Origin of the sequence: Streptomyces inhibens, assembly GCF_022221585.1 — a bacterium.
GTDB lineage: Bacteria > Actinomycetota > Actinomycetes > Streptomycetales > Streptomycetaceae > Streptomyces > Streptomyces inhibens.
This window is the reverse complement of record NZ_CP084681.1, coordinates 973864-1088542: the sequence shown is the minus strand read 5'-3', so window position 1 is coordinate 1088542 and position 114679 is coordinate 973864. Positions and strand designations below refer to the sequence as shown.

Annotated in this window: 105 protein-coding genes and 15 pseudogenes (1 of these 120 cut by a window edge); 50 read left to right on the top strand and 70 right to left on the bottom strand. The window is 69.1% G+C overall.

Annotated features, from left to right (window positions below; genetic code table 11):
- The 3 genes and pseudogenes from KI385_RS05220 to KI385_RS44535 all read left to right on the top strand — a co-directional run.
- Positions 1–1426, top strand: partial view of a SpoIIE family protein phosphatase gene (locus KI385_RS05220; protein ID WP_238571043.1) — the 3' portion only. It extends 1073 nt beyond the left edge of the window; only the last 1426 of its 2499 coding nucleotides appear in the window; its start codon lies off the left edge, out of view; its stop codon occupies positions 1424–1426.
- Positions 1427–1488: 62 nt separating this feature from the next.
- Positions 1489–1977, top strand: a complete 489-nt coding sequence (locus KI385_RS05215) for a hypothetical protein (RefSeq protein WP_238571042.1) — start codon at positions 1489–1491, stop codon at positions 1975–1977.
- Positions 1978–2266: 289 nt separating this feature from the next.
- Positions 2267–2515: pseudogene (locus KI385_RS44535) on the top strand (hypothetical protein); the annotation flags it as partial.
- 247 nt (positions 2516–2762) lie between these two features.
- Here KI385_RS44535 and KI385_RS05205 read toward each other — a convergent pair.
- On the bottom strand, positions 2763–4037 hold the full coding sequence (locus tag KI385_RS05205; RefSeq protein ID WP_238577570.1) for an acyl-CoA dehydrogenase family protein: 1275 nt from the start codon (positions 4035–4037) through the stop codon (positions 2763–2765).
- Between the two features lie 216 nt (positions 4038–4253).
- Positions 4254–4712, bottom strand: coding sequence for an RrF2 family transcriptional regulator (locus tag KI385_RS05200; protein ID WP_238571041.1), 459 nt, complete (start codon positions 4710–4712; stop codon positions 4254–4256).
- A gap of 562 nt (positions 4713–5274) precedes the next feature.
- On the opposite strand from KI385_RS05200, the gene KI385_RS05195 reads away from it, so the two are divergent.
- The gene (locus KI385_RS05195; RefSeq protein ID WP_238571040.1) at positions 5275–6186 is read left to right on the top strand and encodes a glutathione S-transferase C-terminal domain-containing protein; all 912 of its coding nucleotides are present in this window, start codon (positions 5275–5277) and stop codon (positions 6184–6186) included.
- Positions 6187–6206: 20 nt separating this feature from the next.
- On the opposite strand, the gene KI385_RS05190 is transcribed toward KI385_RS05195, so the two are convergent.
- Positions 6207–6719 carry a DinB family protein gene (locus tag KI385_RS05190; RefSeq protein WP_238571039.1) on the bottom strand — a complete coding sequence of 171 codons (513 nt, stop codon included), beginning with the start codon at positions 6717–6719 and terminating at the stop codon, positions 6207–6209.
- Between the two features lie 83 nt (positions 6720–6802).
- The gene (locus tag KI385_RS05185; protein WP_238571038.1) at positions 6803–7234 is read right to left on the bottom strand and encodes an SRPBCC family protein; all 432 of its coding nucleotides are present in this window, start codon (positions 7232–7234) and stop codon (positions 6803–6805) included.
- Between the two features lie 414 nt (positions 7235–7648).
- On the opposite strand from KI385_RS05185, the gene KI385_RS05180 reads away from it, so the two are divergent.
- Genes KI385_RS05180 through crcB form a run of 3 tightly spaced genes read left to right on the top strand, consistent with a single transcriptional unit; the run spans position 7649 to position 8846 of the window.
- The gene (locus KI385_RS05180; protein ID WP_238571037.1) at positions 7649–8113 is read left to right on the top strand and encodes a FluC/FEX family fluoride channel; all 465 of its coding nucleotides are present in this window, start codon (positions 7649–7651) and stop codon (positions 8111–8113) included.
- On the top strand, positions 8110–8475 hold the full coding sequence (locus KI385_RS05175; RefSeq protein ID WP_238571036.1) for a DUF190 domain-containing protein: 366 nt from the start codon (positions 8110–8112) through the stop codon (positions 8473–8475). Before KI385_RS05180 ends, KI385_RS05175 begins: the two co-directional genes overlap by 4 nt.
- Positions 8472–8846 (top strand): fluoride efflux transporter CrcB, encoded by a 375-nt coding sequence (gene crcB / locus KI385_RS05170; protein ID WP_238571035.1) that lies wholly within the window; start codon positions 8472–8474, stop codon positions 8844–8846. The genes KI385_RS05175 and crcB overlap by 4 nt, the downstream gene beginning before the upstream one ends.
- Positions 8847–8907: 61 nt before the next feature.
- Here crcB and grpE read toward each other — a convergent pair whose 3' ends face one another.
- Positions 8908–9636 carry a nucleotide exchange factor GrpE gene (grpE, locus tag KI385_RS05165; protein ID WP_238571034.1) on the bottom strand — a complete coding sequence of 243 codons (729 nt, stop codon included), beginning with the start codon at positions 9634–9636 and terminating at the stop codon, positions 8908–8910.
- Positions 9636–11525, bottom strand: a complete 1890-nt coding sequence (gene dnaK / locus KI385_RS05160) for a molecular chaperone DnaK (protein ID WP_238571033.1) — start codon at positions 11523–11525, stop codon at positions 9636–9638. The genes grpE and dnaK overlap by 1 nt, the downstream gene beginning before the upstream one ends.
- 287 nt (positions 11526–11812) lie before the next feature.
- Here dnaK and KI385_RS05155 point away from each other — a divergent pair.
- Positions 11813–12644, top strand: a pseudogene (locus KI385_RS05155) (amino acid permease); the annotation flags it as partial.
- Between the two features lie 261 nt (positions 12645–12905).
- On the opposite strand, the pseudogene KI385_RS44530 reads toward KI385_RS05155, so the two are convergent.
- Together KI385_RS44530 and KI385_RS05150 are read right to left on the bottom strand one after the other, a co-directional pair.
- Positions 12906–12971 (bottom strand): annotated as a pseudogene (locus KI385_RS44530) (hypothetical protein); the annotation flags it as partial.
- A gap of 207 nt (positions 12972–13178) precedes the next feature.
- Entirely contained in the window at positions 13179–13661 is a 483-nt protein-coding gene (locus KI385_RS05150) for a MarR family winged helix-turn-helix transcriptional regulator (protein WP_238571032.1), read from the bottom strand.
- A 113-nt stretch (positions 13662–13774) separates the two neighbouring features.
- Between KI385_RS05150 and KI385_RS05145 the strand changes: the two genes are divergently transcribed.
- Positions 13775–14509 (top strand): dienelactone hydrolase family protein, encoded by a 735-nt coding sequence (locus tag KI385_RS05145; protein ID WP_238577569.1) that lies wholly within the window; start codon positions 13775–13777, stop codon positions 14507–14509.
- A 422-nt stretch (positions 14510–14931) separates the two neighbouring features.
- On the opposite strand, the gene KI385_RS05140 is transcribed toward KI385_RS05145, so the two are convergent.
- Positions 14932–15126: a hypothetical protein gene (locus KI385_RS05140; protein ID WP_238578088.1), complete on the bottom strand. Its 195-nt coding sequence runs from the start codon at positions 15124–15126 to the stop codon at positions 14932–14934.
- A 220-nt stretch (positions 15127–15346) separates the two neighbouring features.
- The gene (locus tag KI385_RS05135; protein WP_238571031.1) at positions 15347–16222 is read right to left on the bottom strand and encodes a DMT family transporter; all 876 of its coding nucleotides are present in this window, start codon (positions 16220–16222) and stop codon (positions 15347–15349) included.
- A gap of 39 nt (positions 16223–16261) precedes the next feature.
- On the opposite strand from KI385_RS05135, the gene KI385_RS05130 reads away from it, so the two are divergent.
- The 3 genes and pseudogenes from KI385_RS05130 to KI385_RS05120 all read left to right on the top strand — a co-directional run bounded on the left by KI385_RS05130 (position 16262) and on the right by KI385_RS05120 (position 18234).
- On the top strand, positions 16262–16774 hold the full coding sequence (locus tag KI385_RS05130; protein ID WP_238571030.1) for a MarR family winged helix-turn-helix transcriptional regulator: 513 nt from the start codon (positions 16262–16264) through the stop codon (positions 16772–16774).
- Positions 16775–16869: 95 nt separating this feature from the next.
- Positions 16870–17581: pseudogene (locus KI385_RS05125) on the top strand (sensor histidine kinase); the annotation flags it as partial.
- The gene (locus KI385_RS05120) at positions 17578–18234 is read left to right on the top strand and encodes a response regulator (RefSeq protein WP_238571029.1); all 657 of its coding nucleotides are present in this window, start codon (positions 17578–17580) and stop codon (positions 18232–18234) included. The pseudogene KI385_RS05125 and the gene KI385_RS05120, both read left to right, overlap by 4 nt.
- A 90-nt stretch (positions 18235–18324) precedes the next feature.
- On the opposite strand, the gene KI385_RS05115 is transcribed toward KI385_RS05120, so the two are convergent.
- The 7 genes and pseudogenes from KI385_RS05115 to KI385_RS05090 all read right to left on the bottom strand — a co-directional run bounded on the left by KI385_RS05115 (position 18325) and on the right by KI385_RS05090 (position 24626).
- Entirely contained in the window at positions 18325–19434 is a 1110-nt protein-coding gene (locus tag KI385_RS05115; RefSeq protein WP_238571028.1) for a PP2C family protein-serine/threonine phosphatase, read from the bottom strand.
- A 126-nt stretch (positions 19435–19560) separates the two neighbouring features.
- Positions 19561–20829 carry an ATP-binding protein gene (locus tag KI385_RS05110; RefSeq protein WP_238571027.1) on the bottom strand — a complete coding sequence of 423 codons (1269 nt, stop codon included), beginning with the start codon at positions 20827–20829 and terminating at the stop codon, positions 19561–19563.
- 161 nt (positions 20830–20990) lie between these two features.
- A complete protein-coding gene (locus tag KI385_RS05105) occupies positions 20991–21428 on the bottom strand; it encodes a PucR family transcriptional regulator (protein ID WP_238571026.1) in 438 nt (145 codons plus the stop codon).
- Positions 21429–21627: 199 nt separating this feature from the next.
- Positions 21628–22037, bottom strand: a pseudogene (locus KI385_RS44900) (RsbRD N-terminal domain-containing protein); the annotation flags it as partial.
- A gap of 149 nt (positions 22038–22186) precedes the next feature.
- Positions 22187–23575 carry a vWA domain-containing protein gene (locus KI385_RS05100; protein WP_238571025.1) on the bottom strand — a complete coding sequence of 463 codons (1389 nt, stop codon included), beginning with the start codon at positions 23573–23575 and terminating at the stop codon, positions 22187–22189.
- Positions 23572–24441, bottom strand: a complete 870-nt coding sequence (locus KI385_RS05095) for an AAA family ATPase (protein ID WP_238571024.1) — start codon at positions 24439–24441, stop codon at positions 23572–23574. Before KI385_RS05095 ends, KI385_RS05100 begins: the two co-directional genes overlap by 4 nt.
- Positions 24438–24626, bottom strand: a complete 189-nt coding sequence (locus tag KI385_RS05090) for a hypothetical protein (protein ID WP_238571023.1) — start codon at positions 24624–24626, stop codon at positions 24438–24440. Before KI385_RS05090 ends, KI385_RS05095 begins: the two co-directional genes overlap by 4 nt.
- A 145-nt stretch (positions 24627–24771) precedes the next feature.
- Here KI385_RS05090 and KI385_RS05085 point away from each other — a divergent pair, with 145 nt between their 5' ends.
- The gene (locus KI385_RS05085) at positions 24772–24921 is read left to right on the top strand and encodes a hypothetical protein (protein WP_342593435.1); all 150 of its coding nucleotides are present in this window, start codon (positions 24772–24774) and stop codon (positions 24919–24921) included.
- A gap of 158 nt (positions 24922–25079) precedes the next feature.
- On the opposite strand, the gene KI385_RS05080 is transcribed toward KI385_RS05085, so the two are convergent.
- Positions 25080–26777 (bottom strand): LuxR family transcriptional regulator, encoded by a 1698-nt coding sequence (locus KI385_RS05080; RefSeq protein WP_238571022.1) that lies wholly within the window; start codon positions 26775–26777, stop codon positions 25080–25082.
- Positions 26778–27174: 397 nt separating this feature from the next.
- On the opposite strand from KI385_RS05080, the gene KI385_RS05075 reads away from it, so the two are divergent.
- The gene (locus KI385_RS05075; protein ID WP_238571021.1) at positions 27175–27858 is read left to right on the top strand and encodes an esterase/lipase family protein; all 684 of its coding nucleotides are present in this window, start codon (positions 27175–27177) and stop codon (positions 27856–27858) included.
- A gap of 104 nt (positions 27859–27962) precedes the next feature.
- On the opposite strand, the gene KI385_RS05070 is transcribed toward KI385_RS05075, so the two are convergent.
- Together KI385_RS05070 and KI385_RS05065 are read right to left on the bottom strand one after the other, a co-directional pair.
- Positions 27963–29069 carry a hypothetical protein gene (locus KI385_RS05070; protein WP_238571020.1) on the bottom strand — a complete coding sequence of 369 codons (1107 nt, stop codon included), beginning with the start codon at positions 29067–29069 and terminating at the stop codon, positions 27963–27965.
- Positions 29070–29187: 118 nt separating this feature from the next.
- Entirely contained in the window at positions 29188–30297 is a 1110-nt protein-coding gene (locus KI385_RS05065; protein WP_238571019.1) for an FAD-dependent monooxygenase, read from the bottom strand.
- Between the two features lie 192 nt (positions 30298–30489).
- Here KI385_RS05065 and KI385_RS05060 point away from each other — a divergent pair, with 192 nt between their 5' ends.
- From KI385_RS05060 to KI385_RS05025, 7 genes are all read left to right on the top strand, one after another.
- Positions 30490–31437 (top strand): TetR/AcrR family transcriptional regulator C-terminal domain-containing protein, encoded by a 948-nt coding sequence (locus KI385_RS05060; protein WP_238571018.1) that lies wholly within the window; start codon positions 30490–30492, stop codon positions 31435–31437.
- 15 nt (positions 31438–31452) lie between these two features.
- Positions 31453–32145, top strand: a complete 693-nt coding sequence (locus tag KI385_RS44170; RefSeq protein WP_342593519.1) for an FAD-dependent oxidoreductase — start codon at positions 31453–31455, stop codon at positions 32143–32145.
- A gap of 36 nt (positions 32146–32181) precedes the next feature.
- The gene (locus tag KI385_RS44165) at positions 32182–32559 is read left to right on the top strand and encodes an FAD-dependent oxidoreductase (protein ID WP_342593434.1); all 378 of its coding nucleotides are present in this window, start codon (positions 32182–32184) and stop codon (positions 32557–32559) included.
- A gap of 319 nt (positions 32560–32878) precedes the next feature.
- On the top strand, positions 32879–33847 hold the full coding sequence (locus KI385_RS05040) for an alpha/beta hydrolase (RefSeq protein WP_238571017.1): 969 nt from the start codon (positions 32879–32881) through the stop codon (positions 33845–33847).
- Positions 33840–35000 carry an acyltransferase family protein gene (locus KI385_RS05035; protein WP_238571016.1) on the top strand — a complete coding sequence of 387 codons (1161 nt, stop codon included), beginning with the start codon at positions 33840–33842 and terminating at the stop codon, positions 34998–35000. Before KI385_RS05040 ends, KI385_RS05035 begins: the two co-directional genes overlap by 8 nt.
- Before the next feature lie 79 nt (positions 35001–35079).
- On the top strand, positions 35080–36369 hold the full coding sequence (locus KI385_RS05030) for a sensor histidine kinase (RefSeq protein WP_425356869.1): 1290 nt from the start codon (positions 35080–35082) through the stop codon (positions 36367–36369).
- Positions 36366–37034, top strand: a complete 669-nt coding sequence (locus KI385_RS05025; RefSeq protein WP_238571014.1) for a response regulator — start codon at positions 36366–36368, stop codon at positions 37032–37034. The genes KI385_RS05030 and KI385_RS05025 overlap by 4 nt, the downstream gene beginning before the upstream one ends.
- 249 nt (positions 37035–37283) lie before the next feature.
- On the opposite strand, the gene KI385_RS05020 is transcribed toward KI385_RS05025, so the two are convergent.
- Positions 37284–38336, bottom strand: a complete 1053-nt coding sequence (locus tag KI385_RS05020) for a type III polyketide synthase (protein WP_238571013.1) — start codon at positions 38334–38336, stop codon at positions 37284–37286.
- A gap of 386 nt (positions 38337–38722) precedes the next feature.
- Entirely contained in the window at positions 38723–39928 is a 1206-nt protein-coding gene (locus KI385_RS05015) for a cytochrome P450 (protein ID WP_238571012.1), read from the bottom strand.
- 371 nt (positions 39929–40299) lie between these two features.
- On the opposite strand from KI385_RS05015, the gene KI385_RS05010 reads away from it, so the two are divergent.
- Both KI385_RS05010 and KI385_RS05005 read left to right on the top strand, forming a co-directional pair.
- A complete protein-coding gene (locus KI385_RS05010; protein WP_238571011.1) occupies positions 40300–40542 on the top strand; it encodes a hypothetical protein in 243 nt (80 codons plus the stop codon).
- A 221-nt stretch (positions 40543–40763) separates the two neighbouring features.
- Positions 40764–42071 carry an FAD-dependent oxidoreductase gene (locus KI385_RS05005; RefSeq protein WP_238571010.1) on the top strand — a complete coding sequence of 436 codons (1308 nt, stop codon included), beginning with the start codon at positions 40764–40766 and terminating at the stop codon, positions 42069–42071.
- A gap of 22 nt (positions 42072–42093) precedes the next feature.
- On the opposite strand, the gene KI385_RS05000 is transcribed toward KI385_RS05005, so the two are convergent.
- From KI385_RS05000 to KI385_RS04990, 3 genes are all read right to left on the bottom strand, one after another.
- Positions 42094–43014, bottom strand: a complete 921-nt coding sequence (locus KI385_RS05000; RefSeq protein ID WP_238571009.1) for a phytanoyl-CoA dioxygenase family protein — start codon at positions 43012–43014, stop codon at positions 42094–42096.
- A 246-nt stretch (positions 43015–43260) separates the two neighbouring features.
- Complete coding sequence (locus KI385_RS04995) at positions 43261–44964, bottom strand: cholesterol oxidase substrate-binding domain-containing protein (RefSeq protein ID WP_238571008.1); 1704 nt, start codon at positions 44962–44964, stop codon at positions 43261–43263.
- A gap of 216 nt (positions 44965–45180) precedes the next feature.
- Positions 45181–46611, bottom strand: a complete 1431-nt coding sequence (locus KI385_RS04990; protein WP_238571007.1) for an FAD-binding oxidoreductase — start codon at positions 46609–46611, stop codon at positions 45181–45183.
- A gap of 286 nt (positions 46612–46897) precedes the next feature.
- Between KI385_RS04990 and KI385_RS04985 the strand changes: the two genes are divergently transcribed.
- The 3 genes from KI385_RS04985 (at position 46898) to KI385_RS04975 (ending at position 49267) form a co-directional block, all read left to right on the top strand.
- Entirely contained in the window at positions 46898–48259 is a 1362-nt protein-coding gene (locus KI385_RS04985) for an MBL fold metallo-hydrolase (RefSeq protein ID WP_238571006.1), read from the top strand.
- Positions 48260–48359: 100 nt separating this feature from the next.
- Positions 48360–48524 (top strand): hypothetical protein, encoded by a 165-nt coding sequence (locus KI385_RS04980; RefSeq protein WP_238571005.1) that lies wholly within the window; start codon positions 48360–48362, stop codon positions 48522–48524.
- Complete coding sequence (locus KI385_RS04975; RefSeq protein ID WP_238571004.1) at positions 48521–49267, top strand: sulfite exporter TauE/SafE family protein; 747 nt, start codon at positions 48521–48523, stop codon at positions 49265–49267. Before KI385_RS04980 ends, KI385_RS04975 begins: the two co-directional genes overlap by 4 nt.
- Positions 49268–49353: 86 nt before the next feature.
- On the opposite strand, the gene KI385_RS04970 is transcribed toward KI385_RS04975, so the two are convergent.
- Positions 49354–49641, bottom strand: coding sequence for a metal-sensitive transcriptional regulator (locus KI385_RS04970; protein WP_238577567.1), 288 nt, complete (start codon positions 49639–49641; stop codon positions 49354–49356).
- Positions 49642–49720: 79 nt separating this feature from the next.
- Here KI385_RS04970 and KI385_RS04965 point away from each other — a divergent pair, with 79 nt between their 5' ends.
- Positions 49721–50293 carry a rhodanese-like domain-containing protein gene (locus tag KI385_RS04965; protein WP_238571003.1) on the top strand — a complete coding sequence of 191 codons (573 nt, stop codon included), beginning with the start codon at positions 49721–49723 and terminating at the stop codon, positions 50291–50293.
- Between the two features lie 15 nt (positions 50294–50308).
- Here KI385_RS04965 and KI385_RS04960 read toward each other — a convergent pair whose 3' ends face one another.
- From KI385_RS04960 to KI385_RS04940, 5 genes and pseudogenes are all read right to left on the bottom strand, one after another.
- Positions 50309–51109: a DUF817 domain-containing protein gene (locus KI385_RS04960; RefSeq protein ID WP_425357060.1), complete on the bottom strand. Its 801-nt coding sequence runs from the start codon at positions 51107–51109 to the stop codon at positions 50309–50311.
- A gap of 132 nt (positions 51110–51241) precedes the next feature.
- A pseudogene (locus tag KI385_RS04955) lies at positions 51242–51580 on the bottom strand (NAD(P)/FAD-dependent oxidoreductase); the annotation flags it as partial.
- An 88-nt stretch (positions 51581–51668) separates the two neighbouring features.
- Positions 51669–53534 (bottom strand): trypsin-like serine peptidase, encoded by a 1866-nt coding sequence (locus KI385_RS04950; protein ID WP_238571002.1) that lies wholly within the window; start codon positions 53532–53534, stop codon positions 51669–51671.
- 117 nt (positions 53535–53651) lie between these two features.
- Positions 53652–54539: a hypothetical protein gene (locus KI385_RS04945; protein WP_238571001.1), complete on the bottom strand. Its 888-nt coding sequence runs from the start codon at positions 54537–54539 to the stop codon at positions 53652–53654.
- A gap of 197 nt (positions 54540–54736) precedes the next feature.
- Positions 54737–56299, bottom strand: coding sequence for a glycosyltransferase family 39 protein (locus tag KI385_RS04940; RefSeq protein ID WP_238571000.1), 1563 nt, complete (start codon positions 56297–56299; stop codon positions 54737–54739).
- 325 nt (positions 56300–56624) lie between these two features.
- Here KI385_RS04940 and KI385_RS04935 point away from each other — a divergent pair, with 325 nt between their 5' ends.
- The gene (locus tag KI385_RS04935; RefSeq protein ID WP_238570999.1) at positions 56625–57227 is read left to right on the top strand and encodes a hypothetical protein; all 603 of its coding nucleotides are present in this window, start codon (positions 56625–56627) and stop codon (positions 57225–57227) included.
- The gene (locus KI385_RS04930; protein WP_238570998.1) at positions 57214–57978 is read left to right on the top strand and encodes a Fic family protein; all 765 of its coding nucleotides are present in this window, start codon (positions 57214–57216) and stop codon (positions 57976–57978) included. Before KI385_RS04935 ends, KI385_RS04930 begins: the two co-directional genes overlap by 14 nt.
- Here the strand turns inward: KI385_RS04930 and KI385_RS04925 are convergent.
- Positions 57950–60709 carry a SpoIIE family protein phosphatase gene (locus KI385_RS04925; RefSeq protein ID WP_425356868.1) on the bottom strand — a complete coding sequence of 920 codons (2760 nt, stop codon included), beginning with the start codon at positions 60707–60709 and terminating at the stop codon, positions 57950–57952. The genes KI385_RS04930 and KI385_RS04925 overlap by 29 nt on opposite strands.
- Before the next feature lie 167 nt (positions 60710–60876).
- Positions 60877–61953 (bottom strand): S1 family peptidase, encoded by a 1077-nt coding sequence (locus KI385_RS04920; RefSeq protein WP_238570997.1) that lies wholly within the window; start codon positions 61951–61953, stop codon positions 60877–60879.
- Positions 61954–62413: 460 nt separating this feature from the next.
- Between KI385_RS04920 and KI385_RS04915 the strand changes: the two genes are divergently transcribed.
- Complete coding sequence (locus tag KI385_RS04915) at positions 62414–62707, top strand: hypothetical protein (RefSeq protein WP_238570996.1); 294 nt, start codon at positions 62414–62416, stop codon at positions 62705–62707.
- 58 nt (positions 62708–62765) lie between these two features.
- On the opposite strand, the gene KI385_RS04910 is transcribed toward KI385_RS04915, so the two are convergent.
- Both KI385_RS04910 and KI385_RS04905 read right to left on the bottom strand, forming a co-directional pair.
- Positions 62766–63992 carry a cytochrome P450 gene (locus KI385_RS04910; protein ID WP_238570995.1) on the bottom strand — a complete coding sequence of 409 codons (1227 nt, stop codon included), beginning with the start codon at positions 63990–63992 and terminating at the stop codon, positions 62766–62768.
- Between the two features lie 157 nt (positions 63993–64149).
- Entirely contained in the window at positions 64150–64518 is a 369-nt protein-coding gene (locus KI385_RS04905; protein ID WP_238570994.1) for a hypothetical protein, read from the bottom strand.
- A gap of 9 nt (positions 64519–64527) precedes the next feature.
- Here KI385_RS04905 and KI385_RS04900 point away from each other — a divergent pair, with 9 nt between their 5' ends.
- Positions 64528–64698 carry a hypothetical protein gene (locus KI385_RS04900; protein ID WP_238570993.1) on the top strand — a complete coding sequence of 57 codons (171 nt, stop codon included), beginning with the start codon at positions 64528–64530 and terminating at the stop codon, positions 64696–64698.
- Here the strand turns inward: KI385_RS04900 and KI385_RS04895 are convergent.
- The 3 genes and pseudogenes from KI385_RS04895 to KI385_RS04885 form a co-directional block, all read right to left on the bottom strand.
- Positions 64682–67840, bottom strand: a complete 3159-nt coding sequence (locus tag KI385_RS04895) for an ATP-binding protein (protein ID WP_238570992.1) — start codon at positions 67838–67840, stop codon at positions 64682–64684. The two genes, KI385_RS04900 and KI385_RS04895, sit on opposite strands and share 17 nt — an antisense overlap.
- A 269-nt stretch (positions 67841–68109) precedes the next feature.
- Positions 68110–70002 (bottom strand): ABC transporter ATP-binding protein, encoded by a 1893-nt coding sequence (locus KI385_RS04890; protein WP_238577564.1) that lies wholly within the window; start codon positions 70000–70002, stop codon positions 68110–68112.
- Positions 70003–70558: 556 nt separating this feature from the next.
- Positions 70559–70820, bottom strand: a pseudogene (locus tag KI385_RS04885) (substrate-binding domain-containing protein); the annotation flags it as partial.
- Here KI385_RS04885 and KI385_RS44525 point away from each other — a divergent pair.
- A pseudogene (locus tag KI385_RS44525) lies at positions 70711–71094 on the top strand (DUF3375 family protein); the annotation flags it as partial. The pseudogenes KI385_RS04885 and KI385_RS44525 overlap by 110 nt on opposite strands.
- Before the next feature lie 47 nt (positions 71095–71141).
- Here the strand turns inward: KI385_RS44525 and KI385_RS04880 are convergent.
- Positions 71142–71327 (bottom strand): hypothetical protein, encoded by a 186-nt coding sequence (locus KI385_RS04880; RefSeq protein ID WP_238570991.1) that lies wholly within the window; start codon positions 71325–71327, stop codon positions 71142–71144.
- A 10-nt stretch (positions 71328–71337) separates the two neighbouring features.
- Here KI385_RS04880 and KI385_RS04875 point away from each other — a divergent pair, with 10 nt between their 5' ends.
- A complete protein-coding gene (locus tag KI385_RS04875) occupies positions 71338–71739 on the top strand; it encodes a DUF3375 family protein (RefSeq protein ID WP_238577563.1) in 402 nt (133 codons plus the stop codon).
- Positions 71739–72077 carry a DUF4194 domain-containing protein gene (locus tag KI385_RS04870; protein ID WP_238570990.1) on the top strand — a complete coding sequence of 113 codons (339 nt, stop codon included), beginning with the start codon at positions 71739–71741 and terminating at the stop codon, positions 72075–72077. Before KI385_RS04875 ends, KI385_RS04870 begins: the two co-directional genes overlap by 1 nt.
- Before the next feature lie 266 nt (positions 72078–72343).
- Here the strand turns inward: KI385_RS04870 and KI385_RS04865 are convergent, their stop codons facing one another.
- The 5 genes from KI385_RS04865 to KI385_RS04850 form a co-directional block, all read right to left on the bottom strand.
- Entirely contained in the window at positions 72344–73537 is a 1194-nt protein-coding gene (locus KI385_RS04865; RefSeq protein WP_238570989.1) for an ATP-grasp domain-containing protein, read from the bottom strand.
- A gap of 37 nt (positions 73538–73574) precedes the next feature.
- The gene (locus KI385_RS04860) at positions 73575–74798 is read right to left on the bottom strand and encodes an MFS transporter (RefSeq protein WP_238570988.1); all 1224 of its coding nucleotides are present in this window, start codon (positions 74796–74798) and stop codon (positions 73575–73577) included.
- Between the two features lie 5 nt (positions 74799–74803).
- On the bottom strand, positions 74804–75979 hold the full coding sequence (locus tag KI385_RS04855; protein WP_238570987.1) for an ATP-grasp domain-containing protein: 1176 nt from the start codon (positions 75977–75979) through the stop codon (positions 74804–74806).
- Positions 75980–76128: 149 nt separating this feature from the next.
- Positions 76129–76407 (bottom strand): HalD/BesD family halogenase, encoded by a 279-nt coding sequence (locus tag KI385_RS44520; RefSeq protein ID WP_425357059.1) that lies wholly within the window; start codon positions 76405–76407, stop codon positions 76129–76131.
- Positions 76408–76535: 128 nt separating this feature from the next.
- Positions 76536–77450: a phytanoyl-CoA dioxygenase family protein gene (locus KI385_RS04850; RefSeq protein WP_238570986.1), complete on the bottom strand. Its 915-nt coding sequence runs from the start codon at positions 77448–77450 to the stop codon at positions 76536–76538.
- 234 nt (positions 77451–77684) lie between these two features.
- Here KI385_RS04850 and KI385_RS04845 point away from each other — a divergent pair, with 234 nt between their 5' ends.
- The 9 genes from KI385_RS04845 (at position 77685) to KI385_RS04805 (ending at position 84359) form a co-directional block, all read left to right on the top strand.
- Positions 77685–77834, top strand: coding sequence for a hypothetical protein (locus tag KI385_RS04845; protein WP_238570985.1), 150 nt, complete (start codon positions 77685–77687; stop codon positions 77832–77834).
- A 73-nt stretch (positions 77835–77907) separates the two neighbouring features.
- Complete coding sequence (locus KI385_RS04840; RefSeq protein WP_238570984.1) at positions 77908–79827, top strand: methylaspartate mutase subunit E; 1920 nt, start codon at positions 77908–77910, stop codon at positions 79825–79827.
- Positions 79828–80072: 245 nt separating this feature from the next.
- The gene (locus KI385_RS04835; protein ID WP_238570983.1) at positions 80073–80282 is read left to right on the top strand and encodes a hypothetical protein; all 210 of its coding nucleotides are present in this window, start codon (positions 80073–80075) and stop codon (positions 80280–80282) included.
- A gap of 127 nt (positions 80283–80409) precedes the next feature.
- Entirely contained in the window at positions 80410–81297 is an 888-nt protein-coding gene (locus KI385_RS04830; protein ID WP_238570982.1) for a TauD/TfdA family dioxygenase, read from the top strand.
- Positions 81298–81370: 73 nt separating this feature from the next.
- Entirely contained in the window at positions 81371–82024 is a 654-nt protein-coding gene (locus KI385_RS04825) for a cyclase family protein (RefSeq protein WP_238570981.1), read from the top strand.
- 53 nt (positions 82025–82077) lie between these two features.
- Complete coding sequence (locus KI385_RS44160; protein ID WP_238570980.1) at positions 82078–82302, top strand: tunnelling fold family protein; 225 nt, start codon at positions 82078–82080, stop codon at positions 82300–82302.
- An 11-nt stretch (positions 82303–82313) separates the two neighbouring features.
- Complete coding sequence (locus KI385_RS04815) at positions 82314–83240, top strand: hypothetical protein (protein WP_238570979.1); 927 nt, start codon at positions 82314–82316, stop codon at positions 83238–83240.
- Positions 83237–83395: a hypothetical protein gene (locus KI385_RS04810; RefSeq protein WP_238570978.1), complete on the top strand. Its 159-nt coding sequence runs from the start codon at positions 83237–83239 to the stop codon at positions 83393–83395. The genes KI385_RS04815 and KI385_RS04810 overlap by 4 nt, the downstream gene beginning before the upstream one ends.
- The gene (locus KI385_RS04805; RefSeq protein ID WP_238570977.1) at positions 83385–84359 is read left to right on the top strand and encodes an ATP-grasp domain-containing protein; all 975 of its coding nucleotides are present in this window, start codon (positions 83385–83387) and stop codon (positions 84357–84359) included. The genes KI385_RS04810 and KI385_RS04805 overlap by 11 nt, the downstream gene beginning before the upstream one ends.
- A 14-nt stretch (positions 84360–84373) precedes the next feature.
- Here KI385_RS04805 and KI385_RS44515 read toward each other — a convergent pair.
- Positions 84374–84646: pseudogene (locus tag KI385_RS44515) on the bottom strand (transposase); the annotation flags it as partial.
- A 76-nt stretch (positions 84647–84722) separates the two neighbouring features.
- Here KI385_RS44515 and KI385_RS04795 point away from each other — a divergent pair.
- From KI385_RS04795 to KI385_RS04785, 3 genes are all read left to right on the top strand, one after another.
- Positions 84723–85757 carry a beta/alpha barrel domain-containing protein gene (locus tag KI385_RS04795; RefSeq protein WP_238570976.1) on the top strand — a complete coding sequence of 345 codons (1035 nt, stop codon included), beginning with the start codon at positions 84723–84725 and terminating at the stop codon, positions 85755–85757.
- Positions 85758–85852: 95 nt separating this feature from the next.
- On the top strand, positions 85853–87151 hold the full coding sequence (locus KI385_RS04790; RefSeq protein WP_238570975.1) for an ATP-grasp domain-containing protein: 1299 nt from the start codon (positions 85853–85855) through the stop codon (positions 87149–87151).
- Positions 87152–87393: 242 nt separating this feature from the next.
- A complete protein-coding gene (locus KI385_RS04785; RefSeq protein ID WP_238570974.1) occupies positions 87394–87723 on the top strand; it encodes a hypothetical protein in 330 nt (109 codons plus the stop codon).
- A gap of 58 nt (positions 87724–87781) precedes the next feature.
- On the opposite strand, the gene KI385_RS04780 is transcribed toward KI385_RS04785, so the two are convergent.
- The 18 genes and pseudogenes from KI385_RS04780 to KI385_RS04695 form a co-directional block, all read right to left on the bottom strand.
- Positions 87782–88270 carry an aminotransferase class III-fold pyridoxal phosphate-dependent enzyme gene (locus KI385_RS04780; protein ID WP_238570973.1) on the bottom strand — a complete coding sequence of 163 codons (489 nt, stop codon included), beginning with the start codon at positions 88268–88270 and terminating at the stop codon, positions 87782–87784.
- Positions 88271–88304: 34 nt separating this feature from the next.
- Positions 88305–88574: pseudogene (locus tag KI385_RS04775) on the bottom strand (LLM class flavin-dependent oxidoreductase); the annotation flags it as partial.
- A gap of 12 nt (positions 88575–88586) precedes the next feature.
- Positions 88587–88730, bottom strand: a complete 144-nt coding sequence (locus KI385_RS04770; RefSeq protein ID WP_238570971.1) for a hypothetical protein — start codon at positions 88728–88730, stop codon at positions 88587–88589.
- Positions 88731–88784: 54 nt separating this feature from the next.
- A complete protein-coding gene (locus KI385_RS04765; protein ID WP_238570970.1) occupies positions 88785–89666 on the bottom strand; it encodes a fumarylacetoacetate hydrolase family protein in 882 nt (293 codons plus the stop codon).
- A gap of 27 nt (positions 89667–89693) precedes the next feature.
- The gene (locus KI385_RS04760) at positions 89694–91079 is read right to left on the bottom strand and encodes a helix-turn-helix domain-containing protein (protein WP_238570969.1); all 1386 of its coding nucleotides are present in this window, start codon (positions 91077–91079) and stop codon (positions 89694–89696) included.
- A gap of 183 nt (positions 91080–91262) precedes the next feature.
- Positions 91263–91856 carry a GTP cyclohydrolase I gene (gene folE / locus KI385_RS04755; protein ID WP_238570968.1) on the bottom strand — a complete coding sequence of 198 codons (594 nt, stop codon included), beginning with the start codon at positions 91854–91856 and terminating at the stop codon, positions 91263–91265.
- An 83-nt stretch (positions 91857–91939) separates the two neighbouring features.
- Entirely contained in the window at positions 91940–92302 is a 363-nt protein-coding gene (locus tag KI385_RS04750) for a 6-pyruvoyl trahydropterin synthase family protein (RefSeq protein WP_238570967.1), read from the bottom strand.
- A 39-nt stretch (positions 92303–92341) separates the two neighbouring features.
- Positions 92342–93055: a 7-carboxy-7-deazaguanine synthase QueE gene (locus tag KI385_RS04745; protein ID WP_281066794.1), complete on the bottom strand. Its 714-nt coding sequence runs from the start codon at positions 93053–93055 to the stop codon at positions 92342–92344.
- 52 nt (positions 93056–93107) lie between these two features.
- On the bottom strand, positions 93108–93788 hold the full coding sequence (locus KI385_RS04740; RefSeq protein ID WP_238570966.1) for a 7-cyano-7-deazaguanine synthase: 681 nt from the start codon (positions 93786–93788) through the stop codon (positions 93108–93110).
- The gene (locus KI385_RS04735; RefSeq protein WP_238570965.1) at positions 93785–94786 is read right to left on the bottom strand and encodes an isopenicillin N synthase family dioxygenase; all 1002 of its coding nucleotides are present in this window, start codon (positions 94784–94786) and stop codon (positions 93785–93787) included. Before KI385_RS04735 ends, KI385_RS04740 begins: the two co-directional genes overlap by 4 nt.
- Before the next feature lie 12 nt (positions 94787–94798).
- Complete coding sequence (ectB, locus tag KI385_RS04730; RefSeq protein ID WP_238570964.1) at positions 94799–96058, bottom strand: diaminobutyrate--2-oxoglutarate transaminase; 1260 nt, start codon at positions 96056–96058, stop codon at positions 94799–94801.
- Complete coding sequence (locus KI385_RS04725) at positions 96055–96813, bottom strand: class I SAM-dependent methyltransferase (protein ID WP_238577561.1); 759 nt, start codon at positions 96811–96813, stop codon at positions 96055–96057. The genes ectB and KI385_RS04725 overlap by 4 nt, the downstream gene beginning before the upstream one ends.
- A gap of 203 nt (positions 96814–97016) precedes the next feature.
- Complete coding sequence (locus KI385_RS04720; RefSeq protein WP_238570963.1) at positions 97017–97433, bottom strand: ATP-binding cassette domain-containing protein; 417 nt, start codon at positions 97431–97433, stop codon at positions 97017–97019.
- A 473-nt stretch (positions 97434–97906) separates the two neighbouring features.
- Positions 97907–100822 (bottom strand): AfsR/SARP family transcriptional regulator, encoded by a 2916-nt coding sequence (locus tag KI385_RS04715; protein ID WP_238570962.1) that lies wholly within the window; start codon positions 100820–100822, stop codon positions 97907–97909.
- A gap of 85 nt (positions 100823–100907) precedes the next feature.
- Positions 100908–101417 (bottom strand): AfsR/SARP family transcriptional regulator, encoded by a 510-nt coding sequence (locus tag KI385_RS04710; protein ID WP_238570961.1) that lies wholly within the window; start codon positions 101415–101417, stop codon positions 100908–100910.
- A 1098-nt stretch (positions 101418–102515) separates the two neighbouring features.
- A pseudogene (locus KI385_RS04705) lies at positions 102516–102914 on the bottom strand (aminotransferase class III-fold pyridoxal phosphate-dependent enzyme); the annotation flags it as partial.
- Positions 102915–103160: 246 nt separating this feature from the next.
- A pseudogene (locus KI385_RS04700) lies at positions 103161–103562 on the bottom strand (class I SAM-dependent methyltransferase); the annotation flags it as partial.
- Positions 103563–103739: 177 nt separating this feature from the next.
- Entirely contained in the window at positions 103740–104441 is a 702-nt protein-coding gene (locus KI385_RS04695) for a DUF4232 domain-containing protein (protein ID WP_238570960.1), read from the bottom strand.
- Between the two features lie 390 nt (positions 104442–104831).
- On the opposite strand from KI385_RS04695, the gene KI385_RS04690 reads away from it, so the two are divergent.
- Entirely contained in the window at positions 104832–105326 is a 495-nt protein-coding gene (locus tag KI385_RS04690) for a cupin domain-containing protein (protein ID WP_238570959.1), read from the top strand.
- A gap of 119 nt (positions 105327–105445) precedes the next feature.
- A pseudogene (locus tag KI385_RS44510) lies at positions 105446–105682 on the top strand (hypothetical protein); the annotation flags it as partial.
- 411 nt (positions 105683–106093) lie between these two features.
- Here the strand turns inward: KI385_RS44510 and KI385_RS04685 are convergent.
- Both KI385_RS04685 and KI385_RS04680 read right to left on the bottom strand, forming a co-directional pair.
- The gene (locus tag KI385_RS04685) at positions 106094–107218 is read right to left on the bottom strand and encodes a histidinol-phosphate transaminase (protein WP_238570958.1); all 1125 of its coding nucleotides are present in this window, start codon (positions 107216–107218) and stop codon (positions 106094–106096) included.
- A pseudogene (locus KI385_RS04680) lies at positions 107202–107558 on the bottom strand (alpha/beta fold hydrolase); the annotation flags it as partial. The gene KI385_RS04685 and the pseudogene KI385_RS04680, both read right to left, overlap by 17 nt.
- A gap of 1190 nt (positions 107559–108748) precedes the next feature.
- Between KI385_RS04680 and KI385_RS04675 the strand changes: the two are divergent.
- The gene (locus tag KI385_RS04675; protein ID WP_238570957.1) at positions 108749–108958 is read left to right on the top strand and encodes a beta/alpha barrel domain-containing protein; all 210 of its coding nucleotides are present in this window, start codon (positions 108749–108751) and stop codon (positions 108956–108958) included.
- 216 nt (positions 108959–109174) lie between these two features.
- Here the strand turns inward: KI385_RS04675 and KI385_RS04670 are convergent, their stop codons facing one another.
- Complete coding sequence (locus KI385_RS04670) at positions 109175–109948, bottom strand: SDR family oxidoreductase (protein WP_238570956.1); 774 nt, start codon at positions 109946–109948, stop codon at positions 109175–109177.
- Between the two features lie 92 nt (positions 109949–110040).
- Entirely contained in the window at positions 110041–110385 is a 345-nt protein-coding gene (locus KI385_RS04665; RefSeq protein WP_238570955.1) for a fumarylacetoacetate hydrolase family protein, read from the bottom strand.
- Between the two features lie 783 nt (positions 110386–111168).
- On the opposite strand from KI385_RS04665, the gene KI385_RS04660 reads away from it, so the two are divergent.
- Positions 111169–111894, top strand: a complete 726-nt coding sequence (locus KI385_RS04660; protein ID WP_238570954.1) for a dienelactone hydrolase family protein — start codon at positions 111169–111171, stop codon at positions 111892–111894.
- Positions 111895–112356: 462 nt separating this feature from the next.
- On the opposite strand, the gene KI385_RS04655 is transcribed toward KI385_RS04660, so the two are convergent.
- From KI385_RS04655 to KI385_RS04645, 3 genes and pseudogenes are all read right to left on the bottom strand, one after another.
- A complete protein-coding gene (locus KI385_RS04655; RefSeq protein ID WP_238570953.1) occupies positions 112357–112563 on the bottom strand; it encodes a hypothetical protein in 207 nt (68 codons plus the stop codon).
- A gap of 433 nt (positions 112564–112996) precedes the next feature.
- A pseudogene (locus KI385_RS04650) lies at positions 112997–113419 on the bottom strand (type 1 periplasmic-binding domain-containing protein); the annotation flags it as partial.
- Positions 113420–113623: 204 nt separating this feature from the next.
- Positions 113624–114444, bottom strand: a protein-coding gene (locus tag KI385_RS04645; RefSeq protein WP_238570952.1) for an IS5 family transposase whose coding sequence is annotated in 2 segments (ribosomal slippage) — positions 113624–114084 and positions 114084–114444 — 822 coding nt in all. Because the reading frame shifts where the segments join, the coding sequence is not laid out codon by codon here.
- Between the last annotated feature and the right edge of the window lie 235 nt (positions 114445–114679).

Genomic DNA, 114679 nt, shown 5'->3' with positions numbered 1-114679 from the left:
GGTCAGCCCGCTGGACCCGGACAGTGAGTGGATCCGTGCCGACCCCGTGCGCGGGCGGCGGATGCTCGAAGAGAAGGTCCACTCGCTCATGCTGATCCCGCTGGTCGTCCGCGACCTGCCCCTCGGGCTCGCCGCCTTCTACCGATGGGGGGAGTTGGGCCCCTTCCAGGAGGACGATCTGACGCTGGCCACGGAACTCGGCCGCCGAACGTCCATCTGCCTGGACAACGCCCGTCAGTACGTACGCGAACGCAACGCACTGCTGAGCCTCCAGCGCAGTCTGCTGCCGCACGAACTCCCCGATCAGATCGGCGTGGAGGCCGCCCACCAGTACGTCCACGCCGGATCCGGCGGGGACTGGGTCGATGTCATCCCGCTGTCCGGAGCCCGGGTGGCGCTGGTGGCCGGCCGGGCCGCCGGCCATGGCGTGCATGCCGCGGCCGCCATGGGCCGGCTGCGCGCGGCCGTCCATACGCTGTCGGACCTGGATCTGGAGCCGGACGAACTGCTGGCCAGGGTCGATGACTTGGTGTTCCGCCTGGCAGGTGACGACATCCGGGCGGGTGCCGGCGGCCGGGCCGGCGCCGACGCCGACAAGGACGCTGACGTGGACGCCCGCCCCGGCCCCGGTCATGGGGACGGGGTCGGCTCCGAGTGCCTGTACCTGGTCTACGACCCGGTCTCCCGGCGCTGCACCATGGCCGGAGCCGGCCACTCCCGCCTCGTCGTCCGATATCCGAACGGCTCGGTGACGACCCTGGTGCCCCCGGCCGCCGAGCCGCTGGGCCGGCCCGGCCCGTCGTTCGGAAAGGCCGAACTGGAGCTTCCCGAGGGGGCGTTGCTCACCCTCCACACCCCAGGGCTGCTCCAGGCGTACGAGGACCGGGCGGCCGGCCTGACCCGGCTCGAAGGCCTGCTCGCCCGGCCGCCGGACTCCCTGAGCGAGATCTGCCGACTGCTCACCGACTCCCTCCTCCCCGAGCAACCCCCTGAAGACGCCGCTGTGTTGGTCGCTTGCACCCACGCGCTGGGCGAGGACCGGGTTGCCGCATGGGACCTCCCTTCCGACCCGGCGGTCGTCTCCACCGCGCGTTCCCTCGTCGCCCACCAGCTCGCCTCCTGGGGCCTGGAGGAGGAAGCGTTCACCACGGAGCTGATCGTCAGCGAACTCGTCACCAATGCCATTCGCTACGCCAGCGCCCCCATCCGGTTGCGTATGATCCGCGACCGCACACTGACCTGCGAAGTCTCCGACGGAAGCAGTACCGCACCCCGCGTACGGCATCCACGCGCCACGGACGAAGGGGGCCGCGGCCTCCTTCTCGTCGCGCAGTTCGCCGAGCGCTGGGGTGCTCGCTACACCGCCGAGGGCAAGACCGTCTGGGCCGAGCAGAAGATCGACGGAGCTTCGGACGACCTGGTGTGAGCCTGCTGCCGGCAGAGCTGGTCCCGGCCGACTCACCGCTCGGCCACTGAGATGATCTTCGAATGAACCATCGCTCTCGTGCCTGGATCCAGCGGCGGCTTCGGTCGCTGGCCTTCCTGGAACTGCTCAACATCCCACTCCAGGCCGCACTCTGGTTCGGCAAGGTCGGCTTCCCGATAACGCCGGCGAACGCCGTGGGATTCGCGTTGTTCGCACTCCTTCTCCTGCAAGGAGCCGCCTACTGGCTCGCCAAGCTCCGCCGGGTCGCGACAGCCGGCAACTCCCTCCCCGGCGCCAGGACTTTCGCGGCGATCCGCGTACTCAACGTTCCGTTGCTGATCGCCGGTGTGCTCTTCACCCTCCGGGCGGTGTGCGTCGACCCCGGGAGCGGCAGCTGGCCGGGCCTCGTCTTCGCGCTGTTCGCGGTGCTGGAGTACATCAACTACTTCCACACGCAACTCATGTACGACACCCGCGAGGACCTCCGCCACCTGCGCAACCACGGCCTGCGCCGTGCGCACCTGGCCCGCGATCTGGACTCTCGCAGGTAGCGGCAGCACGCCAACTCCCCGCCGAACTCGTCATCGCCGGCACCCACGACGACCCGGTCGCCCCGCCCGGGCGTCATCCCGGAGGCGGCTACCTCAGGAGCCGTTTTCTGGTCAGCTGCGTCACCTCCGCGCGGCTGTGACTGCCGTGGTCGGCGGCGATGAAGTGATTGCCGATCCGCAGTGAGCAGGCGAGCATGCAGCGGACCTCGACGTCGTCCGTGTCGAGGCAGAAGGAGCCGAACAGCGAGCGCAGGTACTCCATCCGCCGGTTGTCGACGCGTCGGAGTCGCTGCGCGACGGCCTCGTCGCGCCGGGCCCGGTCGCGGATCGTGAGGTCGTCCGTGGTGCCCGTCATCGGCCCGTCGCCGGACGAGGCGATCGTGAACAGCCGCTCCAGTTTGGCCCTGGCATCTCCTCCGCCGCTCTCGACCTGCTCGATCACTCCCTCGGTGACCTCGCGCTCCCATGCGTCGAGCATCTCGGTGAGCAGCGCGTCCCGGTTGCCGGCGGTTACCGCGGCCAGATGGCCGTCCTGGTGAAGCCGAACGGGCTGCTCGGCGCCGTATACATGGCGGGCATCAAGCCCTTCCGGTACCTGGAGGGTACCCGGCACTGTTTCGAGGGATCGGACACAAGTGGCAGGCGAGCGCCGGCGAAAGGAGCGCGGGCTGCTGACCGGATCCGGCGGAGGGTTGGGTCATCTCGGCCATCCGTTGTGGCCCTCCGAGCCGGGCAAGCACCTCCCCGAGTCGGACAAGCACCTCCCCGAGCCGGACAAGCCGCTCTCAAATGCGCAGAGTTAAGGGCGGATGCGTCCCGTTCAGATAGTGGTCGCCGATGTCGCGGAGCCTGTGGGTGGGGGAGCCCTGTGCCGTCAGGACGCGCGCATTGCGCCAGAACCTGTCGAACCCCGGGCCGTCGGCGGGGGAGTCGGCGCCGTCCGTGAGTTCCAGGATGCGCGTGGTGATGTGCATCGCGGACCTGCTGGTGACGGCCTCGGCCGCGGCGACGAGGACCGCGATGTCGGCGCGTTCGTCGATGCCGAGTTCCCGCCCCATGAGGAGTCCTCTCGCCAGAGCCTCCGTCGCCGGCTCGACGACCGCCGCGGCGGTGTGGGCGGCGGCCACCAACTCCCCGTAGGCGAGGAGGAGGTACGGATCGCCGCTTGGCCGTCCCGCGTAGGCGCCGTTGTCCGGATCCGCGATCGGCCAGATACGCGGCGTGGCACGGCTGAAGTCCCGGGCCTCGGCCAGTGCTCCTTCGGCGATCCCCAGGCCGACATGGACGAGAGCGAGCCGCAGCGTCAGAGGGGCGAGCGTGGCGAACGGGGCGACATCGTGCTCGTCGCGCGGCACGGCGCCCAGTACCTGATCGGCGGGCACCGGGACGCCGTCGAACCCGACGGTGCCGGCTCCGGTGAGGCGCTGTCCGAGGCGGTCATGTGCCGGGTCGGCCGTCACGCCCGGGTGGGCCGGGTCCACGACCACGATCAACGACTCACCGGTTTCGGTACATCCCGCGGCGAGCACCAGCCGGTCGGCCACGGCGACACCCGCGGCGAAAGCCCTGCTCCCATTGAGGACGTAGCCGCTGTCGGCCGGTGTGAGCGTCAGGTCGGGACCCGTCTCCAGCTCCGCCTCCGCCGACCCCGGAAGGTCGGTGCTGCCGCCCCAGATCCACTGCTCGTCCGCCGCCCGGAGTTCCAGTACGTCGGCCTTCTGCGGGGTGCCGAAGAAACGGGCGCTCCACGACAACACATAGTGCCGGCCGAGCAGTTCGCCGATCGAGCTGTCGGCCGCCGCGATCTCCCGGATGACCGCACAGGCGGTGCGCCAGTCGGTCCCCCGCGTGGGCGGGCCGGGCGGTGCCAGCAGAGCCGGCAGGCCGGCTTCGCGCAGTCGTGAGATCTCGTCGAAGGGAGGCTTGCCCGCCCGGTCACGGGAGATTGCGTCGACGGCGAGATCATCGGCGATCTCGCGGGTGACGCGTGGCCAGATCCCTTCCTCGGCCGGGTGGTTGATCTGTCGGGAGGCGGTGCGTGCTGCGGACTTCTTCGGCATGGCGCCGTTCACCATCCTGTCGGGCGTGTGGATCGGCGTGTGCACGGCCGCCCCACCTCACGCATTCCCTAGTTTTCCCACTGGATTAGTAGGGAATGAATCATGCTTCCGGACTCCCGTTTGGAGCAAGGGTCGTTCGAGGGGTGGACAGCCGGGTCTTGAAATCCGGACGGTGAGGCAGTGGGGGGGGGCGGCCAGGGATCGTTCAGGCGCCGGTCAGGGATTCGTCCACGAGGCCGGATCCTCGGCCAGCGCGGACACCCGGGTGGGCAGGTCGGCCGAGGCGACATCGGCCAGGGATACACCGTCAAGGATCTGCCGGACATTGGCCCGTAGCGCGACCCACAGTGGCAGCAGCGACTCGGCCGGCCCGGTGTAGGACAGCTCCGGCGGGCGGACACCGCGTACCGACACCAGCGGCCCGTCCACGACGCGGATGACATCCGCGATGCTGATGTCCTCCGGAGGCTTGGCCAGCCGGTAGCCGCCGTTGCCACCGCGCTGACTGAGTACGAGCCCGCCGCGCCGCATATCGTTCAGGATGCCTTCGAGGAACTTGTGCGGAATGTCCTGAGCGTCGGCAATGGCCTCCGCCTTGAGCGGCCCCGCCTCCCGGGCACCGGCGAGTTGCAGCGCGGCACGCACCGCATAGTCCGCTCTGGCTGAAATCCGCATGCCGGCATTATCCCGCAACGGGACGGCGTGGCCTCTCCGGGCGTACCACCCGGCCCGAGGTGGGCACCAGCCGCGCGTCCAGGCGCAGCAGCACCCTTGACGTGGCTCGACGGCGGCTCGACACTCAAGGGCGGGAACCCTATTGAACGGGTGGGAAATCATGGGGCGTGCAGGGCTGGACACCGACCGCGCGAGCCGCGCGATCCAGCCGCTTCCCCTTCTGACCTCACGCCGGCACATCGATCTGCTGCGCGTCTGCAGCGCGGCAAGTCCTCTCTGCTGAGGCGATAGCGGCCCGCCGCCGCGCCGTACTCCGCCCCACGCCGAACTCTTCGTCGTGCCCGGGCCTGCGCCGACGGCGCCCCATGTCCGCCGCCTGCTGCACATACGCCTGCGCCCAGGCCCGTCCTACGCCTGTACGCATAGGCCCGTACACCCGTGCCCGTGCATCGGCCTGTACGTCCGTCGGCCTGTACGTCCGTCGGCCTGTACGTGCGCCAGTACGTCCGCTTCTACGTCCGCCTGTACGTCCGCGAACCGGACCCGGATCCCAGGGAGTCGCATGTCCGCCACGTCCCGCACCACCACGTCGCACACCACCACGTCCGACACCACCACGTCGCAGACCGGCGTGCCGTCCCTCCGGGGCAGGATCGGCTGCGATGTGCGCAGCGGCCACTACGCCGTGCCGCACCGCTACCGCCTGCACCTCTCGCTGTCCTGTCCGGACTGTCTGAGCATCGCCATCACCCACAGCCTGCTTGACCTCGGTGACATCCTTCCGGTGACACTGCTGCCCGCCGTGCCCGACGGCCCGGGTGCCGGATACGTGGCGCTGCGCCCGCTGTACGAAGCCAGTTCGCACCAGCACCCCGGCCCGGCCGCGGCGCCGGTGCTCAGCGACGGATGGACGGGACGGATCGTCAGTACGCACACCCCCGACATCCTGCGCGACCTGGCCGGGCAGTTCGGCGGCGACGGCCCCGACCTGTATCCGCACCATGCCCGGAACGAGATCGAGGCGGTCGCCCGGCTCTGTGAGCGGAACATCAACGAGGCCGCGCAGCACGCCGGTCGGCTCGGCATCGACAGCGCGGCCCACGAGACCGCGCTGGGCACCCTGCTCGGCGCACTGGACTCACTGGAGCAGCGGCTGGCCGACCGGAACCACCTGCTGGGCAGCGAACTCACCGCCGCCGACGTCCAGTTGTGGGTGACACTGGTGCGGCTCGACACCGTCCACCGCTGGCATCTGGACGCCGCTGCGGTTCACCGCATCGCCGACCACCCGCGGTTGTGGTCGTACGCCCGCCGGCTGGCGGCCCACCCCGCCTTCGGCTCGCACCTCGACCTGGACGGCATCGCCCGCCGCCACCACGCTCGCTGTCAGGGACAGGAGGCCGCCGGCGCGGCGGTACAGATCGTGGACTGGACGGCGTCTTCGGCAGCTGCCCTTCGAAGCAGCCGCCGATAGCAATCGTCGGTGGCGGCGCCTCAGTAGTAGCCCCTTTCGCCGTCCACCAGTTCCCGGATGGCATCCATATGACCGGCGTGCCGGGCGGTCTCCTCGATCATGTGGAACAGGATCCACCGCAGGTTCGCGGCGGCGGCCCTGAAGTCCGGGTGCCGCCCCACATCATCGAGTGAATGGGCGGCGATGATCTCGTTCGACACCTTGCACTGCCGGTCGTACTCGTCGAGGAGCTGGGCGAGCGGGATGCCGTCGACCCTCATGTCGGCATCCTCCGGGCCGTCGTCGAACATCGGTCCCTCGGCGGGCCGGCCCATCAGCATGACCTCGAACCAGCAGTGCTCGACCCAGCGCATATGGGAGACGACACCTGCCATCGTCATGTGGGGCGAGGCCGGAAGCACGGGTCGGTGGGCATCCGCATCGGACAGCCCTTCGCACTTCCAATGGATGATCGCGCGCTGCATGTCGAGCCAACCGACAAGCTGGGTCCGCTCGTCGGCGGTGTAGTGAGGGCGAATGCGTGGAGGAATCATGGCGCGGACGCTACTGGAGCGGGCGCCGCGACGCCGGGGATTTTCGGGCTGCCGGTGCTTCCCGGGGGAGCGCCGGTGTCAGCTCACCGTTCCCGTTCCGCCAACGCCTTGAACTGCTGCAGGTCGCTGCGTACGCCCCGTTCGATCGCGGCCGCCTGGGCAAACCCTCGCGGTCCGCCGAACACCTCCTTGATGGTGCCCGGGTCGTATTCGAACCGGGCCTGGATCCGGGTGTGCTCCCCGTCGATGGGCAGCAGCGCGAAGGTGCCCGCGAGGTCGGGACCGCTCGTGGTCTGCCACATCATGACCTTCTCCCCGCCACGGTCGGTGATCTCGATCTCGACCTCGCGGGTGCGGCCGAGCGCGTCGACGTCCAGGTGTGCCCGGTTGTCACCCTCCGTACGCGCCTCGCGTACACCGTCCAGGAACCGCGGATAGGCTTCCACACGGTGAAGGCAGTCCCAGGCGGTATCGGCGGGAACGTCGATGTCAATGTGTTCTTCGAGTGTGCTCATGGGGCACCTCACAGCTCGGTTCACGGCGACACGGTTATGTCTCCAGAGTGCTCCGGGCGGGGGGCGGTGGCGACCGCAGCCTCTGCGGGGCCGCGGTGACGGCGACGAGGCGCCACGGAAGGACCAGCAGAGTCGGCGGACGGGGTGCGGCTCATCCTCGACGAAGCCGCGGTCGGCGGCCTGCGCACTCGGCCTGGAGCTGTGCGGCGGCCGGACCACCGCCCCTCCGGCGTGCGCGGGGGAGACCCGGTAGGCTTACCTGCGGCGGTGCGTCTTTGGGCACCGTACGGCGGTGGGGCCCGCCGTCCCCGAACCGCGGCGATGACGCCGCCAACGGTCCCTACTTGCGATGACGCGCACCCGGAATCGGTGCCCGGCGAGTAGGAGAGGTACGTGGAAGAGGCCCGCACATCCATGCGGAACGAGCCCATCGACCCCGACGTGGACCTGCACACCCCCGCCCGGCGCGCAGTACGGCCCCGTGGGCAGGCGGCGGTCATCGCGGCGGTCGCCGTGGGCGGCGGCATCGGCGCCGGTGCCCGTTACGGCGCGGTCCTTCTGTGGCCGACCGCGGCCGGAGCGTTCCCCTGGACCACCCTGGTGGTCAATGTGACCGGCTGCGCGATCATCGGCATCTTCATGGTGGTGATCACCGACGTGTGGGCCGCGCACCGCCTCGTACGCCCCTTCTTCGGCACCGGCGTGCTGGGCGGCTTCACCACCTTCTCGACCTATGCCGTGGACATCCAGCGCCTGGCGGCCGGCGGCAACGCCCGCACCGGCCTGGCCTACCTGGCCCTGACCCTGCTCGCCGCACTGGCGTCGGTCTGGGCAGCGGCGCACCTCACCCGCCGCGTCATCGAGTGGAGGCAGCGATGAGGCTCACCGGATCCGCCCTGCGCGTCACCATCTTCGTCGGCGAGAGTGACGTCTGGCACCACAAACCCGTCTTCGCGGAGATCGTGCACCGGGCGCACAAGGCCGGCCTCGCCGGTGCCTCGGTCTTCCGCGGCATCGAAGGCTTCGGCGCCTCCTCCCTGATCCACACCAGCCGGCTGCTGTCGCTGAGCGAGGATCTGCCGGTCGCCATCGTCATCGTCGACTCCGAGGAGCGCGTCCGCGCCTTCCTCCCGCAGATCGACGAGCTCGTCACCGAGGGGCTGGTGATCCTCGACGACTGCGAGGTCATCTCCTACGTCGGCCGCGAACCGGAGAACAACGACGCCACGGAGGAACGGTGAACTGGGTGCTGGTGATCGCCGGAGCGATGGTCGGTGCGCCGCTGCGCTATCTCACCGACCGCACCGTGCAGCGCAAGCACGACTCGGTCTTCCCCTGGGGCACCTTCACCGTCAACGTGGTGGGCTGCCTCATCCTCGGCCTGCTCACGGGTGCCGCCACCGCCGGTGCCGCCTCCTCACAGTTGCAGCTGCTCATCGGCACCGGCCTGTGCGGCGCGCTGACGACCTACTCCACGTTCTCGTACGAGACGCTGCGGCTGGCCGAGGAAGGCGCCCGCCTCTACGCGGTGGCTAATGTGGTGGGGAGCGTCGTGGTGGGCCTGGGCGCTGCCTTCGCCGGCGCGGCGGCCGCGCACGCCTTGTGGGGGTAGTTGCGCACCGCACGGTAGGCGGTTCCGACCGCGTACAGCGTTACGGCACGGGCGCCACCCGTCAGGAGTCGCGCGGCCCGGTCCACCGTGGCGTCGTCGATGTCGCCGATGTCTTCGTCGTCGTCACCGCCGTCAACGCCGTCACCGTCGTCGTGCACTCGGCGTCCGCGGCCTTCACGGGACCGTCGTCGGGCGGTCCGGCGACCGCCACCTCGGCGGGGCGCAGGAGATGGTTGCCGACCCGGTAGCCCGGGCGCAGGATCGCGGCGCATGTGGTGTGATCGACCTCGTCGGTAGGGGTGTACAGGACGGCTTCGTGCACCACCGGGTCGAAGGGCTCGCCGGCCGTGCCGAAGGACTGCAGGCCCAGCCCCGCCAGTTCGCTGTCCAGAGCCTGGGCGACGCGGCCGAAGCCGCCGGTCACCTCCCCCTGCTCGGCGGCCTCGGCGAGGGCGTCGAGCACGGGCAGCAAGCGGCCGAGGACGTTGGACACGGCGATCTCGCCGAGCGCCAGGCGGTCGCGGTGCACCCGCTTGCGGTAGTTGTCGTACTCGGCCTTCAGTCGTTGCAGGTCGGCCGTGCGTTCCTGGAGTTCGGCGCGGAGCCCCGCCTCCTGGGCTGCCGGCTGAGCGGCTGCCGGGTCGTGGCCGGGCGGCGTACCCCTGTCCTGATCGGTCCCTTCCTCCCCCCGGGCGCCATGGGGCGGAAGCGGGGACGGGTGGTCACCCGGCTCGTGCCCGACGAGTACCAGCGGCGGGCGGCGGCCGGGGTCGTCTGTCGGGCGGTTCATCATGCGCCTCCCTCCCGCTTGTCGTCATCGACGATCTCCGCATCGACGACGTCATCCTGACCACCGGTGGCCGCGCCCGAACTGCCTTCGCCGCTGCTGCCGGTGTCCGTAGGCGTGGCCTGGGACTGCGCCTGGGCGTACATCGCCTGGCCCAGCTTCTGGGAGACGGTCGCGAGCTTCTCGGTGGCGGCGCGGATCTCGGCCGTGTTGTCTCCATCGGCGGACTCGACCTTGAGCTTCTCCTTGAGCTCGCCGACGGCGGTCTCCACCTCGGTCTTCAGGTCGGCCGGGACCTTGTCCTCGTTGTCCTTGAGGAACTTCTCGGTCTGGTAGACGAGCTGTTCGCCCTGGTTGCGGGCCTCGGCGGCCTCACGCTTGCGGCGGTCCTCCTCGGCATGCCGTTCGGCCTCCCGCATCATGCGGTCGATGTCGTCCTTCGGCAGCGCGGAGCCGCCGGTGACGGTCATCCGCTGTTCCCTGCCCGTGCCGAGGTCCTTCGCGGTCACGTGCATGATGCCGTTGGCGTCGATGTCGAACGCGACCTCGATCTGCGGGAGACCGCGCGGGGCCGGCGGCAGACCGGTCAGCTCGAACATCCCGAGCTTCTTGTTGTACGCCGCGATCTCGCGCTCGCCCTGGTAGACCTGGATCTGCACGGACGGCTGGTTGTCCTCGGCCGTCGTGAAGATCTCGGAGCGCTTGGTCGGGATGGTCGTATTGCGCTCGATCAGCTTGGTCATGATGCCGCCCTTGGTCTCGATACCGAGGGACAGCGGGGTGACGTCCAGGAGCAGTACGTCCTTGACCTCGCCCTTGAGGACACCGGCCTGCAACGTGGCGCCGATGGCGACGACCTCGTCCGGGTTGACGCCCTTGTGCGGGTCCTTGCCGGTCAGCTCCTTGACCAGATCGGTCACCGCGGGCATCCGGGTCGAGCCACCGACCAGGATCACATGGTTGATGTCGGAGAGCTTGATCTTCGCGTCCTTGACCGCGTTGTGGAACGGTGCCTTGCACCGGTCCAGCAGGTCCGACGTGAGCTGCTGGAACTGTGAGCGGGTGAGCTTCTCGTCCAGATGCAGCGGGCCCTCGGCGGAGGCCGTGATGTACGGCAGATTGATCGTGGTCTCGGTCGCGGCCGACAGCTCGATCTTCGCCTTCTCCGCGGCCTCACGCAGCCGCTGGGTGGCCATCTTGTCCTTGGACAGATCGACGCCGTACGCGTTCTTGAACTGCTGGGTCAGGTGGTCGACGATCCGCTGGTCCCAGTCGTCGCCGCCCAGGTGGGTATCGCCGTTGGTGGCTTTCACCTCGACCAGGCCCTCGCCGATCTCCAGCAGCGAGACGTCGAAGGTGCCGCCGCCGAGGTCGAAGACCAGGATGGTCTGGTCGTTCTCCTTGTCCAGGCCGTAGGCGAGTGCCGCGGCGGTCGGCTCGTTGATGATCCGCAGGACGTTCAGGCCCGCGATTTCGCCGGCTTCCTTGGTCGCGGTGCGCTGGGAGTCGTTGAAGTACGCCGGAACGGTGACGACGGCGTCCGTGACGTCCTCGCCCAGGTAGGCCTCGGCCTCGCGCTTGAGCTTCTGCAGCACCCGCGCGGAGATCTCCTGAGCGGTGTACCGCTTGCCGTCGATGTCACCACTGTCCGGGAAACGCCACTCCGCCTCGCCCATGTGGCGTTTGACCGAGCGCGCCGTACGTTCGATGTTGGTCACGGCCTGCCGCTTGGCGACCTCACCGACCAGCACATCACCGTTCTTGGCGAACCCGACCACCGACGGGGTGGTCCGGGCCCCCTCACTATTGGCGATGACCGTGGGCTCACCGCCCTCCAGCACGCTGACCACCGAGTTCGTCGTACCGAGGTCAATCCCCACTGCACGTGCCATGGTCCTCTCCTCACGTCGAGGCTCGCTCCCGGAGCGATGGCCGGCACGGAGTGCTTGGGCGGTTCCCTCGGACCCGCACCTCACAGGGTGCTCTCACCTGCCGGTATGGAGCGCAAGCCGTCTCCACCCTCTGCATAAGACGAGCCGACGCGCGTGTCAAGTTGCCCCGATTCGAACCGAATGGCCCGCATATGCCACCTCTGTCGGCGCAACCGAGGAGCGGACACCGACCGGCTCGGTGTACCGACACCTGCTTCCTGCCTGTCCCCACACCTGCTTCCTACACGGTGCGCCTCGATGGGCTACCGGCGCATCGGCTGGGCACCACCGATGCCGTGGTGATCGGGCTGGGCTCGATGATCGGGGCGGGCATCTTTGCCGCCTTCGCACCTGCCGCCTGGGCGGCCGGGACCGGGCTGCTCCTCGGCCTGGCGGTGGCCGCGGCGGTGGCGTACTGCAATGCGCCCCCCTCGGCGCGCCTCGCCGCCCGCTACCCCGTCTCCTACGCGGCGATGGCCCTGACCGTCGGCCTCTGTGCGTGGCCGGGCCAGGCGCATGCGGCCGCGGTCGCTGCCGTCGTGGCCCTGATCGCGGTCAACCACGTGGGCGTGCGGAAATCCGCCTGGCTCACCAGGGCGATCGTCGCCGTCGTCCTGGCCGTCCTCGCCGCGGTCGTCACCGTCTGCCTGATCAGCGGCGCGACCCAGGCCACCCGTCCGGGCATCGGCACCGAGGGCACCGTCCGCGGGTGCTGCAGGCGGCCGGTCTGCTGTTCTTCGCCTTCGCCGGCTACGCCCGCATCGCCACCCTCGGCGAGGAGGTCCGCGACCCCGCCTGCACCATCCCCCGCGCCATCCCCCTCGCCCTGGGCATCGCGCCGGCGTGTACGTGGCCGTGGCGCTCGCCGTTCTGACCGTCCTCGGTCCCGACCGGCTCGCCGACGCCACGGCGCCCCTCACCGACGCGGTACGTGCGGCCGGCTTCCCTGCCATGGCCCCCGTGGTACGCGTCGGCGCGGCCGTCGCCGCCGTCGGTTCCCTGCTCGCGCTGGTCCTCGGCGTAGTCGGTGACGCCCGCGCCGCCGATGGTCGTGCCGCGCTTGCGGGCGGACTCGCGGCCTTCGAGGGTGCGGGTGGAGATCTTCTCGGAGAAGATCCGGGTGACCCCGGATTCGGCGAGGGAGTCCAACTGGGCGTCCAGGGACTGCCGCGCGGTCGAGGCGCGGGCGCACCCGAGGCGGATGTGCCCGACCGGCTCGGTGTCGGCGCTCGCGGGCCGGGGCAGCTCGGTCCACGCCGCGCCCGGCTTGCGCACGACGGGGGTCGGCACGTTCAACACCTTGGCGAGTTGGGGCACGAGCCGGAAGCGGGCGGTGTGGCACTGGATGGCCACCTTGCCCTTCCCGGTGCGGCAGGGCGGGCCCGCCGGAGCGGCGCAGGTGGACATCGGGCAGACGTGCGCTTCCACGCGGTTGAAGTCGCCGCTCACGACCCCGGACCGTTTCATGAGGGTGTTTCAGACGTCCAGCCGTTTGCAACAACTCATGAAACATGATCGCCGCAGGTGGACCGCCGGACGGCCGCCTGTTTCACAGGCGACCACCCATGAAACGGCGCCCCGGGCAGCGTTGATGCCGGATGCCACTACGCGGGGTCAGGAGGTCCGGGTGTGGTGGTCCAGCAAGCGGGTGAGCAACTGCACGAGCTGGTCGCGTTCGGCCGGACTCAGGGGCGCGAGCAGTTCGTCGTGGAGGTCGTCCAGGACCTTGTCGAGGCGGGGTAGGCGACGGCGGCCTCGGGCGGAGATCGTGATGATGTTGCGGCGTCGGTCGTCGGGATCCGGCACCCGCTCGACGAGGCCACGCTCGGCCAGTTCGTTCAGCACGCTGACCATGTCGCTGCGGTAGATGCCGCTGCGCCGACTCAGCTCCGCTTGGCTGCCCGGCCCGTATTCCTGCAGTGAGGCGAGCACGGCGTAGTGCCACTTGCGGGCGTCGGCCTGGGCCAGCCCCTCGTTGATCAGCCGGTCCGACCGCGCGGACAGCTGCGACAGTAGTCGGCTCGCCCGTCGACGCAGCCTGTCGGGTGTCTTTGGCGCGCCGTCGTCGGGCATGTCCGCGGCTTCGGCTCTGGTCATGGCGCCCATTCTATCCGTTGCGTTAGTTCGACTAACGATGTACGGTCACTCGCACCGAAAACGTTAGTGCAATAAACGTTAATTCGGTGAACTCCAAGGAAGGAAGACCCGCTATTCCCACCAAGATGTTGCAGATTCCCACCACGGACGGCCAGGCCGACGCCTTCGCCGCCTTCCCCGACCACGGTGAGCGGCACCCAGGGGTGCTGATGTACGCGGACGGCTTCGGCATCCGGCCCGTGCTGCGGGAGATGGCCCGCGAACTGGCCGGGCACGGGTACTACGTGCTCGTCCCCAACCTCTTCTACCGGCACGGCCCGGCACCGGTGATCGAACTTCCCGAGCACATCGGAGAAGAGGTCCGGCCCGCGGTCTTCGCCCAGCTGATGCCCTTGATCGAGGCGCACACCGCCGAACGTGTCCTGAGCGACGCCGACGCCTACCTCAGGTTCCTCACCACCCGGCCCGAGGTCGCCGCCGGACCGGTCGCGGTGACCGGCTACTGCATAGGCGGCCTCCTGGCGATGCGCACCGCCGCGGCCCACCCCGACCAGGTGGCCGCCGTCGCCGGATTCCACGGCCCCGTGGGCGCCGACGGGCCCGACAGCCTCTCCAAGCTCACCGCCCAGGTCTACCTCGGCCACGCCGAAGGCGACATGACGCCCGAGGCCCTCGGCGAGCTCAACCAGGCCCTGGATGCCGCAGGTGTCGGCTACACCTCCGAGATCTACCCCGGCACCGTCCACGGCTTCACCATGTCCGACACGGACGCCTTCAACCCCGCCGCACTGCAGCGCCACTGGGACCGCCTGCTCCCCCTCCTCGACCGCACCCTGGCCAACAGCTGAGGCTCCGGCCCGGAAACCAAACCCGAAGTGCACGGCTCCGCGGCCCGTAGCTCGCACGCCGGCCGCAACGCGGACGCGGCGCTCGGGACTTGGTGATCGTGGTCATGCGCCGCAATCGCGTGTACCTGGTGACAGCTTCCTTGACGACGAGCCGACACCGCGCCGGCCGTAGCCGTCCGGGGCGGGCGGGCCGTCGCCGCGCAGCGGGCTGAAGTCGACGTCCAGGTGCGGGTCGTACGCCTCGGGCTGGAGGCCGAGTTCATGGGGGGAGTATTCGCCGAAGCGGCGGATGTGCTCGGTCAGGTACGGCGAGATGTGCGCCAGGTCCTCGGGGCGATGACGTGGCCCTCCTCCTGGAGCTGGCGCACGATCTCGGCGATGTCCAGGGCGTTGTGGAAGATGACCGCGTTCGTGAGCAGAGCCTACGTCGTCGCGTCGTACGACGCCGTGTCGCTCTGCTCGCCGAGTCCGACCTCCACCAGGTGGTCGGGCGGCTTCGCCTCGACATCCTCCCGGGCGAGCAGCTGCTCGCTCCAGTCGGCGTACTCCTCGGAGCCGGCCACCGCGACGTCGCCGGACCTGAGTTCCTCGGCGAGCGCGGCGAACACCATCGCCACGAAGTGCTTGCGGACGAAGGCACCGGGCCGGTTCTTGTCGCGTACGGCCTCGGTGCTCTCGGGGGCCGCCGTGCTGGTGCCGGGCGCAGCGGCTTACGGCCTCCGGAAGGTCATGGGCCGCAGCTGACGGCGGGCCGCGCTGCCCACTCCGTCACCGGCAGCCCTCTCTCCACTGCTACCTGGTAGGCCTCTACCCGGTAGACCTCTATCTGGCTGGCCTCTACCGCGTAGCCGGCGCACATCTCGCTCGCCTGGCGACCGGTTGGCCGAGGAGGATTCCGGTCAAGGCAAGGGCCAGTCCGCACAGTTGACGGAAGGTCAGTTCCTCCCCGGCGATCATCGTGCCGAGAAGTACGCCGGTCACCGGGTTGAGCAGCCCGACCAGGCCGACCGTCGCCGCGGGAAGGTGCCGCAGGCCCGCGAACCAGACGACAAAGGCGAGCGCCGTCGCCACCACGGTGACATAGCCGAATCCGAGTACGGCCGGTATGTCGAGGGCCGGTGGCGCTCCTTCCATGACGACGGCGAGAGGGAGCAGCACAAGACCACCCGCAATAAGTTGCCAGGACGTCGAGGCGAGCACATCGACCTCGCGACTCCATCGCTTGGCGAGGATGTACCCCCAGGACGACATGACCATGGCGGCGACCGAGGCCAGCACGCCGAGCGGGTCGACCGAGGTCGCCCCGGTGAGCAGCATGAGGCAGACGCCACCGACGCCGAGGCCGGCGCCGATCAGATGCGGCAGTTGTGGGCGTTCGGCGACCAGCGCCCAGGCGATCAGCATCATGACCAGCGGCGAGTTCGCCATGATGGTCGAGGCCAGGCTCGTCGGGAGCAGTTGCGCCGCGAGATAGACCAGGGCGAAGAACGCGCCCATGTTGAGGACGCCGAGGATCAGGGACTTCCACCACCACGACCCGTGAGGCCGTTCCCGGCACAGCGCGAGGAGCAGAACTCCGGCCGGCAGAGCCCTGATCACCGCCCCGTACAGCGGATGCCCGGCGGGCAGAAATTCGTGGGTCACGTAGTAGTTCGTCCCCCAGGCCACGGGCGCGACCGCCGTGATCAGCGTCCACCGCAAAGTAGCTTCCATGGAAGGCATTATGTCTTCCATGGAAGCTATAGTGAAGTCATGCAGCAGCCGCCCCTTGATCACGTCGCCCGGATCCAAGCCGAGTGGGCCCGCGAACGGCCAGATCTCGATGTGAGCCCCCAGGGCGTGATCGGGCGACTCCATCGCCTCGCCGGGCTCCTCACCGAGCAGCTCTGCCTCGTCTACCGGCGATACGGCTTGAGCGAGGGCGAGTTCGACGTCCTGGCCGCCCTGCGACGTGCGGGCGAACCGTTCGAGCGGGCCCCCGGCGAACTGGCGGCACACACCATGGTCACCACCGGCGCGATGACCAAACGGATCGACCGTCTCGAACGCGATGGCCTGGTCACCCGCCGCCGCTCGGCCAGCGATGGCCGAGGGCGGGTGGTCGCCCTCACCCCGGCAGGACAAGACCTGTTCGACCAGGCATTCACCGAGCACATGCACAACGAGCGCCGCCTCCTCGACGCCATCTCCCCAGACGAGGCGGCACACCTGGAGGCACTCCTCACCTCTTGGCTCGCCCACGTCGAGCCGCCGCGCACCACATGAGCGTTGCGGCCCTCCCGCCGCCATCGGTGAGCGGCTGAACGCGACGGAATGTCGTCAGTGCAGCCGTCAGCCGGCGGTGCCCTCGTGCGCGGCTCACCCGTCCTGGGGCAGAGAAGTTGGGCGCCCAGGCCGCCGCGCAGGCCGTCATCACCGAACGGCTCCGGATCGCGCGAGCTGCACGACATGGTCGCGCACAGCATCGGCATCATCGCCTTGTAGGCCGGTGCGGCGAGCCGGGTCATCGACACCCAGCCCGCACGGGCACGTACCGCACTGCGCGAGGTCGAGACCGCCGGCCGGGAGACCCTGTCGGGGCTGCGCCGGATGCTCGGTGCGCTCCGCCAGACCGAACCGGGGCAGGCACCCGAGGCGGCGTGGCTCCGTCCGATGCCGGGCCTGGGGGACATCGACCAGCTCGCCGCGGCGACGACGGCCGCCGGTGTCCGTGTCGACTTACGGTGGCAGGGGGAGCTGCGCCAACTCCCGCCGGAGATCGACCTGTCGGCGTTCCGCATCATCCAGGAGTCGGTCACCAACGTGGTGCGCCACGCCGGCACCCGCACCTGCCAGGTGTCCATCGACTACCGGGACGAGGAGCTGTGCATCGAGGTCGTCGACGACGGCCGGGGCCGCGGCAGCACCGCGGGCACCGGGCACGGTCGCGGCAACGCCCCGGCCGGCGGCTACGGCCTCGTCGGCATGCGCGAACGGGTCGGCCTGCTGCACGGCGAGTTCACCGCCGCACCACGTCCTGAAGGCGGCTTCCGTGTGACGGTCAGCCTCCCACTGCCGGCAGGAGTGCGATGACGGTCCGCGTCGTCCTCGCCGACGACCACACCCTGGTTCGTACCGCGCTGCAGATGGTCATCACGGACACCCCCGACCTCGATGTCGTCGGGGAGGCGGGGACCGGCGCCGAGGCGGTCCGGCTGGCCGAAGAACTCCAGCCCGATGTGGTGGTGATGGACATCCGCATGCCCGGCATGGACGGCATCGAGGCCACCCGGCTGATCACAGCGGGCTCCGGCCGAGCGCGCGTCGTCGTCCTGACCACCTTCGACGATGACGACTACGTCTACGGCGCACTGCGCGCCGGGGCGTCCGGATTCCTCGTCAAGGACATGGCACTGGACGACATCCTCGCCGCGGTCCGTGTCGTCGCCTCCGGAGACGCCCTGATCGCACCCAGCGTCACCCGCCGGCTGATCGCGGAGTTCGCCGACCGCCCCGCGTCCACCCCGCGCCGCCGGGTGGTCGACGGCATCACCGAGCGGGAGAACGAGGTACTCACCCTTGTCGGGCGCGGCATGTCCAACTCCGAGATCGCGGCCGGCCTGTACATCACGGTGGCCACCGTGAAGACCTATGTGACGCGCCTGCTCGCCAAGCTCGACGCCCGCGACCGGGTGCAGCTCGTCATCATCGCCTATGAGAGGGGCCTGGTGGCACCGGCCGGGTGAGCGGCACACCGGGCGGAGGATCCTCGGCGCCCGGCACAGCGGCACGCCCTACCTGGCCGGCCGGGAAGTGCCGCTTGCCGACACGGCAGTTCAGGAGGATTTCGCGATGGCGATCATGGCTGCGTCGTCGCCCAGGTTTCCGCCGGCGTGCCGGAGCAGGTCGTCACGGAGGCGCTGGACCAGGGACTCGGGGTCGGACGTGTCGCAGGCAGCGACCCGTTCGGCCAGTGGGTAGAAGATGCCGTCGCGGCCCCGTGCCTCGATGACACCGTCGGTATAGAGCAACAGGAGATCGCCGGGTTCAAAGGCGAAGGTCTCGACCTTGTAGTCACGCTCCGAGGGGGTGGTGAGGCCGAGGGGGAGTGCGGGCTCGCCGGCCTCCACGGGCCGGACCTTGTCGTCATGCAGCAGCAGAGGCGGAGGATGACCGCAGTTCACCATGTCGATGAACGGGCCGCCGTCGTGGATGTCCAGCACCAGCGCGGTCACGAACGACTCCTCGGCTTCCGGGTCGTCGTCCGCGGCGAGGTACATCTTGTTCCAGTAGGCGGCGTTTCCCAGGTGCGCCACGATGGCGGGCAGCGAAAGGTTGCGGTAGGCGGAGCCCTGGAAGGCCCCGAGCAGCACCGCGGCCTCCCCGATGGCATTCAGGCCCCGGCCGCGGACGTCGCCGATCACCAGGCGGGACGCGCCCGGAGCGGGCACCGCCGCGTACAGGTCACCGCCGATCTGGGCCTCGGCCTCGGCCGCGATGTACACGGACGCGATCCGCAGGTTTCCGATCCGGTCCGGCAGCGGGCGCACCAGCACCTGCTGTGCCGCGGAGGCCACCGACCGTACCTGGTCGAGCTGCCGCTCGTGCCGGTCGCGGGCATAGCGGAAGATCGTCACCAGTACGGAGATCAAGAGGAGGGCGGCGATCTGTGCCAGGTGGTTCGCCGTCATCAGACCGCCGTGCAGATGACCGATGACGACCTGCGCTGCCACGGCCAGGGCCCCGATGGCGCCGGTGACACCGGCGCCGGCGAACGAAGCGGTGATCGCGGGGGCGGCGACCAGGAACGGGCCCAAATGAATGGTCGTCGGGGTGTTGATGTCGATCACCGTGATCGCCACGATGATCGCGAGCGGGACGGCGATCAACCCGCAGCTCGGCCGCCATGACCTGCCGAGACGGGGAAGATTGTGCCGGACGCGCATATCTCCTGCTTACACCCGCGACGCCCCCCGCGCCCCGCAGGCGGCGATCATGCGTCGCGGCCCTTCAGCGGAGAGCCGTGGCCGACCGGTCGTGCGGCTGAGCATCGTCGAGTGGCGCCACCGGCGTCAGGTGCGCCCGAACCGGCTGGTCTGGTCAAGGAATTCCAGCGCCATCTCCGTGGTCACCGTGGGGCGGGTGCGGCGGATGGTCTGCAGATAGTCGCCGGTGGCCGGGCGCGCGCGGTTCCCGGAATCCAGTGTGCGCTCGAAGACGGACTGGGCGACCGTACGGGCCGCCTGCGCGATATCGGCGGGGGTGAACCCCTCGCTGGCCTCCGCGAGGGCCTCGGTGTCGGCCTCGGCCCCCGCCCTGGCCAGATAGCTCTTCCACAGCGCTCCACGGGCTTCGGTGTCCGGCGGCCCGACCGGCAGCACATAGTCGAACCGGCCGTGGCGCAGGAACGCCGGGTCCAGAGTGGCCACGTTGTTGGTGGCGCAGATCAGCAGTCTGCCGTCGCGGTCACGGAACCGCACGATCGACTTCAGGAGTTCGTTGACGACACCGGCGGCCACCGGATCGGCGCCGCTGCGCACCCCCGCGACCTCCTCGACCTCGTCGATGAAGACCAGTACGTGTTCGAGCTGGGCGAGCTGGTCGAAGCGCCGGCTCAACCCGGTCGCCAGCCCGTCCTCCAGCGCAAGCCGGGAAGGGAAGAGCTCCACGAAGGGCCAGCCCAGGCGACTGGCCACCGCCTTGGCGAAGGTGCTCTTCCCGGTACCCGGTGGGCCGAAGAGGACGACCGCCTGCGGGGGTTCGACACCGTGCTCCGCCGCGAGCTCGGGGTGGGCGAGCGGCAGGACGAGGCGGCGTTCGATCAGCCGCTTCTCCTCGGCCATCCCCGCGAGCCTCGTCCACAGCCCCGCCGGCGGCACCACTCCGCCCAAGGAGGCCAAGAGGGAGGCGTCGTGGACGGTGACCGCCGTGGTCTTCTCGAAGTAGGTGAGCCCCGGGTGGGGACGGAAGCCGGCGTGGTGCAGCGCGGCGGCACCGGGCTCGCCCTCGGGCACCACCGCGGCCAGAGTGGTCGCCCCGGCCTCGTGCAGACGGTGCTCCAGAGCGGACAGCATGGCGCGGCCCATTCCCCGGGCCTGCCACGCGGGCCGCATGCCGATCCGCAGGATCCAGGCCCGGTCGCCCTCCACGCGGCCCACCGCGGCACCCACGAGACGGCCATCGGCAACGGCGACGACGGCGGGATGGGGGGCCTGCAGAGCCGCGACGACATCCGAGAGGCGGAAGGCTCCGGGTTCATCGCCGGCCGCGACCTCGGCATCGAGCCGGACGATCGCTTCGAGATCGTCCGGAGCGAAGTCCCGCACGTGCCAGCCGGCCATGCGTATCTCCCGTCGGGGCGCTGCGTGCTGTTTCCATGATGAGCCCTGCGCCCTGGTGACGCACGGTCGCGCGGCCCCCACCCGCCTCCGGCACCTGCTGCTCACCGATGTCGCGGACGGCCGCCTCCGCCTCGATGAGCGGACCATCCGCCACCGTCGTCTCACGGTGCCCGGTCGGGGAGCACGGGAAGTACCCGGAGCGCCTGAAGCGCGGCGCCGAAGTCCGCGACGGTGCGTGGGGCCTGGAGTGAGCGGCCGGTCAGCTCCTCGACCCTGCGTAAGCGGTAGCGGACCGTGTTGGCGTGGCAGTACAGATGCCGGCCGGTCTCGGCGGCGGATCCGGCCGCGGCGAACCAGCGCTCCAGCGTCTCGATCAGCCTCGCCCGCTCCTTCTGCGGCAGATCCAGCACCTTGCCCAAAACGGCCCGGGCCACCCGGTCGGCCTCCGCGGGGGCAGCGGCGACGAGCGTCGCCAACGGGTTGTCGTCGAAGCGGGCGACGCCCGGCCTGCCCGCCGGCAGACCCGCCAGTGCCAGCCGTGCGTAATGCAGCGCCCGGGGGTGTCGCGCAGCGAGTCGTACGACGGGCTGCCCCCACACGTGCCCCGCACTTGTCGAGAACCTCCAGCGCGGCCGCCTCCGCACCGGGTGGCGGTACGGACACCACCCCGATCTGCTGGTCGGGCCGCAGACGCCAGACGGACGGGACTTGTCCGGTGCGCAGCGTCGTCTCGTCGTGCTCCCGCTGAAGCAGCAGTTCGGCCGCCGCCTCGCGGTAGGACGTGGTCATGGCGTCCGAATAGTCGCCGACCTGCCGCCACATCGCGGACGACAGCGCCACCAGAGTGTCGCTGGAGACATGGGGGTCCCGCGCCTCGGCGACCAACTCGGCCCAGAGGAAGTCGAATCCGATCCGGAAGGCGTGCAACGTGTCGGAGAGCGGGACGTCTTGAAGCGCCCGCGCCCGGCCGGTCTCCCGCGCGGTGACCAGGTCGACCGGTGCGCCCCTGCCGCGAGATGCAGCAGAGGCAACTCGACATTGCCGGAGCAGGATTCCCGCAGCGAATCGAGGGGCACCAGCGCCTCGTCGCGATAGGACTCCACCTCGTCCCGGATCCGCTGGGCCAGGCGTTCGCCCAGCTCGGGCACGCGGAGCAGAAGAGCGGATGCGACGGGGATGATCTCCTCGCGCGGCGCCCGTCGGTGCATTCGCGCAGCCTACCTACGGCTCCGTTGTCGGTGGGGACAAGGGGGCGGAGTGGAAGCGTTGCTCCCAGTCATGGGGGGCGTCGCTGACCACGGCGATGAGCGCGTCGACGTACGCGCAGCTGACCGGCCCGGAGTTCCGATCCGGCCGGTCAGATCGGCAGCAGACGCCCGATGAGGGCGCCGAGCTGCTGGGCATTGCGGCACTCGTGCATCGTGACGAGTGCGGCGTAGGCGTCGGCTGCGGAGTCGCCGGTGCCCCACTGCGAGCGCGGCTCGGGGTTCAACCAGTAGACCCGGCGGGCCCGTTCGGTGATCTGCCGCAGCGCCGCCAGGTTCGGGTCGCTCATGTTCGTACGGGCGTCACCGAGGACGAAGACGGATGTGCGCGGGCCCAGCGCGTCGAGGTACCGCTCCGCGAACTCACCGAGGGCGGCGCCGTAGTCGCTGTGCTCGTGCCATCCCGTCACCGCCGCCTCCGTCAGAATGCGGCCGCCCAGCCCCTCCGGGTCGGCCACACCGCGCTCCATCAGGCCGGTCACCTCGTCGACACGGTTGACCAGCGCGAACACCCGCACCTTGCTGAACTGGTCGTGCAGCGCCTGGATGAGCAGCATGGTGAAGTTCGCAAAGCCCGCCACCGAACCGGACACATCACAGAGCAGCACGAGCTCGGGCCGGGCCGGACGGCGTCGGCGGAGGACCGGCCGCATCGGCACACCGCCCGTCGACAGGGAGCCGCGCACGGTCCTGCGCAGATCGATCCGGCCCCGTGCCGCGCGCCGGCGCCGTGCGGTCAGGCGGGTGGCCAGTTTGCGGGCGAGCGGCCGAACCGTCCTGCGCAGTTCGGCGAGTTGGGCGCGTCCGGCGAGGAGGAAGTCGACCCGGTCTGCGGTCGGTGCGACGGCGCGGCGTGCGATCTGGTCCGTACCGCGCCGCTCGGCGACCCGGCGGCGTGCTTCGCCGCGCACCTGCTCACGGAAGCCTTCGATACGCCGCCGGATCTCGTCCGCCGCCAGCCGGTCGGTGAATGCGGGCCCCTCGGCGCCGGTGCGGAGGGCCGCGAGGACGCGCGCCAACAGGGTCTCCGGGCGCAGCCGGTCGAGCGTCTGGTGCGCCGACCAGCCGTCAGCGGCCGGCGACGAGCCGTATCCGCCCAGGCCCTGCACCGCCTCGCCCGCCAACTGGCCGAGCAGCGCCCGGTCGTTGGCGGCGAGCGCGGCCGCCAGCCGTTCGCGCAGCGCGGCCAGGTCGACGCGCTGTCCGGCTTCGGGCGGCCGGTGGTCTCCGTCCGGTGCCCCCATGCCGCGCGGAAGGTACAGGTCGAAGACCGCGTCGAAGGTGGCCCGTTGCCCTTCGCTGTGGAGCAGCGCGGCCGCCAGGCCCTCCCGTACGTGCTCCCGGTCGGCCAGGCCGAGCGCCTCCAGCGCCTGCGCCGCGTCCACGGTCTCCCCGGTGCCGATCCGGATGCCGTGTGTGCGCAGTGTCTGTACGAGCCCGGTCAGCCGCTCGGGGACACCGGCCGCGGCCGGCGCGTTCACACCGCTTCCAGGTCGAGCTTGGCCGCCGCCTTGAGTATGTCGTCCTGATGCTTGAGAACCACCCCGAGACTCTCGCGCACCACGCTCTCGTCGAGGGTGTCGGCGCCCAGGGCAAGCAGCGTACGGGCCCAGTCGAGGGTCTCCGCGACCGACGGCACCTTCCGCAGATCCATCGCGCGCAGCGCGCCGACCACCCGCACCACGGACTCGGCCAGCGCCGCGTCGAGCCCCGGCACCTTCAGCCGTACGATGCGGCGCTCCAACTCCTCCTCGGGGAAGCCGATGTGGAGGAACAGACAGCGGCGGCGCAGCGCCTCGGACAGCTCTCGGCTGGCATTCGAGGTGAGCACCACGAAGGGGCGGCGTGTCGCGGTGATGGTGCCCAGCTCCGGCACGGTGACCTGGAAGTCGCTGAGCACCTCGAGCAGCAGCCCCTCCACCTCGACGTCCGCCTTGTCGGTCTCGTCGATCAGCAGCACCTTCGGATCGCTGCCGCGGATGGCTGTCAGCAGCGGACGCGGGAGCAGGAACTCCTCGCCGAAGATGTCCGTCCGTGTCGCGTCCCAGCTCTCGTCGCGGCCCGCGGTGATGCGCAGCAGCTGCTTGGCGTGGTTCCACTCGTAGAGTGCGCGGGACTCGTCCACGCCTTCGTAGCACTGCAGCCGGACCAGGCGCGCACCCGCGACCTCCGCGACCGCCTTGGCCAGCTCGGTCTTACCGACTCCGGCAGGGCCTTCGATCAGCAGGGGCTTGCCCAGCCGGTCGGCCAGGAAGACGGTGGTGGCGACCGCGGGCGACGCCAGATATCCGGTCTCGGCGAGGCGAGCGGAGACATCGTCGACGGATGTGAAGTACCCGGTCGTCATGCGGCGTTCTCCTGGTTCGGTCGCCGATACGTCGGCGGCTTGGGCTCCTTGGGCAGGCCGAGCAGCAGTGCGCCGACGATACCGCGCCGGATCTGCGACGATCCGGCGTGGCCGGACGGTTGCCGCTCGGCGCGCAGGCGCGGCGGTCGGACGCGGTGGCCGGCCCAGGGCGTCCTCGGCGCCACGTAAGCCCGTCGGACGCCTCCAACTGCTGGGTCTCATCTTGAGACCCTCATATGCCGGCGATATGAGGCGGACATCCTGTGCCAACCGGCCCTGCTCCATCGCCCGCACCATGGACCTGCTCGGTGACCGGTGGACGAGGGGCTGATGGAGAAACGCGCCTGGCGGATCTCGTACACGGGACGGGAATTCACCCTCCCGCTGCCCGGCAGCGAGGCGAGGCCCCTGCGTCTGTCGATGCGCGCCGAACACGACCTGCCCATCTATCTGCGGGCGCCGGCAGTCCGGCGACTGTGACGGAGCCGCGGCCCTGGTCACCGACCTGGACGCGCGGCTCACGACTCTCGGCCGGGCACCGGATCTCGTACGGGAGGTGGAGCGCACGGCGTAGCGTACGCGGATGGCCGGGACGCGTCGCCCGTCGGCCGACGCCAGGCACCCTCACCCGGCACCCGTCACCCGCCGCCCACGCCCAGCGCCGTGCTCTCGCCCCCCGACGCCAGCGCGTGCACCAGCTCGACCCGGGAGCGAATGCCGAGCGCCGCGAACACATTGCGCAGATGATGGTCGACCGTCCGGTGGCTGAGAGCCAGCAGGGTGGCGACCTCGCGGTTGGTGCGCCCTTCGGCGACATGGCGTGCCACCCGGAGCTGCTGTGCCGTGAGGCCGGTGAGCGGCCGCGGACGGGTGCCGGGTTCGGCCTGGCCGGCCGCCCGTAACTCCTCCCGGGCCCGCTCTGCCCACACCGCGGCTCCGCACGATTCGAAGAGCAGCCTGCTGCCCCGTAGGTGCACGCGCGCCTCACCCGGCCTGCGGTGGCGCCGCAGATACATGCCGTACGACAGCTTGATACGGGCCGGCGTGAAGCCGGAGCCCATCCGCTCCGCGCCGGCGAGTGCCCGGTGGAAGTACGCGTCAGCGGTTCCGCGGTCGGCGAGCAAGGCCTGGCAGTACAAGGTCAGGGCCTTCATCTGCCGGTCGCCGCTGGTCCTGGCCCAGCCCTCCAAGGTGCGCAAGGCTGCCCGCGCCTGGTGAAGGTCTCTCTCCCGACCCGGTGCCGGCGCATCCGGACAGGCCAGGGCCACGGCTTCGACAAAGCTGGGGATCACGCGCACGTGCCACGCGAAGTGCCGCAGCCCCGAGCCGCCCCGGACGAGGGGGCGGAGCCGTTCGAGGGCCTCCCGGGGCCGGTTGTGCGCGAGATCGAGCAGGCCGAGACTCCATGTGGCCATCAGGGCCGGAACCATGAGGCCGTGCGCCTGCGCGGTGGCCAGCGCCGCCCGCATGTGGCTGCCGCAGTCGGCCGAGTCTCCGCGCAGCGCAGCCGTCATCGCGAGGGTGCTCCGCAGCTGAGACGCGGAGTTGTGGTGACCGTGGGCGATCGCGATCGGCAGGCCGCGCCGCGCATGGGAGGCGGCGCGCGGATAGCGGTCGGCGGCGAGTTCGACGAGTGAGAGGTGGCCGAGGACCGCGGGGAGCGCTGCAGGGTGCGGCTCGACGTGGGCCAGTGCGCGCGTCGAGAGGTCCCGCGCATCCGCCAGCTCGCCGAGCGCCAGGGCGGCGCGGGACGCGTGGAGGAGCGCGTCCGGACCGTCGTCGCCGGCGGCGGGGCGCGAGGCCGCGCGAAGCAGCGTGACGGACAGTGGGCCATCGCCCTCCAGCGCCGCCGCGACGCCGCGGTGATAGTCACGCACAGGTCCGGGCGCCGCGGCGCGGGTGCCGAGGTGCTGTGCCGTCGCGAGATATCCGGTACGGTCGCCGGCCGTCCAGCTGGCGTCGGCGGCCCATGCGAGAGCGGTCACCTCGTCGTCCGCCCGGCCCGCTCCGTGCAGCATCGTGGCGGCCAGCAACAGCGCTTCGCGCGCATCGGGCGCTCCACCCCCGCGCAGCGCATGCATCCCGCGGGTCAGCTCCGCCTCTCCATGGCGGGTGGCGCCGGATCGCAGCTCGGATGCCTGCGCGAGCAGGGCCGTGGCCCGTCGCGACGATCCGGCGAGCTGCGCGTGGCGTGCCGCCGAGGCGAGTCGCTCGGCGTGTGTCGGCGGCTCCGTGTACGCGGCGGCCCGGGTGAGGGCGAGGGAGCACCGGAGATGCAGCCGCCGCCAGTGCGCGGACTTGACCGTGCGGGGGAGTAAGGCTCGGTAGGCGCGCACGTCGCTCCTCCTGGTTCCGACGCCGATCGTCGAGTACGGGATGAAAAGCAAGTTACTAGTAAGTAAATCCCCTGACGAGGTGGGAAGTTGTCCCGCCCACGCGGGCGGCACCGCGGAAAACACCACTCGACGCGGCGAAACCCGCTGGTCAACGAGGCGCTGGAGGCTCCCCTCCGCCCAACGCTGTGCCAGGAAACAACAGTTGATCGAAAGTGTTGTGCACGGGGCCGACCGCCGTATGACACAGAGGACCGAAGCCCAGCTCACACACGGTCACACGAGCCCCCGGGCGACCCGCCGTCCGTCCCGTCCCCGATCACCCCGGTGATTTCACCGATGCGCACTGCATACGTACGGCCGCATGCTCACCGCAATCCACACCTGCCCGGAGGAACGCATGCGAAGAATCATCAGTGCGCTGGCCGTCACGGCCGCCGCGGCCGCCACGTTGACGGCGGTATCGACCGGCACCGCCGAAGCCGCTCCGCCGCACACCCCCGTGGTGTTCGTGCACGGCTACCTCAATACCGGCGTGGTCTGGGCGCCGGCGCGTGCCGCGTTCCAGGACGCCGGATACAAGAACAGTGAACTCTTCACGTACTCCTACGACTTCAACGCCTCGAACAAGGTGAGCGCGCGGGGCCTCGCCGCTTTCGTCGAGAAGGTGAAGGCCGACACCGGCTCGGACAAGGTCGACATCGTGAACCACTCCATGGGCGGCATGGTGTCGCTGTGGTACGTCAAGGAGCTGGGCGGGGCGTCGAGCGTCGCGCACATCGCCTCGCTGGCGGGTGCCCATCACGGCACGTACACCGCCGGGCTCTGCAGCATCGCCTTCGCTTCGTGCAAGGAGATGACGCCCGGCTCCGACTTCCTCAACACCCTCACGTCCGGCGACGAGACGCCCGGACCGGTGGAGTACCGCACCTGGTACTCGCCCTGCGACGGCGTGATCAACCCGTATACGAGCACCAAGCTCCAGGGCGCCACCAACACCCTGCTGCCGTGCGAGCCCCACTTCGGCTATCTGGCCGACAGCCGGCTGCTGTCCCAGGTCGCGGCCTTCACCGCGGCGTCCTGAGCCGCGGCCGAGGACGATCCCCCGGCCGGTCCACCGCAGATCGCCTTCCGCGGACCGGCCAGGGGGAGACCGTCGACGCTCACGCTCTCACCACAGGGCCTTGGCTACAGCTTGCCGTCGCCGGCGGGCTTGCGGGTGACGGGGTTCGGTCCACCGACGGCGTTCAGCACGGCTTGCCCCTGATTGTCGACGAACTTGGTGAACAGCTGCTGGGCATAGCCGAAGATGATGGCCCACGCGATGATCTGGGCCGACGAATCGAGCGCGCTGAGGCCGGGGATGAAGCCACCGCGCATCAGCAGCAGCCCGAGTACGGCCGTCAGCGCCCCGGTCGGCAGTTTCAGGAGCGCCAGGACCACCGGTACGTCGTACGGCAGCGACGTTCCCCTGATCCGCCGCAGCGTCGCCGCGGCCGCGATGGCTGCGGACACGACACCGATGAGCTCGATGACGAGGAAGTCCTGGCCCTCCGCGACACCCGCGATCTGCTGGGTGTCCGGCGGGTGCGCGAACTTCGCGCTCCCCGTCGGGCAGACGACCTGGAACCCGCCGTCCGACGGGGCGAAGCACAGCGGCACCATGTGCGGCCATTTGATGCCGGCCAGCGCGACGACGACCGCGGTGATCAGCAGGCCCAGGGTCACCGCCGTGACGATCCGTACGAAGCTGCGGACGCGCAGCGTCTCCTTCTGGCGGAGGCGACGGGCAAGGCTGAACGTCTCGGCAAGAACGGCGCGCTGTCTGAGGTCGAGCGTGCCCGCTTTGCGGACCTCGCGAGCGATTTCCGTGACTTCGATCCGCTGTGGGTCGCTGGGAGCGAATTGCTGTTCGACGAGAGTCAGCAGGCCGGGAAGCAGCCCCTTCACCTCATCGAGCGGGGACAACCACACCATGAGGTTCTGCGCGGCGTCGAGATGCGCCTGCGCGGAGCCCAGGTGTGCCGCGCGCCTCATGGCGGGGTGGCTGTCGTGCGCGAGCGTATCCTTGGCCGCTTGCAGCTCTTCCTGGGCCTGCGCTCGGAAGGTCTCGGCCTCCGCGGCCCGTTCCGGATCCGCCGCCGCCCGCTTCGCCGTGGCGGCGAGAACGGCCTCCAGTTCGCCGATCCGCGCGCGGATCGCCTCTTTCTGCTCCCACGGCCCCCGCTCGCAACGCGCGGCCCACCACTTCTTCTGCCGCGCCGGTTCCTGCCCTTGTGACTGGTCACCCGCCATATGCCCGACTATGGAGCGGTCCCGCCGTCCCGCCCTCCCCGACACGCTCTGAGCCCCCGGATGGGCTCTGCCCCACGGGAGCCCAGGCTGATCGCGCCTCATGCGCCATGCGCCATGGTCAGCCGTCGAGCGAGAGGGCGTTCTTGGCCCGCGTCACGGATTCCTCGGAGGCCGGACCGCCTGGGTTCTCGGTGGCGAGTGCCTGGTTGAGCGCGACGAACGGGCGCATGCGGTTCTCGTAGTGGGCGAACGCGGCACGGTGGTCGCCGCCCGCCCGGCCGAGTGCGTCGGCCAGTACATGGGCGCCGACCAGGGCCAGGCTGGTCCCCTGCCCTGACAGTGCGGACGCGCAGTACCCGGCGTCCCCGAGCAGCACCGTCCGGCCGTGCGACCAGTGCTCCATCCGGATCTGGGCCATCGCATCGCAGAAGAAGTCGGGCGCCTCCCATGCCGCCTTCGTCAGCCTTGTCGCCTCCCAGCGCAGGGAGGCGAGCCGGTCGGTGACGGTCTGCCGGAGCCACTCGGGGTCGCGGTGGTCGCCGTCGAGCGGTTCGGACCGGAAGCCGAAGGCGATCCTCAGCTCGGTGTTGTCGCGTACGGGCATGATGCCGAAGCCGGCGTCGCCGTCCCTGAGCCAGACCTGCCAGTTGTCCAGGTCCAGGAAGTTGTCCGCGCTGAAGACCGACAGGTAGGTGCCCAGGTGGTGGGAGAACGTCTCCTCCGGGCCGAAGGCCAGACGCCGTACGGTCGAGTGCAGTCCGTCGGCCCCCACCACCAGGTCGAAGGTGCGGGACGCCCCGTGTGCGAAGTCCGCGCGTGCTTGGTGCTCGTCCTGTTCGAGCGCCGTGATGCTGTCCCCGAAGAGGTACTCCACATCGTCGCGGGTGTGCTCGTGCAGCAGCCGCACCAGATCCTCGCGCAACAGCTCGATGTCGTCGCTGTCGAGCCGGCCGCTGCTGAAGGTCGCCTCGGTGGAACGCTCGATCTCCGTGCCGTCGGCGTCGAGCATCGACATCCCACGCATCCGGGTACGGACCTGCCGCGCCTGGTCCAACAGGCCCATCCGGGCGACGACATCGAGTGCGACACCGCGGATGTCGATCGCCTGACCACCCTGGCGCAGCCCGGGGGCGCGCTCGATGACGGTGGGCGCGAAGCCGCGACGGTGCAGCAGGCAAGCAAGTGCGGACCCGGCGATTCCGCCGCCGGAGATGAGTACGGTCTGCATGATGAAGCCCCTTTCGGACGATGTACACGCTGAATGTACGACGTACGCGCAGCCCCGCCAACTGCCCTTTTCCTGGGGCCTGTACTAGGTCAGGAGCCTGGTCGGCGACATCGATGCTGGTAGGTTCTGCACTAGTACAGGTTTGCGGCCTGAGAAAAGTGACCTGAAAAGAAATACGAGGAGGGCCGGGGCATGGCTGGGAATACCGATCCGCCCTATCTGCGCATCGCCACGGAGATCCGGCGGCGCATCAGGGACGGCGAACTCGCCCCAGGTGACCGGGTCCCGTCGACCCGTCAGATCTCCAGGGAATGGGGCGTCGCACTCGCCACCGCCACCAAGGCGCTGACCGTCCTGGGCCTGGAAGGGCTCGTGGAGGCCCGCCCTCGTATCGGCACCGTCGTGGCCGCCGGCGCCACCCCCGTCCCGCCGAAGCGGCGTACCCCCACCGCCCCCGAGCACGATCTGACCCGTGAGCGGATCGTCCGTGCCGCCATGGAGATCGCCGACGCCGAAGGGCTGACCGCGCTGACCATGCGCGGCGTCGCCGCCCGGCTGGGCGTGGCCGCCATGGCCCCCTACCGGTACGTCACCAGCAAGGACGACCTGGTCCTGTTGATGGCCGACGCCGCCTTCGGTGAGGGGGTCTACCCGGCCACACCTCCCCACGGCTGGCGGGCCCGTCTGGAACTCGGCGCACATACGCTGTGGACGGTGTTTCGCCGGCACCCCTGGCTGGCGCAGCTCAGCCCGCTGACCCGCCCCTTGATGCTGCCCAATCTGATGGTCCATGCCGAGTGGGCGCTCAGCGCCCTGGACGGCCACGGCCTCAACCCGGCGACCATGCTCGAACTGCACGTCCTCCTCTACAGCTATGTCCAGGGCATCGCGATCAACCTGGAACAGGAGGCCCAGGCCGAGGCCGCCACCGGCCTGACCGAGGACCAGTGGATGGACCGGCAGGCCGACGCGCTTCAGGCGATCGTCACATCGGCCCGGTACCCCGTCTTCACCAAGGTCGTCAGCGCTTTCACCGACGGCTACGACCTGCGCCTCGACGAGCTGTTCGCGTTCGGCCTGGGGCCGCTGCTCGACGGCTTCGCGGTCATCGTCGAAGGCTCGTCGACGCCCCGTCACTAGCCAAGGCGGACGCCGCTGCACCTCGGGCTTGCCCCGGCACCTCGGCTCGGCGGCCTGACCTGCGCCCGCATCCTGCAGATCCACGGTCGCCCCGTCACCGTCTTCGAACGCGAGGCGTCCCCAGACATCCGTTCGCAGGGCGGCTCCCTCGACATGCACGCCGACACCGGCCAGGCCGCCCTGCGCGCGGCGGGACTGTTCGACCGGTTCCGCGCCCTCGCCCGCCCCGAAGGCCAGGAGTGGCGCACGCTCGATCCCGCCACCGCCGCGCACGAGCTGCCCGCCGACGGCGACGAGGACAGGCCGGAGATAGACCGCGGCCAGTTGCGCGGCCTCATCCTGGAGTCCCTCGCCGCGGGCACCGTCCGGTGGGACCGTGCCGTCAGCGGGGTCACCCAGCTCGGCGACGGCACCTGCCGCCTGCACTTCGGCGATGGCACCACCGAGGACTTCGACCTGGTCATCGGCGCAGACGGCGCCTGGTCCCGGGTCCGCCCGGCCCTTTCGGACGCCACGCCCGACTACACCGGTGTCGCCTTCGTCGAGATCGGCATCGACGACGTCGATGTGCGCCATGCCGATTTCGCGCGGCTGGTCGGCAACGGCACCATGGTGGCGTTGGCCGGCGGCAAGGCCCTGTTCGCCCAGCGCAACAGCAACGGCCACATCCGCGGCTATGCCGCCTTCCGCGCCCCGCAGGACTGGTAGGTCACCGCCGGCCTCGACCTCGATGACACGGAAGCCGTGCGGACGCATCTGCTGAAGACCCTCGACGGCTGGGGCGAGCGCCTGCTCCATCTCCTGCGGTACAACGACGGCGGGTTCATCAACCGACCCCTGTTCGCCCTGCCCGTCCCGCACACCTGGGAGCACGTCCCCGGCATCACTCTGCTCGGCGACGCCGCTCACCTGATGCCGCCCCTGGGCCTGGGTGCCAACCTCGCCATGCTCGACGGCACCGAACTCGCCACCGCCCTCGTCACCGAGCCGGATGTCGACGACGCCGTCCGCGCCTACGAGAGCATCATGCTGCCCGTTCGGCCGAGGCCGCCCGGCAGTGCGCGCAAGGACTCGAAAACCTCATGCCCCCGACGAGCCCCGCGCAGGCGGTGCGACCGATAGCCACCAGCCGGCGCTCCAACAATGCTGATGTCCGCTGCCGTGCTCACCGATCGAGCATCAGGCGGAGGCTCTCGCTCCGCGAAACACAGACCGACATCGTGTCGCCCGCCGCGCGCTCTTCCGCGCTGAGCACGGAGCACCTCGATACCGCGGCGGCACAGGCGGACAGCTCCGGCTGACCGGGACCGCCCCCCCTACCCGTCATACTTCAGAGCTACGCGGAAGATGCACTCCCCGGAGGGACGCCGACCACGAGGCGTGATCCATAACTTCCGTACCGGAATCACGAATGACATCCGGTACGGAAGGACCATCCTCCATGGCGTCCCGCCCGCGCAGCAGCCGCCTGCACCGCACCCTGCTCGCCGCCCTCGTCGCCACATCGGTGGCGCTGCCGGTGTCGAGCGCGGCCCGCCCCTCGGCTGTCCCGGCACCCGTCCCGGCCGCCCTCACTCCACTGGGGGCCGCGACCCCCGCCGTTCTCGGCGCACGGTATGCCGTCAGCCGTGACGGCATCCGGGCCGCCGAGCGGATGGCCGCCGACCACGGCGACCGGCGGCGGGCTGCCGCACTGCGCAGCATGGCGGACCCGGGCCGCCGCTTCCTGTCCTTCGACGGCCGTGACGGCGGGCGCACCGTCGAGGTCTTCGGCGACCTGGCCCGGGCCGAGCGGATCGCCGTGCTGGTGCCGGGCTCGGACACCAACCTCGACACGTACGCGCGCTTCCGCGACGGCGCCGTGGCGCTCCAGCAGGAGTGGGGCGGCAGGTCCGCCGTCGTCGCCTGGCTGGGCTATGAGACCCCCAGAACGGTGAGTCCCGAGGTGCTGACGCCGGGACGGGCGGACGACGCAGCTCCCCAACTCGCAGCCTCCGTACGTGAGTTAACTAAGGTCAAGCCTGCCGCCCGGACCTCGTTGATCTGTCACTCCTACGGCTCGGTCGTCTGCGCCCGGGCCGCCTCGGGCCTGCGGGTCGCCGACATCGTCCTGTACGGCAGCCCGGGCGTCGGCGTCGACACCGTCGGCCAGTTGCACACCCGGGCCACGGTGTGGGCGGGCCGGGGCGCCGACGACTGGGTCGCCGAGGTACCGCACATACGGCTTCAACTCCCCTTCGCCGACATCGGGTTCGGGGTCGATCCGGTCTCACCGGAGTTCGGCGCCCGGATCTTCGCGGCGGGCGCGGGCGGCCACAGCGACTACCTGAAGCCCGGATCCGTCTCCCTGAAGAACATCGCCCGGATCGCCTCCGGCCAGGCCCCGTCCGAGGAGGGGCGTCATGCGTGACCTCGTCCGGCGGATCGACGCCGCCACCCCGCCGGGCCGTGACCGTGCCGTCGACGCCCTTCGTGCCTTCGCCATCCTCGGCGTGGTGCTCGGCCATTGGCTGGTGACCGCCCTGGTCACCGACAGCGGAACGGTGCACGGCGCCAGCCCGCTGCAGAATCTGCCCCAACTGGCCCCGGTCTCCTGGATGTTCCAGACCCTCGCCGTCTTCTTCCTGGTGGGCGGGCAGGTGGGCGCGAAGAGTTACGCATCGGCCCGCGCCCTGGGCACGACGTATCGGCAATGGTTCGGCACCCGGCTGGCCCGGCTGTTCCGGCCGGTCGCCGCCGTGCTGGTGGTGTGGGCCGTGGCGGCGGGCGCGATGCTCGCCACCGGGGTCGGCCCGGACACCCTCCACACGCTGCTCAAACTCGTCCTGTCCCCGCTCTGGTTCCTGCTGGTCTTCGCGGGGCTCACGGCGTTGACCCCGCTCGTGGCCAGGCTGCACCCGCTGTGGCCGCTGGCCATCGTGCTGCACATCGACCTGCTCCGGTTCGCCCTCGGCGGTCCGGCCTGGCTCGGCTGGATCAATGTGGCGGCGGGCTGGCTGGTCCCGTACTGCCTGGGCGCGGCCGGGGCGAGAGGTGGCCTGTCGGGGCGTACGACCGGGTGGGTGCTGCTGACCGGGGGCGCCGCAGCCACCGCGCTGCTGGTCCTGTTCGCCGGCTACCCCGCGTCCATGGTCGGGGTGCCCGGCGCCGCGATCTCCAACCTCAACCCGCCCACACTGGCTGCCGTCACCTTCGGCCTCGCCCAGTGCGGTGCGGCCCTGCTGCTGCTCGGTCCGCTGCGCCGGGTGCTCGCTCGGCCCGCCGTCTGGGCGGCGGTGGCGCTGGTCAACCTCTCGGCGATGACCGTCTTCCTGTGGCACCAGACCGCGATGATGGCGGTCACCGCGATCGGTCTGCTGGCCGGCGGGGCCCTGCCCGGCCTGCACACCGTGCCCGACGGACCGGCCTGGGTGCTCGCCAGGCTGTGCTGGCTGCCGGTGTTCGCGGTGGCGCTGCTGGTGTGCCGGGCAGCGTTTTGGACGTACGAACAGGGGAGGGGCGGCCACACCAAGGTCGTGCGTGAGCAGCGCCCCGCCCGGACCGCGGAGGTGCGGCGTGCCTAGGCCCGGCCGTCACACTCCCGCCTGCCCCGCCCTTCGGGCGAACGACCGGAGTGTGATGACAAGGCCTAGGGTGGATCTTGTGAAGAAGCAGGACGAGCACCGGCTCGTGGTCGCGCTGCGAGCGGTGTTTCGCGCCCTGCGTGAGGACCTGTGGACGACGGGGTACGACCCGGTGTCGCGCAGCGGGCGGCGATCTCGCTGGCTGGCCTGGCTGCCGGTGCTGACGGTGGCGTTGGTGCTGCTCACGGCGCTGATCACGGTATCCAACGTGGGTGTACTCGACTGGGGGGACTACCAGTTGGGAATCTGGTACTCCCTGTTGCTCGCCGGCGGCCAGTCGATGGCGCTCGTCGTCGCGATCTTCCGGCCGGTGGCGGCCTGGTGGGTGGCGACGATCGTGATGGTCGTCATCGCCTGGGTCGTGGAACCCCGGATCACCCCGGAGGCGTTGTTCCCCTTCACCGGGTCCGGGATCGTGTTGCAGGCCGCGGTGCTGTTCCTGCTGGCGTTGCGGGTCCGCCCCCGGGCCGTGGTCGAGGCGCTGACGATCAGCGTCCTGGCGGGAGTTGCCTGCAGCGCGTTCGCTTCCCGGCCGCACGACTCCGATGTCGCTCCCGCCGTCGCGATTCTCGCCACCGCGGTGGTGGTCGGCGCCTCGCTGCGCGGCCGCCAGGTGGCCCGTACGGAACTGGTCGTACAGGAGGAGATCACCGCCGAGGAGCGGGCCCGGCGCACCCTGCTGGAGGAGCGCAACCGCATCGCCCGTGAGCTGCACGACGTGGTCGCCCACCACATGTCGGTCATCTCCATCCAGGCGCAGGTCGCCCCCCATCTGGTCGAGAACCCGTCCGACGAGCTGAAGGACAACCTCGCGGGCATCCGTGAGAACGCCGTCGACGCGCTCACCGAACTGCGCCGGGTGCTGGGCGTGTTGCGCTCCGAGGACGCCCTGTCGCAGGAGGTGCGGCATGCCCCGCAGCCCACCCTCGACAGGCTGGACGAGCTGATCGGCAATGTGCGCGGCGCCGGGCTCACGGTCAGCACCGAAACCGCGGGAACGCCGCGCCAGCTCTCTCCGGGCGTCGAGCTGTCGGCGTTCCGTATCGTGCAGGAGGCGCTCAGCAACGCGATGCGGCACGCGCCCGGAGCGGAGGTGCGGGTGGCGATCGGGTACCACTCGGCCGGTCTGACCGTCCGGGTCACCAACACCGCGCCGGACGGACCGGCCACGCCCTCACAGGGCATCGGCCACGGGCTGCTCGGCATGCGCGAACGCACCGCCATGCTGGGCGGAGAGCTCGCCAACGGGCCCGTACCCGAAGGTGGTTACGAAGTAGTGGCGATGCTCCCCCTGGAGGACCAGTCATGACCATTCGCGTGCTGATTGCCGACGACCAGATGATGGTCCGCCAGGGCTTCACGGTGCTGCTCAACGCCGAACCGGGCATCGAGGTCATCGGCCAGGCCGTGAATGGCCTCGATGCCGTCGCCAAGGCCGCCGAACTCGCCCCCGATGTCGTCCTGATGGACATCCGGATGCCCGAGCTCGGCGGCATCGAGGCAACCCGCCGCATCACCGGGCCGGCCGGCGCCACCGTCAAGGTCCTCGTCCTCACCACGTTCGATCTCGACGAGTACGTGTACGAGGCGCTGCGCGCAGGGGCCTCAGGGTTTCTGCTGAAGGACGCCTCGGCCGACGAACTCGCCCAGGCGGTGAGGGTGGTGGCCTCCGGCGAAGCCCTGCTCGCCCCGAACATCACCAAGCGCCTGATCGCCGAGTTCTCCCGGGTCACCCGCGCCCCTCGCCCCCCGCTCAAGGACCGGGTCGGCGATCTGACGGAACGCGAGACCGAGGTCCTGTCCCTGATCGCCCAGGGCCTGTCGAACGCGGAGATAGCCGAGCGCCTGGTGGTCGCGGAACAGACCGTCAAGACCCACGTGGGCCGCATCCTGGTCAAGCTGGGCCTGCGCGACCGGACCCAGGCCGCGGTGTACGGATACGAGACGGGGCTGGTGCGCCCGGCCGGCTACTGAGCGAGCGGTTCCGGTCCGGCCTTTCTGCGGCGCCTGAACCGCTTTGAGGGCTTTCCTCGCTGCCGTGGGGTCGTCGTAGCCGATGACGATGAGCTCGGACATGAATGCCTCCCTCGGTCGTCATCCCGACACTTTGAACGATATGTCGACTCGCTCGATCGGGCAGAAGATGCGCGACGGGCTCTCCTGGGTTAGCGGCGACCCGCGCCGCCGCGGTCCGGCCGCGGCGGCGCGGGTCGCGCCACCGCCTCAGGATTCCGAGGTCCAGGTACCCAGGGCGATCTCGGCGGTGATGCCGGGACCGAAACCGGCCAGCAGGCCGCGGTGGCCGTCGAGGGCCGAGGCCTCGTCGAACATGCGGCCAAGGGCGTCCAGCACCACCGCGCTGGCGATATTGCCGTACTCGGTGAGCGTGGCGCGGCTGAAGCGGAACGCATCGGGCGGCACTTCGAGGAAGCGGCACAGGTCGTCCAGGATGCGCGGACCACCCGCGTGGACGATGTAGAAGTCCAGCTTGCCGGCGTTCCACTGGTGCTGTTCCGCGACGGCCCGGAGGGCCGGGGTGAGCGGCTCCATGGTCCCGGGCACGCGCTTGTCGAGCTGGAAGTGGAAGCCCGTGGACCGGACCGCGTAGGAGATCCAGTCCTCGGTGTGCGGGATGAGATACGAGCCGTTGCGTTCCAGGCGGACCCCGGTGCCCCCGTTGCCACGGACCACGGCGGCGGCGATCCCGTCGCCGAACAGGCCGTTGGACAGCAGCGATCCCACGCCCAGATCGGTGGGCTGGTAGCACAGCGAGCAGAACTCACAGGCCACGATCAGCACATTGGCGTCGGGGTACGCCGTGCAGTAGTCATGGGCCCGGTTGACGGCCGCGCCGCCCGCGGCACAGCCGAGCTGGGCGATGGGCATCTGGCGTGTCTCCGACCGGAAGCCCATCTTGTTGATGAGCCATGCGGTCAGGGACGGCATCATGAAGCCGGTGCAGGAGACGTAGATGATCAGGTCTATCTCCTGCGGCTCGAGTTCCGCCTGATCGAGTGCCTTGCGCACCACGTCCGGCACACGGGCCTTGGATTCCGCTTCGTAGATGGCGCTGCGGGCGTCGAGCCCCGGATGCTTCAGCACCGTGTCTATCGGCTGGACCAGATGTCGTTTGAGTACCCCGGTGTTCTCTATAAGACGGAGAACGAGGCCCAGCTCCCGATGGTCGCCGTGCAACCTACGGGCCAGTTCGAGGGTTTCCTCATTGGTGATGACGTAGTCGGGGACCGCTATTGCCGGTTTGCACAGAACCGCCATGGATCTCCTCCTATCGGACAATGGCCCACGCCGTGCGGCCTGGCCGGACCTGGGGTGTTAGCCGGCCGGGGGTATCCGCTGTCCGCGGCGCGAAGTGCGCGCGGAATGTGACGGGAAACGGACCGCTGGGCGGTTCGCAGGCGCCGAGCTCGATATTCCCTGGACGGATGCGCTCGGGCTGAGCGCCGAAGGTTGAGTTCTCGTCGTGCCGGGCAGGTCGTGTCCGGCACGTCGCTCTTGGCCACGAGACTTGACGCTACGCCAGACGGCTGAGGGCCGCACGTCGAGCGAAATGCCGGCCGGGATGCCGCGCATTACTCCGCTTGCCGTCCTCGGCGCGCCGACGCATCATCGAGGACGGCAGAACACCTCCAGTGCCGGCTTTGTCACCACACCACCGGCAATTCAAGCGGATAACGCCAGATGGACGTCGCATTCCAGCGCACTTCCTGCGCCGGCTTCGCCAGCCGCAGGTCGGGGAAGCGGTCCAGCAGGGTTCCGAGGGCCACTTCCAGTTCCGTGGCGGCGAGCGGGGCACCCAGGCAGTGATGTCCACCCCAGCCGAACGTCATGTGCTGTGTACCGGTGCGTTCCAGATCCAGCTCGTCGGGACGGTCGAATTTCCGGCTGTCCCGGTTGGCGGTCAGATAGGAGACGTGCACGATGTCCCCTGCCCGGATCAGCACGCCGCTCAGTTCCACGTCCTCCAGGGCGACGCGGGGGATACCGACGCCCTTGCGGAACGGAATGAACCGCAACATTTCATCGATGGCCTGCGGGAGCATCTCGGGCCGGGCCCGCACCATGGCGAGCTCCTTGGGGCGAGTGAGCAGCGTGTAGGCGATGTTGCCGATCTCGTACGTGGTGGTGTCCTGGCCGGTGATGAGCAGGACCATCGCCATGACGGTCAGTTCCCGGTCGTCGAGGATCTCGTCTCCGTCGCGGGCGGTGGCCAGCGTGCTGATCAGGTCGTCGCCGGGGTTCGCGCGCCGTTGCGCGGTCAGCGTGCTGAAGTAGGAGCGAAGCTCGGCCTTGGCGTGTACCGCGTTCTCCCGGTTGTCGATCGTGGTGTCCATCATGGTCCGTGCGTGAGCTCGCAGTTGTGCCTGGTCGGACTCGGGGATGTCGAGAACCTCGCAGATCGTGATCAGCGGCAGCGGGCCCGCCAGGTGCTCCATGAGGTCGGCGGGGGAGCCGTACTCCGCCATCCGGTCCAGCAGCTCGTCCACGACACGCTGGGTACGGACCCGCATGCGTTCGATGTGGCGCGGCGCGAAACCCTTGGAGATGAGCCCGCGCAGCCGGCTGCTGCCCGGTGGGTCCATCAGGTTGATGGCCTCGTCCTGAACGATCGGCTCAGGCGTCATCCGCGGGAAGTTCCGGCCGATGATGGCCTTGCGGCTGAAGCGGCGGTCGGTGGTGACCGTACGCACGTCGTCGTAGCGGGTGACCAGCCAGGCCTCCCCTTCACCATGGGGCAGCCGGATGCGCGCGACGGGCTCGTCGGTCAGCAGGCGCTTGAGCGTCGGGTCGAATTCGAGGGCCTCGGCATAGTCGAAGGGGCAGTTCAATGCGGACGCGTCGGGTTCCATGCGGAGCTCCAGATAGGGGATCTGACGGTGAGGTCCGGTACCTATGGGGGCTGGACGGGGCATAGGTACCCGGTCATCTGCGGTGGCGCGCACCTATTCACCTGGATTAGCCCAAATGAAGGGACGTTACCGGGTGCGGTATCGCGCATGGCTCGCCCGTGTTGCGTTCTTGGTGACGGTGTGGTGGCGCGACCGCGTGGTGGGCCGAGGCCCGGCCATCGACTCTGAGCATGCAGCCCGCCGCTCCGCGGAACGGCATACCGGATTCCCTGATGAAGCCTTCCGCTGAATTCCGTTTTCGGTTCCCCCGTGCAGTGATAAGTAAAAGATGCGGACATCTCCTGTCAGAGAATTGACGGGAAGGGAAAGCCATGCGTAAGGGCTTCACCTCTGATGTCGAGATCTGCGAGATTTCCGACAGCGAGCTGGACACCATTTCCGGTGGCATAGCCATAGCCATCGCCATCGCCATCGCCATCGCCGGTGCCGACGTCGACGGCCACGGTGCGTCGGTGAGCATCGGTGACGCGGTCGGGACCGCCCAGTCCCTCGTGCCCTCCGTGCCCGTCGCGCAGCTCGCCGCCCTCGCCACCGTGCAGACCAGCGGCGTCTGACAGCGCCCTTCGCGGTATGGCTTCAGGGCCGGCGGCATTACTCGGCCCGCTGGTGCATCTCGATACCGGCAGAGCCGGCCAGAACCCCGGAACCTCCAGTTCCGGGGTTCACGCATGGCGTCCGCAGGAAAAGGAAGAGCCTTTGCGGCGGAGTGCTCGGATCTGCGGGTATGTGTGCTGAGGTGGTGGACCCCGGGGTTTCGCGACAAGGAGCGGTGGCGATGGAGCGGACGACATGCTGTGTGGTGGGTGGCGGCCCCGCCGGGATGGTCCTCGGCCTGCTGCTGGCCCGGGCCGGGGTGGAGGTCACGGTCCTCGAGAAGCACGGCGACTTTCTGCGCGACTTCCGCGGCGACACCGTGCATCCCTCCACCCTGGCGCTGCTGGAAGAGCTGGGCCTGGCCGAGCGGTTCGCCCGTCTGCCGCAGCGGCGGGTGACGACGGTTCAGCTGCCGCTCGGCCCGGATCGTTCACTGGTGACCGTCGGAGACATCGGCGCGCTGCCGGGCAGGTACAACTACATCGCCATGGTGCCGCAGTGGGACCTGCTCGACCTCCTGGCGGACGAGGCCCGGAAGGAGCCGTCCTTCTCCGTACGGATGAGCACCGAGGCGACCTCCTTCCTGGTGGAGCGCATGGAGGCACCCCCTGCGCATGGGGGTCCCCCCGCTCGAGCAAAGCCGAGAGTGGGGGAGAAGCCGGGAGCTGGGGGGAGGGTCACCGGAGTGCGGTACCGCACGTCCGACGGCCGTACCGGTGAGCTGAGGGCCACCCTCACGGTGGCCTGCGACGGCCGGGGCTCGCTGGCCCGGTCGCTGCCCGAACTGGGACTGCGGAGGTTCACCTGCCCGATGGACGCCTGGTGGTTCCGGCTGCCGCGGCGCGAGGGCGATCCGCACGGGCTCGTAGGAGGCGTCGGCGACCGGTTCCTCACCGCCATGATCGACCGCGGGGACTACTGGCAGTGCGCCGGGCTGATCCCCAAGGGAACGGACGCCGAGCGCCGCGCCGCCGGACTTGAGTCGTTCATGGCCGACTTCACGGCCGCCGCTCCATGGCTCGCGGACCGGGTGCACGCGCTGCGGTCCTGGGACGAGGTCAAGCTGCTCGACGTACGGCTGGACCGCCTCCGGCGCTGGCACCGCCCGGGGTTGCTGTGCATCGGCGACGCGGCGCATGCGATGTCACCGGTCTTCGGTATCGGCATCAACCTCGCCGTCGAGGACGCGGTGGCCGCCGCCCGGTATCTCGTCGAGCCGCTGCTCGGAGGTGCCGTGGGCCTGCGCGACGTACGCGGGGTCCAGCGCCGCCGGTGGCCGACCACCGCCCTGACCCAGGCGCTTCAGCGGTTCGCCCACGCGCGGGTCATCGAACCGGTGCTGACGGGCCGGCCGCCCTTCGGCAACCCCAAGCGCGCCCAGCGGATGACCGAACTGCTCACCACCTCGCGATGGCTGAACCGGGTGCCGGCGTACTTCCTCGCCTACGGTGCCGTACGCGAACGCCCGCCGGCCGCGTCGGTGCGCTGAACGGCGTCCCTCGCCCGCCCGGTCAACACGGCGCGGAAACCGGGCTGTTCCGCCAGGAGCGGAGCCCGAGCAGCCGCTCTCCGAGCGGAGTCAGCACGGCCACCGGATCCTGCTTCTCCCGGCCCCGAGGGTCGCCGGGGAAGGCCGGATTCTTCGGGGCTGTCTTCTCACGCCATGACGTGATGCGCTCCTGCACGAGTGCGGTGTTGCTCTCGTCGGCGGGGAACATGCTGACGTACTGAGCGAGGCGCACCTGGCGCTGCGAGGTGTTCTCCCGTACGCCGTGGGCCAGCAGGCTGTTGAAGATCAGCAGGTCACCCGCGTTCGTCGGCAGTGGGGTGGGCTCGCCCAGGCCGGCCGTGTCGGGACGCCAGGGGTCGCGGTCCACGGGCTGCTTCGCCAGCCACTCGCCGAACCCCCGGAACAACTCCGGGTAGGCCTGTGTACCGCCCATCTCGGGATCGGTGTCCACCAGCGAAACGACCCCCTGAACCCCGAAGGGGAGGGGATCGACGGAGGTGTCGATGTCCCAGTGGATGAAGCCCGTGAACGTCCGGTTGCGCCGGTTGGGCGGGTTGAGGTTGGCGCGGTCGAGCGTGACCCACAGGTCCTCGCGGTCCCAGATGTCGACGAACGCGTCGTAGAGCCGGGGCTCCTGGCGGATGTCCCATAGGTTCTGGTGCTGGTAGATCTCCACCATGCCGCTGCCGGCCACATCCCGCATGGCACGGTTCTCGGCGTCGGGCCGGTACCAGGCTTCCTCGTCGTGCGGATCGAGGCCGGTGAACTCCCACAGGGTTGCGGCGAGACGCTCCATCTTCTCCTGCGGTACCACGTCACGCACGATGACATAGCCCCATCTCTTCCAATGCGCCCAGCCCTCCGTGGTCAGGACGCGGAACGGCAGTTCCTTCTCCAGGTCGTACATCGGGTCCCTGGCCATGACGCGCCTCCCGGGTTCGCCGTGAGCTGGCCGAAATGCGTCATGTTTAAAGGGGGACATACGGGATGGAATGCGTCAAGAGGCTCATCGAGCAGGGCGAATGAGGTAGCGGTACGCTGGGTTTACGACACTTGGGGCGCCTCGTCGCGCCTGTGGACGGGCGCCCCGCGGGCGCCGTCGCGCCGATGGTGCGGCGGCGTCAGGTCGTCCTCGCGCCACCGCACCGGGCGTCGTTCCCGGAGTGGCTCAGGGCAGCAGGGTGTCGAGGAAGGCGTTGGCGAACACCCGTGCCGGATCATAGGAGTTGAGGGTGTCCCGGGCGGCGCGCCAGTCGTCGAACGCCGCCGGTACGGTGCGGCTCAGCGTGGCGGGATCCGTCCACGGTCCGCTGTCCGTGTAGGCCCAGCCCTTGGACCACTCCGGGCGTACGGTCGCGTACGAGCCCGTGTAGGTCTGCCAGATCCACTGTTCCAGCTCGCGGAAGAACGGGCTCGCGCCGGGCGTGCCCGGATAGGTGGCGAAGTCGAGCCACACCACGGTGTCCCACTCGGGATGGTCGGGGTGGGCGCGGGCCGGGGACAGGAACGGGCCGTCGAGGGGATCGGTGCCGGTGATACGCAGCTCGATCGGGCCGTTGACCGGGTAGGACCCGCGGCTCTGGTGAGCGGCCAGCACGCTCTGGTAGCGGGAGTGGAAGTCATTCACCACGCGCTGCACATTCGCCCTGGAGGTCAGTACCGCCCACCCCGCTTCGACGATCCGCAGGGTCGTCGGCTCCACGTACAGCAGGCTGTTCTTCGACCAGCCCCAGACGTCCCAGGTACCGGTGACGATCAGCCCGGAGCCGACGATGGACATGGCGAGCTTGGTGAAGGCGGGCGTCTTGTCGCCCCCGCCCGCGGCGATCTCCCCGAGCAGCTTCGACATGTCTTCGGTGACGCGGTTGGCGAAGGTGTAGGCGTACGGGGTGTCGATCTGCTTGGCGAACAGCGGTTTGGTGGGCGCCACGCTCCACACCTTCAGCCAGGGCACATCGGTGAACGGGAACCAGATCGCCTCGATGCGCCCGGTGCTGTCCAGGTAGGAGCTGATCGTGCGGCCCCCGGCGCCGGGTGGTCCGAAGACGGTGGCCACGTTCACGTCGTACCAATTCTGGCAGCGCAGCCGGGTGTTCGCCGCGGCGGTCATCGTCACCTCGGTGATGAATGCGCGGCCCAGGTGGACGAGGAAGGCGCGGATGTCCGGGTCGGAGCGGGTGAAGGTCTTGAGCACGTAGCGGCCGTCCGTCGCGCTCCACACCACGGCGGTGAGGGAGGTGACCAGCGAGCTCAGGGTGCCGAAGCCGGAGCCCGTCGGCGGGTGTTCGGTGGCGGTGGGCAGGCCGGTGCCATGGCCGCCGATGGCGAGCACCCCGCCGATGGTGAGGTCGCCCGGTGCGGTGGTGGTGGCGAGGCCGAGCCCCGACTCCTCCAGGCGGGCGAGGATGGTGTCGAGGGTCGCGCCCGCCTGCGCGGTGACGCTCCCTGGGCTGCCGCCGCGCACACCGACCGCGGTGAGGTGGGAGGTGGTGTCGACGATGACCGTACGGGTGGTGTCGGCGCCGGCGGGTACCACCAGCGGCGACCAGGTGTGGCCCTTGCCCCGGGCCCGTAACCGGTAGCTGTGCTCATGAGCCCAGTTCGCGAGGGTGACGACGTCGTCGGGGGTACGGGCCGTAGCCGTCCAGACGTTCTCGACGACGATCTCCAACGACCAGTTCCTGAAGGCCTGTTGGGAGAGCGGGATGCCGGCGGGGAAGCCGGGCGGAGGGGTGAGAGTGGCCGCTGCGCTGCCCGCGGGGATGCGATGAGCGGGCTGGAGCCCGGCTGCCGTGGCGAGTCCCGCGGCGGCGGCCCCGGTCAGGAGCGTGCGGCGGGTGAGGGAGTTTTTTCGAGCGCTGTCGTCGGACATGGCTGTCCTTCCGGCACGCGGCGCGCCGCCCCGCTGCACCGCGCACGGATCGTAGGGAGACCGTACGAGCGCCCCGGTGCGGTGGGGGTGCCGGAAGGGTAGGTTGACGGGCCGTCAGTTGCAAGAGCCGTGCGCAAGGTCGTGGGAAGGGCCGTGCGCAAGAGCTGTGCGCAAGGGCCGCGTGGCGATGGCCGATGGCTGTGCGGCGATCGCCGTTCAGGTCCGGCTGACGGCTTGCGCGAAGTCGAACACGTTGTCCGGGTCGTAGTCGTGCGCGACGGAGCGGAGGCGTTCCAGATTCGGGCCGTAGTAGGCCTTCGCCCAGTCGGGCAGGGCCGGGTCGATGTAGTTCACATAACCGCCCCCGATGCCCTGGGAGTTCAGATCCGCCACGACCTCGCCGACGTTGCGCGTCACCTCGGCCTCGGACGCCGCGGTGGCCCCCGCGTAGATCTGGGCGGTGGCGAATGCGGTGCGGTGCGGGAAAGCGGTCTGCCGGACACCCACATCGGCCACCGCGCCGCCGAGCGCGTCGAGGATGATCGCCATGTCCGTGCGGCCGGTGAGCAGACCGGCCAGGGCGGCAGGATCGGGGGTGGGCGCGCTCAGAACCCGTGACGAGGCGACGAACGACTCCCGGTCCGGCCTGCCGGAGAAGAAGCGCATGGCATTGAAGTAGTCCCGGTCCTGGACGGTTCGGCGGTTGGGCAGGACGCCGGAACGCGAGACCAGATCGTCCAGCAGCGGACTGCAGGTGCTGCTCGGCCCGACGAAGCAGCCGGCCACCCGGCAACTCGGCGGGCTCCCGCCCGAGATATTGAGGTTTGCCCACAGCTCCCGGGGTGCGGCCGTGATCCACGGTTGCCATGCGCTCAGTACCTCGGCCACCTTCCCCGCCGGGAAGCCGACCACGAACACCGTCAGCGCCGGAGCCGGATCGGTCGCAAAGGTGAACTGTGTGACGACCCCGAAATTACCGCCGCCACCACCGCGCAGGGCCCAGAACAGGTCCGGGGTCCGCGTGGCGGAGGCCGTGTGCGTTCTTCCGTCCGCGGTGACGATCTCGGCCGCCAGGAGGTGGTCACACGTGAGCCCGAACTTGCGTTGCAGTACGCCGATCCCGCCGCCCAGCGTCACCCCGGCGATGCCGACGGTGAAGCAGGAGCCTCCCGGCAGGCAGCGGTTCGCCTGGCCGAGGCCGCTGTACACATCCCGCAGCACCGCGCCGGCGCCGACGGTCGCGGTGCCGTCCGGCTGGACCTCCACGGCCGACAGACGCCGCAGGTCAAGGGTGAGACCGCCGTGCGGCGCCGAGTAGCCGACGTAGGAGTGCCCACCGCTGCGGGCGGCCAGCGGAACCCGGTTCCCGGCCGCCAGCACCGCCTCGCTGACATCGGCCACCGACGCGCACTGCGCCACCGCGGCCGGTATGTGGTCGTCGTTGAGCGGGTTGAACAGCTTCCGGGCGTCGTCGAACCCGGGATTTCCCGGCCGCAGCAAGGCTCCGCGCATCCGCCGCCGTAATTCGTCCCAGTCCACCGCGTCCGCGTAGGGGGTCTCCTCGCCTGTCCGGGCCTGTGTGCCGGCCCGGGGCGCGTGGAACAGCGAGTCCCGCGCCATGGCCACCATCTCCTCTGCGGAGTTCAAGGAAGGCGGGTAAATGCCCGGCTCATACGGATATCTTCACGTTAACACGGTGTGATCACCCCCTCCAGTTGAGCGCGAAGCTTGAGCGCGGAGCCGGAACTCGGCCTGTGCGGTGCGGCGTTGGTTGATTCGCTCCGGGAGCGGGATGTCGCCCCAGGCGTACGTGCGAGGTCCGGCCCAGCGGTCCGCCGCAGGCAATCCGAGCGTCCCAAGGATACCCCCGGGGGTAACCGTGCTACCGTCGAAACATACCCCCGGGGGTACATATGATGAGAGGAGCGCCCAGGTGTTCTTTGTCGACACCATCGAGCTGGCAGGGCTCGGGAATCGCAGCTATGTCGCCGGCGGTGCCCGGGCGGCTGTCGCCGTGGACCCGCCGAGGGACATCGATCAGGTGATCGCGGCGGCTGCCCGGCGAGGGGTGCGCATCGCGCATGTCGTGGAAACGCACATCCACAACGACTACGTCACCGGCGGCCTGGAGCTGGCCCGGATCACCGGCGCCGCCTACCTGGTCCCGGCCGCGGCGCGGGTCTCCTTCGTACGGGTACCCGTCCAGGACGGGGACACCCTGGAGATCGACTCCGGCCTGGTCCTGCGCGCCATGGCCACCCCCGGCCACACTCCGCACCACACCTCCTATGTCCTGGAGGAGGCCGGAACGGCCGTTGCGGCGTTCACCGGCGGATCCCTGCTCATCGGCACGGTCGGCCGGCCGGATCTCGTCGAGCCGCGGCTCACCGCGCAGCTGGCCCGCGATCAGCACGCCTCCGCACACCGGCTCGCCGCCGAACTGCCCGACGAGACACCCGTGTTGCCCACACACGGATTCGGCAGCTTCTGCTCCTCCTCCCAGGCCGGGGGCGACGCCACGACCATCGGCAAGGAGAAGGCGGTCAACGAGGCGCTCCTTCGGGACGTGGACACCTTCGTCCGCCATCTGCTGGCGGGCCTGGAGGACGTGCCCGCGTACTACGCGCACATGGGTCCGGCCAATGCCGCCGGGCCGGCCCCCGTCGACCTGACCCCGCCCGCCGTCGCCGATGCCGACGACATCGCCGCCCGGCTTGCCGCGGGGGAGTGGGTCGTCGACCTGCGCAACCGCGTGGCCTTCGCCCGGGGCCATGTCGTGGGCTCCTACAACTTCGAGGGCGACGGCAAGGTAGCGACGTACCTGGCCTGGATGATTCCGTGGGGCAAGCCCGTGACCCTGCTCGCCGCATCACCGGAGCAGCTGGCGGCGGCCCAGCGTGAACTGGTCCGCGTCGGCATCGACCGGCCCGCCGCCGCGGCGACCGGGGAACCCGCGTCCTGGATCCGGGACGGGGAGTCGCTGAGCTCCTTCCGGCGCGGCACGTTCGCCGATCTGGCGGCCCGCGAGGCCGACGACGACATCGTCGTACTGGACGTCCGCCGGGACTCCGAGCGCGCCGGCGGGCACATCGAGGGCTCGGTCCACATCCCTGTCCACGCCCTCCCTCAGCGGCTCGACGAGATCCCCGCGGGAGAGGTGTGGGTGCACTGCGCCGGCGGTATGCGCGCCGGGATCGCGGCGTCGCTGCTCGATGCCGTGGGCCGCGAGGTCATTGCCGTGGACGATGCGTTCGGCGCAGCCGCCGAGGCGGGGCTCACCGTCATCACCAGCTGATCCGTGCGCCGTTCGGAAACCGGAATCGGACGCGTGCGCATCCGGTGGGGCACGGTCCGGCAGGGAGCCACCGCAGCATGCGAGACGCAGAGGAGTATCGATGTCATTCTTCCGAGGCGGCCCGGGCCGGGTGAACGTCCAGCAGACGGCGGAGCGCACCACCGCCGGCGGCGATGCCGTCGGTGTGATCGGCGGGATGCGGGCATGGGCCGGGGCAGGCCTCCCGGTGGTGGACCAGTGGTGCGATGGCGGCTCGATAGCGTGAGTACTCTGCTGCTCGCGCTGGCCGCCGGTGCCGTCATCGGACTGGCGCTCGGGGCGCTCGGGGGCGGCGGCAGTGTGCTGGCCGTCCCCGCTCTGATCTACCTGCTCGGATTCACCCCGGCCGCCGCGACCACCGCGAGCCTGGTCATCGTCACCGCCACCTCGGCCACCGCCCTGTACGCGCACACCCGCGACGGCAACGTCCACTGGGGTACCGGAAGTCTCTTCGCCATGGCGGGTATCGTCCCGGCCATGCTGGCCGGAACACTGGCGGGGCAGGTGCCCGCGGCCCTGCTGACGTGCGCCTTCGCCGTCATCGCAGTGCTGGCCGCGCTGCGTATGCTCAGGCGGCGGGACGGCGGCGACGGCGATCGCCCGGTCCGGCCGGGGCGGGCCGCCGCTGCCGGCGCCGGACTCGGCGCGGTCACCGGCTTCCTGGGCGTCGGCGGCGGCTTCCTCGCCGTACCGGCGCTGGCGAGCGTCCTCGGCCTGCGGATGCGAGCCGCGGTCGGCACCAGCCTGCTGGTCATCACGGTCAACTCGCTGGCAGCACTGGCGGCCCGCGCGGGCACCGCCGACGGTCTGCGCTGGGCGGTCATCGGCCCGTTCGCCGGAGCGGCCGTACTCGGAGCCTGGGACGGCAAACGCCTGGCCGCGAAGGTCTCCGGTGGTCTGTTGCAGCGGATCTTCGCGGTGGTGCTGCTGGCCCTGGCCGTGTTCATGCTGATCGACTCGGCGCTATGAAACGCGGGCGCATGCGGTGGAACAGCCGGCGCGGTACGCCGACCGGGAGCCGGCGAATCAGAACGCCGTCAGGCGAGCGCATCCCGTCAGGCGAGCGAAAGGAACAGCTTCTCCAGGCGGGCCCGCATCTGCTCGCGGTCCTCACCGGTGTTCTTGCTGCCGTCGATGTCCGTCAGACACTGCTGCAGACCGGTGGCAATGATCGCGAAGCCCGCCCGGTCGAGCGCGCGGGACGCGGCGGCGAGCTGCGTGACGACCTCTTCGCAGTCGCGCCCTTCCTCGATCATCCGGATCACTCCGGAGATCTGGCCCTGTGCCCGGCGCAGCCGGTTCAGCACGGCTCTGAGTTCCGTACCCGCGAGATCCAGCTCCACCATCACTCCTCGAAAAAATACCCCTAGGGGTAATGTACTCCCCCGCTCGGGGCACCGCCGACAATCAAGGATGGCACCCGTGACCACCCCCCTTTCCCTCGACATCGGCCAGGCCCACTCCCGGCTGCACGACTTGACCGTCATCGACGTACGCACACCCGGCGAGTACGCCTCCGGCCATCTGCCCGGCGCCCTCAACATCCCCCTCGACCAGATCAGGCGCGCCCTGCCCGCGATCGAACAGGCGGCGTCCCGCGCAGACATCCTCGTGGTGTGTGCGTCCGGCGCCCGCTCCGAGAACGCCTGCCGGACCCTCGCCGACCACGGCATCAGCGCCGCGTCCCTCACAGGAGGCACGGGCGCCTGGGCGGCCGAGGGTCACGACCTGCACCGCCCCGAAGGCTCCGTGCGCGCTGTCTGGGGAATGGAGCGCCAGGTGCGGCTGGCCGCCGGCGCGCTCGTCCTGACCGGCCTCGGCCTGGGCCTCGTCCACCCGGCCTTTCAGCTGATCTCGGCGGGCATCGGCGGAGGATTGGTCTTCTCGGCGGCGACCAACACCTGCGGTATGGCTGCCGTTCTCGGCAAGCTGCCGTACAACCGCCCGCGCGGCGCTGACCTCGACACGACCCTCGCGGCACTGAGCGGACGCTGAAGCGCAGCTGTCGTCTCAGCTGTTGGCGTCGGGGCCCGCCGGGCTCTCGTCGGGGACGCGCCTGCCGTTGGCCCACGCAACCAGCACGAAGGTCACGCTGATCAGAAGCGCCCAGGCGCCGAACTTCTCCCAGGCGACGGGCTGCCACCCATGGGCCTGATAGGGGTAGCGCCACGCGCCGAGGTAGGTGGCGATGTTCTCCGCCAGCCACAGGAAGAAGCCGATCAGGGCGAAGCTGAGGGCAAGGGGCATACGGTGGCGGGAACGTCCGACGGCGAACGTGACCTGCGTTCCGGCCGTCACCGCGATCAGCGCGACGGCGAGGGGCCAGCGCACGTCCGGGAGCCAGTGATGGCTGAAGAAGTTCGCGTAGATCGCCATGGCCACCACCGAGGTGGCTCCGGGGCGGTAGCGGATCAGCCGCAGATCCAGCACATGCCAGGCGCGACAGACGTAGCTGCCCACCGCCGCGTACAGGAAGCCGCCGTACAGCGGGACGCCCGCGAACTTCAGCACGGCCGGCTCCGGATAGCTCCAGGAACCGAGCGCGACCTTCACCAGCTCGAAGGCCAGCCCGATCACATGACACACCGAGATGACCGCGAGGTCCCGCCCACTCTCCCAGCGGCAGACCAGGAACACCGCGGTCAGCAGCACCCCATAGGCGACCAGCAGGTCATATCTGGCGATCGGCAGCTGCGGCAGCGCCTGGGATACGGCCACGCCTGACAGCAGGGCGATGGCGAAGGCGCAGCAGCGCGTTTCGAGCCAGGCGAAGAGGAGGGCCTTGCGTAGAAGGACGGTCACGGTCGACATATCCATGCCGACGCGTGGGGCCCGCGCGCCGGTTGCCGGTGGCCTGACGCGGGGGCGAGGCGTTCGGTCACCCGCTGTCAGTTCGCGGCCTCCGCGTCCGGGCCGAAGGCATCGGCGAACCGGGCCGCCGCCCGACCACTGCCGGAACAGCAGCGCTTGGTGCACCGCCCCGGGGCCCGTGGCCAGCACGCCGATGGGCGTGTCGAGCACCTCCCAGCCATGGCAGTACGGGCAGTGCAGCACCTCACGGCCCCAGCGCTCGCGCAGGCCAGGCACGTCGGGAAGCTCGTCGACCAGGCCGGTGGTCACCAGCAGCCGGCGTGCGGACCAGCTCCGGCCGTCCTCGGTGCCCACGGCGAAGTGTTCGCCGGCGCGGCGTACGGCGGTGACCCGGTCCGACACGATCCGTCCGCCGTAACCGGTGACTTCTTCCCTCCCCGCCCGCAGCAGCTCGCGCGGCGGGAGGCCGTCGTGGCGAAACATTCCTTGCCGCTTCAGCAATGCGGCGGCAATCAGGGCTCTGGGTACGGGCCCGGCGGGTCGGTCGGGCCCGTACCGGCTACTGCGGCGGGACGAGCATGCGCTCGGCGCCGAACGCGGTGCCGGTGCGCGCGTACATGCTGGTCTCGCCGCCGGACCAGCGGACGACCAGGTCGTCCGGCCAGCCGTTCGCGTCATAGCTGCCCGCCGTCAGCACCACGTCCTGGGTCCAGATGCTCTGCGGCGGTGCCATCTGGACCTCCTTGCCGAGCCCGCCGGGGCCGGTGTCCTGGTACTGCGAGATCTTGCCGTTCGGCCAGCGCACCAGAGCGTCCCAGTTGGCACGTCCGCTGAAGTCGCCCGCGGTGAGCAGAGTGGCCTGCTTCCAGCGGGCGTCCGGCTTCTGCAACCGGTGCTCGGTGCCGAAGCCCTTGTCGCCGACGGCGGTGTAGTCGGTGATCTCGCCGTCGCTCCACCGCACCAGCAGATCGCTGACGTGCTTCGCCGTGCCGAAGCTGCCGCCGACGATCCGGTCGGCGTGGCTCCAGACCGAGCCGGCTCGGGCCAGACCGATACCGCGGCCGAGGCCGCGGGCGCCGACGTCCGGGAGGATCCTGACCTCGCCGCTCTTCCATACGACGAGCAGGTCCGAGCCGTTGCCGCCGGAGAAGTCACCGCCGGTGAGGGACTTGACGTCCTTCCAGGTCCCTCCGGGGCCGGCCAGCCGCCGCCTACCGGTGAAGCCGCCCCGGCCGTCACCGGTGTAGAGCGAGACCTCGCCGTCGGCCCACACCACGATCAGGTCGCCCTTGCCGTCCCCCGTGTACTCTCCCGAGGCCAGCAGCCGGGCGTGGGACCAGGCGTCGGCGTTGCCCATCGCGTACGGCAGCGCGGGCTGCTGGTAGGAATCGCCGTGGCTGACGTGCTGATTGTTCTTGGCCTCGTCGTAGAGACGGAAGAGCCAGTCGCCGTACATCGGGCTGTAGGTGAGCCAGTTGGCGTTGTTGTCGTTGCCACCGCCGTTGTAGCCGCCGGTGTTGCCGATGATCTCGCCCGTGCCCTTGGTCCAGTCGATCTTCGAGAACCAGGGACCTCCGGAGACGCCGCCCCACATCCCGGCGCACTTGGCCTGCATCTGGTAGAAGCCGCCCAGCGCTGCCGTACGGGTGGGACAACGGACGGCGCGGTCCTCGGGGTTGTGGCTGGACGGGTACCCGACCATCGTCACGTTGTTGACGTAACCCGGCGTGCGGACCAGCGTGTTCGCCCCCACGAGGTCCTGCGCGTTCTTGCCCTGGGACGAGGGGGACAGCCGGGCGAACGCGAAGTCCAGATCCGAGACCCGCTGCTTGCTGTTGTTGACGTAACGGTTGTCCACGAACCAGTCGGCGACCCGGTAGAACCCGTAGGTCTGCTTGTCCAGTGCGTACTCGGTCCGGTACCACGGTACGAAGACGGCATTCCCGCCGCTGCAGTGCCCTGCGGTCAGGATCAGATTGTGGCCGGGGCTCTGGACGACGCTGGCCGAGCACTTGTGGGCGTGCATATTGCCCGTGGTCGGGTCCTTCTCGTATGTGAAGATCACGCCGACCGACTTGGCGCCGGGGATGTGCTCCGCGGTCGGCATACCGGCCGCCACCGAACGGCTGTCCCTGGGCGCGGCCGTGAGGCCCGCCTTCGGGGCTGCGGTCGGCGGTGCGGGGTCGGTGGCCGAGTCCATGCGGTCCGGAGTCCAGAACCGGAGGGCGTCAGCGTCCGACCAACCGCCGCCGTCCCCGTCGGACGTCAGGCTCTTCGTCCGGGCGGGGGTCGGCCGAGGAGACGGCGCGGGCGTGTCGTCGGCATGGGCGACGGGGCCGCCCGCCAGGGCGCCGCCGGTCAGGAACAGTGCGGTACCGGCGGCCGAGACGGCGAGGTGGCGTATGTGTATGGGTGACGTGCGCAAGGAGTGCTTTCTGATGACGACGGAACAGCAGAACGACGGAACGACGGAACGACGGAACGACGGAACGACGGAACGACGGAACGACGGAACGACGGAACGACGGAACAATGACCTTCGTCAGGCGGAGCCGGCGCCGTTTCGGCCGCGGCGGCGCAGGAGCACCCAGCCGCCGGCCGCGAGTGCGAGCACCCCGGCTGCGATGCCGCCGACCAGCCAGGGCCGGCCCTGGCCGACGGGCTCGCCGGCCACGGTCACCCGCCGAGTGGTGGTCTGCCGCCCGTGGTGGCTGATGACGGTCAGCGGGTGCTTTCCCGCCAGGACGTCACCCCGCACCGTGGCGCGGCCCGCGTAGACCGTCGCCCCGTCGTCGCACTTGCAGCCGGGGTCGTCCGCGCTGTCCTTCCGGATGGTCACCCGGCCGTCGAAGACGGGGGACGTGACGGTCAGGACGTCCTCGCCGGAGGCGGGATGACGGTCGGTGAGCACCACGAGCACATCGCCGCCGGGGCGCACGTCGGCCGGAGTGTCACTGCCCGGGAACGCGTCCTTCGGGCCGACGACGAACCGGCCGATCATCGCCGATCCGCGCGCGGTGACCTTGAGCCGCGTGGTGGCGACGGTACGGCCGTGAGCGGTCGCGGTGACGGGGTACATGCCCGGTGCGATGTCACCGCGGATCCGGTGGTGCGAGCCCGGCGCGTCGACCTGGGCGGACTGCGCAGACCCCTTCTTCACCGGGGTGAGCCGGATCGGTTCGACCAGAGCGGGGGAGCGGACGGTCACGGTGTCCCACCCGGCGCGCAGCCCCTCGATGCTGAACCAGACCGGCCCGCCGTTCTCGACCCTGCCCTGGTCACCGAAGTACGTGAGCCGGGGCCCGCCGGACGGGTTGCCCCCGATGGCGGCAGCCGTGACCCCGTACGCGGACGCGCCGGAAACCGGCCCCGTCACAGGGACCAGGACAAGACCGGCGACGGCCACGGCCCGAAGCGTGCTGCGGAACAAGATTCCCCTTCCCCCGATGCTGTACACGGGGAAGACGGCGGCACGGGCCGGCGGGTTGCCTGAGCTTATGGATCTTTTACGTCAGCTGTTCGAGCGGCGCCCGGTCGACTCCCGCCGCGGAGCGGGTGCGGCGGGGCCGGAAGCTGACGCGCGAGCCCGGGCCCGGTCCTGGCCCCGCCATCGCGCGGAGCCCGGGCTCACCGCGTCTTCTCGTACACCATCACCCGGCGTCCCCCGGTCTCGGCGGAGACGGTGAGGGTGAAGTGCCGGGCGAGGACGGTGAATTTGGTCAGGTCACGGGGTGCCGACGGCGCCGGGGAGGGGACGATGTCACTGACGACGATGACGCGCCGATGAGCAAGCATGGCGGCCCGGATGCGTTCGGGGGTGGCCTCCACGCCGTACAGGGTCCCGGAGGCGACCGGGTCCTCGGCCAGCGCGAGGTCGTCGAGTCCGTTGAACTCGGCGGGCGTGACGAGCGCGGCGTCACGCCGCTGGTCGGGTATGTACAGGACGCCGTCCCCCGGGCGGGCCAGCTCCGCGACCTTGTCGGCCGTCACCCGCACGTCATCCGTGCGGCTCTCCGGGTTCCGCAGGCCCCGTTCCAACGGCAGCAGCGCGATGAATACGACCGCCACCAGCCCGGCGAGCAGCATCTCGCCACGCAGCCACCCCCAGCCGCGTGCCCGGCCGTATGGCAGAGCGGCCCGCACCGCCCAGGCGATGGCGGGGCCGACGAGCAGCGCCAGCCCGATGTAGGCGAAGAGCACATAGCGGTCGACATAGAGCGGCTTGATGAGCCAGGAGGCCAGCAGCAGACCGAGTTGCGGGACGGCGAGCAGCGGCAGCCCCACCGGGACCGGAGACAGCTCCGTACGCGCGGGGCGCGGCACCCGGGCGCACGCCAGGGCGATCACCAGCATCGCGGTCACCCCCAGCAACGTGACGGCCGAGGCGGGCTGTATCCACGCCACCTGATCCGCCTGCGGAAGGCTGGCGAGTATGAGCGGCAGGGTCCCCGCCGCGATCACCGCGGCGGACATCAACCACCGTGCCAGCAGCGGGCGTTGGCCGGTGCGCCAGGCGATCAGGACGGTCACGCCGTGGGCCGCCAGCGCGAAGAGCGAGAGCCAGTTGAGCAGCGCGGTAGCGAGCATGACCGCCGTGTAGCCGCCCCAGCGCCACCCCCACGCGGCCCGCCGCCCTCGGCCGTCGCGTGACGTCGTGGGTCCCGCCGGACAGACCGCGCCCACCAGCAGCCAGGTCGCCACCGCCACCCCTGCCGTCACCAGCGTGAAGGAGCGCCCCTCCTGTGCGTACCGCTGCATCACCGGCAGCAGCGCCAGCACCAGCCCGGCCGAGAGGCCGGCCGTGGGCCCGGCGAGTCTGCGGCCGATCGCCGCGGTGGCCGCCGCGGCGACGATCGCGCCCAGCGCCGAGGGCAGCCGCAGCGCCGCCAGGTTGGCTCCGAAGACCTCGAACGAGGTGTGGATCAGCAGGTAGTAGAGCCCGTGGACGACGTCCACCTGCCCGATCATGTGCCAGATCTCGGGTATGGACCGCCGGGCCACCTCCCATGTCGCGGCCTCGTCCCGCCATATCGCGCCCTGACGGGACAGCCCCCACAGGCTCAGTCCCAGTGCCAGCAGCGCGGGCACCCCGGGAACCGCACAACGCGGCCACCAACGCGCTCCGACGGTGGCCGGGGCGGCCCTTCGTCCGATGACGGCAGCGGGTCCGGGGCCGAGATCAAGAGACATGCCGGAACTCTAGCGTTGACGTATACATTGCATGCATAGAGGTGACGTTGTCCGTCGGCGGCGTCGGGTGCGAACTCGCGCCCGCTCCGGCACGTCGGACAGGTCCTAATTCAGGGGCGGATACGGACGACAACCAGGCATAATCGCCCAACTGTCCTGATCCGATACGAGCCTGGAGTGCGCCACGTCAGCCGAGCAGCCCGAACCGTACAACCCGCCACGCCCGCTGACCTGGCACGAACTCGACCCGGAACGCCACCCCTTCGTCTGGGACGAAGCCGAGGAGGCCTACGTCACCGAGCGGATCAAGGAGTATGTGCCGCCGGTGCTGTCCCGCATGGCGGGCTGGTGGGCCGGGGAGCGGTGGTGCGAGCGGCACATGGAGGCCCTCTTCCTGGAGCGGTACGGGCTGTGGGCCCGGCACTGGAACTGGACTGTCGGGGAGGCGGGCGGTGTCGTCGGCAGCTGGTGCTGCGGTGCGTGCTCGGTGGGCACACCGGAGGAGACCGCCGCCCGGGCCGTGGCCGCCCTGCTGGAGTGGCGCGACTGGCTGGAGGAACTCGCCGCACGCTTCGCCGAGTTGGCTCCGCCCCCGCAGGCGAGCCCCGAGGACCGCAGCTGGCACCTGGAGCGGGCCTCGGCGCGGCTGGTGACGCGGGTGCTGGACCGCACCGGCGCGGAGAGCGGTTGGTACGGGCAGTGCTCCTTGGCGCTGGAGTGGTTCCTCACCTCGACCGGTATGGACCCGGCGGAGGCCCGGGCGGCGGTGGCGGACGCCATCGGCGGGCGGTTCAAGAGCTGGGCCGCGCCCCGGGCGACGCTGATCGACTCGGTGGGCGAGGACCTGGCCTTCGGGCTGACCGGACAACTGCCCTACCGCGACCACCGGGAACACAGCGAGCTCGAAGAACACCATGACCGCGGCTGACGCCGACGCGCTGGCCGACTGGTGCCGGGTCCGGCAGCAGGTCGACTGGGCGCGTACCGGCGCCGAGGACGTCACCGGCCCCGTCACGCCGTCGGTGGACGGCTTCACCGCGTGGTGCGAGGGCCCGGTCCGCCGCCGCGACCCCGCCCGTGCGGAGCGTCTGCTGTCCGCCTACGCGGCGGCCCGCGCGGACGCCGCACGGAACGCACCGCTCACCTTCGGTCTGCTGGCCGGCTGGCAGCGCCTGGTCCTGGGGACGGCTGAGGCCCCCTTCCGAACGGGCGACGCCTACGCGAAGGGCGGCCGCGAGCGATACCGTCTGACCCCCCGCACCGAGGCGGACTTCGCGCGCTGTCTGCGCGGCAGCGACGAGAAGCAAGTGCCGCCGGCCGCCCGAGCGGCCCGGACGTACCTGGACGTGGCGTTCTTCCACCCCTTCGCCGACGGCAACGGCCGGGCGGCCCTGCTGGCGCTCACCTTCGTGCTCGCGCGCGAAGGCATCGTGCTGGACGAGGTGGGGCCCCTCCAGACCACCCGTTACGCGGACGATCCGGGGGGCGCGGCCGACCTCGCGGTGCTGGTGGGCATCCTGATCCGGGCGACCAGAGGCCGCGCATTCGCCCGACAGCCCCAGGACAGGGCGACCACGGCTCACGACCACGGCATGGCGCAACGCCGCGCGGGCATCGGAGGAGGCCACGAAGCGTGGCATCAGCGACCCCTCAGTGAAGGGTCTGTTCCGCCCAGATGATCTTGCCCTCGGGGGTGTAGCGGGTGCCCCAGTGCTGGGCGAGCTGGGCGACGAGGAAGAGACCGCGGCCGCCTTCGTCCTCCACGGCGGCGTACCGGAGGTGCGGGGCGGTGCTGCCGGTGTCGGAGACCTCGCAGATCAGGGTGCGGTCGTACAGCAGGCGCACACGGATCGGGCCGGAGGCGTAGAGGATGGCGTTGGTGATGAGCTCGCTGACGATGAGTTCCGTGCTGAAGACCGCTTCCTCCAGCCCCCACTGCGCGAGCTGCTCCGTGATGTTCGCGCGTGCTGCGGCCACCGCCGCAGGCTCGGAGGGGATCTCCCAGGTGGCGATGCGGTCCGGTGGCAGGAGGTGGGTGCGCGCGACGAGCAGGGCGATGTCGTCGCGCTGGCGGCCCGGGAGCAGGGCAGCGAGTACGGCTTCGCAGGTCTCGTGCGGCGTCCGGCCCGGGTGCGCCAGCGCCGTGGCGAGTTCCTGCATTCCGGTTTCGATGTCCTGCCTGCGGTCCTCGACCAGGCCGTCGGTGTAGAGGGCGAGGCTGCTGCCCTCGGGCAGGTGCAGCTCCACCGCCTCGAAGGGCAGGCCGCCGACGCCGAGCGGTGCGCCCGCGGGGAGGTCGGGGAACTCCACGGAGCCGTCGGGGCGGACGAGGGCCGGCGGCAGGTGGCCGGCGCGGGCCATGGTGCAGCGGCCGGAGGAGGGATCGTAGATCGCGTACAAGCAGGTGGCACCCGCGACCACGGCCTCGTCGTTCGCCGCGATCGCCTCCTGGTCGATGCGGTTGACCAGCTCGTCCAGGAAGCTGAGGAGCTCATCGGGCGGCAGGTCGAGGGTGGAGAAATTCTGCACCGCGGTACGCAGGCGGCCCATGGTGGCGGCGGCATGGAGCCCGTGGCCGACCACGTCACCGACGACCAGGGCGATACGGGCGCCCGGTAGCGGGATGACGTCGAACCAGTCGCCGCCCACCCCGGTCTTTGCGGGCAGATAGCGGTGGGCGATGTCGAGGGCGTTCTGCTCGGGCAGACCGCGCGGGAGCAGACTGTGCTGCAAAGTGACGGCCACGGCATGCTCACGCGTGAAACGGCGCGCATTGTCGATGCAAACGGCGGCCCGGGCCGCCATCTCCTCGGCCAGGGTCAGATCGCCCTCCTCGAAGGGGGTGTTCTCCCGGGAACGCCAGAAGTTGGCGACGCCCATGAGCACACCGCGCGCCTGGAGCGGAACGGTGATCAGTGACTGGCACCCGAAGTTCAGGACCAGCTGGAAGCGCTCGGTGTCCTGCGCGCGCCAGTCATCGGCGGCCCGCAGGTCGGAGACGAGCACGGACCGTCCGGTGATGAAACCGGTGGCCATCGGACTGGGCATGACGTACCTGTGGAGCTCGCCCGCCCGGTAGAGGGGATGGTCCTCGCGGATGCCGGCGAGCGCCACCCGGTGCAGTTCCGGCGCCTCGCTGTACGACCCCGCCGGCGGCTCCTCGCCGCTCAGGACAGCCTCGGCGAGGTCGACCGTGACATAGTCCGCGAACCAGGTCACGGCGACCTGGGTCAGTTCCTCGGCGGTGCGCTGCACATCGAGGGTGGTGCCGATGGTCATGCTCGCGTCGTACAGCAGCCGCAGTCGACTCTGAGCGGCTTCCGCCTTTCCCGCGAGGGCGAGCAGTTCGGTGGAGTCCCGCAGCGTGGTCACACTCCCGGGCGGGCCGCCCCGACTGTCCGTGGGCCGTTTGTTCACCGCCAGTAGCCGGTCCCCGACCGGGAGTACCTCGTCGGTGACCGTGCTTCCGGAGGTCAGCAGCTCGGCCGCCCGGGGGGCGAGTCCGAGGTCGGCGACGCGGCGCCCCTCCGCATCGGGCGGCAGGCCGAGGAGCCGGCGCGCCTCGTCGTTCGCCAGCAGGACGCCCCCGTCCGCGTCGACGATGAGCACCCCCTCGCGTACGGCATGCAACACCGCGTCGTGGTGTTCGTACATGCGGGTCATCTCCGCCGGGCCGAGCCCATGGGTCTGCCGTCGCAGCCGGCGGGTCACCAGCGCCGTGCCGGCCGTGGTCAGGGCGAGCGCGGCGGCCCCGGAGCCGAGGACGACCGGCAGCTGCCGGTCGATCGCGCTGCTCACGCGGCTGACCCGCATACCGGACGACACGAGGCCCACGACAGAGCCCTTGGCGTCCGTTACCGGGACGACCGCCTGCACCTCGTGACCGAGCGGTCCGTAAACGCTTTCGATGGTGACGTGGCCGGCGAGCGAAGGCCCGATGGTGCCGACGAAACGCTTCCCGATCCGGCTCGGCAGGGGGTGCGTGTAGCGGATCCCGGCCCGGTTCATGACGACGATGAAGTCGACACCGGCCTTCTTGCGAGCGGCCTCGGTCAGTGGCTGGAGCACCGCGGACGGGTTGGGGCTGCGCAGAACCTGCACCAGACCGGGGCTGTGGGCAAAGGACTCGGCCGCGGCGAGCGAGCGGTCACGCGCGCTCTGGAACCTGTCGCTCCGGGACTGGACCAGCAACGTGGTCACCGCGGCCACGACCAGCAGCAGCACGATCAGGACCTGTAGAAGGAACATCTGGCCGGCGACGCTGCGGCTGCCGGCCAGGGAGCGCAGGCGCCGGGCCGCCGGCTTCGGCGAGCCGTCAGGCCGCGCACGGCGGCCGTGGCCGGCCGGGCGCCGCCGGGTGAACCTGCGCCCCGAAGTGAGCCACGGGAAGCGGCCGGAGATTCGGGCCATGTTACATATGTACCTCGTGCACCGTTACGTCCGATACACACCACGCCGGGATATCGCATGACTGTGCGATGACTCTTCGCCCCGCGAGATTCTCATGAAAGCGGCACCGCAGGGCCGGGACGCCGGTCCGAGCCGACGCCGCACCCTTCTGAGCAGGGGCTCCGTGGTCAGCCAAGTTGCGATCCGGTCTTCTCGAGCGCCTCGCCCACCGGCTGGTAGAAGGTCTCGCCGCCCGAGGAACAGTTGCCCCTGCCGCCGGAGGTCAGGCCGAGCGCGGCGGTGCCCTCGAAGAGCGAGCCGCCGCTGTCGCCGGGCTCCGCGCAGATGGTGGTCTGGATCAGACCGTCGACCGGTCCCTCCTGGTAGTTGACCGTCACATTGAGCGCGCTGATGTCACCGTTGCGCACCTGGGTGGTGCTGCCGCTGCGCTGCACCTTCTGGCCCACGATCGGATCGCCCGCCTTGGTGATGGACTGCGTGCTGCCGTTGTAGAGATCCACCTCGCCGGGGTGCACCATGTCGGCGGCGGTGTACTTCGCGATGCCGAAGTCGTCACCGGGGAAGCTGCCGCTCTCCGTCACGGCGATCTCGGTGCCCCCCTGCGCGGCGGACCAGCTCCGCACCGCGTTGGCGCAGTGCCCGGCCGTCAGGAAGTACGGCTGTCCGCCCTTGGTCACGTTGAAGCCGAGGGAGCAGCGTGCGCCGCTGCCCCAGATGGCGTTGCCGCCGCTGATCAGCGGCCGGAGCGTGGCTGTGGATGTCTCGACGACAGCCCGGTCGCCGAGCGAGGAGACGACCGCCCTGAGCTGCTGCAGCCTGTCGCCCTCGACCGTACGGTCCGCGACGACGACCACCTTGTTGGTCTTCGGGTCCATCGCCCAGGACGTCCCGGGGATCGTGGCCTTTTCCTTGAGGGTCGCGCGGGCGGCGTCCAGCGAGGCGAGGGAATGCTTGACGATCCTGGCTTCGGCGCCGGCCAGACGGGCCTTGCCCGCGGCGGCCTCGCTGGTCACGTTCACGATGAGCTTGTGGTTCTCGGGGTCGTAGTAGGAGCCCGCCGCCTCCCCGCTGAGGGCGGAGTTGATTTCCTTGGCGCGGTGAGCGGCGATGGTGGCCGACGGGGGGTCAGGGGCAGGGCGGGGTGCGGCTTTGGCGCTCTGCAGGGTGAGTGCGGCGGTGAACAGGGCCACCACACCGGCAGCGGCGAGGACGGTACGAGGCGTCGGTACGTAGGTGCACTTCACGTCAAACCTCTGCTGGGGTCGAGCCGGTCTATGAGTCTGTGGGCCTGGACCGTCACTCGTCGCTTGTCCTGCGCCCCGCCTTCGAAAGCCGGCGGCGCGCCGCAGACGTCCTGACGGCGTGGCACGCCGGCGCGAATTCAATCCTTTCCTGCCCCTGCTCGGCGCCACACCCGCCCGGCGCCAGATCGGCGGGAATCACCTGTACGGCCGGTGGCGGGGCAATCGGCCCTACCGGCGACATCAGCCGCGTCCGTCACCGACCCTGGTGCCGCTTGGAGCCGGCGATCGAGGAGATGAAACCACATGAGCCGGCTCTCGGAGAGCCTGCGACTTCCTGGAAGGGCTCCCGCCTGATTTCGCTCTGCGTGACGAAGACGTCCCCGCCGCACCCGAGCGCGGCGACGAACCCCCTCCCGCTCCTGGAGGCCATGGCATCGCGCGACTTCCGCATCGCCGCAACGTGCTCATCGACACCGGCCGCCGCCCCGATGAGATCCGTCAACTGGCATGGGACTGCACTCGCCAGGACACCGATGGCGGCCGGCTGTTGAACTGCGACAGCATCAAGGAACAACGCCTGGGCCGCGAACTGCCCCTCACCGAAGCCACTGCGAAGCTGATAGGAAATCTGGTGCGAGAGGGGCCTGGGCGGTCCGGCCGCGAGTACCTGGCTCGACTCAATGGTCCACCCACGACTCCGAGCCAGGGCATGTCCTGTGGAGCTGCGTTGGGGCTTCGCCGCTCACCGGAATGATCCACAAGACAGGCCCTAAGGCACGTTCCTACACGGGTGACGCGCTCGGCCGACGGATTTACCGGGCCGTTTCCGTCCAGGTGACCGGCAGTTCGTGGACGCCATAGATATTCATGTCGGTCCTGAGTTTCACCTCGCCGGCGGGGATGGCGAGCTTGAGGGTCGGGAAGCGACGCAGCAGTCCGTCGAAACCGGCGCGCATCTCGATGCGGGCCAGTTGCTGGCCGAGGCATTGGTGGACGCCGTGGCCGAAGGACAGGTGACCGCGGGCCTTGCGGTGGACGTCCAGGGTGTCGGGGTTGTCGAAGCGCTGGGGGTCGTGGTTGGCAGCCAGCATCGAGACGACGACGGTCGATCCCTTGCCGATTGTTTCACCGCCGAGTTCGATGTCCTCCGTGGCGTAGCGAAAGAGGATGTCGACCACGGACAGGTAGCGCATGAGTTCCTCGACGGCATCGGGCAGCAGATCCGGGTTGGCGCGCAGTTCGGCCATCTGCTCGGGGTGCTCCAGGAGCGCGAAGGTGCCCAGTGCCAGCATGTTGGCGGTGGTCTCGTGGCCCGCGAGCAGCAGCAGGAAGGCGATGCCGGTCAGCTCCTCGATGGTGAGGTCGTCATGGCGGGCCAGGTCGGACAGTATGTCTTCGCCGGGGGTGGCGCGTTTGCGCGTGACCAGTTCGGCCAGGTACGTGGTCAGTTCGGTGTACGCGGCCATCTTCTCGTCGAGCGACACGTCCTTGACCAGGAACTTGGCGGAGTTGACCTGGAAGGTCTCCCGGTCCGCGTAGGGGACACCGAGCAGTTCGCAGATCACCAGCGAGGGCACCGGCAGCGCGAACTCCTTGACCAGGTCGACCGGCGGGGTAAGGCGCGCCAGCTCGTCCAGTTGCCGCTCGGCGATGTCGATGATGTGCTCTTCGAGCTGCTTCATGCGTTTGACGGTGAAGGCGCCGGTGAGCCTGCGCCGCAGCCGGGTGTGGTCCGGCGGGTCCATGGCGATGAACATGCCCGGAATCTGCGGGGACGGTTCGGTAGCGGCGGGCATGCCGGGGGTCTCGTACGGTATGTGGAGAACGCCGATGTCCTGGCGGGAGCTGAAGCGAGTGTCGGCCATGAGCTGGCGGACCGCGTCGTAGCCGGTGACGATCCAGCCCTCGTGACCGTCGGGGAAGACCATGGGACTGACAGGGCGAGCCTCGCGCAACCGGGTGATGTGGCGGGGCGGGTCGAAGGGGCCCGCATCGCGCTCCATGGGGAGGCCGTGCGGGATGGGAACCGGCTGACTCATCGGATGGCCTTTCGTGGCGGTTGTTGCGGCCACGATCGCCGACGGACCTGACATACGACTGACACGGCTCTGACACCGACCCTGCCGGAGACACGGTCGGCCAGGGCGTGGACTACATCGACCACGCGACGCCGGGTCTGCTCGTGACGGCCGTCCGCTACGGGTTGGCGTCCACCGCGACGGCCGTGAACTCCGGCATGACCAAGGGCGTCATCAACCGGTTCAAGGTCATGGATGTCTCTTGCGGTGCCGTGCCGACCGGGCACGTCATCGTCACCACGCTGCGCTGACCGGAGCCGACGCGGCCATCATCGGGGTGGCCTTCGCGAGGGTATTCCGCCCGGCCGCGGGCGCCCTTGACCGGTTCGGCGCGAGCGGTCTCATCGTGCTGCTCAGCTTCGCGGCCCGGCTGGCTCACCGTCGCCCTGGGGTTGGCTGCAAATACCGCGGAGTCGGCCGGCATGGCCACCGTGCCGCTGACCATGCTGCCGTTCCTGAGCAGCGCGTGCGTGCCCGCGGACACCATGGGACCGGCGTGCGGCGGTTCGCGGAGTACCAGCCCTTCACCCCGATCATCGAGACGCTGCGCGGGCTGCTGGCGGGCAACCCGTCGACCGGCGACGCGATCGCGGCCGTCGTCCGGTGCATCGGGCTCGCCCACCTCGGGTACGTGTGGGCGGTCTCCACGTTCAAGAAGCGAGCGTGACCTCGACCAGCTGGGACCAACTGGTCCGCGTCCCCTCCCGAGCCGCCTCGGCGAACCGCGCGTCGCCGAGGCGGCGCCGCGCGGTCTGCTCGATCCGAGCCACGTCCGGGTGGGAGCGGTCCTGCAGCCCGCGCACGCCCGCGCTCGCCGTGAGCAGCCGCACGGCCTGCTCGTGCTCGTCGCGGCGCAGTGCCAGGTCCGCGACCCCGACGAGCACCCGCGCGATCAGCGGCGCGTGTCCTGCCTCGGACGCCGCCTCGCAGGCCGCCGCGCGGTGCGCCCGGGCCTCGCCGGGGTCGTCGGCGAGGTAGCCGAGCAGGTCGTGCGTCACCGCGCGCAGGCTCGCCTGCTCCGCTTCGTCGCCCAGCACGGCCGCCGCGACGCCGAGTTGCCTGTGCGCCTCCTCGGCGTTGCCGCCCCACCGGGCGAGTTCCGCCTTCGAGAGGGCCAGGAAGGCCAGCGCGCCCGGCCAGGTGACCCGCTCCGCGCACCGTTGTGCCTCGGCGATGGCGGCCGCACCGGCGTCCTTGTCGCCCAGCAGCCAGTACAGCCGCGCCTGTTGCGACCGCATCCGGATGACGTCCTCGGTGGCACCGACCTCGGTGACGACCGCGATCGCCTGCTCGTAGTACTCGCACGCGCCGGCGAACTCGCCGCGCACGGCGATCCGGTCCGCCAGCTCGGTCAGGGCGAACGAGATCCCGAACCGCTCGCCGAGTGCCCGGAACTCGGCGAGCGCCCTCTCCAGATACGCGTCCGCGTCCCGCCCGTCCTGGCCGAGCATGATCCGCATCTTGCCCAGGTGCAGCCGGGCCAGCGCGCGCGCCCAGGGGTCCTCGTCGTCCAGCAGCAGTTCGAACGCGGGCAGGACCGCGTGCGGTGCCTGGAGCATGCGTTCCAGCGGGGCGACGAGCCCGATCAGCGGGTGGCAGTACTGACTGCGCCGGCTGAACCGGTACGCCTTGTGGATCCACTCCGCGGCCTGGTGTTCGTCGCCCGGCCCGGAGGTCACGAACAGCACGACCAGGGCGTACACCGTGGCCCGGATGTCGTCGGTCACCTCGCCGGGCGTCCTGGTGGCCGCGGTGATCAGCTCCATGCCCTCGGTCTTGTGCCCACTGAGCCACCAGTACCAGCCCGCGCCCGCCGCGAGCCGCATCGCCGCCTGCGCCTCGCCCGCCGCGAGCGCGCCGCGCATCGCCGCACCGATGTTGTCGTGCTCGGCCTCGAGCGTGGCCAGCCAGTCCAGCTGCTCGGCGCGGCGCAGGTGCGGCTCCGCGGTCTCGTTGAGCTCGGTGAAGTAGGCCAGGTGCGCCTGGCGCGCCAGGTCCGATTCCCCCGCCTCCGCGAGCCGTTGCCCGGCGTACTCCTTGATCGTGCCGATCATGCGGTAGCGCGGGGCGTTGTCGCCCTCGGCGCGCAGCAGCGACTTCTCGGTCAGCGAGGTGAGCAGCTCGAGGACCTGCTCCTGCTCGACCGCGTCGCCCGCGCAGACCCGTTCGGCCGCTTCCAGGCTCGCCCCGCCGGAGAACACCGAGAGCCTGCGCAGGACCATCCGCTCGGCGTCGGTGAGCAGCTCCCAGCTCCAGTCGACCGCCGCGCGCAGCGTCTTGTGCCGCGGCAGCGCGGTCCGGCTGCCGCTGGTCAGCAGGCGGAACCGGTCGTCGAGCCGGTTGGCGAGCTGGTCGATGGACATGGTGCGCAACCGGGCCGCGGCCAGTTCGATCGCCAGCGGCATCCCGTCCAGCGCCCGGCAGACGCGCACCATCGTCGCCGGCGTGTGGGCGTCGACCGCGAGATCCCGGCGTACCGCCCCGGCCCGGTCCCGCAGCAGCTGAACGGCGGGTGAGGACTCGATCTCGCCCGGGCTCGCGTCCCCCTCCGGCAGGGCCAGCGGCTCGACCGGCCACAGCGCCTCCCCGGTGATGCCGAGCGGTTCCCGGCTCGTCGCCAGGATCCGCAGCCGCCGGCACTCCCCGAGCACCCGGTGGGCGAACACCGCCGCGGACTCGATCACGTGCTCGCAGTTGTCCAGGATCAGCAGCGCCTCCCGCTCGCGGATCGCGGCGATGAGCCGGTCCGTCAGCTCCGCGTTCGGGGCCCCGCCGAGCAGGGCGTCCCGCAGGCCCAGCCCGGCGAGCGTCGACTGCGCCACGTCGCCGTCCGCGCCGATGGCGGCGAGCTCCACCAGCCAGGCCCCGTCCGGCAGGTCGCCGAGCAACGTGCGCGCGGTCTCCGTGGCCAGCCTGGTCTTCCCCGAGCCGCCCGGTCCGATCACGGTGGTGAGCCGGTGCTCGGCGATGAGCTCGCGGACCGCAGCGACATCTGCGCCCCTGCCGACGAAGGTGGTCAGCTCGGCGCGCAGGTTGGTCTTGCGGCTCGCGTCCCCCCGCCCGAGCTCGCTGCGCACCAACTCGCCCCGCAGCAGCGCGACGTGCAACGCGGCCAGCTCCGGCGAGGGGTCGATGCCCAGCGCGTCGGCCAGGGCCTCCCTCGCGCGCTGGTACACCAGCAGCGCCTCGCTGTCGCGACCGGCCGCGACGAGGGCGCGCATCAGCGCGGCGACGAGCCGTTCCCGCACCGGGTGCGCGGCCACCAGGTCGGTCAGCTCCGTGACCATCTCCGCACCGCGCCCGAGGGTGACCTCCGCGTCGACCCGCTCCTCCGTGGCGGTCAGGCGCAACCCCTCGAGCCGGACGACCGCGGCATCGAACGCGGCGCTGTCCTGCAGACCGACGGCCTGCATGGCCGCACCGCGCCACAGTTCGAGGGCCTCGCGCAGCAGCCGCACCCGCCGGGAACTGTCCTCGGTGCGGGCCTGGCCCGCGATGACGAGGCGTTCGAACCGCACGGCGTCGACGGCGTCGGGCTCCACCGTCAACCGGTAGCCGTCCGTCCGACCCTCGACCACCCCGTCCGGCAGTGCCTTCCGCAGCCGGGAAACCAAGCGCTGCAGGGCGTTTGTCGCATCGGCGGGCGGGTGCTCCCCCCAGATCCAGTCCACGAGCGATGCCTTCGGGACCACGTGACCCGGCTTGAGCGCGAGGGCGATCAGTAGTCCGCGCAGCCGCGCGCCCGGCACGTCGGCCAAGCTGCCGTCGTCCGTGCGAACCTCGAACGGACCCAGCATCCCGATCTGCACCCGCTGATTTTGTCATAAGCGTTTGGCAGGCATCCAATTGTTGACGCGCGGCGGGATGTTGTCGTGGTAGTGGCGCCTGTGCAGGCGCGCCCACTGCGGCTGCCCGCTTCTCGCGGAGGTGCGGCAGGTACTGGCCCTCGTCGTTGACGAGCAGGGCCGCCGTGCTGGTAGGGACGGGCTGTGTCGTAGCCGTCTCCACGGATACCGCCTTCGTGACGTAAGGGGGTTGGGCGAACGGGGCTGAGCGCCGTCGGTCCGGCCGGCAGGGCCTATGAGCCCTGCGTTTCGGTGGATGTGGCGTCGGGGGATGGCGCGGTGACGGGTTGGTGGGTCTCTCGTGTGTGCTGGTAGGTCCACAGTTCGCGGAAGAGGCCGGGGTGGCTGACCAGTTCGGAAAAGGTGCCCTGCTGGACGATGCGGCCTTTGTCCAGGACCAGGACGCGGTCGGCGACGGCCACGTTGGTGAGCCGGTGGGTGATCAGGACGACGGCGCGAGTGGCGGCCAGTTTGCGCAGGCCGGCGAAGATGCGGTGCTCGCCGAGCGGATCGAGAGCAGAGGTGGGCTCATCCAGGAGCAGAAGGCCGGCGGGCCGGTGGAACGCCCGTGTGAGCGCGATGCGTTGCCACTGGCCCCCGGAGAGTTCCTGTCCGCCCAGCCAGTCGCGGGCCAGTACCGTGTCCAGCCCGGAGCGCAGCTCGGTGACCACCTCGTCGGCGCCCGATGCGGCGCATGCGGCGTGGATGTCGGCGTCACCGCCTTCGGTGGGCTGGCCCAGGGTGATGTTCTCCCGGGCGGTGAGCGGCCAGCGGGCGTAGTCCTGGGGCACCAGGGCGACCTGGGACCACATGGCGTACGGGTCGAGATCGCCGGTGGGCACGCCGTCCCAGGTGACCGATCCGGTGGTAGGCAGGTACAGGCCGCTCAGGAGCTTGGCCAGGGTGGTCTTTCCGCTGCCGTTGTAGCCGACCAGCGCGACGACTTCGCCGCGCCGCAGGGTGAAGGAAACGCCCCGCAGCGCATCGTTCTTCGCCTCCTCGTACCGGAAGACGAGATCCTTCACGGCGATCTCTTGCGGCGGCTCGGGCACGTGGCTGCCGCGGATCATGCGGTATCCACCGGCCTCCCGGAGGAATTCGGACCAGTCGTCCATGTAGAGACCGGTGCGCATGATGCGGGCACCGCCGACGACCAGTCCACGAAGCGCCATCCCGACCGTCTGCAGAGCGAAGACGGCGGTGCCGGCGTGGCCGACGCTCATGCGGCCGGTGGCCAGCAGCCACACCACCGCCGCCCACACGGCCGCCGAGGCGACCCCGCCGCAGAGCGCCCCGACCAAGGACATCCGTGCCCCGGTATCTGCGGCGCGCCGGTCGGCGCGGTTGATGCGATCGGTGATGTGGCGGTATCGGCCGACGAGGAAGTCGGCCATGGTGCCGGCGCGGATCTGGTCGGCCGCGTAGCGGTCGCCCACATGCCAGCGCAGGATCGACAGCAGCCGGTAGTCACCGTTGGACCGCAGTCGCGCCAGATAGCGCACACGAGCGGCACTGACCTGCGCCACCGCCTGCGGGAAACTGGCCAGCGCCAGCAGCGGCAACAGCGCCGGATGCAACGCTGTCAGCACGCCGGCACCGGCGACGAGGGAGGCGAGCGAGGCGATCAGATCCTGGCCCTCGCTGACCAGATCCTGGGCGATCTCGGCGCCGCGGTCAGCGGCTTCCTTGCGGTGGTTGAAGCCGGGGGCGTCGTACGCGGCCAACTCCACCTCGGTGACCGCCCGCAGCAGCCGTTGCTCAGCCTCGCGGCTCATCTGCGGGCCCAGCCGGGAGGACAGCCACGCCACCGTGATGCCCAGCAGCGCCCGGGCCGCCGCCGCGCCCGCCAGCATGACCAGCGAGGGCCACGCGGCCAGCAGGCGACCGTAGATGTCACCGCTGGACAACAGTGCCGCGATCGTGCCGCTGACCGCCAAGAGGCCCAGCGCCTGCATCGCCCCGGACGCGGCCTGGCAGATCAGCAGCCCCAGAGCCGCCCAGCGGTCGATGATCCAGGCCAGGGCGACGGAGCGGCGCACCAGTTGCGGCAGCCGTCGCGCCATGTCCACCAACCGGATCTGCCGCCCGGCTTTCTCCCGGCTGCCGGTCCGGTCGACGAACTGCAGCTCCTCCCCACCGGTTGCTGCCTCACCAGGGTGCTGCTGCGCTTCCTCGCGTCGCGCACGGCGACGTCGCGTTCTCACCACTGCTACTGCTCTCCTTCCACAGGTGGGTGTCGATCAGTGAGCGCATTGATCCCGATCAGTGAGCGAACGGCAGAGGTGAGGTCCGGGCCGCGGAAGTACGGGCCAGGGCCCCCGCGCCGTCAACGGCACGACGGAGCCGGATGGACGAGAAGGCGGTGATTCGAACGGAGCGGGAAAGGGCGCGAGGTTCACGACTCCTCCGGATGGACGTGTGAGGGGTACAGATGCTCTAAAGAACGGCCCGATCCGCACCCCGTAACGGGTATCTCAGAGGCAGATTGTGGACGAATGTTCTAGTAATTGCCGGAGGTTAAGGGGTGCTTGACTTCCGGGCGTCGATGGGTGATCGAACAATGTGTGTCACTCCATCGAGGTATTGCCGAGGTGTGGTGTGGACGAGCGGAAGGTCGGTTCGGCACCGGCGACGGCCGGACGCCGATCCGGCGGGAAACCTCGTTTGTGCTTGTGCCGCCTCTTACTTGCCCCAGATCTTCCGGTACGCCGCGCGGTAGCCAGGCGGGTCCCACGACGTGACCCCGCCGCTGTTGGCGGCCGTGGCGATATGCATGTACGGGGACGATGTATCCACTGGCGGTTTTGCCGGAGAAGGCGCGGTTGAATTCGTCGATGATCTGCCAGCCCTGCTGGGGGAGTGGTCCGGGCACGGTGGCTGTCTGGAACCGCGTGCTGTTGATGCGTTGGAAGGCGGAGGGGTCGCCGTCGCCCGCGCCGATGTCGGGGGCCGAAACCGACCCCGAAGCGCGACTGGTCGAACTCACGCGACGTCGGAACGAGATCGACCGGGAGATTGAGCGTGTCGAGGCCGGCGAGGTGGACGTCCTGGACAGCGCGGCGCTGCGGGACCGCTACCAGCAGGTGACGACGACGGCGCATGGGCTGCTGGCCGACTCCGCGAGGCCGAGGCGAACTCCAGGACTTGGACCGCGAGCTGCGTCGCAGGATCGCCGTGTGGGACAGGGCGAAGGGCGAAGGGCGAAGGGCGAAGGCGACCTCCTGGATGAGGTTCTTGGCAGTCGCGAGAGCATCGCGGAATCGGATCAGGCACGGACCTCACGGTGCGGCAGCTGTTGGATCAGCGGCGCCGGTTCCTCGACGACCGTGTGCGTTCGGAGGACCGCCGCGTCTTGGAGCTGGTGCGGGGGATCGAGTCCCGTGCCCTGGCGCTGCGAGATGTGCCGGGTGTGGATCTGGTCGCCGAGATCGATGGCGCGGCACCGTTCCATCGTGCTGCCGATGGAACGGCCGCTGTACGCGCCGGTGGTCCGGGCATCGATCGACAGCACTGGTATCCGGGCGGGCGACGAGGAATTCGCCGCCGACGCCTTGTTCGAGTCGGTGCACGTGGATCCCGCCCGGCTCACGGCCGCTGTGCACCAGGCACTCGGCTCCCGTGCGCAGGTGTCCTTGGCCGAGACGCTGCGCGAGTACCCGCTTCAGCAGGGCTTGCCGAACTCGTCGCCTACTTGGCCCTCGGGCCTGGGATGCCTGCTGCACGTGAGTGCCCGCGTCCAGGACCACGTCGACGTCGTGGGCCTGCGCGTCGTGATCGAGGAGATGGAGGGCTACGCCTTCCTCCAGTCCAAGCCCGACGACGAAGAAGGCCGCGATCCGCGGACGACGCCTCTCCGCGGCTGATGCTGCGACGCTCGCTGTCCTATCCCGTCGGTCTGCTGATCGTGCTGCTGGGCAAGCGGCTCGCGGAGTTCGACGCGCGCGCCGACGACACCCGGCTCATGATCACCCGGGATGAGATCGTCGAGATGATCCGCACCCTTCTCCCCGCCGGCAGTAACGAGGCACGCCTGGTCGACCAGATCGACACCCAGGCTCCGCGCCCCGACTTCGCCGCCCGCTACCGTTTCCTGGAGAAGCCCGCCTACCTGAGGTTCCGACTGCTCGGCAGCGAACCACTGGCCGGATTCAGTCGTACTTACCGAGGTCGCCATCAAACAACCGCTCGGGCAATGAAATAATGATGTCGAATATACTCTTGACATCGGCACCCAATGCGTCCATCGCTTTTCGATCGGCAAAATGCGGCCTGGGCAAGAGTTCATGCGCGTTTTGGAATGATGCCGGTATGTGGCTGGTCAACATTACCGACCGCAATCGTTCATCGGCGTGGCATCGCCTCAGATATTCGCTCGTGACATGGTCTGCCGTCATGTTCTCCACCATCATCCCCTCCATAACCAAGTCTCTGTGCGCGACGGCGGCGCGCGGCCCGTGTTGTAACAGATCACTCCGGGGTGATCGACACGATGATCTCGCTCTTGACCTCGGCGAGCCGGTCAACCACTTCACGTGAATCCCTGCCGCAGACGGCCGCTACCGCTACCGCGTCCTTTGCCTGCCTGGGTTTCCTGATGGGGTCACCCGGACGGTAAGGCGTCGTGAGCTGGAGCAGCCAGTCGGCCTGCGGAAGCGCCTCGAACCCACGGAAGCGGCCCAGCGTCGGCGGGTAGATCATGGACCAGCCGGTCGCCGGCTGGTCCATGCGCGCCTGATTGCTACTGACCGGGACATCGCGCCCGACCTGCGGCAGGATGCTGGCGAAAAGCAGCGAAACCCCGTGGCGATACCGGAATGTGGACTCTATTCCGGCACCTCCGGGGCGGCCGCCCAACTCGCAGAACACCGGCCTGCCGTGGTCATCGAGGAACGCTTCGAGGTGTGCGGCTCCACTGAACCAGGGGATGCACCCGAGTACCGCGCGGTTGAACTCCAGGAGGACTTCGAGGTCCGGCCCGTCGTCGAGGGTATGCGACCGGACCTGCCCATTCAGCGGAAACTTTTCATGCGAGTCCAGATACTGCGAGACGGAGGCAGCAACCGGCACGCCGTTGTTGACAACGCTGTCGATGTGGAACTGGCGACCCGCGATGAATTCCTCGGCCTCGTACCGGTCTGGACTGGCGAATCCTTGCCGTTGCAAGCTCCTCAGCTCGTTCTGGCCACGGACAATGTGCACGTTCATGGAAGAGGAGCCGAGGACAGGCTTGATGACAATGTGGCCGAACTTGTCGAGCAGCTCTGTTGCCTGAACGGGTTCGGAGATTTCCATGAACTCCGGAACCCGGATTCCGTGCGCCGAAAAGTGGCGCTTCATCGCCACTTTGTCGCGGAGCAGCAGCGTGTGCTCCGTTCCCATGCCGCCGACGCCAATGGCCTCGCGCAGACGCGCAGCCGGCAGCAGCAGCCGCTCCTGGGTCGCCACCACCCAGTCGAATTCGAAGTCACCGACCAGTGCGGGCAGCGACACCGGAAGCTCGCCAGAGGGGTGGATGTCCACAGGGATACAGCGGCTTACCTGTCCCGGAGTCAACTGGGCGATATCGCGGGGGCGTGCGACCAGGGTGATGTCGAATTCGTCCGGATGGAAGAAAGGGCTGCCATCATCGTGGCGGTAAGCATCGTAACCAACGTGGCTCACAAGAGCTACTCGTTGACGAGTCACTACTCCTCCGTATTCATGCCGACATTGGTATCGATTCCGGCGGCTGTTCCGACGTCACTGGTTTGGCTTTGATGGCCAGGTGGGCCAGGCTGGTTCCGATGGCGAGGGACACGGCTGCGAGAACCAGCAGTGCCCCTGGCCCAAGTGCTTGGGCGACCACACTGCCGACCGCTGCCCCGACAGATCCGCCCAACGACATGAACGAACTGACCCACGACAGGGTTTCCGCAGACATGTTCGCCGGAGACAGCTCGCCGACCGTCGCCCACAGGGCCACGAAACTGGGCCCCAGCGCGATGCCCATGAGCGCCGCAGCCACGACCAGGAGCGCCGTCCAGGTGAAGCTGGCCGCCGCCACCAGTAGGGTCCCCAGGCACAGCACGGCCAGTGTGACGGGCAACGTGGCCTTGGCCGACCACCGCGCCGGCAAACCTCCCAGGATGAGGCCACCCGTCACACTGCCCACCGACATACAGCTGAGGAGCACTCCACTCATCAGCGGTGAACTGTGCTGCTGAGCCCAGGCGGGAAAGGCCAACTCGATCGCGCGGACCGCGAGAAAGAAGGACGTTGCCGCCGCCATCGTCCTGCGCAGCACACGGTTGCGCAGTGGGCCCAGCCAGTGGCGCTCCGCGGACTGCGGCGGTTTGGGCTCGTGCGGCAGCCCGCGGGAGAGCAGCAGGAGGACTGCGATGGTGCACAGCAGCGCGGAGGCGGCCAGGCCGGCCCAGGGCGCCACGGCCACCACCAGGAAGGCTGCGATGGTCGGACCCACGATGAACCCCACGTCGGCCAACATGGTGTCCAATGACAGGATGGTCGTCCGGAGCCTGCCCGTGGTCATATCGCGCCACATCAGCCGGGTCACGATCAGGACGGGTGGAGCCGACACCCCCGCGACGAACGCGACAACCAATGTGGTGGCGAACGGTCCATGTGCGTGTTCGTTCAGCACCAGGACAGTCAGCGCGCACAGATACACCACGAGCCACAGCCCCATCCCCCGGGTATAGCCCTGGCGGTCCATGAGCCTGCCCCTCAGCGGGAGGGTGGCTCCGGCCAGCGCGGACACCGAGACGACCACGGCTGCCTGACTGAGGCCCCGATAATGAGCGACCCCGAGCAGGAGGGCGAGCGAAGAAATCCCAGGCCTGAGCTTGCCTGCGACAGCCGCCAACAGAGATGAGCCGAATTTCGGCAGAGAGAAGAGTTCCCGGTACGGGGACAAGAACTTCATCGGGATCAGCGGACCGGTTCAATCACTAGTTCCACGGTGTCGCGGACCGCAGCCAGTCGCTGGAGCAATTCCTGGCGGTCCGGCGCGGAAACACTCACCTTGACCGGAACGGTCCGTATGCTGCTGGTCGTCGGCACCATGTCGCCCGCCTGGTAGCCCACCACCAGCTTGTCCACGCCGGGCAGCTGCTCCACCTTGTCCAGCCCGCGGATCTCCACCAAACGACCGGCCGGCCCGTCGTTGCGAATGGCGTTGGCGCCATAGAAGCCGTCATGCCTCACCGGCGCGGTCGCGATCTTCGGCACCTCGCCCAGCCGGCAGGCCAGGGTCTGGCGATGCGGGTCGAGATCGCTGTGCGCGATCCACCCGTCGATCATGGGGTAGGCCGGCAGACGAGCGCCCAGTTCAATGAGGTAGGCGTCGCCGGCCGAAATCTTGATCTCGGTGTGACTGGGGCCGAGACGCACGCCGAACGCGTCGAGCACCTGCCGCACGTAGTCGACGGCAGTCTGCCAGTCGGGGTCGTCCTGGGGGATCTGCGCCCAATCCCAGTAGGGGAACGAGTAATCCCGGTCGTCGGGTTGCCGGTATTCCCAGATGTCCACGACGTGGTGCGCACCGTCGTGCGAGAAGAAGTTCACGCCCAGCTCCCGGCCGCGCACGTACTGCTCGACCAGCCAGGCTTGGACCGGACGTCCGAAGTGGTCGGTCTGGTGCAGGGCCGAAAGGTCCTCGGCGTCCTGGGGCCGGCTCAGCAGCCGGACGCCGTGCGACGAGCCCCCGGTCGTGTGCTTGACGAAGGCGGGGAAGCCCACGGCGCGCGCGGCAGGGGCGATGTCGGCCGCGTCTTCGAGCAGCGCGTACCGGGGAATACGAACCCCCGCCCGCGCGGCGGTCTCCCGCATTACGGATTTGTCCCGGCGGGCGAGGGCGAGCTGCGCGCCGTTGCCGGGCAGGCCGAACTCTTCAGCCAGCGTGTCCGCCTTGTCCACGGATACGTCGGAGGCGGGCACCACCGCGCGGATGTCGGCGCCCAGCTCGGCGAGTTGCGCCCGGATCTCGCCGAGCTCCGACGCGTAGAGGCTGACCGTGTCACCCACCGCGTGGTCGGGATACCGGGTTTGGACGTGCTCGCGGGGCATCGTGTAAACGGAGATCACGGCCATTCCGCGCTCGGCCACCTGGGGTTTGTAACCCATGCTCGGCCCGCAGGGGTCCATTAGCACGACAGCGGGTCTTCCGCTCAGCGAGCTGGTCATGATGCTCCTTGTGGCTTCTCGTCCAATGCGGAGGGTCAGGGATGCTCGACGGCCCGCGCGGCCGGGTTCTCCTACCAACGGTCGTCCCCGACCAGCGGTTTGCCCAGGTCCTTCGCGGAGGCCCAGGTCATGTTGACAACGGTCCGGGCCGAGCCGTCCTCGGTCAGTGGCACCGTCCGGTGCAGTGTGGTGCCGGTACGCAGCAGGTAGATGTCACCGGAGGCCAGGCCATGGGTGTCGATCTGGCGAGCGCAGAGAGTCTCGTTGATCCGCGGATCGCTCTTGTCCCGGTGGGTGTGCGGAACATTCGCATCCCGACCTGACCACGCCCACGGTGCACGAAGCCGCAGCGGTACTGCGCCGTACGCCGGAGGCGGCTACCGGACGGGCCGGGAGACCGGCTCGCTGTCTCGGCGTGCCCGGAACCGCGGTACAACTGATGTGGTGGGTCCCGCCATTGGCAGCCGGTGTTGTCGGCTCACATCGAGGCGCCCACCGTGTCCTTCGTGCCGTCCTCGTGGGAAAAGTATCCGGTGGACGACTTCGTCCCGTCGCTCACGTGGGAGCCTTCCTGAATCTGGTACAGAGAGTTGAACTCCGCCGCCGCAATCGGGAGTTGCCACAGGCCGGCCTCGCTGCGCACGGTCCTGGACGCACTGCCGCGCACGAGCTTCGCCGTCGGCTCGTTGTGCGCGGCGTGTGGACCGTAGTAGATGGGAAGGGCGTCGGCCGCGCGGTAGGACGGGATGAAGACGCGGCGGTACATGTCCGAGAGGTTCTTCTCCGACGAGTGCAGGAGCAGGGGGTGGATGAACACCACCGATCCCGCGGACCCCTCGCAGTCGATGATCGCCGAGTCATCCAGGCCCACGTCCGCCGGCGACGAGACCTTGCCCACGAAATGGCCCTCCGACTCGTGGTTGAGAAGGCCGTGGCGGTGCGAACCGGCGACGACCCGCAAACAGGCGTTTTCCCGGGTCGCGTCGTCGAGATAGATCAGCGAGGCGACCAGGTCGGTGTTCGTGTGGGGGTAGAACGCGAAGTCCTGGTGCCACTCGACGACGCTGCCCACGCGCGGCGGCTTCACGTTGAGCTTCGAGTACTGCAGCACGATGTCGGGACCGATCAGCTGCTCCACCGCGTCGAGGAGCCGGGTGTCCTCCGCGATGCCGGCGAAGAGCTCGTCCCGCGAGGTCGGAGCCCAAATGCGGCGAGCTTTGGAGCCGTCCTCCGGCTCTGCCTCGGCCACACCGGCGAGGTCGGCGGAGGAGAGCAGGCCGTCGACGACGGATCGCGCCTTCTCGACCAGCTCGGTGTCGAATATCCCGTCAACGACGCAAAACCCGTTCTCACGGTAGAAATCGACCTGACTCTGGCTGAGGATGCTGCCCATCGAATAACCCTTCCGCACAGTAACCTTTTGGCTCCCGCAGATTCTTACGATCCAATTCGTACACGTCACCGTCACTTGCCGCAAGACATTCCTCGCCGTCGGGAGAGGCAGTTGAGCCACTCAAAGTGCGCTCTTCTGCCGGGCTTCTGCCGGGCTTCTGCCGCTGGTATATGTGCACTTCTTGGCTAGTGTCGATGCAACGCTTGCCCCGCACTCCTCCGCTTGAGGTATTCAATGTCAGAGACATCGCCGATGGTCGCGTTCTTCTGCGCCGCCGAGACGGCCTCGCGGGTCTTCACGCAGCACCTCATGGAACTGAAGTACGAGCTCCGACCGGACATCGGGGACGAGCGCACGCTCGCGCCTGTCGTTGAGCGCACGTGACGCCCTGGTATTGCTCAGGTGCGGTAATTGGGTTCGCCGCTCACGCACTGCCAAAAGGTAACGGAGAAAAACCATGAGATTGCCGACGCCAAGGTCGATCGTGCTCGGCGGGATCGGCGCCGACGCTCATTCTGTCGGTCTCACTCTGCTGAAACATGCCATCAATGAGGCAGGCCATGCGGTCCACTTCATGGGCACGCAGAACAACCTCGACGACTTTTTCAGGCATGCGGCCGACGCGGATGTTGTGATGATCTCGTGTATGGACGGTCATCTGCGCCACTATCTGAAGAAATTTCCGGACCTGATGCTCAGGTACCCCGACATCGATGCGATCTGGTATGCCGGCGGAAACCTCGACGTGGGCAGTTCCGAACGGATACGTGGTGAAGCGCGCCGCCTGGGCTTTCGACGGGTCTTTCCGACGTATGTTGATATTCCGACGGTTCTCTCGGTCTTGGACGAGGATCTCGCGACCAGGCGTCCCGCGGTACGCGGCAAACCCGCTGCTCCCCCCTGGCCCACCCAGCCGGGCACGGCGCCGCCCGACCAGCGGCTCACCGTGGGCGACTTGCAACAGCAGCGACCTGAGGTTCTGGAATCCTGGCCAACCGGCGCGCGTGCGAGGGACTTGGCGGACAACGCGGCGTTTCTCCTCCGGCAGCCGTCGTTCGCTCACGCGCACTCACCGCGGCTCCGGGCGGAACGACCGTTCCTGGTACAGCCGCGCTCAGGCGTGGCGCTCGCCGCCGAGCAGCGCACGGCATTCGTGGCCCTGCGTCGGGCCGGCGCAGACGTGCTGTCCTACCAGATCGATTCCCTTACCAGAAACAATGACTACCAGAAGGCTGGCGACGGGATCGCGGAAAGCCGGGAGCGCGGTGCCTCCACGCTCAACGGATTTCCCATGGTGAATCACGGGGTCGACGTTCTCCGGCAGTTGATCGCAGAGGTGCGGACGCCGCTGCAGACCCGCCACAGCACACGCGACCCACGACTCCTCGCCGAGATTTCGTGTGCTGGTGGCGTCACTGGCTTCGAGGGCGGCGCGATTACGTACAACATTCCTTACTTCAAGGACTACTCGCTGGCCCAGTCGCTCAGAAGGTGGCAGTACGTCGATCGGCTGGTCGGCTTCTACCGCGAGAAGTTCGGCGTGGTTATCGACCGTGAATTCTTCGGCACCCTCACTGCGGTCCTGATCCCACCAAGCCTGGCGATCGTCGTCAACGTGATCGAGGCAATGCTGGCGGCCAGCCAGGGCGTAAGCTCGGTTTCACTCGGATACGCCGAACAAGGCAATCGATCCCAGGACATCGCGGCGATCAGGGTCCTGCGCGAACTAGGCCAGAAGTATCTGGCGAACCTGGGATATCCAGGAGTTCAGGTCAACGTTGTGTTCCACCAGCACATGGCAGCATTTCCACGGGACCGGGCGCGGGCGACGCAGTTGATCGTGGCCTCGGCCGCCACCGGTCGGCTGTCCGGGGCTTCGCGGCTGATCGTCAAGACACCGGTCGAGGCGACCACCATTCCGTCGGTGTCCGACAACCAGGAGGGGTTGCACCTGAGCCGGCTGGGCGCGATGGAGGCGAACAGCATCGAGGTGGACGAGCGAACGGTACGCGAGGAGGCCACCGTCCTGCGGGCGGAGGTGGATCAGATCCTTGAGAGTGTCCTGTTGGCCGGCGACGGCAGCCTCACGGACGGCGTGGTGAAGGCGTTCGCGCTTGGTTACCTGGACGTTCCCTTCTCGCCCAGCGTCTACAACCGTGGCGAGGTGCTGACGGCTCGTGACCTCCAGGGCGCGGTGCGATACCTGAACACTGGCCGGCTCAGGTTCTCCGCCGATGTGATCGACTTCCATCGGAGCCGGATGAGCGAACGTCGCAGGACCGAGCAACCACCGGTGCGAAGCGAATGGCAACTTGTCGAACGTGATGTGCTGCAAATACCATCGGGTCATTATCGAAGGTGGCCGCTTGATGCGTGAACGATATTCACTCGCACCATCGCGACCAGGAATTATGGGCGGAATCGGCCCAGTGTCGTCGACGGAGTTCGTCTCGACCATCTACGACAACTGTGTGGCCGATCACGGACAACAGTTCCCAGCTCTGATGCTGCTTTCCGATCCAAATATCTCCGCGAGCGGATCGTGATGTGCTGCATGACGCTCCATCATCCCCTTCCCTACGTCCCTGAACAGTTGCGCCGCCGCGTGGTCTCGTTCTCGACGTGGTCATCGAACAGATATCCCGTTCGCCTTGCCGCCACCTGATGCTGTGCTCGAAGGATTCGCGGGAACTCCGCTTCTTCGAGCGGCATCCGAGGTGGGCGCGGGCGGGGCCCTTTGTGGTGATGTCAAACCTGGACGACAGCCCAGCCCTGCAGGACGGTATCCAGGACATCAAAGCGAACAAAGGTCTGGAGCGGGCATCGGCCTGATCGCAGACCAAGTCGCAAGGACTTCGGCGACATCCGTGATCGTGGCCTGTAGCTTTCGCGAAGTTGGCCGAGGCGATCGCGACGGACACTCTCGGACCTGATCTCGTCACAGAAATGGACAGTCAAGATGGCAAAGGAATTCACGATCCCGGAATTCACGATCCCCAGCGCGGCGACCTCAGCGCTGTTGGAGCGGGACATAGCCGCGGACACGCCTCTGGACAATTGGCCGACAGAGGCTTTCCGGACGACCAGTACGGAGATCCTGGCGCTGCGTGAAGGAATATTGGCAGCTATCCACGGGGACGCGGGTGGCGCCGTCGTGCGGGTCGCCCCGGAGGGGCTGAGCGACCAGGACATCTGCACCCTTTACTGGAACTTCTTCACGGCGCTTTGCCGTCCGGTCCCGCAGTACAGCTCCGGCGAACTCATCTATCCCGTCGAGGTTAAGGCCGGAGCCGCGGAAACCAGTCACTACTCGAATTCGAACAAAACGGGTAACTATCACACTGACGGCACCTTGCTGCCGCAGCTGCCCGACGTTGCATTTCTGTTCGGCTTGTCCGCGGCGACGGGTGGGGAGACGCTGCTGATGGACGTCAACAGCCTGGTTCAGCAGCTTACCCAGATCAATCCGGCGCACGTCGCCGAACTGAGCCAACCCGTACCATTCGACGTGAAGGACCAGATGGCGGGAATCAAAATCAAACGGCAGCCCGTGCTCACGAGCACAGCAAACGGCTACGAGCTGCGTTATGTCCGCATGTACATTGAGCAGGGGTTTGCCGCCGAGGGCACGCCGATGCCGCCAGAGCTTCTTGCGGCCATGGACGAATTCGACAAGATCTCTTCTGCTGCGGCGGGAGACGCGGAGGCCGTGCTGCTCGAACGCGGCGTCGGTCTGCTGTGGGACAACCGGCGGATGCTCCACGGCCGCCACCCATTCCAGGAATCCACCTCCAGCCGCAGGCTGCGCCGAATTTATGGGGTACAGGACGATGGGCGAGCCAATTAAATCGAGGCAAGCTTAGCGCTGCACGAGTCCGAATCGCGTAGTAAGATCGCCAAGTTTAAGGAGAAAGCACCGCATGCCACGTACGGTTGATCTCTCACACCCGCTGGAACCGGGCATGCCGCACGCGCGCACGGTCCCGGCTCCCAAGTTCACGCCCACCAGCACATGGGCGGAACACCGGATGCGGGTCATGCGACTGGACATACCGACTCATATCGGTACCCACGTGGACGCCCCGTCACATTTCGTCGAGGACGGCGCCACGCTCGACCAGTTGCCGCCGTCGGCGCTTGTCGGTCGGGCGTACTGCCTCGAGGTGCTGCGGGATGGTCCCGATCCGATCACGGCGGCCGACCTGGAGTCCGCCGTTGACCTCGAACCCGGTGACGCACTGCTGATCCGCACCGGCTGGGACGACCGCTACGGCGAACCGGCCTATGTGGACAGGCACCCGTACCTCGCGGTCGACGCGGCCGAATGGGCTGTGGCCAAAGGACTTCGGTTCATCGGCATGGACACGATCAGCCCTGATCTGCCGATGAGCATGCGTCCGCCGAACTTCCCCTACGACGTGCACCGCACGCTGCTGGCCGCCGGCACACTGATCGTGGAGAACCTCGTGCTGCGGGAGATCTCGAACCGGTGGAGCACGCTGTTCATCGGCGTGCTCAACGTCCTCGGCGGCGACGGCGCGCCCGCGCGGGCACTGGCCGTGCTGGACGACTGAGCCCTTTCAACGCCGCTGCCGGTGACGTCCGCGCCATCACCGGCAGCCCGGACGTGACCGTCGTCGCCCAGGGCGAACACCTCCGCGTCACGATGCGCGGAATCGAGACCAGTGCCCACCTGACCTCGACCGCCTACCTCGGCGTCTTCGGCAGCGACGCCCAACCCGACGCAGAACTCTTCGCGCTCACCCTTTGGCTGGTCCTGACCACCTGGCGCCGGCACGAACGACTTCGGACGCCGGCTTACGAGCCCCTTCGCCAGGCGCCCCCGAACTAGGAGCGAGATCCATGCCCACCGCCTCTCCCCCCATACTCTTCTGGCTGCGCTCGGAACGCGACTACACCGCAGTCGCGGCGGCCGACCATGCGCACGTAGCAGGCCTGACCGCAGCAGCGGCGGACCTCGGTCTCGATCTGCGCACGGCCACGGTCGACGACGTGGTCGTGACCCAGGTGGGAGAGGACGCCATCGTGCGTGTGCGGGGCGACCGCGTGGACCCGCGCGACACCTTCTTCCACACCGACTCGCTCGGCAGGCCCGCACAGGCACCCGACACCTGGCGAGTGCTGAGCACCATCGGGATTCTCGAAGCCGCCGAGTTCATGGTCACCGTGCCTGCCGTTCACTCGATCACCTGGACCGACACGATCGTGTCGCTCCTTCGGTTCGACCTGGGCGAGGTGCGCACTCTGCCGTCGGTGCGGCTGTGCACCCGCGAAATCGAGGTCCATCGCGACCGGCTGCGCGTCGCCGACTGGGGGCTGGAGTTCCCGGTAGCGGTGCGCCCGGCGGTCCGCCGGCCCGGCGACCGGGTCTTCATCGCTGAGAGCGAACGCAGGCTGACCACCCTCCTCCAGTTGGTGGGTGCATCCGAACTGACCGTCCTCGTGCAGCCATGGCTCGGCGAGCACGTCGTCGAGCACGTCGTGGTGTGTATCGATGGAGAGCCGACCGGTCTGGAAGGGGCGCTCGCCGAGCGGCTGTCCGGCCCCGCGAGTTCGGTCGCGACCGCGCTCGGACTCGCCTACGTCCGGGTCGGGTTCGTCCAAGATGCCGATCGGTTCTGGCTGTCACACGTGGACTGCACGGGCTTTGCGCCTGACCTCGACGCCGATGCCGTCCGAGTCCAGCTTGCCGCCTACCGCGAAGCATTCCATCGGTTCCGTGCCGCGGGCGACGCGGTTTCGGCCTCGGCACACGGAGGAGAAGCGTGACAGCAATGCGCGACAGCGATTCGGTCCTGTACTGGATCAGCGTCGACGGCGTGGTCGTCGGCCGGAACGCGGGCGGCCCCGCGGTGCACGTCCGCGGTGAACGCCTGGATCCCACCGCGTCTGCCCGGGGTGGGGAGGTGAACCGTGACCGCTGACCTCGTCACGATGTTCTGGATCCGCTCGGAGCGCGAGAGCAAGTCTCCGAATCCCTTTGACGCCGAGATCAACTCACGGTACGACGACGCCGCGCGCGCGGCCGGCGTGCTGCTGAGCCGGATCAGCGTCGACGACGTCGTCGTGGGCACCACGGAGGTGGGTGCCTCAGTCCGCGTGCGCGGCGCGCTCGTTGCAGCGGACACGGCCTTCTTCCACACGAAGCTGGTCACGTGGCCGGTCGACCGGTTCGACTACTGGCGGCACCTGACGACCTACGCCGCCCTGTCGGCGGCCGGGTTCTACACCACATTCCCCGTCGGATACAGCCTGATCAACAACGAAAAGCTGATCACGGCGCTGCGGCCCTTCGGCAGTGTGGTGCCGCGGCTGCCGACGGTGCGCCTGAGTACCCGCGGCTATGGCCCGGACCATCTCGACTGGTGTACCGCCGCGATGCGTGCGAGCGACATCGGTTTCCCGGTGGTCGTCAAACCCTCCAGTTGGGGAGGCGGGAACAGCGTCTTCGTCGCCTCCAACGCCGGGGAACTGGATACCGTGCTCACCTGGGCGGCCGCGGCTGAGCTGACGGTTGTGGTACAGCCGTGGTTGGGACGGGACGTGGTCGACTACCGCGTGTTTTACGTCGACGGTGAGCCGTACCGCGTGCTGACCCGCAAACCGCGCGGCGACGCACTCGCGGGCAATGTGGGCCAAGGCGGCGTAGCGGGGTGGACTGCCATGCCCGATGCGCTGGTCGCCCCGGCCCGGGCGGTGGCCCGCGACATCGAGCTGCCGTACCTCTGCATCGACTTCCTCTGTGCCGACGGGCAATGGTGGTTCTCCGAGATCGAGATCGACGGCGGCACCACCCAGGGTGACCACCACATGACCGAGGTGCGCTTCGGCTCCTACCGCTCCCGCTTCGACACGTTTGTCCGTGATCTCCGATCGGGTGTGCGCTGACTGGCGCTGCCCCGGGCGCCGTTGGAGAGCCGGCCGCGTCGTAGGAGGGACCGGATCCCTTCGACGGGGTTGAGGTCGGGCGCGTAGGGCGGCAGGTAGTAGACGGTCAGCCGGTCCCGGCCTTCGGCCAACAGCCGTAGGCCGGCGGCTTTGTGGACGTTGAGGTTGTTCAATCTCAGTAGGAGATGGTCTCGACGACTCGGTGCAACTCTGCCCTCTTTCTTTGCCGTTCCTCGCTGTCTCGGGAGGCATTTGCGCCCGTCAATGTGCGCTTTCCTGCCGGGCTTCTGCCGCTGGCGGATGTGCATTTCTCGACTAGTGTCGACACACCGCCTTCCCATACTTCTCTGCTTGAGGTGTTCAATGTCAGAGACATCGCCGATGGTCGCCGAGGACAGGCGATCATCTAGAGTCGAAATCCTGGACTGCACGCTCCGCGACGGTAGTTACGCCGTGGACTTCAATTTCACCGAAGGTACGATCAAGAGCGTCCTGACCGGTCTTGAAGAATCCGGTGTCCGGTTCGTCGAGCTGGGTCACGGGTTGGGCCTCAACGCCGCCGAGCGCACACCTCATCCCACCCGTGTTTCCGACGCATTGTGCTTCAGCATCGCGTCCGAGACGCTGACGAGCGCGAGTTGGGGGATGTTCTGCATCCCAGGAATCGCCGAGCTGGATCACCTCAGACAGGCCGTGGCCGCCGGCATGCAGTTCGTCCGGATCGGAGTGGATATCACTGCCGTCGCACCGGCCGAGGCTTTCATCGCCCTCGCCAAGGACCTCGGCATCACGACGTTCGCCAACCTCATGAAGACGAACGTGCTCGGCACCGACGGTGTCACGGATGCGGTCCGGAAGTGCGCGGAGTACGGCGCCGACACCGTCTACCTCGTCGACTCGGTGGGTGGTTACCTGCCGTCGGATGTCGCCGAGCTGTTCGAGAAGGTCGGTCGGTCGGTAACGATTCCGCTCGGCTTCCACGGGCACGACAACCTGAGCCTGGCCAACGCCAACTCGCTCGCGGCAGCGATGAGCGGAGCACAGTTCGTCGACACGACGCTCGACGGCATCGGCCGCGGCGCCGGCAACACCGTCACTGAGACGTTCGCAGCGACCCTCCACGCCCAGGGCAATCGCAACACGTACGACTTCCGGGCTCTCGCGGAGCTGAGCGAGTCCGTCATCCGCCCGTTGGAGCGACTGCACGACGACCGCACGTACCAGCTCGTCGGCGGTATCACCCGAACGCACTCCAGCTTCTTCCCGCTGATCAGCAGGTGCGCGAAGACCGCGAACGTCGACGTCTTCGAGCTGATGGCCGCAGTCGCCGACATCGACCGGGTCCACCCTGCGGAGGACATGGTGCTGGAGACCGCCAACGCCATGGCTGCGCGCTAGTCGTCGTCGCTACGGACGTTGGTGACGCTGTACGCAGAGCTGCTCGCCCTCACCCGCCCCTGACCATTCGCACGCCTGGCCCGAGAAGAGTTTCTGTGGAACCGAAAGACCCAGTGATCCTGTTGATCGACCCCGCCAACAGCAGGAACGGACGCAACTACAAGACCGCCATACGCGACCTTGGTTTCGACGCGCTCTCGCTGTCCACGGGTCTCTCCACAGTCGCGAACCAGCAGGCCGACCTCGACCACGAGATGTCGCTCCAAGCCAGCGACGTGGACGACGCCGTCCGGCAGGTTCGTGCGACTGAGTTCGACGTGCGAGCCGTCGTCCCCGCCAGTGGGACGAGCCTCCACGTGGCTGACGAGATCGCGGCGCGGCTCGGCCTGCCCGGAAACGACCCCGCTCTGGGCTGGGCGCGGCGAAACAAGGCGGAAATGCGGGTCAGGGCCGCGCAAACGGGGGTCCGCGTTCCGGAGTTCCGGCTGGTCCACTCCCTCGGTGAGGTGGCGGAGGCCGCACGGGATATCGGCTTTCCCGTCATCGTGAAGCAAACGATGGGAACGGGCTCCTTCGGCGTTTCGGTAATCAGTGACGCGGCGGCTCTGGACGAGGCGGACAACGAGTGGACGGTGGACCGGCTCGGTCGGCCGGTCACCGAATGGTTGGTGGAGCGCTACATACGCGGGCGCGAGTACGCGGTGAATTTCTGTAGCGCTGACGGTGAGCACCGACTGATCGACATCTGGGAGTACCGACGGCCCGACGACCGCGACTACGACTTTCCCCTGTGGGACATCATCCAGATCGGCGGCGCCCATCCCGACTACGTCCGGGTGGAGCGGTTTTGCAGGCAGGTGCTCGACGCGTTCGGCATCCGTCAGGGACCAGGCCACATCGAGGTCAAATGCAGTGGCGACGGAGACGATGTCTACCTGATCGAGCTCGCGGCCCGGTTCTCGGGCGGGCCTGCGGTCCCGATGTGGACGAGGCACTCTGACCTGCGTCCGTTCCACGACGCCGTGGAATGCTACCTCGGCCGCCGTCCGAACATGATCGACGGGGATCACGGGTTCAGGGCTGTGCTCGGCTCCGTTGTCATTCGCAACGACGACGCACCCGGCACGCTGGTGGCCATGCATGGGCTGGACGAGCTCCGCGCCCTGCCCGGCGTCGCTGATGTGCTCGTGGAGTTCCGGCCCGGGGACCACGTGCCGATTACCAACCACAACATGTGCATTCCGGTCAGCGCCTCGGTGCACGGCCCGGACCGAGCGACCGTGCTCCGCACCATAGCCATCGCGCGGGAGACGGTCAGGCTGGAGATCGCACCCGACCCTGCCGACCCTGCCGACCTGACTACGGTGGCACCGGGCGCCGTCGCCGGAGGCTGAGGGGGGCCGGGCTCGACGGTTTGTGGACCAGCGTGCTCGGTGCCGTAACCCCGGCGGCGCCGAGCACACGGCACAAGGCTGGGCCAACTCGGCAACGACGGTGGGCTGCGCCGTCGGTTCCGCGGCTGGGCCGTGATCGCTGCCTCGGAGTCGGCTGTCCCCCTCAGGCTGCTGTCTCGGGTACGGCGCGCGACCACCCGGCCCTGCCCGGCCGGCTCACCCACCTCGGACCTGCCCTGCGCATGACCTACGAAGCCACCGGCGACGTGACCAGCCTGCACCAGGCGGCACGGCACAGCCGCGACGCCGTCGACACCGCAGGACCCGAGCACCCCAAGTACGCCATCTACGCTTCCAACCTGTCGTCGGCGCTGCGGTTCGAGTACGAGCAATCCGGCACACCGGAAGCGCTCGACGAGGCCATCGGCCACGGCTACTACGCGCAGGCCCGCGAGGTGCTCAGCGACATCAACGCCGTGATGTACGGCCGCCACGATCCCCCTTCACGGGTGGGTCTGGCGCAGGCTGTCGATACGGCCAGCCGGAAGCCGTACTGGAGATTCCGGCCCTGACCGCCGGCCCGGCCAACATCGCGAAGGGACGGACCAGTGCGGCCCGCCCCTTTGGATCTCACCTGCCGGTGCAGTGCCGGTCGGCCAGCGTCAACGCTTCGTCCAGGACGGCCAGGCCCTCACGGATTTCGTCGGCCGTCACCGTGCAGGGCGGTACGACGTGGATCCGGTTGAAGTGGCTGAACGGCCACAGCCCGTGCTGTGTGCAGGCGGCGACGACCTCGTTGATCGGCGCGGCGGCCCGCCCGGTGGCGTTGAACGGCACGAGCGGTTCGCGGGTGTCGCGGTCACGGACGAGTTCGATCGCGCAGAAGACGCCAAGCCCGCGTACGTCGCCGACGCTGGGGTGCTTGGCGGCCAGCGACGCCCGGCCCGGGGCGATGACGTCGTCGCCGATTGTCCGGGCGTGCTCGATGATGCCTTGGGTCGCCCCCGGGTCCCGGCCGACCGACGCGCACCAGTGGTCGAGCACCCGGTGCTTCTCGGCCATCTGCTCGGGCCCGCCGAACCCGTGCCAGACATCGGCGCGGATCGCGGTCAGCCGCAATGTCTTGTTGACCCCGTTGACCCGTTGCCGCCGATCAGCAGCCGTATCTTCCGGGTCGGCCGGGGGTCAGGGCGTCCCAGCGCTTCTCGATCCGGGGCAGCGCCTCACCCAGGTCGTCGAGCCGGCTGCCGGCCGTGCCGAACTCGTAGCCGTACTCGGCGAATTCCCGCTCCGACCAGCCCGCGCCCATGCCCGGCACCAGCCGGCCGCCACTGATGTGGTCCACCGTCCGTGCCATGTCGGCCGGCAGGTCCGGGTTCCGGTACGAGTTGCAGCTGACCAGCGGCCAAAACTCCACGTGGGAGGTCGCCTCCGCTCAGGCGCCCGGCATCGTCCGGCACTCGGAGTGCTCGCTGTCCGGGCTGCCGTAGTGGGCGAAGAAGTGATCCCAGTTGAACAGGATGTCGACATCCATCTCGTCCAGCCGGGTCGCGGCCCGCCGGATGTCGGCGTGCCGCACCGTTGCGGCTGGATCTGTACCCCGATGCGGACCGGGTAGCGGCCGCAGGGCAGTTCAGACGCGCTCATCTCCATGTTTCTTGGCAGGCTTGAGCCTGACGGTGTTGCGGAGGTCGCCGACGCCGTCGACACGGGCTTCCACAGTGTCCCCGTCGTTGATGACGCCGGCGCCGGGGGTTCCCGTCGCGATCACGGTTCCGGCTTCGAGGACCATGCCGCCGGAGAAGTAGCCGACCTGCCAATAGGGGTCGTACATCATCGCAGCTACCTGGTTGGACGCGATCGTCTTCCCGTTGACGACGGTGGATATCCGCACGGCGGAGAGGTCGGGGATCTCGTCGGGGGTGACGACCCAGGGGCCGAGGCTGCAGAAGGTGTCGAAGGCCTTCGCCCAGGGAATGTGGCGGGGGTTGACCCGGATCGCGTCCTCGGCGGTCATGTCCAGGACAGTGGTATAGCCGAAGATGACGGACGGGGCGTCCTCAGGTGACACGTCGCGGCAGGTGGTTCCGATGACCACGCCGAGCTCGGCTTCGGCGGTGACGCGCTGCGACTGGCTGGGGAGCAGGATGTCGTCGCCGTACCCGATCACCGTGGAGGGCGGCCGCATGTAGGAGCCGGGGGCGTCGGTCGGCTGTCGTACCCCCAGGTCGTCGGCGTGGCGCACGTAGTTCAGGCCCACACCCCACAGCTTCGGCGGACACCGGTACAGCGGCCCGAATTCCGGCCCGCCCTGCGCGGCCGGCACGCCGAGGTCGGGCAGGGAGGCGACCGTGGACGCGAGCGCGACGGCCTCGCCCTTCTGGATGATGTCCAGCATGGTGGGGCCGTAGAGGGTTCCTGCGGTCGCGTTGATGAGGCTCAGTGTGGCGATTCCGCCGGTCACCGACACGCCGACGTCCTCACCGGTCTCGGTGCGAAGAGTGCAGAGTCGCACTGTTTCATCCTTCCTGTGGTGCCCAGATCACGCGGCGGCGTTCTGTCCGGCGATTGCGTTCTGTCCGGCGATGCTGACGATGTTGAGAACCCTGAACATCGCTACGTCGTGGTGGTCGACGCGGCGAAGGATGCCGAGGATGAGGAGGTGGTAGATGTCGTCGGCGCATTCCGCAGCCGTCAGGCCCATCTTGTCCGCCACCTCCGGCACCGACCAGTAACCGTCTATTTCGCGGGACGTTTTGTGGGACATGGTCGATAGCAGGTCACGTTGGCGGCTGCTCAGTGTGGCAATGGTGTGGTGGACCGACGCGTAGGCGTCCGGCTGCTGATGGCCGCCGTGGGGTCGTCGCGCAACGGTGAGCGGCTCGATGGTGAGTTGGTGGGCGAGCTGCCGCAGGGAGTAGATCAAGCTCCAGTGGGCGGCGGATTCGAGAGCAGCGGGAAGGCCGTCGAGTGCGCGGCAGATCCGGGCGACGTCCGCGAGAATATGAGCGTCGGGACGGAAGGCCGGCTGAAGTCGCTTCGCCTGAGCGAGCAACAGCGCCACCGACGCCACTTTCTCCAGGTCCGCCGACTCGGTGTCGGATGGGGGCACCGGAAGCGGTGCGAGGGGGAAGAGGGTGTCGAGGGGCATATCGACAGGGTTTCTCGTCGTGACGAGAATCCGCAGCCGGGGGCATGCGGCCAGGAGATGGGCTGTGATGTCCGCCAGCTCGTCCTCCGGCCGGGCACCGTCGAGGACGAGGAGGCTGTTCGACTCCCCGATGGTCTCGACGAGGCGCCGACGACTGTCGGGCCCGGAGTGCACGACCTCGCGCAACCACGTGGGTTGCTCCGGAGCCCCCACCGGCGCCCTTCCGCTCCGGAGCTGGCCGTCGTCGAGGGGCGGCCAGAGGACCGTCGAGTGCTCGGCTGCCTCGAGTGCGTGCGCCACCTCCAGTGCGAGCCGTGTCTTGCCGACGCCCTCGATCCCGGTGATCGTGACCAGGCGGTGGTGCTCGGCGCCGAGCATCGTCGTCAGCGCCGCCAGCTCCTGCTCCCGGCCGATGAACGGGCCGCTCATGGCCGGCTCGGCTGCCCCCGCCAGGAAGCCGAGCGAATGCTCGTTCGCCAGCCGGTTCATCTGGGGGGCGCTGATACCAAGGGCGTCGGCGAGAAGGCGCAGGGAGTCTGCCCTGGGTTGCCGTACCCTCCCGTTCTCCAGATCGCGTATCGCTCGAACGCTGAGAGTGCTGGAGCGCGCCAGCTGCTTCTGAGACAGTCCGATCTGTAGTCGCAGGTTGCGAAGTCGTCGGCCGAAGGGCGTAGCCCCCGTCCCGCCGCCGTTGGCGCAGCCCTGACGGAATCCGAGCGGAATATTCTGCTTGATCGACTCACCGGCGGCGATGGTCGGTTCGCGGCGCAGGGTCATCGGCGTCTCCCGCCCCGAAGGCCGAGTGGAGATCCGACCGATTCCTGCCACCGATGGTGTTTCCATGGCACATGCTCCTCGGGGCCGCTGCCGCGACCCGGTACAGGGCCGTGGCAGCGGCCCCGGATCGGTGTACAGGGCCGTGGCAGCGGCCCCGGATGGGTCTCAGGGTGCGGATCGGTTTCAGGGGCGCAGCAGGTTGAACATCTCGGCCCGGAGCCCGGCGTCCTCACCGAAGGCCCCGCGGTAGGCCGTCGAGGTCATCTGGGCGGCCGCCTTGATGCCGCGCATCGTCATGCACAGGTGCTCGCCCTTGGCGATGACGGCCACGTCCTCCGCCCCGCTGAGCACGGCGATGTCCTCGGCGATCTCGGAGACCAGCCGCTCCTGAACCTGGAGCTTGTGCGCGTGCCGATGGGCGATCCGGGCGAACTTCGACAGGCCCAGCAGCCGGTCGGTCGGCCGGTAGGCGATCGTCACCGAGCAGTTGAACGGCAACAGGTGGTGCTCGCAGAGGGACCAGACCTGAATGTCCGAGACGACCACCAACTGCTTGGGGCCGATCGACTCGAACAGGGTACCGACCGAGCCCGGCTCGTAGTTGATGAATTCGCGCCACCAGCGGGCGAACCGCGCCGGCGTATCGCGCAGTCCGTCGCGGTCGGGGTCCTCCCCGATCTCCTTCAGGAGCTGCCGGGCGAGTCCGACCAGTGGGTCTTCCTCTCGCGGCTTCTCCGAGTCGACGTCATCCTCCTGCATCCACGTCGTCACAGACATTCAGGCACCTCTCCAGTCCGACCGGCACGGCCGTTGCTAGATTCCGATGAACGGGCGGCTGCTCTCGTCAGCCGGCCGGCTTTTCAGGGCCGGTACTCGGCCCATGTCTTGGGGGTTTCGGAGATTCGCACGGATGTCAGTTCCGGGAACTCCTTCGACCAACGCTCGTAGAGCCACACCGCCAGGTTTTCGGCGGTGGGGTTGTTGTCCACCAGGTCGTTGAGGTGACGGTGGTCGAGCGTCTGGTCGAGCCACGACTTGAAGGGGGCCAACTCGCCGTAGTCACGAACGAACCCCGTCGGCGTCAGTTCCGTCAGATCGGCGCTCAGCTCCAGCTCGACGACATAGTTGTGGCCGTGCAGCCGAGCACATTGGTGTCCCTCGGCCAGGCCGGAGAGCCGATGGCTGGCAGAGAACTCGAACTTCTTCGTGATGCGCAGCGTCATGTCTCCGATTCACCTTTCTCGCTTGATTCAGCCACGCGTTCAGACACCTCGCGTGTCGCCCCACAACAAGGTGTGCAGGCGTGTTGTGAGATTCCAACCTCGTGTGATCACCGCGTCGGCCAGCTCGGCCATGTGCCGGCTCACCTCGGCGCCCGTCTGCCCCTTCGGCATGATCCAGACCGAGTCGAGGCCGAACTCCTCGACCAGTCCGGCTACTTCGTCCAGGTCGCCGGCGTTGCGGCAGACGAACTTGAACGTGGTGCCTTCCGTCACCGCGAGGCTTTTCAGCGCGTCCGGCACGATCCGCCGATTGACCGCATCGCCCGAGTGGGCCAGCTTCGGCGAGACGTTGAAGCGGACTCCGGCGGCCACCAGGGCCGGGTCGGCGGCGTGCGTGCCGTTGGTCTCGATCTCGATTTCCAGGCCTCGCGCCGTGAGCAGCTCGACCAGCGGGACCAGTCGGTTCTGCTGGCCGAGCGGCTCGCCGCCGGAGATGACGATCAGCTCGACGCCGAACGCGAGGAGCTCCTCGGCCACCTCGCGGACGGGTCGGCGGTGCAACTCCTTGCGGGGGTCGTACTTGACCCCGGAGTCGCCCGCCCCGGTCCAGTCCCACGTGTAGGGCGTATCGCACCACGTACACGACAAGTTGCAGCCACCGAGCCGCAGGAACGCACACCTGCGGCCCATGGACCGGCCTTCACCCTGGACGGTCGGGCCGAAGATCTCGTTGACTACGAGTTCCGGTTCCACGCGGCACCGCCTCCTTCCGTGTCGAGGCCACCGGTGAGGCGGCCGGCACCGGTCACTGCGGTATCACTGCTTCGCGATAGACCGTCGGGTCCGTGATGCCCAGATCCGCGAACGCTCCGCGTCTCTCCACACACGCCGCACACGCACCACAGTGGATTTCTTCACCGCGAAAGCACGTCCAGGTCTTGTCCCAGGGCACTCCGAGCTTCTCGCCGAGAGCGACGACTCCGGTCTTCGGCAGTTCGATCAGCGGAGCGAGCAGTTCGACCTCGGGCGCAAGCGAACCCTTGGTCGCCACCCGCTCCATCTCGACGAACAGCCGCAGGAACTCCGGAGAGGTGTCGGACGGGCCGACGTCCTCGGCCATGACGCCGAAAGCCACGGCATCCGCCTGCACGGTGACCGCCAGCGCGAAGGCCACCGACAGCAGCACGGCGTTACGGTTCGGCACGATGTTCGGGTTCCCGCCGACCGGCCGGTCCGGGCGGGGCACGGCCACGGACGGATCCGTCAGCGACGATCCGCGCATGACGCTCCGCAGCGAGCGCAGATCGACCTCCTCGTACGGCGCTCCGAGCCGTTCCGCGGCAGCGGCGGCGAACTCGAGCTCCTTGCGGTGGCGCTGACCGTAGTCAACGGCCAGCACCTGAAGGTCGTGACCCTCGGCGGCGAGGTGATGCGCCATGGTGACCGAGTCGATCCCGCCGGACACCACGGTTACGATTCTGCTCATGCCTCAGCCCCCGTGACGGAGTCGAGCGAGACGCCGAGCTTCTCGAGGACCGTCCGCCGCGCATACGCCGGCGACAGCCCCCGGCCACCACCGACCGGAGCGGCCAACGGCTCGATCAGCGTGTCGGGGTCGGTCTCGAAGAAGAAGACCAGCGACAGCAGTTCCTCATCCGGAGCCGCCGGGCTGGGCGGCAGCACACGGTGCTTCAGCGCCCGCCAACGCCCATCGGTCCACTGCTCCATCAAGTCACCGAGATTGACGATGAGCGAGTCCGGGCTGTACGGCGGCGAGAACCAGTCGTCCTCCTCGTTCCACGCCTGCAACCCACCCACACCTCGCTGACGGCTCAGCAACGTGACGGTACCCAGGTCGGTATGTGGCCCGTTGCGGAACTGACCGCGAGCGACCTCTCCGATGCTCGAATACGACGGGTACCAACTGGCATTCTGCGTCCACGTCGCCAGCTGCGCCCGCGAGGTGAAGAAGTCCTCCGGCAGCCCCAGCGTGACGGCAAGCACCTCGTTGACCGCCTGCACCACCCGCAACATATGCGTCGTGTACGCATCCGCGGCCGCCCGCAACTCCGGCAGCTCGACCGGCCAGCGGTTCGCCGGATAGTTGAACCGGTCCCGCTGCTCGTCGCCGGTACGGTGACCAGGCCCCACGTAGAACGACTCGTGAAGGTCCGGCGCGCTCGGGGCCTCCTCGCCCTCGCTCACCGGTACCCCGACCCCACCGGGGGGATGCATCTCGAGCCATCCGCCGTCGTACGGGGCCTCGATGGCGTACTGAGCCTTGACCTCCTTCCGCAGAGCGAAGAACCGCTTGGCAGTGGCCCGGAAGTCGTCGATCACGGCTTGCGGCACACCGTGCCCGGACACCAGGAACAGACCGGTGCTGCGCAGCGCGGCGTCCAGCTCCGCGGCGATCGGGGCGCGATCGGCGTCGGATGCCTTACGCCACGCCTCGAGGTCGACTTCGGGAATTTTGCCTGGCACAGCCGTGACCTCTCACTTGCTCCGCGCGAGTACGGGGCCCACGCAGGTACGGATGATGTCGAGACCTTCGTCCAGGTCGTCGTCGCTGATGGTCAGCGGGGGCAGCAGCTTCGCCACGTCGCCGGCCGCACCGGACGTCTCCATGAGCAGGCCGTTCTCGAAGGCCGCGACGCACACCGCGCGGGCCGCGCCGGGCGTGGCGAACCGCAGCCCGGCCGCGAACCCCCGGCCCCGGACCTCCAGGCCCGCCTCGGGGTGCTCGACGGCAATGGCACCCAGGGCCGCCGCGATCCGCTCCCCTCGCTCGCGGGTGGACTTCTCCAGCGTCCCGTCACTCCAGTAGGAGCGCAGCGCCTGTGCTCCGGTCACGAAAGACCCGCTGACACCGCGGAACGTCCCGTTGTGATCGCCCGGTTTCCAGACGTCCAGTTCCGGCCGGATGAGAGTGAGAGCCAGAGGAAGGCCGAACCCTCCGATGGACTTGGACAGACACACCATGTCGGGAGTGATCCCGGCGTCCTCGAAGCTGAAGAACGATCCTGTGCGGCCGCAGCCCATCTGGACGTCGTCCACGATGAGCAGCACCTCGTGCCGTTTGCACACGCCTGCGAGGTCGCGCAGCCAATCCGCGTCGGCGGCCCTCAACCCGCCCTCGCCCTGAACGGTCTCCACGATGACGGCAGCGGGCCGGTCCAGCCCGCTGCCCCCGTCCGACAACAGCCGGTCGAGATAGCGCGGGCCGGTTTCCCCGATGCCCGGATAGCCGTCGTAGGGCATCGCGGTCGTCAAGGTCAGAGCCACGCCGGCGGCCGCACGCTTCGCCGCATTGCCGCTGACCGCAAGGGCCCCCAAAGTCATCCCGTGGTAGGAGTTGGTGAAGCTCACCACCGACTGCCGTCCGGTGACCCGCCGGGCGAGCTTCAGAGCCGCCTCGACCGCATTCGCACCGCCCGGACCGGGGAACGCCACCTTGTACTGCAGCCCTCGCGGCGTCAGGAGAAGGTCCTGGAAGGTCTCGAGAAAGTCCCGCTTCGCCACGGTGGACATGTCCAGCGCATGCGAGACCCCGTCCCGGACGATGTAGTCCAACAGAGCCTGCTTGAGGAAGGCGTTGTTGTGACCGTAGTTGAGCGCACCCGCACCGGCGAAGAAATCCAGGTAGGGCCGACCGTCCTCGGAGAACAGCCGACTACCTTCCGCCCGGTCGAACACGACCGGCCACAGCCGGCTGTAGCTGCGGACCTCGGACTCGAGATCGTCGAAGATCGTCATGTCGCCCTCCTCGCCTGGACCACGAACCAGTGCCGGTCAAGCCGGACACCACGGTCACTGCCGGCCGATGCCACATAGCGCTCGAACGGAACCCGGTCCGCCGCCGTGTCGTAGTCCTCGAAAATCGGCACCTGGCGCAGGAACTTGTCGAGCTCGACCGGCGAGTGGTAAAACTCCTCGGTCCGGAAGGCCTTCTCCAGCACCACCGTGAAACCGGCCCCGGTGAGCTCCTCCACCACCTCATCCATCACCGGTCTGCCGTCCCAGCGGCCGTAGAGCTGGCCCCGGCCGAAGGCCTCCTTCAGCTCGCGGACGTCCGTCTCGCCGATGCCCATGTAGATCAGATGACCGCCGGGCTTGAGCACCCTGCGGAACTCTTCCGGGAACAACGGCCCTCGCCGGGACGTGAGCACGTCAGCCTCCCCGTCAGGAAGGCCGGTACGGGAAGCATCACGCCGCTCGAACCTGACGTCACCCAGCCCCATCACCTCACGCTTCCGCTCGGCGGACTCCAGCATCGACGCCGACATGTCGATGCCGAGCACGCTGCCGAACGCCGGGGCGATCCTCAGCAGGCTGCGCCCATCGGCGCAGCCGACATCGACCAGCCGGCCATCCGGACCGCCCAGGCCCCTCGCCAGCTCGTCGAACGCGGCCTCCGGATCACCGTCCGGGAAGACGTCGGTACGCAGCCCCCCGCTGGTATATTCGCCGAACTCGTCGGCAACCCGCGAGTAGAAATCCGGGTTCATCATCACCTACCTCGGTTTAATCGATCCGGCAGAACCACTGCGCGGAATCCATTCGGCATGTGGGTCGTATTGCGTCCGACCGCCGACGGAAAAACCGCGTTAAAGCGTTACCAGCCACGCGCTGTGATCGCGCTTCAGCGATTCCTGCTCGGACCGGCATCGTCAACGATGTCCGTCCGTACGGACTTCTCGGGCAAGGCTCAGCGCTAGGTACGCCCCGCCGCAGGGGCCAGGTGTAGCCGCTGCTTCATGCCGCGCGAGTACGTCTCGACCCTCGCGTCCGCCTTCGCCGCCAGGCCGAGTCGGTCCAGCAAGTGCTCGGTGCGCGACTGCAATACCCTTCGGGGGACCTTTTGCACGGCCCCCCGGAACTCAAGGTTCTGGCGACCGGTCAACCGCGTGTACAGGCCGCGGTCGCAGCCCATCACAACACCGATCAGCGGGTGCACGTTACGGCCGTTGCGTACGACGTCGTGGCCGCAGACCGTGGCGTATCCGGTGGTCGGCGGGAGAATGGTGCTCGGAATCTTGACGAGGGTCGTCTTGCCTGCCCCGTTCGGGCCGAGGAGTCCGTGCACTGCCCCCTGGGCCACGGTCCGGGAGAGGCCCAGGAGCGCACGCACCGGGTCCTTCCTCTTCCGGGGGAACTCCCTGACAAGGTCTACCGCTGCTATCGCGGGGGGATCCGTGCTGTGCTGCGGTTCGGGTTGCGGGGCGCCGAACAGAGCAGGCGTCACCGCTTCCCGGGTCACTACGGTCATTGGACTACTCCTTGAGGACCGTCCCCTGAAGGGGCGCCGAGGTCGGCAGGACCCCAATCTCCGGTGTCGCCCTATCGGCCCGGCATCCTGGAGCATCCACGGCAGACAGGGCCGGGATAAGACGGTGATAGCGCGGGCATGCGGCCGCGATGGGCACCTGGCCCACGCTGGTTCCAGCAACGCCGCACGGATCGCGAAGCGGGTTGCGAGACGAATGGCCACATCGAAGGAGAGCTGAGATGTCCGTCAAGAAGTTGCCGGCCGCCATGACGCTTGCCGACGGCCCAACCACCGACAACACGCCCTGGACGTGACCGGCCGGCCGCCAGATCGTGTCAGCTGACCGACGTCACGGGCCTTCCTAGGATGGCAACGATGTCAGCCCGTACGGCAGCGGCCCCGCTGTGGTCCAGGATCCGCTCCCGAATCCTGGCCGATTGCGAGTAGTACTCGACGGCTTGTTCCACGCGACGCAGATCGACATTGACCCGGCCGAGGTCGTGCAGCACATACCCTTCCCCGACCGGATCGCCGTTCGCCCTGACCATGGCGAGAACTTCAAGCAGGGTCCGCTCCGCCGCCTCGTACTGCTGCTGGTACATCAGCATCTGGCCCAACCGCCGCAGCACGAGGGCTTGGCCCCGGTCGAAGCCGGTCGACCGGCAGATGCCGAGGGCTTCGTCGAGATATGAACGGGTTCGCGTGAAGTCTGCTCGCCGCATCGTGATGTGCGCCATCTCGCCAAGCACGTACGCACGACCGATGACGTCCTCCGCCTGCACGAATTTACGCTCGGCGCTCTCGTAAAGGGCCAGTGCCCGATCGTCGTCACCATGGTGCCGCTCGATGCGCGCCAGGTCACGCAGGCACAGTGCCTGCCCACGCACTTCACCAATCCGCTCGAACATCCCCAGAGCGGCGCTGAGGTAAGGGCCTGCTGCCTCATGCTCGCTCCGATGCAGGTGCAGGGTCCCCAAGGAGCCGAGAACCGCCGCCTGGCCCCGTTCGTTGCCGGCCTCTTGTACCGCAGTCAGCGCTATCCGATGCGTGCGCTCCCAGAGGTCGGGATAGCCACGGGCCTCGAAGAGCGTTACCAGAGTGGTGGCCAACTCCCAACACAACTCGTCCAGCCCGGACCGGGCCGCCAACTCTACTGCGCTCAAAAGGTTGGTCTGCTCGCTCTCCAGCCACCCGAGCGGGTCGCGGAGGCACCGCCGGACGAGGTCCTCCGGCGGATGCCATCGTTCGGCCTGGCCGGACACGAGCGTGTATGTACCGCCGTAGATCTCCTTGTGCGCCCGCTCGGCGAGCGCCATCCAGCCACCGACCATTCGCCGCACCGCTCCGACACGTTCTGCTTCGGGAATCTCCGCAGCCAGCCGTTCCTGCGTGAACGTCCGCACGATCAGCGACAGTCCGTACCGGATCTCCCCGCCCTGGTCCATGGCCGTAATGTCGAGCAGCCGCATGTCGATGAGCGGTTCCAAGAGGTCAGTGGGGCGCAGCGTGCGGTCGTCGACAAGGGCGGCACCCAGCCAGCTCGGAATCACCGTTCCTTCGGCCAGGCTGAGCAGGCACAACAGGCGACGGTCGGCCGCCGCCAGGCCGTCGTAGCTGAGCGAAAGACTTGCCCGGATCGACAGCTCGCCGTGTGCCAGCTCGTCCAGCCTGCGGTGCTCGTTCTCAAGCCGGTTCCACATGGAGGTCAGTGACCAGTGCGGGCGCGCGGCCAGACGCGCGCCGATGATACGCAGCGCGAGCGGCAGCCCGCCCACCAAGCGTATGAGGACCCGCGCTGCCTCCGCCTCACCCTCGACCCGGTGCTCCCCAATGATCCGTCCAAGCAGCTGGAGGGCCTGCTCCGGGCTCAGCGGCTCCAGGTCGAACCGGCGTGTACCCGGCAACGCCGTCAGCAGGCTGCGGCTGGTGACCAGCACGCCGCTGCTGCCGGTTCCGGGAAGCAGCGGCATCACCTGCGACTCGCTCACCGCGTCGTCCAGTAACACCAGGATCCGGCGATCGGCCAGCAGACTGCGATACATCTCCGCGCACTCGTCAAGCGAATCGGGGATGGCCTCGCCGGGTATGCCCAGTGCTCGGAGGAATCGCCTCAACGCCTGAGCCGGGTCTACCGGTTGTCCGCCCAGCCCTCGAAGATCGCAGTAGAGCTGTCCGTCCGGGAAGTACTCGGTTGCCAGTCGGTGCGCCACGTGCGTGGCCAACGTGCTCTTGCCGACACCGGGCCTGCCAAGCACCAAGGCCACGCTCAGCGGCCCTTTTCCCTGGCCCTCGGTAACGGCGTCGCAGATCGCTGAAACGATCGTGTCGTCGGCTACGAAATCGCCGATGTCGGCGGGCAGTTGCCGAGGTGTGACGACGGGGTCGGGATCGGCACCAAGCTCTTGCGCCGACGGAGAGACTTGCGTTGCCACGACGGCACGCGGTTCGGGTTGTTCAGCCAGTGCCAGGCCAGGGGCGTCGGTCAGGATCGCTTGCGCCAGGTCGCGCAGTTCCCTGCCCGGGTCCAGGCCCAGTTCCTCGGTGAGCAACGCGCGGCCCTGGTGGTAGGTATCCAGCGCCTCCGCCTGCCGGCCCGAACGATACAACGCCAGCATGAGGTGCCCCCGCAGCCGCTCACGCAGCGGATGGCCGGCGACAAGCTGCATCAGCTCGCCGACCAGGTGCTCGTGACGGCCCAGCTCCAGCAACAGCCGCATGCAGGTCTCCACCGCTTCCAGGCGGCTCTCGTCCAACTGCGCTGCCGTGCCGGCCAGGACCTCGCTGGGTACACCGGCCAGGCACCGCCCCCGCCACAGGCCTATCGCCGAGCGAAGCGTTTCCACCGCAGGCATCTTCAGACCATCACGGGCCAGAGCATGTGCCTCTGTTACCAGGCGACGGAAGTTGCCGACGTCGGTCGCATCCTCCGGCGCCCTCAGGATGTAGCCACGAGCGCGGGTCTCGATGGTGGCGTCAACTTTTCCGTCCGAAAGTGCCTTGCGGAGCCGGGAGATGCAGATCTGCACCTGGGCGCGTGCGGTCTTCGGTGGACGGTGAGCCCAGATGACATCCACCAGATAGGTCGTCTCCACCACCCGGTTCAGTTCGAGCACCAGAGCCCCGAGGACGATCTCTTGACGCCCCGGTGCCACGGATACGGCCCCCAGCTCGCCGCTCACCTCAAGCGGCCCGAGCACCCGGAAAGGAGCTGCCGCTACGCCGCTGCCGTTGTAACCTGACGAGTCTGCCATGTATACCCTGCTTCTGTGGTATCAGCCAGGCGATGTGGTCCGGCTTGCAAAGTTGGACGGAACTCATGCCGACCTGGTTGGCTACTCAGCCGTAACCGTTGGCTGCGTCGCCAAGCACATCCAAGAGCTCGGCTGTCGCCGATCGTCGCCCGGTGAAGTCCATGAGCCCGCACGACAGCTGGAGCCGGGCCGGCTCGGCCGGGGCCGGCGCGTGGACCGCGGTCGCGCGCATCTGGGTCCATACATGGGCCGGGCAGCGGTGCAGCGGCTCGGTCTCCCCGTCGCTCGACAGCAGTGAGGCATAAAGCCCGGCCAGCACGGGGCTCGGCTCGAGCCCGAGCTCACGGGCCAGGAGCTGCCGCATGGCCTCGTACTGGGCTAGGGCCTCGGCCGGCCGGCCCGAGCGGTAGAGCGCCGGCATCTGAGTGCTGAGCAGGCGCTCGTGGAACGGGTGCCGCCGCGCCAGCTCATAAATGCCTTCGACCACTCGCGTATGACGACCGAGGGCGAGCTCTGCCTCCGCCCAGCTCTCGAAGGCACCGTGGCTCGGCCGCGACGAGCGGCACCGGAACCCGCTCGGGAAGGGCCAGGCCACGCCATAGGGCCACCGCCTCGCCGAGCGCCCGCGCCGCCCCCCTCGACATCACCGGTACGCTCCGCCGCTTGCCCGGCGTGCACGAGTTCCCGAAACTGCAGCGCGTCGAGTTGCTGCGGCCACCTGGATCAGGTAACCGCGAGTGGCGGACACGTTGCTTGAAGGTGATCTTCAACGTCTCAGCATCGCCCGCTGCCACCCGGGCCTGTAGCGGGCCCAGAATGCCGAACCACACCGTGGGTCCGCGGCCGACCGTCCCCGCCTCGGGAACGTTCACCGAACGCCTGCCCGGCGCGTGTTCGGCCGCCTTCGACTTGCAGTCCCACGGATGCCCACCCGCCGTTGCGTTCCGGGGCGGGGAGAACTCCGCCGGCGTGGTGTCGTTCATCGAGACTGCTCCGATCAGCGCTGTACCGGGACGGGGGAGGGGGAGAAGGGTGCGGTGTGTGCGGCTGGATGAGACTGAGGCCGTGGTGTAGCGCGTCGTTGACCCGGAACGTGCGCTCCATGCGCTGTTCGTGCCAGGTCCGGCCGTTGAAGTGTAGTCCCACGACCAGATCGGCGTCCGGGTCAGCGAAGGGCTGACGGTGCTGCACAACCCGATGCCTCGCACGCTATATGAGGTGTATGCGCACAGTGTATAGGTGGGCCGCTCAGTGCCCGCTGTGCCCGCTGTGCCCGCCCTGGGGTGCTCGGCGTCCGCCGAGTGCCCGAAGGCGCCCAAGGAGACGTGCCGGTGGCACTCGGGCTTCTCACCGCGACGACCGAGCCCAGGCGCTCCTTCATCGTGCGCGGGAAAAGTGGTGGCGATACTGGCCCGGTGTGACGCCCAGGGTGCGTTTGAAGCGGCGGTGCAGGGTCTCGGCGAAGCCGAAGCCGCAGACTCGGACGATCGCGTCGATGGTGGTATCCGTCCCGCAGCGGCTTACGCGTGGGCCGCTGCGCGGCGAGCTGGGTGCTGAACTGTGCTTGGCCGCCCGGGCGTTGGACGGACATCACCAGCATCCGCGCGACGGCCCGGGAGACCTCGGGCCCGTGGTCCTCCTCGACCATGGCGAACGCCAGGTCCCTCCCCGCCGTGATTCCGGCGGACGTCCACTGCCGCCCGGTCACCTTGCGTGCCGGCTGGAGCGCCGCCTCGATCGCGTTGGCGCCCCCGGGTCCGGGGAACACCACCTTGCAGTCCAGTCCCCGCGGGATGAGCACGAGCTCTTCGAACGTCTCGAGGAAGTCCCGCTTCGCCACCGTGAACATGTCCAGCGCGTGCGGGACCCCGCCCCGGGCGATGTGGTCCAGCAGGACCTTCTTCGGAAAAGGGTTGCTGTGCCCGTAGTTGAGGGCACCCGCGCCGGCGAAGAAGTCGAGGTAGGGGTGGCCTTCTTCGGAGTGGAGCCGGCTGCCTTCCGCCCGGTCTAACGCGACCGGCCACGGTCGGCTGTAGCTTCGCACCTCGGAAGCCGATGCCACGTAACGGTCGAACGGACCGCGATCCGCCACCGGGTCGTAGTCTTCGAAGATCGGCACCTGCTGGAGGAAGGTGCCGAGGTCGGTCGGTGAGTGGAAGAACTCCTCGTAGAAGAAGGCCTTCTCCGCCACGACGGTGAAGCCCGCTCCGGTCAGCTCCTCGGCCGTCTCCAGTGCCACCGGCCGACCGTCCCACCGGCCGTAGAGCTGGCCGCGGCCGAAGGCCTCCTTCAGCTCGCGCACGCCCTGTTCCCCGATGCCGAGGTAGATCAGTGATCCGCCGGGTTTGAGGATCCTCCGGAACTCGTCCGGGAACAGCGGTCCGCGCCGCGAGGTGATCACATCGACGTCGCCATCGGGCAGACCGGTGCCGGAGGCGTCACGCAGTTCGAACTCGACGTGGTCCAGCCCGCTGGTCTCCCGGTGGCGCCCGGCGGATTCCAACATCGGCATCGACAGGTCGATGCCGAGAACCGAGGTGAACGCGGGCGCGACGCGCAGCACGTTGCGGCCGTCGGCACAGCCCACGTCCACCAGGCGAGCGCCGGTATGAACCAGCCCGATCGCCAGGCCGTCTAACGCATCCTCCGGATCGCCGTCCGGGAAGACCTCCGTGCGTTGTGCCCCGCTGGAATACCCGCCGAACTTGTCGGCCACCTGTGAATGGAATTCCGGGTTCATCGTGACCCTGCCTCTATGGATACGGTCGATTCAGCGGCATTGCCGCAGGGCCCCACTGATGTGGACATGGCAGCGGTGGCCCCGGTAGAGGTGCCACGTGGGCAATCAAGGCCAGCGGCAAGGCAGAAGCGGCCGGGGCCACGGTCGAACCTGCTGTGGCTTCAGGGCGCCGACGGCTCAGAATTCGTCGGCGCCGTTGCGCAGCTCGGGCGTCCAGTAGCCGGTCTTCGTGACCGCGTCGTCGATCGCGATGCCGCCCTTGGGCGCGGTGACGACCTTGCTGCCCTCGGCGGGGCCGTCGGCGGCGAAGAGGTTCACGTTGAAGGAGGTGACGGCGCGGTTCTTCTCGTCGACGCCGCCGTTGTTGATCCGCACGGCCGCGTAGGCCGGGGCTCCGGCGTTCAGCACGACGGGGGTGCCGGGCTTGCTCTTGGCGACGGACGGAACGTCCTTGGCGGTCTGGACGTCGCCGAACGCGATCAGCGGGTACTGGAGCAGCGTGCAGGCGTGGCCCGAGACGTTCGTCGCGGTCAGCGTGATGTGCGTGGTGGGCACGCCGTCCTGCTTGGCCGCGGAGATCTTCACGTCGCTGACGGTGCAGGCCGGGGCCTTGCCACCGTTCTTCTTCCGGGAACCGGCCTGCGCGGCGGGGGCGTTGGATCCGGAGGTGTCCGAACCGGCGGTGTCCGTGCCCGCCGCGGCCTTGCTGTCGGCGGCCGTGCCCTTCTTCTCGGCGCCGGCGCCCGAAGCCTTCGAGGACGAGGCGGCGGCCCCCTTGTCCTTCGCACCGTCATCGCCGCCGCAGGCGGTGAGCGTCAGGCTGAGGGCGGCGACCGCGGTCGCGGCGAGTACGGCCGGGCGACGGATGGAGGTACGCATGTGGGGCTCCCCGCGTGATCTGGTCGGTGCGGTCGATGCCCTATGCAGGCATCTGGTCTGCGCACAGCTTCGGTCCCTGCGCTGACGTTCCGCTGACGTTCCGCTGACGCCTCGTTCAGCTGGTCATGGCAGTACGAGGGCGGGCCGGTTCAACGGGCGGTGGCCACCCCGCTCGGCGGGCCGGGCTGGGCCGGCGGCCGACATGACGCCGCAGGACACCCCGCCATTCCGTGAAGGGGTGCCCTCGGGCGCTCAGCCCCTGGGTCTGAATTGACCCATGCTTTCGACACGGAAGTGCACCCTGCGACAGGTCTATCGGCTACCTAGAGTCGTAGTCACGAAGCCACGGCAGAAGCCCGCGGCAGCAGCCCAGGACCAGGGAGAACCACCATGAACGCCACCGCACTCAAGCCGGTTCTGACCCGCGCCGCCGACGCCGAGACCACCAGCGACCCCAGCAGCGTCATGACCCTGCTCGCCGACTGCGGCACCGACGGCAGCTCACTCACCAGCTACCGCTCGCAGTTCACCAAGGGGGCGGTGGGCGCCCCGGCCCACTTCCACACCCGGGCCTCGGAGCTCTTCTTCGTCATCGGCGGCTCCCTTCAGGTACTCATCGACAACGAGGTCAAGATCCTTCACGAGGGCGATCTCCTGCTCGTACCGCCGCACACCCCGCACGCCTTCGCCGCGGCACCCGGAGCCGAAGCCGACGTACTCTTCGTCTTCACACCCGGCATGCCGCGCTTCGACTACCTCCGACTGCTCGGCCGCGTAATGCGGGGCGAGGCGAGCCCCCAGGAAATCAAGGAATCGTCCAAGCACTTCGACAACCACTACGTCGACAGCCCGGTCTGGCGCGCCACCCTCGAAGCAGCGCAGTGACCCGGCGGGAAGCAGCGCCACCCCAAGCAGCTACCGCCCAGGCCTGCCGCGTCCACTCAACGAAAAACCCCGGAATCGCTGCTGGTCTTGTGGGTGAAGTAGCTGTGGCGGACCCGGCGGTGCTCGTCGGGGTGATCAGTGACCAGAAGACCGTGCACCATGTTCCGCACCGCACCTCCTGCCGGGCTCTCGGCGTGCCGGAGGCGTGGTTTTACAAGTGGCGCCGCAGGCCCTCTGAGCCGACGAAGTGCGAGGCCAGGCGGGCGGCGTCGGCCGTGCGGATCCGCTACTTCTTCGACCGCTCCAGCCGGACGTACGGCTCGCCGAGGATCACGCTGGATTTGTGGGAGGAGGGCTGGCAGGTGTCGCAGAACACCGTCGCCGAGATCATGGCCGAGCTCGGCCTGCAAGGCTGCGAGCCGCCTCGCCGTCGCCGTTCGCCGACCCGCCCTGGCAAGCGGAAAGCCGCTCCTGACCTGGTGCGACGCGAGTTCGACGCCATCGCGCCCGATGTCTTGTGGTGGAGCGACATGACGGAGATCGACACGGGCGAGGGCAAGCTCTACCTCGCATTTGAAACGTCGCCACAGCGCGGCCGGCGGGAAACCGCCCGCCGAGTTCGAATGGGTCATCCAGGAAGCGAGCCCGAACCGATCAGAAAGGCCGGGCCGCATACCCAACGTCTCTACGAAGCCAGGCGATTGACACCTCTGCGGCTTCAGCCCGTTCCGTACCAGGTGAGTGCAGCCGGAAATACGCGGCGCGCCTCAGTGAGGTGTGCTTGCCGCCGCCGTCGTTTCCTTCCACACCGCACGGGCCGCTTGCAGAAAGGCGTCGTTCTCCGCCGGTTTCCCCACGGAGGCGCGCAGTCGACGCGGTATACCGTTGTCGCGGATCAGGACTCCGTGGTCGAGCATGGCCTGCCACGCCCGGCGGGTGTCGTCGAAGGGGCCGAACTGCACGAAGGGAGCGTCGGATTCGTTGACGTCGTAGCCGATGGCCGTCAACTCGCTCACGACGCGGCGCCGTTCGTCCTTGAGCTGTTCCACGTAGGCCAACAGTGTGTCGGAGTGGTCGAGCGCGGCCATGGCGAGTGCCTGGGTCACGGACGACAAGTGGTAGGGCAGCCGTACGAGTTGTACTGCGTCGACCACGGCGGGGTCGGCGACCAGATAACCCACACGCAGCCCCGCGGCGCCGAAAGCCTTGGACATCGTACGGGTGACCACGAGGTGGGGACGGTCCTCGACCAGTGGCACCAGGGACGGCCGGTCGGAGAACTCCCCGTACGCCTCGTCCACGACGACCATGCACGGACGGGCCTCCTGCGCCGTGTCGTACAACTCGAGCACGGTCTTTGCGGGGACGGCGGCCCCGGTCGGATTGTTCGGAGAGGTGATGAGGACGAGGTGGGGCCGTTGCTCGGCGAGAGCCTCGCGCGCGGCGCGCAGATCGATGCCGAAGCCCTCGTCCCGCATGCAGGAGATCCACGTCGTACCGCTGTTGCGGGCGATCAGCGCGTGCATCTCGTACGACGGCTCGAAGCCGAGGGCGCGACGGCCCGGGCCGCCGAACGCCTGGAACAGCTGCTGGATCACCTCGTTGGACCCATTGGCAGCCCACACCCGCCGGGCATCCACAGGGTGACCGGTGGCGCGTGTCACGTACCCGGCCAGCCCGGCCCTCAGCTCCAGTGCGTTCCGGTCCGGATAGCGGTTGAGCCCGCCCGCGACCTCGCGCACCCGTTCCGCCATCGCCCGCACCAGCGGCTCCGGCAGCGGATAGGGGTTCTCGTTGACGTTCAGGCATACCGGAACATCCAGTTCGGGAGCGCCGTATGGGGTCTGGCCGCGCAGCTCGTCCCGAACGGGTAGATCATCGATGCGGGTCACCGGGGGCCACCTTCTGGTCGGGGAATTCGAGGACGAGCGGGCCGGCGAGGTCGCGGCACTCCTCGAAGTAGGCGTGACGGGCGCCCTGGATCAGCTCCAGCCGGGAGTCCGGGATGCGGGCTGCCGGCAGCGGTGCGTTGGCGGTGGGATTGAGCAGGTCGTCGGTGCGGACTTTGCCGCTGCGGTCGATGCCGTGCCGACCGCCGGCCGAGGTGCAGCCGAGCACCAGGGCACGCACCCGCCGGGAGTGGCGGACGGCCAGACACTGGGCGACGCGCCCGCCCATGGACGTGCCGTACACGTCCGCCCGGTCCACGGCCAGTTCGTCGAGGAGAGCGAGTTGAACTCGGCCTCGGCGATGGGCAGTCGCCACACGCCACCCGCGCTCCGCGCGGTCTTGGACGGCTTGCCGCGCAGCGCAGCTTCGCATGGGGCTCGTTGTGCGCCGCGTGAGGGCCGTAGTAGAGCGGCAGGGCGTCGGCCGCGCGGTAGGCGGGGATGAAGACGCGGCGGTGGAGATCCGAGAGATTCTTCTCCGACGAGCAGCCTGGAATCCTCCGCGAGCTCGGAGAAAACGCGGTCACGTGCGGTGGGCGCCCAGGTTCGGCGCGCCTTTGTGCCGTCTTCGGGTTCTGCTTCGGCGATACCGGAGCGGTCAGGAGAAGAGAACAGATCGTCCACAATTCCGCGTGCCTTGTCGAGCACGCCATTGTCGAAGATTCCCTCCACGACACAGTAGCCATTCTCCCCGTAAAACCTGACCTGGCTCTGGGTGAGGATGCTTCCCATGCTCTCCACTGGCTTCCGGGTCGTTCGGTCCGTCGGTCGTTCAAGGTTCATTCCGCAGCTAATTGCCGTGGTCAGTCTTGCACCCTGCCGATAGGCGTCGCAAGGGAAGGCGAGGCACATCAGGGGGGCACCTTCACGCGCCGACTGCCTCGTGTCTGCCGCCCCTTCTGCCGCCTCTCCGTGTACGCCGTCGCCAATCTCGAATGTCGCTGTTTCCCGGCTCCTACCCGGAAGCTTCAGGAACGTTGAGATGTTCAATGACAAGTCAGCCGCACGAGGTCGTCGGCAATGGACACTCGGAGTCGGTCGAAATCCTGGACTGTGCGCTCCGGGACGGCAGCAATGCCGTGGATTTTCCGTTCACGGAAGAGACCGTAAGGGACGTTCTGGTCGGTCTCCAGGGATCGGGCATACGGTTCATGGAACTGGGTCACGGGCTCGGTCGCAACGCCGCTGAAGCGCTGTCAAGCCCAGTCTGGTGTCCGACGAGCGATGCCTCGAAATAGCTTCAGAGTTCCTGACGACCGCGGACCGGGGGATGTTCTGCATCCCCGGCTTGGCCGAGCTGGACCACCTCAGGCGCGCCGCGGCCGCGGGCATGGGTGGGCTTCGTACGCGTCGGAGTGGACATCTCCGATGTCACGCCGGCCGAGGAGTTCGTCGCGCTCGCCAAGCAGCTCCGTCTGGCAACGTTCACGAACCTGATGAAGACGAACGTGCTCGACGTCGACGGTGTCACGGATGCGGCTCAGCGGGTGCGCGAAGTACGGTTCGGACGTCGTGTACCTCGTCGACTCGGCCGGCGGCTACCTGCCTTTCGAGGCCACCCAACTCTTCGACGCGGTGGGGCAGTCGGTCGACCTTCCACTCGGCTTCCACGGACACGACAACCTCGGGATGGCCAACGCCAACGCGCTCGCCGCGGTTCGAGCTGATGGCGGCGGTGGCTGAGATCGACCGGGTGAACCCGACGGAGAATCTGGTCATGCGGACCGCGGCAACACTCGCCGTACGCCAGCGGTCCGGGCTCCGGACGGGCGCGGACGTCGCAAGCGATGCGCCCAGGAGGTCAGGTTGGCGGAGGTGGGCCTTCCGCCCGCGACGGGGACGGTGATTCCCCACGGCGGACGGAAGGCCCACTTCGGTCTTCGCGCCGCGGTCTGCGCGTCACAGAACGGGGCACTGGCCCCCGTCGCAACGCACTGCGCTGCCGGTGATGTAGGAGGCGCGCTCGCTGCACAGGAATGCGGCGACTGCGCCGAACTCGTCCGGTTCGCCGTACCTGTTGAGGGGGATCTGCATTGCGGACGCGGCGGTCACCTCCTCCACCGTGTCGCCGGACTCGGCGGCACGGGCGGCGTCGATCCGCCGCACCCGGTCCGTGGCGATGCGCCCGGGCAGCAGCATGTTGACGGTGACGCCGTCTCCCGCGACCTGTGTCGCCAGCATCTTGAGGTATGCGGCGAGCGCGGTGCGCCCGATGCCGGACAGCGCCAGGTCCTGGATGGGGGCCACGACGGCGCTCGAACCCACCGCCAGAACCCGCCCCCATCGCTGCTCGCGCATGTGCGGCAGGGCCAGTGACACCAGACGGTGATGGGCGGTCACCAGTGACTCGACGGCGGTGCCGAGCTCCGGCTCATCGATCTCCGTCACACGGGCCGGTCGTGGCCCCGGCCCGTTGAGTACCAGGATGTCTGCGGGGCCGAATGCGGACCGCGTGGCCCGCATCAGCGTGTCGGCCCCGTCCGGGGCGAGCAGGTCCACGCCGATTCCCATCGCGCGCGGCAGGCCGGCCGCGACCTCTTTGGCCACGTCCGCGCGGCGTCCGCACACGACCACTTGGACGCCTTCCGCGGCCAGCGCCTCGGCCGTGGCCCTGCCCAGGCCGGAGGTGGACGCGCAGACGATCGCGGTTCTGCCGGTAATGCCGAGGTCCATCGATGCTTCTCCATGTCCTGAGCGGTTCTTCCACGGCGTGGACGGGATCGAGGCGAGACGGCGGCCGTCCGTAGGTGACGGGGAGAAGTGCCCTACCCGGCGAGCGGTGCCGCCTGCCGGACCCGGTTGCGCAGCATGCCGACACCCTCGACGAGCGCCTCGACGACGTCGCCGTCCTGAATGACCCCCGCGCCTGGCGTGCCCGTGGCGATGACGCTGCCCGCCTCCAGCACCATGCTGCCGGAGAAGTGGCCGACGAGCCAGTGCGGATCACACATCATCGCGGAGACCGTGTTCGACGAGATGGTACGCCCGTTGATCACCGTGGAGATGCGGTACCCGATGACCGTGGAGTTGGGCCCGAGGTACGACCCCGGCGCGCCCTTCGGCTGCTGGACCTCCAGATCGTCTGCGTGGTGCCGGTAGTTCAGCCCCACGCCCTACAGCTTCGGAGCGTTGTGACGGTGCACAGTCGCATGTCGGCCTGGAGCTGGGCGTCCGCGACGTTTTCGAGAACCCCACCGTCGGTGAACTCGCCGCCCGTACCGAGCGGCCCGGCAGCACCCGGCCGCCCCTGACGGCGGCACGGCGACCGGACGTCCCGCCCCTGTCCTTCGCGACCTCCGAGAGATCCTTGAGCGGAGTATCTCCAGGGGAGAGTGGTCGGGTCGGACGGTGCGCACGATGCCAACAGCCCCGTCACCGGTCCGGGCTCGGTGGGAACCCCTTTTCTCTGGGGGTGAGTTGGGTGTGGTGTGAGGTGGGGTGATGGAGGTTCGTTGAGCCCTAGGGACTTGTTCTCGGGGGGTGTGGCTCTGCGGCGGGTTGTTGTACGACTCGGAGCAGGAGCTGCTGATGCGGGCGTTCCCCGTAGTGATGCCGTCTGGGCGGAAGTACTGGACGGTGCTGGACGACGACCTGGAGGTCGTCCCGGTTGCTGATCGTTGGCTTCGCAACCTGCGGTTCGGGCGGGATCGGGCGGAGCTGAGCACGAAGGCGTACGCCGGCGGCGTAGCGCTCTACCTGCGCTGGTGCCGCGTACGGCGTCGTGGATGTCGAGGACCGTCACCCCGTCGATCTTCTCGATGGCCCCGGTGCCGAAGCACACCCCCACAACGGATCTTGTGATCCATTGCCGCATTTCAGAGGCACACCCGCGCTGTTCTGCCAGCGGTGAACACCGGCCCCACCGGGCTCGACGATCACTACAGTCCGGTCTCATGACGACGGTTACGACGCGCACGGTCGAATACCCGGCCGACAACCTGACGATGATCGGATACCTCGCGCTCCCGGCCGGTGCCGAGCGCCGACCCGCAGTACTGATCGGACCCGAGGGGGTGGGGCTCAGCGATGTCGAGCGCCGCCGGGCCGAAGCTCTGGCCGAGCTGGGGTACGTGGCGCTGGCTTTCGACCTCCACGGCGGACGCTATTTGGAAGACCCAGAGGAAATGTTGGCCCGTTGCATGCCGCTGCTCGCCGACCCCGACCGGATGCGAGGAATCGGTCACGCCGCGCTCGACGTGTTGCGTGCCGAACCACGGGCAGACCCCGACCGGACCGCCGCCGTCGGCTACGGCACCGGGGGCGCAGTCGCACTGGAACTCGGTCGTGATGGCGTCGACCTGCGCGCGATTGGGACAGTCAACGCACTGACCACGGGCCGACCGGGTGAGGCGGCACGCATTCGCTGCCCGGTATGGGCCGGGGTCGGGTCGGAAGACCCGATCATGCCGCCCGCCCAACGGGACGCGTTCACCGCAGAGATGCAGGCTGCGGGCGTCGACTGGCGCCTCGTGGTCTACGGGGGAGCCCTTCACGCCTTCCACCACCCATCGGTCGACCACACCGTGCGTCCCGGCGTCGGCTACCACCCACGGCACGCGCAGCGAGCCTGGCGCGACGTCGTCGACCTGCTCACCGAGTGCCTGCCCGTAACGGAGTGATCTGGTCGGCAACCGCGGCCATCACGTTCCTTTCTCGCCACGCCGGGCACGATACGGCGCACCAGCGACCACACCACGGACAGGTGAAACCCGCACCGCCGACGTTCGGTATCACCCGACGCCGTCCGGCAGGTGTCACCCGGGGCCGCGCAGGTTCACCTCGTCGGCCGACATGCCCTCCACCGCCACCCGGTGCCACACCTGTTGCACTCGATATGCTCAGCAGAACCGGCGCTGAGCTGCACGCCTTACCCCACGCCATACTCGCCGCCCCGGAGAACCCGCTGTGCGCCCTCTGCCGTGCCGAGGGCGAGGCCGCTCGATAGAGGGGCGCCCTGAGCCGGCTACCAGGAGGGCGCGCGCCATGAGGAGCGGAAGCTCACGAACGCCCGAGGACAGCCTCAGCATCTCCCGAGCCTGCTGTTGCGCGACAGCTGAACAGCGCCACCGCAAGCGGCGCGGTCAGGAGGCGTTCTTCGGGAGCGCCGCGACCGCCTCGTCCACCGTCTTCTTCCACAACGCGGTGATCGGGTCGGACACCGCGATTCCCGGCGCGGGAGCGCCGATCTGGCGCGCGGTGAACCTGCTGGCGGGGTAGCCGGGGTTGGCGCTGGCGGTCAGGCTCGTAACGTGCCGAGCCGCTCCGGTCGTCGGTGCGCAGCGCCGCATACAGGCGTCTCTTGGCGCCGAGTTGGTGGGGGCCGCTCTGCATGGGCGGCACCGGCTCCGCAGAGCCGTCCAGGCCGGCGAAGGTCACGGTGGGGAAGCGTCGATCGTGCAGGCGGTGTGGCTCTTGCTGGTAACGGTGACGAGGACGACGCTGCTCGCGATCGACGGCAGTGCGTGCGCTTCGTAGCCGAGCGTCGCCTTGGCGCCGGCGCTCGTGGCGGCCGTGGAGCCGGCCTCGGCGTGGGCGGTCGCAGCCGTCGCGGCGAGCAGGAGCGAAGAGGCGAGGACTTCGATTCCCCCCAGGTCCCACGGGGCGGAGCAGTGAGCCCAGAGTGGCGGAACGACCGCACGGTTGCCGACCCTGCTGGTGGTTACTCGGAGTCATTGCCAATGCTTGAAAGGAAAGGGGCCCGAGTGTGGTGTGTCCCGGGGCCTACTTGCCCCAGATCTTCCGGTACGCCGCGCGGTAGCCAGGTGGGTCCCACGATGTGAGCCCGCCGCTGTTGGCGGCCGTGGCGATGTGTACGGGGGCGATGTATCCGCTGGCGGGTCTGCCGGAGAAGGCGCGGTTGAATTCGTCGATGATCTGCCAGCCCTGTTGGGAGAGTGGTTCGGGGACGGTGGCTGTCTGGAACTGTTTGCTGTTGATGCGTTGGAAGGCGGAGGGGTCGCCGTCGCCCGCGCCGATGTTGTAGGGGGCGGCGCCGCCCTTTTTGCGGGCCGCGCGCAGGGCCGGGGCGGCGTCGGCGAAGTAGACGTCGTTGATGGCGACGGAGTGTGTCCAGCTGTCCGGGAAGCGGGAGAGGAGTGAGGAGACTTCCTGGGGGGTCCGGCTGCTCGTGTCCGAGATCGGGATGAAGTCATCTACCAGACTGCCCTGACCTGGTCATATACGTCCGGACGGCCTCCTGGCCTGCGCATACGCGTCTTTCAGGGGCTTTCAGCTTCAGGCCGCGTTACGTAGCCGATTCTCCCCATGCACTCCCCAGGCGGCTTCGTTCTCCCCAGATTCTCCCCAGGGGCAGCGCTCGCTGGGGAGCTCGGTGATGGCTTAGAGGAGCTAACAGAATGCTTGGACGCGTCGATAGGTGATGACGCAGCAGGCCAGTTTGAGGAATGCTTCGTGGACGTCGTCGCGGATCTCCCAGCGGATCCGCAGCCTGCGAAAACCGTGAATCCAGGCGTTGGTGCGCTCCACCGCCCAGCGGACGGTGCCGAGCCCGGAGCCGTGCGGCACGCCTCGTCGGGCGATGACCGGTTTGATCCCGCGCTTCCACAGCAGACGGCGGTACTTGTCGAAGTCGTAACCGCGGTCGGCATACAGCCGCCGGGGCCGGTGGCGAGGTCTGCCGGTGCGGCCCCTGATGTGCGGTATCGCGTCGAGCAGGGGGAGTAACTGGGTGACATCATGCCGGTTGCCACCCGTGAGCGTGATGGCCAGCGGGGTGCCGTGCGCGTCGGTGATCACATGGTGTTTCGAGCCCGGTCTGGCTCGGTCGACCGGACTCGGCCCCGTTTTGGGCCGCCCCGACGCGCCTGCCGATGCGAGCCGTCGATCACCGCCCGGGACCAGTCAAGCTTCTCCGCCTGGTGCAACTCGGTCAGCAGCACCTGGTGGAGCCGGTCCCATACGCCAGCTTCGTTCCAGTCCCGCAGCCGGCGCCAGCACGTCATCCCCGACCCGAACCCGAGCTCCTGTGGCAGCCACTCCCATTGGATGCCGGTATGCAGCACGAACAGGATCCCCTGCAGGCACCGGCGGTCATCCAGCGGCAGACGCCCCGCATTGCGAGATCTGCGCTCACGGACCGGCAATAGAGGCTCGAACCTCGCCCACAAGTCATCCCTCACCAGCCACGGCGGGCCCTTCCCCTTCCCCATGACATGCCCAACGAGCCACCAGGAAGCGAGACATGGCGACACAGAAGCTTTCTGTTAGCTCCTCTTAAGGGGGTCGATGCGCCAGCTACTCACCGTACTTGCTCGGGGTCGAGGACGGAGGCCCCAGTTAGAAGTCTGCCGAACTGGCTGACGGGCGGGCACAACCTGTGATGCTCAACGGGCGGCGGGGCGCAGGAGGCCGGCTATGCGGACGTCCAGAGTGGCGGCGCGCAGG

Bases quoted from the DNA above. Each gene is read 5' to 3' on its own strand.
- KI385_RS05215 (WP_238571042.1), top strand. From the start codon at position 1,489: ATGAACCATCGCTCTCGTGCCTGGATCCAGCGGCGGCTTCGGTCGCTG.
- KI385_RS05205 (WP_238577570.1), bottom strand. From the start codon at position 4,037: ATGCCGAAGAAGTCCGCAGCACGCACCGCCTCCCGACAGATCAACCAC.
- KI385_RS05200 (WP_238571041.1), bottom strand. From the start codon at position 4,712: ATGCGGATTTCAGCCAGAGCGGACTATGCGGTGCGTGCCGCGCTGCAA.
- KI385_RS05195 (WP_238571040.1), top strand. From the start codon at position 5,275: ATGTCCGCCACGTCCCGCACCACCACGTCGCACACCACCACGTCCGAC.
- KI385_RS05190 (WP_238571039.1), bottom strand. From the start codon at position 6,719: ATGATTCCTCCACGCATTCGCCCTCACTACACCGCCGACGAGCGGACC.
- KI385_RS05185 (WP_238571038.1), bottom strand. From the start codon at position 7,234: ATGAGCACACTCGAAGAACACATTGACATCGACGTTCCCGCCGATACC.
- KI385_RS05180 (WP_238571037.1), top strand. From the start codon at position 7,649: ATGCGGAACGAGCCCATCGACCCCGACGTGGACCTGCACACCCCCGCC.
- KI385_RS05175 (WP_238571036.1), top strand. From the start codon at position 8,110: ATGAGGCTCACCGGATCCGCCCTGCGCGTCACCATCTTCGTCGGCGAG.
- grpE (WP_238571034.1), bottom strand. From the start codon at position 9,636: ATGAACCGCCCGACAGACGACCCCGGCCGCCGCCCGCCGCTGGTACTC.
- dnaK (WP_238571033.1), bottom strand. From the start codon at position 11,525: ATGGCACGTGCAGTGGGGATTGACCTCGGTACGACGAACTCGGTGGTC.
- KI385_RS05150 (WP_238571032.1), bottom strand. From the start codon at position 13,661: ATGACCAGAGCCGAAGCCGCGGACATGCCCGACGACGGCGCGCCAAAG.
- KI385_RS05135 (WP_238571031.1), bottom strand. From the start codon at position 16,222: ATGGAAGCTACTTTGCGGTGGACGCTGATCACGGCGGTCGCGCCCGTG.
- KI385_RS05130 (WP_238571030.1), top strand. From the start codon at position 16,262: ATGCAGCAGCCGCCCCTTGATCACGTCGCCCGGATCCAAGCCGAGTGG.
- KI385_RS05120 (WP_238571029.1), top strand. From the start codon at position 17,578: ATGACGGTCCGCGTCGTCCTCGCCGACGACCACACCCTGGTTCGTACC.
- KI385_RS05115 (WP_238571028.1), bottom strand. From the start codon at position 19,434: ATGCGCGTCCGGCACAATCTTCCCCGTCTCGGCAGGTCATGGCGGCCG.
- KI385_RS05110 (WP_238571027.1), bottom strand. From the start codon at position 20,829: ATGGCCGGCTGGCACGTGCGGGACTTCGCTCCGGACGATCTCGAAGCG.
- KI385_RS05095 (WP_238571024.1), bottom strand. From the start codon at position 24,441: ATGACGACCGGGTACTTCACATCCGTCGACGATGTCTCCGCTCGCCTC.
- KI385_RS05085 (WP_342593435.1), top strand. From the start codon at position 24,772: ATGGAGAAACGCGCCTGGCGGATCTCGTACACGGGACGGGAATTCACC.
- KI385_RS05075 (WP_238571021.1), top strand. From the start codon at position 27,175: ATGCGAAGAATCATCAGTGCGCTGGCCGTCACGGCCGCCGCGGCCGCC.
- KI385_RS05070 (WP_238571020.1), bottom strand. From the start codon at position 29,069: ATGGCGGGTGACCAGTCACAAGGGCAGGAACCGGCGCGGCAGAAGAAG.
- KI385_RS05065 (WP_238571019.1), bottom strand. From the start codon at position 30,297: ATGCAGACCGTACTCATCTCCGGCGGCGGAATCGCCGGGTCCGCACTT.
- KI385_RS05060 (WP_238571018.1), top strand. From the start codon at position 30,490: ATGGCTGGGAATACCGATCCGCCCTATCTGCGCATCGCCACGGAGATC.
- KI385_RS05040 (WP_238571017.1), top strand. From the start codon at position 32,879: ATGGCGTCCCGCCCGCGCAGCAGCCGCCTGCACCGCACCCTGCTCGCC.
- KI385_RS05035 (WP_238571016.1), top strand. From the start codon at position 33,840: ATGCGTGACCTCGTCCGGCGGATCGACGCCGCCACCCCGCCGGGCCGT.
- KI385_RS05025 (WP_238571014.1), top strand. From the start codon at position 36,366: ATGACCATTCGCGTGCTGATTGCCGACGACCAGATGATGGTCCGCCAG.
- KI385_RS05020 (WP_238571013.1), bottom strand. From the start codon at position 38,336: ATGGCGGTTCTGTGCAAACCGGCAATAGCGGTCCCCGACTACGTCATC.
- KI385_RS05015 (WP_238571012.1), bottom strand. From the start codon at position 39,928: ATGGAACCCGACGCGTCCGCATTGAACTGCCCCTTCGACTATGCCGAG.
- KI385_RS05010 (WP_238571011.1), top strand. From the start codon at position 40,300: ATGCGTAAGGGCTTCACCTCTGATGTCGAGATCTGCGAGATTTCCGAC.
- KI385_RS05005 (WP_238571010.1), top strand. From the start codon at position 40,764: ATGGAGCGGACGACATGCTGTGTGGTGGGTGGCGGCCCCGCCGGGATG.
- KI385_RS05000 (WP_238571009.1), bottom strand. From the start codon at position 43,014: ATGGCCAGGGACCCGATGTACGACCTGGAGAAGGAACTGCCGTTCCGC.
- KI385_RS04995 (WP_238571008.1), bottom strand. From the start codon at position 44,964: ATGTCCGACGACAGCGCTCGAAAAAACTCCCTCACCCGCCGCACGCTC.
- KI385_RS04980 (WP_238571005.1), top strand. From the start codon at position 48,360: ATGTCATTCTTCCGAGGCGGCCCGGGCCGGGTGAACGTCCAGCAGACG.
- KI385_RS04960 (WP_425357060.1), bottom strand. From the start codon at position 51,109: ATGTCGACCGTGACCGTCCTTCTACGCAAGGCCCTCCTCTTCGCCTGG.
- KI385_RS04940 (WP_238571000.1), bottom strand. From the start codon at position 56,299: ATGTCTCTTGATCTCGGCCCCGGACCCGCTGCCGTCATCGGACGAAGG.
- KI385_RS04930 (WP_238570998.1), top strand. From the start codon at position 57,214: ATGACCGCGGCTGACGCCGACGCGCTGGCCGACTGGTGCCGGGTCCGG.
- KI385_RS04925 (WP_425356868.1), bottom strand. From the start codon at position 60,709: ATGGCCCGAATCTCCGGCCGCTTCCCGTGGCTCACTTCGGGGCGCAGG.
- KI385_RS04910 (WP_238570995.1), bottom strand. From the start codon at position 63,992: ATGAGTCAGCCGGTTCCCATCCCGCACGGCCTCCCCATGGAGCGCGAT.
- KI385_RS04905 (WP_238570994.1), bottom strand. From the start codon at position 64,518: ATGGTGTCCGCGGGCACGCACGCGCTGCTCAGGAACGGCAGCATGGTC.
- KI385_RS04880 (WP_238570991.1), bottom strand. From the start codon at position 71,327: ATGGAACGGTGCCGCGCCATCGATCTCGGCGACCAGATCCACACCCGG.
- KI385_RS04875 (WP_238577563.1), top strand. From the start codon at position 71,338: ATGGAACGGCCGCTGTACGCGCCGGTGGTCCGGGCATCGATCGACAGC.
- KI385_RS04870 (WP_238570990.1), top strand. From the start codon at position 71,739: ATGCTGCGACGCTCGCTGTCCTATCCCGTCGGTCTGCTGATCGTGCTG.
- KI385_RS04860 (WP_238570988.1), bottom strand. From the start codon at position 74,798: ATGAAGTTCTTGTCCCCGTACCGGGAACTCTTCTCTCTGCCGAAATTC.
- KI385_RS04850 (WP_238570986.1), bottom strand. From the start codon at position 77,450: ATGGGCAGCATCCTCAGCCAGAGTCAGGTCGATTTCTACCGTGAGAAC.
- KI385_RS04845 (WP_238570985.1), top strand. From the start codon at position 77,685: ATGTCAGAGACATCGCCGATGGTCGCGTTCTTCTGCGCCGCCGAGACG.
- KI385_RS04840 (WP_238570984.1), top strand. From the start codon at position 77,908: ATGAGATTGCCGACGCCAAGGTCGATCGTGCTCGGCGGGATCGGCGCC.
- KI385_RS04830 (WP_238570982.1), top strand. From the start codon at position 80,410: ATGGCAAAGGAATTCACGATCCCGGAATTCACGATCCCCAGCGCGGCG.
- KI385_RS04825 (WP_238570981.1), top strand. From the start codon at position 81,371: ATGCCACGTACGGTTGATCTCTCACACCCGCTGGAACCGGGCATGCCG.
- KI385_RS04815 (WP_238570979.1), top strand. From the start codon at position 82,314: ATGCCCACCGCCTCTCCCCCCATACTCTTCTGGCTGCGCTCGGAACGC.
- KI385_RS04795 (WP_238570976.1), top strand. From the start codon at position 84,723: ATGTCAGAGACATCGCCGATGGTCGCCGAGGACAGGCGATCATCTAGA.
- KI385_RS04785 (WP_238570974.1), top strand. From the start codon at position 87,394: ATGACCTACGAAGCCACCGGCGACGTGACCAGCCTGCACCAGGCGGCA.
- KI385_RS04760 (WP_238570969.1), bottom strand. From the start codon at position 91,079: ATGACCCTGCGCCGCGAACCGACCATCGCCGCCGGTGAGTCGATCAAG.
- folE (WP_238570968.1), bottom strand. From the start codon at position 91,856: ATGTCTGTGACGACGTGGATGCAGGAGGATGACGTCGACTCGGAGAAG.
- KI385_RS04750 (WP_238570967.1), bottom strand. From the start codon at position 92,302: ATGACGCTGCGCATCACGAAGAAGTTCGAGTTCTCTGCCAGCCATCGG.
- KI385_RS04740 (WP_238570966.1), bottom strand. From the start codon at position 93,788: ATGAGCAGAATCGTAACCGTGGTGTCCGGCGGGATCGACTCGGTCACC.
- ectB (WP_238570964.1), bottom strand. From the start codon at position 96,058: ATGACGATCTTCGACGATCTCGAGTCCGAGGTCCGCAGCTACAGCCGG.
- KI385_RS04725 (WP_238577561.1), bottom strand. From the start codon at position 96,813: ATGATGAACCCGGATTTCTACTCGCGGGTTGCCGACGAGTTCGGCGAA.
- KI385_RS04715 (WP_238570962.1), bottom strand. From the start codon at position 100,822: ATGGCAGACTCGTCAGGTTACAACGGCAGCGGCGTAGCGGCAGCTCCT.
- KI385_RS04695 (WP_238570960.1), bottom strand. From the start codon at position 104,441: ATGCGTACCTCCATCCGTCGCCCGGCCGTACTCGCCGCGACCGCGGTC.
- KI385_RS04690 (WP_238570959.1), top strand. From the start codon at position 104,832: ATGAACGCCACCGCACTCAAGCCGGTTCTGACCCGCGCCGCCGACGCC.
- KI385_RS04675 (WP_238570957.1), top strand. From the start codon at position 108,749: ATGCGGCTCAGCGGGTGCGCGAAGTACGGTTCGGACGTCGTGTACCTC.
- KI385_RS04670 (WP_238570956.1), bottom strand. From the start codon at position 109,948: ATGGACCTCGGCATTACCGGCAGAACCGCGATCGTCTGCGCGTCCACC.
- KI385_RS04660 (WP_238570954.1), top strand. From the start codon at position 111,169: ATGACGACGGTTACGACGCGCACGGTCGAATACCCGGCCGACAACCTG.
- KI385_RS04655 (WP_238570953.1), bottom strand. From the start codon at position 112,563: ATGCGGCGCTGCGCACCGACGACCGGAGCGGCTCGGCACGTTACGAGC.